Here is a 110,921-nt window from a genome sequence, read left to right on the forward strand (position 1 = left end):
CGTGGTCGGTGGCGACGCAGTCGATGGTGCCGTCGGCGAGCGCCTCGCGCAGGGCCATGACGTCGGCCTCGGTGCGCAGTGGCGGGTTCACCTTGTAGACCGGGTTGTAGGACCGTACGAGCTCGTCGGTGAGGAGCAGGTGGTGCGGGGTGACCTCGGCGGTGACGTTCCAGCCCTTGGACTTGGCCCAGCGGACGATCTCGACGGAGCCGGCGGTCGACAGGTGGCAGATGTGCACCCGGGAGCCGACGTGGGCGGCGAGCAGCACGTCGCGGGCGATGATCGACTCCTCGGCGACGGCGGGCCAGCCGCCGAGACCGAGTTCGGCGGAGACGACGCCCTCGTTCATCTGGGCGCCCTCGGTGAGGCGGGGCTCCTGGGCGTGCTGGGCGACGACGCCGTCGAAGGCCTTCACGTACTCCAGCGCGCGGCGCATGATCACCGCGTCGTCGACGCACTTGCCGTCGTCGGAGAAGACCTTCACTCCGGCGGCCGAATCGTGCATGGCGCCGAGTTCGGCGAGCTTCTTGCCCTCCAGTCCGACGGTGACGGCGCCGATCGGCTGCACGTCGCAGTAGCCGGACTCCTTGCCGAGCCGCCAGACCTGCTCGACGACACCGGCGGTGTCGGCGACCGGGAAGGTGTTGGCCATGGCGTGGACGGCGGTGAAGCCGCCGACGGCCGCGGCCCTGGTACCGGTGAGGACGGTCTCGGAGTCCTCGCGGCCGGGCTCGCGCAGGTGGGTGTGGAGGTCGACCAGGCCGGGCAGCAGGATCTGGCCCCCGGCCTCGACGACGGTCGCGTCGGCGGCCTCGATGCCGGTGCCACTCCAGTCGATTTCGCCCTGCCGGGCGGTGGCGGCGATGGTCTCGCCGTCGATCAGGACGTCCTGGGGTTCGCCGCCGAGGACCTTCGCGCCGCGGATAAGGATCTTGCTCATGGTTACTTGTTCTCCTCGGTACGGGACGGGGCGGCGGGGGCGGCGGATTCGTACCCGCCCAGCAGCAGGTACAGGACGGCCATGCGGATCGAGACACCGTTGGCGACCTGTTCGACGACCGTGCACCGGTCGGAGTCGGCGACCTCGGCGGTGATCTCCATGCCGCGCACCATCGGGCCGGGGTGCATGACGACGGCGTGCCCGGGCATCCGCGCCATGCGGTCGGCGTCCAGGCCGTAGCGGCGGGAGTACTCGCGCTCGGTCGGGAAGTACGCGGCGTTCATCCGTTCGCGCTGCACACGCAGCATCATCACCGCGTCGGACTTCGGCAGCACCTCGTCGAGGCTGTAGCTGATGTCGCACGGCCACCGCTCGACGCCGACGGGGACGAGGGTCGGCGGGGCCACCAGGGTGACGTGGGCGCCGAGGGTGGTCAGCAGATGGACGTTGGAGCGGGCCACCCGGCTGTGCAGGATGTCGCCGACGATGGTGATCCGGCGGCCTTCGAGGTCCCGCCCCAGGCCGGTGTCGGTCCCGACCAGGCGGCGGCGCATGGTGAAGGCGTCCAGCAGGGCCTGGGTGGGGTGCTCGTGGGTGCCGTCGCCGGCGTTGACGACGGCGCCGTCGATCCAGCCGGAGGTGGCGAGGCGGTACGGGGCACCGGAGGCGCCGTGCCGGATGACGACGGCGTCGGCGCCCATCGCCTCCAGGGTCAGCGCGGTGTCCTTGAGCGACTCGCCCTTGGAGACGGACGAGCCCTTCGCGGAGAAATTGATGACGTCGGCGGAGAGGCGCTTGGCGGCGGCCTCGAAGGAGATGCGGGTACGCGTCGAGTCCTCGAAGAAGAGGTTGACGACGGTACGGCCCCGCAGGGTCGGGAGCTTCTTGATCGGCCGGTCCGCGACCCTGGCCATCTCCTCGGCGGTGTCGAGGATCAGGACGGCGTCGTCGCGGGTGAGATCGGCGGCCGAGATGAGGTGACGCTTCATCTGGGTGTTCTCCGGGGGCTGGAGGGTTCAGGCATGCGGGCGTGCGGAAGCAGCCGTAGTGGCTCGTGGCGGGCCGTACGGGGGTGCTGGGGCTACTGCTCGCCCGTCGGGGCGGTCCGCTCCACACCGAGCAGCACGGCGTCCCGGCCGTCCTCCTCGGCGAGCTGGACCTTGACCGTCTCCCGCAGCGACGTGGGGAGGTTCTTGCCGACGTAGTCGGCGCGGATCGGGAGTTCGCGGTGTCCCCGGTCGACGAGGACCGCGAGCTGCACCGCACGGGGCCGCCCGATGTCGCCCAGGGCGTCGAGGGCGGCGCGGATCGTACGTCCCGAGAACAGGACGTCGTCGACGAGCACGACCAGCCGGTCCTCGATGCCCTCGCCGGGGATCTCGGTGCGGGCCAGGGCGCGCGCCGGGCGCAGCCGCAGGTCGTCGCGGTACATGGTGATGTCGAGGGAGCCGACCGGCATTTTTCCGCCGGTGATCTCTTCGAGCTTCTCGGCGAGCCGACGGGCGAGGAACACGCCTCGCGTCGGGATGCCGAGGAGAACCACGTCGTCGGCGCCCTTGGCGCGTTCGACGATCTCGTGGGCGATTCGGGTCAGTACCCGGGCGATGTCGGGAGCCTCCAGAACGGGGCGTGCCGCATTGCCGGTGGCGTCGTGCTGTGCGTCCATAAGAAACGGACCTCCTTCTCCGTCTCACGGGACGGACCTTAAAGGACGTCGAAATTGCGTCATCCACGTTACCAGGGCTTGCGCCGGCCTCTGCTCCCGCCCCCGGGAGGTGCCGGTCCGGACCATTCGGCTTGACGCATCCAAGTAACGCTGCGTAACCTCACAGTGAGTTACCAGCAACGCGGCGGAGCCGCGAAATGTCCCAGCGTCCGGGGAGCCTTATGTCCAGCGAATACGCAAAACAGCTCGGGGCCAAACTCCGTGCCATCCGCACCCAGCAGGGCCTCTCCCTCCATGGCGTGGAGGAGAAGTCCCAGGGCCGCTGGAAGGCCGTCGTGGTCGGTTCGTACGAGCGCGGCGACCGTGCCGTGACCGTACAGCGCCTCGCTGAGCTCGCGGACTTCTACGGGGTCCCGGTCCAGGAGCTCCTGCCCGGCACGACGCCCGGCGGTGCCGCCGAGCCGCCGCCGAAGCTCGTCCTGGACCTGGAGCGTCTCGCCCACGTCCCGCCGGAGAAGGCCGGTCCGCTGCAGCGCTACGCGGCGACGATCCAGAGCCAGCGCGGTGACTACAACGGCAAGGTGCTCTCGATCCGCCAGGACGACCTGCGCACACTGGCCGTGATCTACGACCAGTCGCCGTCCGTGCTCACGGAGCAGCTGATCAGCTGGGGTGTGCTGGACGCGGACGCGCGTCGCGCCGTGGCCCACGAAGAGGGCTGACGCCCCGCTGAAGAAACGTGCCGCCGTGCCGGTGCGGTTCACCCCATCGGGTGCCCGCGCCGGCACGGCTTTTTCGTACCCGGCGGCCGCGCGGTGCTTCGCGCGTGACCGGCCGCCGCACGCCGAAGGGCCCACGGTCGAGCGACCGTGGGCCCTTCTCCGGCTGAACGCCGCCCGGAGGCTACTGCTCCCGGCGGAGGTTCGGCTTGAGGTCCTTGAAGCGGGCCAGCAGCCCGTTCACGAAGGACGGGGAGTCATCGGTGGAGAACTCCTTGGCGAGCTGGACCGCCTCGTCGATCACCACCGCGTCCGGGGTGCCGTCCTCCCAGATCAGCTCGTAGGCGCCGAGCCGCAGGATGTTCCGGTCGACGACCGGCATGCGGTCGATCTCCCAGTCCACCGCATAGGTCACGATGAGGTCGTCGATCCGGTCCGCGTACTGCGCGTACCCCTCGACGAGCTCCATCGTGTACTCGGTCACCGGCGGCTGACGGGTGTCGGCCCGCGAGTGCCGCACCCAGTCCGCGAGGACCGTCTGCACGGACTCGCCGCGCTGGTCGGCCTCGAAGAGGATCTGGAAGGCGCGCTTGCGGGCCTTGTTCCGGGCAGCCACGGTTAGCTGTTCACCCGGCCGAGGTAGTCGCTGGTGCGGGTGTCGACCTTGACCTTCTCACCGGTGGTGATGAAGAGCGGGACCTGGATCTGGTAACCGGTCTCCAGGGTGGCGGGCTTGGTGCCACCGGTGGAGCGGTCGCCCTGGACGCCCGGCTCGGTCTCCTGGATGACGAGCTCGACGGCGGCCGGGAGCTCGACGTAGAGCACCTCGCCCTCGTGCTGGGCGACGGAGGCCTTGAAGCCCTCGATCAGGAAGTTGGCGGCGTCGCCGACGGCCTTGCGGTCGACCATGAGCTGGTCGTAGGTGTCCATGTCCATGAAGACGAAGTACTCGCCGTCCATGTACGAGAACTCCATGTCGCGACGGTCGATGGTGGCCGTTTCGACCTTCACGCCGGCGTTGAACGTCTTGTCGACGACCTTGCCGGAGAGCACGTTCTTGAGCTTGGTGCGCACGAAGGCCGGGCCCTTGCCGGGCTTGACGTGCTGGAACTCGACGACGGACCAGAGCTGGCCTCCGTCGAGCTTGAGCACCAGGCCGTTCTTGAGGTCGTTCGTGGAAGCCACGGTTGCGGAATCTCCTGGACTGAAGCTGGTGGAACGACCGAGGATGCGCGCTAGAGCGCGAGCAGCTCCTTGGTCGTAATGGTGAGTAGCTCGGGTCCGCCGTCCGCCTCGGGGCGCACGACGAGCGTGTCATCGATCCGGACCCCGCCCCGGCCCGGGAGGTGGACCCCCGGTTCGACGGTGACCGGCACACAAGCGTCCAGTTTACCCATGGCCGCAGGTGCCAACTGCGGGTCCTCGTCGATTTCGAGTCCCACCCCGTGCCCGGTCCAGGGTGCCAGACCCCCGCCGTGCCCCGCGGAGTCCAGGAGGTGCCGGGCCGCACGGTCCACGTCGCGGTAGGCCGCGCCCGGCACGAGGGCCTCGCGCCCGGCCCGCTGAGCGGCGAAAACCAGGTCGTAGAGCTCGATCTGCCAGTCGGCCGGCGTCGTCCCGATGACGAACGTACGCCCGATCTCGCAACGGTAGCCGCGGTAGTTCGCGCCGAGACAGACGGAGAGGAAATCTCCTTCCTCCACCCGCCGGTCCGAGGGGCGGTGGCGTCCCTGGCCCGAGTTCGGTCCGGTGGCCACGGAGGTGGCGAAGGCGGGCCCGTCGGCGCCGTGGTCCACCAGCCGGCGCTCCAGCTCCAGGGCGAGGTGCCGTTCGGTGCGGCCCACCAGGATGGATTCCAGGAGTTCGCCCAGGGCCTGGTCGGTGATCTCGGCGGCGATCCGCAGGCAGGCGATCTCCTCCTCGTCCTTGACCACCCGCAGCTGCTCGACGGTGGCGCCGAGATCGGCCAGCCTCAGCCGAGGGGCCACCGAGCCCATGGCCCGGTGGCGGGCGACCGTCAGATGGTGCTCCTCGACGGCCAGCGACTCCGCGCCCGAGGAACCGGCCAGCTCGGCGGCGGCGACCGCCGGATCGCCGTCGGAGGCCGGCAGCGGAGAGATCCTCAGCTGCTCGTCGGTGCGCCCGTCGGCGGGATCACCGCCCGGGTCCCGGGGAGAGAGCAGGACGTCCCCGCCGGGTCCGAGCAGCAGCACGGCACCTGGGGGCGCTCCGCCCGCGAGATAGCGGACGTTGGCGGGGCGGGAGACCAGAGCGGCCGCGGATCCGACGGCGGCGCACCGGTCGCGAAGCAGCCCGCGGCGGACGGCGTACACCTCTGACATGCCACGAGCCTACGAGTGGTGGCGCGGGCCTGCGCGGTCAGCGCACCCGACCGGGGGGCGGCCGGGCACCGGGAGTACCGCCCGGTGACGGTTCACCAGGTCGGCGGGCTGGCTATGGAGCGGGCGAGTATGTCGTCCAGGACGCGGGCGGTGGTCTCCACGTCGTACGTCGAGTTGTCGATGATCGGCAGCCCGGAGCCGTACCAGCCGGCCATCCGGCCGTGGATCCTGGCGACCTCCTCGTCCGAGAGGCGGCGGTTCCCGCTGCGGGCGGCGTTGCGCTCCAGCACGATCTCCAGGCCGGGCAGCAGCACGACGGGCAGGAGCCCGGGGCCCACATGGCGCTTCCAGCCGCCGAGTCCGACCACCGGCCGGTCGGGGAAGACCGCGTCGTCGAGGATGCAGGAGATTCCGTTGGCGAGGAAATTGCGGGCGGCGAAGCCGCAGGTGCGGCGGGCCAGGCGGTACTGGGCCTCGGAGTGGTCGTTCCACCCGGCCTGCGGGTCGGCGAATCCGGAGCAGACCCATTCACGGACGTCGTCGAGGCTGACGTGGGCGGTGGGCACCCGGCGGCGGCTGGCCCAGAGCTTGGCCACGGTGGTCTTGCCGGCGCCCGCGGGGCCGATCAGGAGGACCGCGAGGGTCGCGCTGCCGGTGCCGGGTTCGGCGGGCGGCGCGGGCAACGGGACCGGGCCGCCGGGCGGCAGCTGGACGTGTCCCGTGGTCTCCCTGAGGGGAGGGCCCGGGGCATGGTGCGGGGCCGGCCCGCTCCAGCCGCCGGGCGCGGGCGGGGTGATGGGCGGCGGCCCCGGCGGACCGGGGTGGCCGGGGTGCTGGGCCTGGTGCGACCAGCCGACAGGTCCGCGTCCGGGTCCTTGGGGCGGCGGCAGCGGGGCCCCCACTGCGTGCTGCATCCGGTGCCACTCCGTCTCGTACAGGCAACTGGCGCTGATGGGACGGCAACCGTACCGTTCCCGGCCGCCGCTGGGACAACGGCCGGGAACGCGCGACGGTGCCCGGATGGCCGGGAAACCGGTTTGTCAGCCGGTCAGCTCGTCCGCGAGGGCGCGCAGGGCGAGGCGGTAGGAGCCGATACCGAATCCGGCCACCGTCCCCGTGGCCACCGGTGCGACCACGGAATTGTGGCGGAATTCCTCCCGTGCGTACGGGTTCGAGATGTGCACCTCGATCAGCGGGGCGGTGCGCTGGGCCGCCGCGTCCCGCATCCCGTACGAGTAGTGGGTGAAGGCACCCGGGTTGAGAACGACCGGAATTGATCCGTCCGCGGCCTCGTGGAGCCAGCGGATCAGCTCCCCCTCGTCATTGGTCTCGCGGACGTCGACGTCGAAGCCGAGTTCCTTGCCGAGGGTGCGGCAGGCCTCGACGAGTCCGGCGTACGAGGTGGCCCCGTAGACATCGGGCTCGCGGGAGCCGAGCCGGCCGAGGTTCGGGCCGTTGAGGACGAACACCCGGCGGGTCACGCCGACACCTCCCCGTAGGCGGCCAGCAGCACGGCCGGATCGGGCCCCTCCAGGACGGTGGGCTTGCCGAGGCCGTCCAGGACGATGAAGCGCAGCAGGTCGCCACGGGACTTCTTGTCGACCTTCATGTTCTCCAGCAGCTTGGGCCACTGGTCGCCGCGGTAGGTGAGCGGCAGTCCGACGGACTCCAGGACGGCGCGGTGCCGGTCGGCGGTGGCATCGTCGAGCCGCCCGGCAAGCCGGCCCAGCTCGGCGGCGAAGACCATGCCGATCGAGACCGCCGCGCCGTGCCGCCACTTGTAGCGTTCGTTCTTCTCGATCGCGTGGGCCAGGGTGTGGCCGTAGTTGAGGATCTCGCGCAGCCCGGATTCCTTCAGGTCGCTGGAGACGACCTCGGCCTTGACCCTGATGGCGCGTTCGATCAGCTCGGCGGTGTGCGGCCCGGTGGGCGTGCGGGCGCCCTGGGGGTCGGCCTCGATCAGGTCGAGGATCGCCGGGTCGGCGATGAAGCCGGCCTTGATGATCTCGGCCATGCCGCTGACGTAGTCGTTCACGGGCAGCGAGTCCAGCGCGGCGAGGTCGCAGATCACCCCGGCCGGCGGGTGGAAGGCGCCGACGAGGTTCTTGCCCTCGGCGGTGTTGATGCCGGTCTTGCCGCCGACGGCCGCGTCGACCATGGCGAGCACGGTGGTCGGCACGGCGATCCAGCGCACCCCGCGCAGCCAGGTCGCCGCGACGAAGCCCGCCACGTCGGTGGTGGCGCCGCCGCCGACGCCGACGATCACGTCGGTGCGGGTGAAGCCGGTCTGCCCGAGCGCCTTCCAGCAGTACGCCGCGACCTCGGCGGTCTTGGCCTCCTCGGCGTTCGGCAGCTGGATCGCGATGGCCTCGTAGCCCTGCTCGGCGAGGTCCTGACGGACCGCCTCACCGGTCTCGGCGAGCGCCTCGGGGTGCAGCACCGCGACGCGCTTGGCACGGTCGCCGATGAGCGTGGGCAGCTCGCCCAGCAGTTGCCGGCCCACCAGCACCTCGTACGGGTCGGTGCCCGCGCTGCCTGCGATCCGGATACGGGTGGGGCCCTGCTCGGTCATGGCTGTGTTCTCCCGGCCGGGCGCGACGGGATCGTCCGTGCGCTCCGGCAGTTCCAGTGCGTCGAGGACCGCCTGGGCGACCTCTTCGGGGGTGCGCTCGTCGGTGGCGACGGTCACCCGGGCCACCTCGGTGTACAGGTGGCGGCGGGCGTCCATCAGCTCCCGCCACTGCCGCCGCGGGTTGACCGCGAGCAGCGGGCGGGCGGTGTTCAGGCCGACCCGCTTGACGGCCTCCTCCACCTCCATCGAGAGGTAGACGACGGGGCGCCCGGCGAGCAGCTCGCGGGTCGTCGCGTCGAGCACGGCGCCGCCGCCGAGGGAGAGGACGCCGGTGTGCTCGGCGACGGCGGTGTGCACCGCGCGCCGCTCCAGCTCGCGGAAGTGCTCCTCGCCCTCGTCGTAGAAGATCTCCGGGATCGGCTTGCCGGCCGTGGCCACGACGTCCGCGTCGGTGTCCCGGTAGCCGGTGCCCAGCCGGCCGGCGAGCAGCTCACCGACCGTGGACTTGCCGACGCCCATCGGTCCGACGAGGACGATCAGCGGGCCGCTCATCGGATCTGGAGGTGGTCGAGGTACGACTGCACGTTGCGGTGGGTCTCGGCGACGCTGTCGCCGCCGAACTTCTCCGCGACGGCGTCGGCCAGGACCAGGGCGACCATCGCCTCGGCGACGATGCCCGCGGCCGGAACGGCGCAGACATCGGAGCGCTGGTGGTGGGCCTTGGCGGGTTCGCCGGTGACGACGTCGACGGTGGCGAGTGCGCGCGGCACGGTCGCGATGGGCTTCATCGCGGCCCGGACCCGGAGCAGTTCGCCGGTGGTCAGACCGCCCTCGGTGCCGCCGGAGCGGCCGGAGGCGCGCTTGATGCCGTCCTCGGTCACCAGGATCTCGTCGTGCGCCTTCGAGCCGGGGACCCGGGCCAGGTCGAAGCCGTCGCCGACCTCGACCCCCTTGATGGCCTGGATGCCCATCAGGGCGGCGGCGAGCCGGGCGTCGAGCCGGCGGTCCCAGTGGACGTGCGAGCCCAGGCCGACGGGCACCCCGTACGCCAGCACCTCGACGACGCCGCCGAGGGTGTCGCCGTCCTTGTGGGCCTGGTCGATCTCGGCGACCATTTCCTTGCTCGCGTCGGCGTCCAGGCAGCGCACCGGGTCGGCGTCGAGCTTCTCGACGTCGGCGGGCGTCGGGTAGACGCCGTAGGGCGCCCTGGCCGCGGCCAGCTCGACGACATGGCTGACGATCTCGATGCCGGCGGTCTCCTTGAGGTAGGACCGGGCGACGGCGCCGAGCGCGACGCGGGCCGCCGTCTCCCGGGCGCTGGCGCGCTCCAGGATCGGCCGGGCCTCGTCGAAGCCGTACTTCTGCATGCCCGCGAGGTCGGCGTGGCCGGGCCTCGGGCGGGTCAGCGGGGCGTTACGGGCCAGCTCGGACAGGACCGCGGGGTCGACCGGGTCGGCCGACATGACCTGCTCCCACTTGGGCCACTCGGTGTTGCCCACCATCACGGCGACCGGGGAGCCCATGGTGAGGCCGTGGCGGACCCCGCCGAGGAAGGTGACCTCGTCCTTCTCGAACTTCATCCGCGCGCCGCGGCCATAACCGAGCCGCCGCCGGGCGAGTGCGTCCGCCACCATCTCCGTGGTGATCGGGACGCCGGCGGGAAGACCCTCCAGCGTCGCCACGAGTGCGGGGCCGTGCGACTCCCCCGCGGTCAGCCAGCGCAACCTGCTCAACGGTGCTCCTCATGCTCGCGCCTGGAACTGCGACGGCGCGACCGGGTGCGCGGCCCTGGCCCGCCGCCCCCGATCCTCCCACGGCCGGGGAGCTCGGCCCGCCGCCGGTCCATCAGACGGACGGGCCGGCGGGCCGGAAGCACGGTCAGCGGGCGGCCAGCGCCTGTTCGCCGGCCCGGCGCATGGCGGCCAGCGGCGCCGGGGATCGGCCCGTCATCTGCTCGACCTGGAGGACGGCCTGGTGCACCAGGAGGTCCAGACCTCCGATGACTGGGCCGCCATGGGCCGTCCAGGCGGACGCGAGCCCGGTGGGCCAGGGCTCGTACAGCACGTCGAAGAGCGTGCCGGGACGCTCCGGTACGGCGCCCATCAGCCCGTCGGTGGCCCCGGCCGGGGTGGTCGCCACGACCAGCGGGGCGCGCAGGGCCTGCTCGGCCTCCGCCCAGTCGGCGATCCGGACGTCCACGCCGAGGCGTTCGCCCCAGCCGCGCATCTCGTCACCGCGCTCGCGACTGCGGACATAGGCGGTGACCGGTCCCGTGCAGATCTGCGCGAGCGCGGCGAGCGCGGACGAGGCGGTGGCGCCGGCGCCGAGGACGGCGGCGGACTCGGTCTTCTCCACCCCGCGTTCGCGCAGCGCGGCGATCATTCCGGGGATGTCGGTGTTGTCGCCGGTCAGCCGGCCGTCCTCGGTGAGGACGACTGTGTTGACGGCCTCCACCGAGGACGCGGTCGCGCTGACGGAGTCCAGCAGCGGAATGATCGCCCGCTTGAGCGGCATGGTCAGCGAGAGCCCGGCCCAGGTGGAGTCGAGCCCCTGGACGAAGCCGGGCAGCGCGGCCTCGTCGACCTCGAACCGGTCGTACGTCCAGCCGTCGAGGCCGAGTTCGGCGTACGCGGCCCGGTGGAGCACCGGGGAGAGCGAGTGCGCGATGGGCGAACCGAGGACGGCGGCCCGGTGGCGCCGGTCAGCCGAGGCCATGCTTTTCCTTGAACTTGTCGTTGAGCTTGTCGTGCTCGGCGGCCGTCTTGGTGAACTCCGTCTTCTTGCCGTCGAGCGAGATGAAGTACATCCAGCCGTCGCTGGTGGGGCTGAGCGTGGCCCGCAGGGCTTCGTCGCCCGGGTTGCTGATCGGACCCGGCGGAAGTCCCGCGTGGTAATAGGTGTTGTAGGGATCCGGGTTGGTCAGGATCTCGTTCGAACTGATCTTGATCTTGCTCTGCTTCTTCAGGTAATTGAAAGCGGAGTCGAATTGCAGCTTGCGGTTCGTGGCGATGTTGTCGGGCTTCAAGCGGTTGTAGACGACTTCGGCCATCTTGCGGAAGTCGTCGTGCGTGAGCCCCTCCGCCTGGACCAGGCTGGCGACCGTGAGGACCTGCCAGGGGCCGTCCAGCTTGTACTTCTTGGCCATTCCTTCGAGGTCGAGCTTTTTGTACTCCTCGTTTGACCGCGCGACCATCTTCTTGAGGATCGCCTCCGGCTTGGTCTCCTTCGTCACCGGATACGCGGCCGGGTACAGGAATCCTTCCAGCGGATCCTTGATGTCCTTGTTCTTGCTCGCCCAGTCCGGCAGACCGAGGTCGGACGCATCGGACTTGGCGATGCCCTCGGTCGTGCCCGCCTTGAGGTCCAGCTTCTTGTCGACCAGCTCGTAGATCTGGACGTTGCGGCGTCCCTCGGGAATGACCAGAAGGTTCTGGCTCGTCGGGTCGACCATCATCTTGACGGCCTCGGCCGCGGACATCTTCGAGTGGAGGAGATACACCCCGGCCTGGATCGACTTCCCCTTGGGGTTCTCGCTCTGCGCGGAGACGAACGCGTCGACGCTCTTGACGACACCCTGCTTCTTCAGGATGTTGCCGATGTCGTAGCCGAAGGCTCCCTTGGGGATCTCCACCTCGACCGATCCGGAACCGCTGCCCGCGTAGTCCGGCGCGGCGCCGAACTTGTCCTTCCAGTACGAGTAGCCGAAGTAGCTCGCCCCGCCGAGGCCGCCGACCAGGACCAGCGAGACGACCAGACAGGCACAGCCGTTGCGGCTCTTCTTCTTGCCCTTGCCCCGGCGCTCGTTGCCGCCCCGGCTGCCGCGGCGCGACTCACGCGGGTCGTCGTCGTGGTCGTCGTCCTTGCCGTCGCCGTCGTCGCGGTCGCCGTCGGCGTCGGCGTCGGCGCCCGTGAAGAACGGGTGGGTCTCCTCCGGCTGGACCTCGGGGTCCCAGTCCGGAGTCTGCGTCGGGGCCTGCTGGGGAGCGGCCTCACGACGGCCCGGGGGCTGCGGCGGCGGATACGCCTCCGGCGTGCCGTAGTAGTCCTGCGTCTCGCCGTAGCCGCCCTGTCCGCCGTACGGGTCGGCAGCCGGCTGGGCTTCGTAGGGCATCGCGGCGGGCTGCTGCCCGGTGCCCCAGCCGCCGTTGTCGTACTGCGGCTGCTGAGGCTGGGGCTGCTGCGCGTGCGGATCCTGCGGGACTCCGTAGCCGGATTGCTGCTGGTAGTGCTGCTGCGCGTACGGGTCCTGTGCCTGCGGCTGCTGCGCGTACGGGTCCTGCTGCTGCGTGTACGGATCCTGCTGCTGCGCGTACGGATCCTGCGCCTGCGGCTGCTGCGCGTACGGGTCCTGCTGCTGCGGCTGCTGCGCGTACGGATCGTGCGGGTAGGGCTGCTGCTGGCCGCCGTACTGGCTCTGGCCGTGGGGGGACTGCTGTCCTCCCCGTCCCTGGTCCCCGTACAAGGGGTCCTCGGGATGCCACGGTTCGGAGCCGGGGCCCCGGCCATACTCAGTCATCGATCCCCTAGAGCCGCGAGACGACGTTCCGTCTCTTGCTGTGCGGTGTTTGTTCGAAGCACCGCCGCATCGCGCGGAACGTTACCGTATCGCGATCAGACAACCACTTCGACGCCTTCGCCGGGTGCTCGGCCCGACGCCCGTTCGGACTCCAGAGCGTTCTGAAGGATCACCACAGCGGCAGCCTGGTCGATGACGGATCGGCCTTTCCTGGACTTCACGCCCGAAGCGCGCAGCCCCTGACTGGCCGTCACTGTGGTCATCCTCTCGTCCACCAGGCGCACCGGAATGGGTGCGACCGAGCGGGCGACCTCCTGGGCGAAGACCCGGATCTTGGCGGCGGCGGGCCCCTCACCGCCGCCGAGGGACCGCGGCAGGCCGATGATGATCTCGATCGGCTCGTACTCCTCGACGATCTGCCCGAGCCGCCGGTGGGCCGCCGGGACATCACGTCCCGGTACGGTCTCCACCGGCGTGGCGAGGATCCCGTCGGGGTCGCACGAGGCGACCCCGATCCGGGCGTCCCCGACATCGATCGCGAGACGACGACCGCGGCGCATCTGCGTCATTCCGTCGTCACGCCGTCTCGGTGACGAGGCGTTCGACGGCGGACACCGCGGCACCGATGGCCTCGGGGTCCTGGCCGCCGCCCTGGGCGACGTCCGGCTTGCCGCCACCGCCGCCGCCGAGGGTCTTGGCGGCGGTACGGACCAGGTCACCGGCCTTGAGACCGCGCTCGCGGGCGGCCTCGTTGGTGGCGATGACGGTGAGCGGACGGCCGTTGGCCGTGGTGAACAGGGCCACGACGGCCGGGCGGCCGCCCTGGATGCGGCCGCGGACGTCGAGGACGAGCCTGCGCAGGTCGTCGGCGGTCGTGCCGTCGGGGACCTGGCCGGTGACCAGGGCGACGCCATGTACGTCCTTGGCGGACCCGGCCAGCCCGGCGGCGGCCTGGAGGACCTTCTCCGCGCGGAACTTCTCGATCTCCTTCTCGGCGTCCTTCAGCTTGCCGAGCATTCCGGCGATCTTCTCCGGGAGCTCCTCGGGACGGCCCTTGACCAGCTCCTGGAGCTGGGCGACGACCGTGTGCTCCTTGGCGAGGAAGTTGTACGCGTCGACGCCGACGAGGGCCTCGATGCGCCGCACACCGGAACCGATGGACGACTCGCCGAGCAGCTTCACCAGACCCAGCTGGGCGGTGTTGTGGACGTGCGTACCGCCGCAGAGCTCCTTGGAGAAGTCGCCGATGGTGACGACCCGGACCCGCTCGCCGTACTTCTCGCCGAACTCGGCGATGGCACCCTGCTTCTTGGCCTCGTCGATCGACATGACCTCGGCCTGGACGTCGAGTTCGCGCGAGAGCACGTCGTTGATCTTCTGCTCGACGTCGGTCATGACCGAGCCGGGGACGGCGTTCGGCGAACCGAAGTCGAAGCGGAAGCGGCCGGGCTGGTTCTCCGAACCGGCCTGGGCGGCCGTCGGGCCGAGCGCGTCGCGCAGGGCCTGGTGCGTGAGGTGCGTGGCCGAGTGGGCGCGGGCGATGGCACGGCGGCGCTTGACGTCGATCGAGGCGAGGACCGGAGCACCGACGGTGACCTCGCCGACCTGGACGACACCCTTGTGGACGTGGACGCCGGGAACCGGCTTCTGGACGTCACGGACCTCGATGACGGCGCCGGTGTCGAGCCGGATCCGGCCCTGGTCGGCGATCTGGCCGCCGCCCTCGGCGTAGAACGGGGTGCGGTCGAGGACGACCTCGACCTCGTCGCCCTCGGACGCGGCCGGGGAGGACACACCATCGACGAGGAGGCCGACGATGGTCGACTCGCCCTCGGTGGAGGTGTAGCCGGTGAAGTCGGTGGCGCCGGAGCTGTCGGCGACCTCGCGGTAGGCGGACAGGTCGGCGTGACCGGTCTTCTTGGCGCGGGCGTCCGCCTTGGCGCGGTCCCGCTGCTCCTTCATCAGGCGGCGGAAACCCTCCTCGTCCACGGAGAGGCCCTGTTCGGCGGCCATCTCCAGGGTGAGGTCGATCGGGAAGCCCCAGGTGTCGTGGAGCAGGAACGCCTTGTCGCCGGCGAGGACCTTGCCGCCGGCGGACTTGGTCTCGGTGACGGCGGTGTCGAGGATGTTGGTGCCGCCCTTGAGGGCCTTGAGGAAGGCGGCCTCCTCGGCCAGGGCGACGGTCTCGATGCGCCTGCGGTCGGTGATCAGCTCCGGGTACTGCTGCCCCATCGTCTCGATCACGACGTCGACGAGGTCCTTGACGACCGGTCCGGTGGCACCCAGCAGCCGCATGTTGCGGATGGCGCGGCGCATGATCCGGCGCAGCACGTAGCCGCGGCCCTCGTTGCCCGGCGTGACGCCGTCGCCGATGAGCATCACGGAGGTGCGGATGTGGTCGGCGACCACACGGAGCGAGACGTCCGAACCGTGGTCGGCGCCGTAGCGGACGCCGGTCAGTTCGGTGGCCCGGTCCATGACGACGCGCAGGGTGTCGGTCTCGTACATGTTCTGTACGTCCTGCAGGATCATGGCGAGGCGTTCCAGGCCCAGACCCGTGTCGATGTTCTTCGACGGCAGGTCGCCGAGGATCGGGAAGTCCTCCTTGCCGTCACCGGCGCCGCGCTCGTACTGCATGAAGACGAGGTTCCAGATCTCCACGTACCGCTCGTCGTTGACGGCCGGGCCGCCCTCGACGCCGAACTCGGGACCGCGGTCGTAGTTGATCTCGGAGCAGGGGCCGCAGGGTCCGGGGACGCCCATGGACCAGAAGTTGTCCTTCTTGCCCAGCCGCTGGATGCGCTCGGCCGGCACACCGATCTTGTCGCGCCAGATGGCCTCGGCCTCGTCGTCGTCGAGGTAGACCGTGATCCACAGCCGCTCGGGGTCGAGACCGAAGCCGCCGTCCGCCACGGAGCTCGTCAGAGCCTCCCAGGCGTAACCGATGGCGCCTTCCTTGAAGTAGTCGCCGAAGGAGAAGTTGCCGCACATCTGGAAGAACGTGCCGTGCCGGGTGGTCTTGCCGACCTCTTCGATGTCCGGCGTACGGACGCACTTCTGCACGCTGGTGACGCGCGGGGCGGGCGGCTTGACCTCACCGAGGAAGTACGGCTTGAAGGGCACCATGCCCGCGGGGACCAGCAGCAGAGTCGGGTCGTCCGCGATGAGCGACGCCGAAGGGACGACGGTGTGACCGCGCTCCTCGAAGAAGCTCAGCCAGCGGCGACGAATTTCAGCCGACTCCATCAGTGGTCCTCATTCCGGTTGTACGACTTGTAGGGGAGCTTGCGGTATTCGGTGGTCCCGAGGGACCTTTCGGGGCCGACGGGCTCGGACGCCTCGACGACGTAGTGCCGCCGCACCGGGAGGTCCGGATCGACCGGCGCCTCAAGGCCCAGCGCCTCGCCCAGCTCGGCCTCGCGCCGCGCCATGGACTCACGGACGTCCAGGGCGAAGTCCTTGAGCTTGTGCCCCGTCTCGATCGCCCGGTCCGCGGCCTGCGCCGCGAGGCTCTCGGGAGTGAGCTGCTTGAGCTTCCGGTTGACCTTGGCGGTGGCCCAGACACCGGCGGCGGCGCCGGCGGTGAACCAGAACGTACGGCGGAACATGGCTGCGTCAGTCCTTCGATCCGCGGGAGTTTCTGCCGTTGCGCTTCCTGCCGCGCGCCGACGGCACGGTACGGCCGACGACCACGGCCCGGCGGGCGGGTTCCGGTGCGGGGTCGGCCTTGCGGCCGATGGCCCGCCGCACCCCGTAGCCGAACGCGGCGACCTTGACGAGCGGGCCGCCGAAGGTCGAGGCGACGGTGGTGGAGAGTGCGGAGGCGTTGGAGGTGACTTCCTGGACGTCCGTCGCGATCGCGTCGACCTTGTCGAGCTGGGTCTGCGCGGAACGCACCGTCGCGGAGGCGTCGGCGAGCAGCGGGACCGCCTGTTCGGTCACGTCCGCCACGAGCTTGGTGGTCGCCCTGAGCGTCTGGGCCAGCCTCACCAGCACGACGGCGAGGAACGAAACCAGGATCGCCCAGAAGACGGCCACCAGGATCCCGGCCACCTCTCCACCGGACACAGTGCACCGCTCTCTAGCTTGTCGCTGTCTCTGTCTGTCTCTCCGGCGACGGCCCGTCGCAGCGGCCGGTCGTCGTCCCCCGAGCCTATCGCGCCGGTGGTCGCACCCCGTACCGCATTACCCGCGGAAAGGGTGGGCGTTGCCATAAGGAGATTGTACGGAGAGCTTTCGGGCCAGTACTCTGCGTGTCTCATGCGACGCCCCCAGCGCTCCGTTCCGTCCCCCCACGATCCGAACGGCCCCACCGCGCCCGGAAACCTCCCGGCGGAACTGAACAGATTCGTCGGCCGGGAGAACGAACTCGTCCGTCTCGCCCAGCTCCTGGAAGAGTCCAGGCTCGTCACCGTGGTCGGCGTCGGCGGCGTGGGCAAGACCCGCTGCGCCGCCAGGATCGCCGCACTCCTGGAGAAACGGTACTGCGACGGTGTCCGGATGGCCGAGCTCTCCGCCATCCACGACCCCGAACTGCTGGAACACGCCCTCGTCGACGCCCTGGGGCTCACCGACCACACCGGCAGACCGCCCCGCACCACTCTCGTCGAGCATCTGGCCGACCGCCGCCTCCTCCTGGTGATCGACGGCTTCGAGCACCTGGTCGACGCCTGCGCCGATCTCGTACGGGAACTGCTGCGCCGGGCCCCGCACCTGCGGGTGCTGGCCGCCGGGCGGCTGCCGCTCGAACTGGACGGGGAGCTGGTCTTCCCGCTCCCGCCGATGACGGACGAGGACGCGATGCTGCTCTTCGCCGAGCGGGCCGTCGCCGTGCGGCCGGACTTCGAGCTGACCGACGAGAACCGCTCGGCCACCCGGGAGCTGTGCCGCCGCCTGGACGGAATCCCGCTCGCGCTGGAGCTGGCCGCAGGACGGCTGCGCGCCCTGTCCACCGTCCAGGTGCTGCAACGTCTGGACGACCGTTTCCGGCTGCTGACCGGTTCGAGCCGCAGCGCGCTGGCGCGCCACCAGACACTGCGGACGGCGATCGGCTGGAGTCATGAACTCTGCGCCCCGGAGCAGCGGTTGCTCTGGGCCCGGCTCTCGGTCTTCGCCGGACAGTTCGACCTGGAGGCCGTCGAATACATCTGCAGCGGCACCGATCTGCCGGCCGAGTCGGTGCTCGACGTGCTCTCCGGGCTGCTCGCGCAGTCCGTCGTGCTGCGCGAGGACTCGGCGCACGGCACCCGCTACCGGATGCTGGACACAGTGCGGGAGTACGGCGCCGAGTGGCTGGCGGCCACCGATGACACCGACCGGCTGCGGCGCCGCCACCGGGACTGGTTCCTGGGGCTGGCGACCTGGTGCGAGCTCGACTGGTTCGGCCCGCGCCAGGGCGAGGTGGCCGCCCGGGTCGAGAGCGAGCTGCCGAATCTGCGGCGGGCGATGGAGTGTTCGCTGGAGAACCCGGGCGAGGCCCATCTCGCGCAGTATCTGGCGGGCACCCTGTGGTTCCTCTGGGTGGGCTGCGGCCGGCTGTCGGAGGGGCGGCACTGGCTGGACCACGTGCTGGAGGAGGACACCCCGTACGACTCCTCGCGGCTGAAGGCGCTGTGGGTGCTCGGCTACGTCGCCGTGCTGCAGGGCGATCCGGTCGGCGCGGTCTCCGCGCTGCAGGAGTGCCGGGACGAGGCGGAGCGGGCCGGTGACCCCACCGCGATCGCGTACGCGGTGCACCGGACGGGCTGCCTGGCGCTCGTCACCGACGACATGGCCCGGGCCCAGGAGCTGCTGGACGAGGCACTGCGCCGCTACCGGGAGCTCGGCGAGCTGAACAGCAATGTGCTGATGGCCCAGATCGAGCTCGCGATGGCGATCGGCTTCCAGGGGGATCCGGACGGGGCGGCCTCGATCTGCGAAGAGGTCCGGGAGATCTGCGAGGACCACGGGGAGCGGTGGGCCCTGTCGTACGCGCTGTACGTACTGGCCTTCGCGGCACTGCAGCGCGGCCGGCCGGAACAGGCCCGGGAGCTGCTCGGCCAGTCGCTGGCGATCAGCCACGCCTTCCACGACCTGCTCTGCTCGGTGCTCACCCTGGAGCTGCTGGCGCTGATCACGGCCATCGAGGGCGATCCGGCGGAGGCGGCGGTGCTCCAGGGGGCCGCCGACCGGATCTGGCCGTCGGTGGGACTGCCGCTGTTCGGGTCGGCACACTACGGGCAGCCCCGGGTGCGCTGCGAGGAACTGGCCCGCCGGGAGCTGGGCGACGACCGTTACGAAGCGGGGCTGCGCGCGGGCGGGCAGCTGGATCCGGACACCGCGGTGGCCAGAGCTCTGGCGAGCGGCCCCGCGGGGCACCGGGAGGCTCCGGGGCGGCTGCCCGGGACACTGCCCGGTCCCGGGAAAACACTCAGGCCCGCCGCCTCCCGTACTGCGGGGAGGGGCGGGCCCGAGCGCTGGTGAGAGCGACTACGCCTGGATCAGCGGGCGTAGTACTCGACGACGAGCTGCTCGTCGCAGATCACCGGGATTTCCTTGCGGTTCGGGTCCCGGTCAAGGCGGAAGGCCAGGGCCTTCAGGTTCACCTGCAGGTAGCGCGGGGTCTCACCGTCGGTGTCGTAACCACCCTCGCGGGCCACCTGGAAGGGGTGCTTGTCGCGGCTGCGCTCGCGGACCATCACGATGTCGTCGGGACGGACACGGAACGACGGCTTGTCGACCTTGCCACCGTTGACCTCGATGTGGCCGTGGACGACCATCTGGCGGGCCTGGTAGATCGTCTTGGCGATGCCCGAACGCAGAACGAGGGCGTCGAGACGGCGCTCGAGCTCGACGACCAGCGCCTCGCCCGTCTTGCCCTCGGCCTTCTTGGCGCGGTCGTAGGCGCGCGCCATCTGGCGCTCGCTGATGTCGTACTGCGCACGCAGGCGCTGCTTCTCCAGCAGACGGACCTTGTAGTCCGAGTTCTGCTTGCGACCACGGCCGTGCTCGCCCGGCGGGTAGGGGCGGGCCTCGAAGTACTTGACAGCCTTCGGCGTCAGCGCAATGCCGAGCGCGCGGCTCTTCTTGACCTTGGGACGCGACTGGTTAGGCACGTTCTCCAGACCTCCGTTGTAGGTTAGGTTAGGCTCACCTTACTTAAGGAGATCGCATGTCTCGCCCGGGGAACACCAGTCACATCACGGACAGCACTGACAGCGTCGACACCCCTCGGGGTGCCGATACGACGGAGGACCGATCAGATCGTGGTCAGCCGCGTCCCGGCGGGCTTGAAAACACTCGGATGCCGTCAGCAGCCGAGCGCACACGAACTCTCGTACAGAGTACCTGCTCGTCGGCGCTGCTCATCCCCGGGGTGGACGCAGCGGCCTGGGACCAGCTGATGCCGCTCACCCGGAGCGTCGGTCCCGACGGGGATCTGTTCCTCGAACTCCCCGCCGATTCCCCGGCCGTACGGACCGCGACGCACGCCGAGGACGACGAGCTCACGGCTGTGCTGGAGCTCACGGACGTCGCCCCGGTCTCCGTCCCGCACCGCATCCGCGGCCGCGCGTGGGTCTCCGGCTGGCTCACCACCGTACCCGGCCTCTCGGGGCCCGGCCGGATGACGCTCAGGCTGGAGACGGGCGAGGCGTACGTCGACGATCTGTGGGGCGCCGAGGAGGTCGAACCGGAGGAATTCCGGGACGCGGCCCCCGATCCGCTGATCGAGTACGAGGCCGAGCTGCTGCAACACCTGCACGCGGCGCACGGCGAGCAGCTGGCGACGCTGTGCGGGCTGCTGGGCGAGCGGACACAGGGCCGCTGCGCCGCCCATCTGCCGTCCGTCGTGCCGCTCGCACTGGACCGGCACGGGCTGCGGCTGCGGCTCTGCGACGACCGGGGGCAGTGCTACGACGCCCGCTTCGAATTCCCCGCTCCGGTGCGGGACGTCAATGAACTGCGCGACGCGATGTACACGCTCTTCGAGGCGGCGGCGCGCTGAACGGGAGCGCCGTCCCGCGCTCCCTCAGCCCGCCGACGGGCCGGTGCCGTCACCGGCCGTGCGGCCGAGCCGCTCGCGGACCCGCTCCACCACATCCGCGTAGCGCGCCTCCGCGCCGTAGCGCGTGGGCCGGTAGTAGTGCTTGTCGCGCACGGCGTCCGGGGCGTACTGCTGGGTGGCGATGCCGCCGGGGACATCGTGCGGGTACACATATCCCTGGGCATGGCCCAGCTTCGCTGCACCCTTGTAGTGGCCGTCGCGCAGATGGGCCGGGACAGGACCCGCGAGACCCTTGCGTACGTCCTCCTGGGCGGCGGAGATCGCCAGCGTCGCCGCGTTGGACTTGGGGGCCAGGGCCAGCGCGATCGTGGCATGGCTGAGGGTGAGCGCCGCCTCCGGGAAACCGATCATGGCGACCGCCTGGGCGGCCGCGACGGCGGTGGGCAGCGCCGTGGGGTCGGCGAGACCGATGTCCTCGCTGGCCGAGATCATCAGCCGCCTGGCGATGAACCGGGGATCCTCCCCCGCCTCGATCATCCGGGCCAGGTAATGCAGGGCGGCGTCCACGTCGGAGCCGCGGATCGACTTGATGAGCGCGCTCGCCACGTCGTAGTGCTGGTCGCCGTCCCGGTCGTACTTGACGGCCGCGCGGTCGACGGTCTCCTCCAGGGTCAGGAGGCTGATCTCCTTCTCCTGCTTGGACAGCGCGGCACCGGCCGCGGCCTCCAGCGCGGTCAGCGCCCGGCGGGCGTCGCCACCCGCGATCCGCAGCAGATGCGCCTCGGCGTCCTCGGGCAGGGACACCGCGCCGCCCAGCCCGCGCTCGTCGGCCAGGGCACGCCGAAGCAGGCCGCTCAGATCCTCGTCGGTGAGCGATTCCAGGGTGAGCAGCAGCGAACGGGACAGCAGCGGCGAGATGATCGAGAAGTACGGATTCTCGGTGGTCGCCGCGATCAGCGTCACCCAGCGGTTCTCCACCGCCGGCAGCAGGGAGTCCTGCTGCGCCTTGGAGAAGCGGTGGATCTCGTCGAGGAAGAGGACGGTCTCCTTGCCGTAGCCGCCGGTGGCGCGGCGGGCGCCCTCGATGACGGCGCGCACCTCCTTGACACCCGCGGTGATCGCGGAGAGCTCGACGAAGCGCTTGTTGGTGGCCTTGCTGACCACGTACGCCAGAGTCGTCTTCCCGATGCCGGGTGGGCCCCAGAGGATCACCGAGGACGGGCCGGCCGGCCCGCCGCTCCCCTCGCCGACCAGGCGGCGCAGCGGCGAGCCCGGCTTGAGCAGATGCTGCTGGCCGACGACCTCGTCGAGGGTGCGGGGGCGCATCCGGACAGCCAGTGGGCTGCTGGACGGGTCCTTCTCCTGGCGGTCTTCGGCAGCTGCGGTAAAGAGGTCGGGCTCCACGTTTTGAAGCCTATGCCACGGCACTGACATCCCTCCCGGGCCGGTGGCCCGGGAGGGTCGAAGGGCCGGTCAGCTGGTCCAGAAGTCCCACCAGCGGGTCAGGATCAGCATGCCGATGATGCCGACCCACAGGACCGGCGGCACCCAGTGGAACTCCGTCAGGCCGTTGCGCAGCCAGTTCGGCGCGGGGATGATCCGGTGCTTGATGTTGTGCGTGGTGACGTAGCAGAACATGAAGATCGTCGCGACCCAGGCCAGGCAGCACCAGAGGCAGAGCGAGTTGATGTTGTAGAGCGACTGGTACTGGAGCCAGGTGCAGAAGCCGACGCCGAACAGCGTGCCGGCGTTCATCCCGAGCCAGTACCAGCTGCGGAAGCGGGCGCCCGCGAGCAGCGCCAGCCCGATGCCGATGATCACGGGGTAGGTGGCCATGCCGAGCATCGGGTTCGGGAACCCGAAGGCGGCCGCCTGCTCGCTCTTCATGATGTTGCCGCACGCGACGACCGGGTTGAGGCTGCACCCCGGTGTGAAGTTGGGGTCCTCCAGCAACTTGAACTTGTCGATCGTGATGACCCAGGCGGCCAGGAGTCCGGCAGCACCCGTGATCACCAGCAGCAGTGCGAGCGCCCGACCGCCGCCGATGGTCCTCTTCCCGCCGTCCTCGTCCTGTTCGGAGGAGGGATGGTCAACCGCTGCTGTCGTCATATCGCCGTTCCATCAGTGAGTGGCCTGCTGGGCACGGTCATTGTGCCGTACCACGGCACAAGTCTTCTGTTCGATGGACATAAAGGTGTACCCAAAGGTCTGTGCACGACCGGCGCGGAATACAGGGGTCCGCGAGAGGCTCCGCGCCGTGACCGAACTCGCGCCGGAAGTACGCGGGCCGAGGAGGCGCTACGGCGAACCGACCGCCGTCGACGGCCCGGACCTGGGGATCCCGGCCGGGCGGGGGTGTTCGGGTTCCTCTGGCCGAACGGGTCCGGGAGGAGCGGACGGTGGAGATCCCGCAGGGTCGCCGCAGCCGCGGCGAAGGGACCGCCGCGGCGCTCGGCGTCGACCCGGCCCGCGCCGACCGTCGTTGGAGTTCCCGGGTCGGCATCGTCCGGCTGGATGAATCCGCGCCCGCCGGGTTGACGGTACGCGAGACGGTGGCGCACACCGGCCGCTGCTGCCCTGGGCCGCCGGCGGCCGGCGTCGAACAGCCCGGGAGCCGGGAGTACGGGAAGGTCGCGCCGGTCCTCGGCGCGCGGCGCGTCGGCGGGGTGCCGTACCTGCCGGCGTCCGGCGGAAGGACCGCGCGACGGCCGGCCGGGGTGCGCACGGCCCCGGTGCGCGTGGCTTCGGGGCGCGTGGCTTCGGGGCGCGTGGCTTCGGGGCGCACCGCCCCGGTGCGCGTGGCTTCGGCCCGCACCGCCCCGGTGCGCGTGGCTTCGGGGTGGCCGGCGGATCGTGCCGCCGGCCACCCCGACCGCGTCTCAGACCAGGCGCTCGCGGACCGCCCCGACCACGTCGGACAGCGGCACGGCCGTCTGCTCGCCGGACTCCATGTCCTTGAGCTGGACCGCGCCCTCGGCCAGGTCACGCTCGCCCGCGACGATCGTGAAGCGGGCCCCCGACCGGTTCGCGCTCTTCATCGCGCCCTTGAGGCCCCGGTTCCCGTACGCGAAGTCCGCCGCCACACCCTCGCGGCGCAGCTGCGTGACGATCCCGAAGAGCACCCGGCGGGCCTCCTCGCCGAGCGGCACCGCGAAGACGCTGGTGGCGGCGGGCAGTTCGAGCTCGACGCCCTCCGCCTCCAGCGCGAGCACCGTGCGGTCCACGCCGAGCGCCCAGCCGACCGACGGGAGCGCCGGTCCGCCGATCATCTCGGACAGGCCGTCGTAGCGGCCGCCGCCGCCCACCGCGGACTGCGAGCCGAGTCCGTCGTGGACGAACTCGAAGGTGGTGCGGGTGTAGTAGTCGAGGCCGCGGACGAGCTTCTCGTCGTCCTCGTACACCACGCCCGCCGCCGAGAGCAGGTCGCGCACCTCCTCGTGGTACGCCTTGCAGGCGTCGCAGAGATAGTCGCGCAGTACCGGAGCGCCGGTCAGCTGCTTCTGCACCTCGGGCCGCTTGTCGTCGAGGACCCGGAGCGGGTTGATCTCGATGCGGCGGCGGGTCTCCTCGTCCAGGTCGAGCTCGCGCAGGAAGCCCTGGAGCGCGTCCCGGTAGACGGGGCGGCACTCCTTGTCGCCCAGCGAGTTGAGCAGGATGCGGAAGTTCCGCAGGCCCAGGGCGCGGTACGCCTGGTCGGCCAGGATGATCAGCTCGGCGTCGAGCGCCGGGTCCTCGGCACCGATCGCCTCGGCGCCGACCTGCGAGAAGTGGCGGTAGCGGCCCTTCTGCGGGCGCTCGTAGCGGTAGTACGAGCCGGAGTACCAGAGCTTCACCGGCAGGTTGCCGAGCTTGTGGAGGTTGGCCTCCAGCGCGGCGCGGAGCACCGAGGCGGTGCCCTCGGGGCGCAGCGCCAGCTGGGAGCCGCCCTTGGTGGTGAGGGTGTACATCTCCTTGGTCACGATGTCGGTGGACTCGCCGACACCGCGGGAGAACAGGGCGACGTCCTCGAAGCCGGGCGTCTCGATGTAGCCGTATCCGGAGTTCTTCAGGGGGGCGGAGATCGCCTCGCGCACCGCCAGGTACTTCGCAGAGTCGGGCGGGGTCAGGTCGTACGTGCCCTTGGGGGCCTTGAAAGTGCTCACGGGATTTCTCTCGTCACATTCCTCGTCGGGGCGCGTCCATACCGTGCAGATACGGATTCGAGGCGCGCTCACGGCCGATGGTCGTCTGGGGTCCGTGGCCGGACAGCACCACGGTCGAGTCGTCGAGCGGCAGGCACACGCGGGCCAGCGACTCGAGCAGCTCGGCGTGGTCGCCGCCGGGCAGGTCGGTGCGTCCGACGGAGCCGGCGAAGAGCAGGTCGCCCGAGAAGAGGATCTGCGGAACATCCGCGGCCTCGGGCGTCCTGAACGTCACCGACCCCTTGGTATGGCCGGGCGCATGCGCGACACCCAACTCCAGACCGGCCAGCTTCAGCAGGGCGCCGTCGCTCAGCTCCTTGACGTCGTCCGGCTCCCCGATCGTCAGCTCGCCCATGAGCGGCATCCCGATGGAGCGGCCGAGGGCCTTCTCCGGGTCGCTCATCATGTACCGGTCCTCCGGGTGGATCCAGGCGGGGACGTCGTGCGCGCCGCACACCGGGACGACCGAGGCGACATGGTCGATGTGGCCGTGGGTCAGTACGACGGCGACGGGCTTCAGCCGATGCTTCTTCAGTGCTTCCTCGACTCCGGCCGCGGCCTGGTGGCCCGGGTCGATGATCACGCACTCCTCGCCTGCGGCCGGGGCGACCAGATAACAGTTGGTCCCCCAGGCCCCTGCGGGGAACCCGGCAATGAGCACGATCGTCCTTAATGGTCGTCCGACGGCGGATTGCGACTGAGAAGGTCGCGGCAGTTCAGAGCCTACCGGCGCTCCTCATTCCACAGCTAACCCATATACGGTACGGGGCAGCCAGGGCCTCATCACACGACCTACAAGGAGATCACCCGGTGGTCAGCAGCGATCAGCGGCGGCGGCAGCTCGCCAGGGAGAAGTTCGAGCGGCAGCAGCAGCGCCGGGAGGAGGCCCGCCGCAGGACGAGGCGGCTGACGGTCGTCATCGCGTCCGCGGTGGCCGTGGTGGCCGTCATCGGCGTGGGTTCCTATCTCGCCCTCGGCGACGACGACAAGAAGGACAAGGCGGACGCGGCCGCGAGTTCGAGCCCGTCGGCCGACGCGTCGCCGGAGGCGAAGGAGAGCAGTGCGCCCGAGCCCGCGATGAAGATCGACAAGAAGGCCGAGTACACCCTCTCGCTCAAGACGAGCCAGGGCGACATCGCGTTCGCGATGAAGGCGGCGAAGACGCCGCACACCACGAACTCCTTCAAGTCGCTGGCCGACAAGGGTTACTTCGACGGTACGAAGTGTCACCGTCTGACCACTCAGGGCATCTTCGTCCTCCAGTGCGGCGACCCCAAGGGCGACGGCACCGGGGGTCCCGGCTACACGATCCCGGACGAGAACCTGACCGCGCTGGGCAAGGCCGGCGCGGACGGCACGGTCACCTACCCGGCGGGCACGGTGGCGATGGCGAACACCGGCCAGCCGCACACCGGCGGCAGCCAGTTCTTCCTGGTGTACAAGGACAGCAAACTACCGCCCACCTACACCCCGTTCGGCACGATGGACGAGGCCTCGCTGAAGGCCGTCAAGGACATCGGCGCGGCGGGCGTGGCAGGTGGCGCGGCCGACGGTGCGCCGAAGAAGGCCGTGGACATCTCGAAGGCGGCCGTCGCCAAGTCCTGACCGGCTGGGGGCGGCCGGACCGGTCCGGCCGGTGACGACGGGCGCGGGACGGATTTTTTTCGGCCGCGCTGAGTGCGGACAGCCGGGCGGCCGGTCGCCTAGATTGGCGTTGTGCAGGGCGGGCGCTGCCCGCCCCAGGAAACTGTGGACGATGCCAGGGGGGCGAACCCCCTCGCGGGCATCAGGTGGAGGAGGCGCTGTGAGCAGCGACCCGTGGGGCCGTGTCGATGAGACCGGCACCGTGTACGTGCGGACAGCCGACGGCGAGCAGGTCGTCGGATCGTGGCAGGCGGGTTCCCCCGAGGAGGCTCTGGCCTACTTCGAGCGCAAGTACGAGGGCATTGTGGTCGAGATCGGCCTCCTCGAACGGCGGGTGAAGACCACCGATCTGTCGGCGAAGGACGCGACGACCGCCATCGAGCATCTGCGTCTGCAGGTGGACGAGCATCACGCCGTCGGTGACCTCGACGCGCTGCGCAAGCGGCTCGACGCGCTCGTCGCGACGGTCGACTCGCGGCGCGAGGAGCGCAAGGCCCAGAAGGCGAAGCAGACCGACGAGGCGAAGCACGCCAAGGAGGCCCTGGTCGTCGAGGCCGAGGAGCTGGCGCAGAGCGAGCAGTGGCGCTCCGCGGGCGAGCGGCTCCGTGCGCTGGTCGACACGTGGAAGGGCCTGCCGCGGCTCGACCGCAAGTCCGACGACGAGTTGTGGCACCGCTTCTCGCATGCCCGCTCGGCGTTCTCCAAGCGCCGCAAGGCCCACTTCGCGTCGCTGGACGCCCAGCGCGAGGAGGCCCGCAAGGCCAAGGAGAAGCTGGTCGTCGAGGCGGAGTCGCTCTCCGGCTCCACCGACTGGGGGGCCACGGCCGCCCGCTACCGCGACCTGATGACGGAGTGGAAGGCGGCGGGCCGCGCCCAGCGCGAGGCCGAGGACGATCTGTGGAACCGCTTCCGCGGTGCTCAGGACGTCTTCTTCGCCGCCCGCGGCGAGGTCTTCGCCGAGCGGGACGCGGAGCAGGGCGAGAACCTCAAGCTGAAGGAGGAGCTCGCGGTCGAGGCCGAGCGTCTGGTGCCGGTGAAGGACCTGAAGGCGGCCAGGGCCGCGTTCCGGGCCATCAACGAGCGCTGGGAGGCCGTCGGCCACGTACCCCGTGACGCCCGCCCGAAGGTCGAGGGGCGGATGCACACGGTGGAGCGGGCGCTCCAGGAGGCCGAGGAGTCGGAGTGGCGGCGGACGAACCCGGAGGCGCGTGCGCGTGCCGCGGGTCTGACCGGTCAGCTCCAGGCGGCCGTGGACAAACTGCGTTCGCAGATCGACACGGCCCGCGCCTCGGGCAACAACGCCCGCGCCGACAAGCTGGCCAAGGAGCTGGAGGGCCGGCAGGCGCTGCTGGACCAGGCTCTGAAGGGGCTTGAGGAGTTCGGCGGCTGATCCCCCGGACGAAGCGGAGGGCCCCGGTACGCGATGCGTACCGGGGCCCTTCTGCTGCGCGGCCGCTACGGTCTGCGGGCCGAGGTCACCCGGTACACGTCGTAGACGCCCTCCACGCCCCGTACCGCCTTCAGTACGTGGCCGAGGTGCTTCGGGTCGCCCATCTCGAAGGTGAAGCGCGAGGTGGCCACCCGGTCCCGGGAGGTCTGCACGGCCGCCGACAGGATGTTGACGTGCTGATCGGACAGGACGCGGGTGACGTCCGAGAGCAGCCGGGACCGGTCGAGGGCCTCGACCTGGATGGCGACCAGGAAGACCGAGGACTGGGTCGGCGCCCACTCGACCTCCAGGATCCGTTCCGGCTGCTGCGACAGCGAGTCGACGTTGACGCAGTCGGCGCGGTGCACGGAGACGCCGCTGCCCCGGGTGACGAAGCCGATGATCGGATCGCCGGGGACGGGCGTGCAGCAGCGGGCCAGTTTGACCCAGACGTCCTCGACGCCCTTGACGACCACGCCCGGATCGGCGTTGGAACGGCGCTTGTTGCGGCTGCGCGAGGGCGGCGAGCTCTCGGCGATGTCCTCGTTGGCCTCGTCCTCGCCGCCGAGCGCCTGGACCAGCTTGTGCACGACCCCGGCGGCCGCGACGTGTCCCTCGCCGATCGCCGCGTACAGCGACGAGATGTCGGGGTAGCGCATCTCGTGGGCGAGGGTGACCAGGGAGTCGCCGGTCAGGATGCGCTGGATCGGCAGGTTCTGCTTGCGCATGGCGCGCGCGATGGCGTCCTTGCCCTGCTCGATCGCCTCGTCGCGGCGCTCCTTGGAGAACCAGGCCCGGATCTTGTTGCGGGCGCGGGGCGACTTGACGAAGCCCAGCCAGTCCCGGGAGGGACCGGCGCCGGCCGCCTTGGAGGTGAAGACCTCCACCAGGTCGCCGTTGTCGAGCGTCGATTCGAGCGGTACGAGCCGCCCGTTGACCCGTGCTCCTATGGTCCGGTGGCCGACCTCCGTGTGCACCGCGTACGCGAAGTCGACCGGGGTCGCACCCGCGGGCAGCGCTATGACGTCGCCCTTGGGCGTGAAGACGAAGACCTCGTTGCGGGAGAGGTCGAAGCGCAGCGACTCCAGGAACTCGCTGGGGTCCTCGGTCTCCTTCTGCCAGTCCAGGAGCTGGCGCAGCCACGCCATGTCGTTGACGGTGTCCTGGCTCCGGCCGCCGCCCGTGTTCTTGGGGGCGTCGGTACGCACCTTGGAGGCGCCCGCGACGGCCTCCTGCTTGTACTTCCAGTGCGCGGCGATGCCGTACTCGGCGCGGCGGTGCATGTCGAAGGTGCGGATCTGCAGTTCGACGGGCTTGCCGCTGGGACCGATCACCGTGGTGTGCAGCGACTGGTACATGTTGAACTTGGGCATCGCGATGTAGTCCTTGAACCGGCCGGGGACCGGATTCCATCGCGCGTGGACGGTGCCGAGCGCCGCGTAGCAGTCGCGGACGGTGTCGACGAGAACCCGGATTCCCACCAGGTCGTAGATCTCGGCGAAGTCCCTGCCCCGCACGATCATCTTCTGGTAGACGCTGTAGTAGTGCTTCGGCCGCCCGGTGACGGTGGCCTTGATCCGGGCGGCGCGCAGGTCGGCCTGGACCTCGTCGGTCACTATGGCGAGGTACTCGTCGCGCTTGGGGGCCCGCTCGGCGACGAGACGGACGATCTCGTCGTACATCTTGGGGTAGAGGATCGCGAAGGCGAGGTCCTCCAGCTCCCACTTGATGGTGTTCATGCCCAGGCGGTGCGCCAGCGGGGCGTAGATCTCAAGCGTCTCGCGGGCCTTCTTCTCCTGCTTCTCCCGCTTGAGGTAGCGCATGGTGCGCATGTTGTGCAGCCGGTCGGCGAGCTTGATGACCAGGACCCGGGGGTCCTTGGCCATGGCGACGACCATCTTGCGTACGGTCTCGGCCTGGGCGGCCTCGCCGAACTTGACCCTGTCCAGCTTGGTGACGCCGTCTACCAGCAGGGCGACCTGGTCGCCGAAGTCGCGGCGCAGGGTGTCCAGGCCGTACTCGGTGTCCTCGACGGTGTCGTGCAGCAGTCCGGCCATCAGCGTCGCCGGGTCCATGCCCAGCTCGGCGAGGATCGTCGTCACGGCGAGCGGATGGGTGATGTACGGGTCGCCGCTCTTGCGCTTCTGGCCGCGGTGCCAGCGCTCGGCGACCTGGTAGGCCCGCTCGATCTGGCGCAGCGTGGCCGTCTCGATCTTGGTGTCGTTGCTCCGGACGATGCGCAGCAGCGGTTCGAGCACCGGGTTGTACGGGCTGGAGCGCTGGACCCCGAGACGGGCCAGCCTGGCCCTCACCCGGTTGGACGAGCCGCCGGAGCGGGTCGTGGGGGCGGTCGGCGGGACCGGCCTGGCCGCGGGCTTGGCGGGCGGCTTCGGGGCGGACGCCGCCGGGGAGACGGGTGCGGCCGGCTGTGCGGGAGAAGCGGGCGCTGCCCCGGGGGCCGCGGCTCCTGCCCGGGCCGGGCCCTGTCCGGTCTCGGGGGCCGGGGGCTTCGGCTTGTCCGCGGGCTGCTTCTTCCCGGGCGTGGCTGAGGCCGCCGCGGGCTTGTCGGGCTGCGGGGCGGCGACTGGCTGGGCCTCGTCTGGCAAGAGCGCTCCTCGTGCGGATCCGGGTACCCGGAAAGGCCATCGTATCCACCCTGTGGCCGGTCCTCCCCCGGGGACCGTGGAGACTCCCGACAACGCGGGACGGGCACCCGGTTGTTCCCGGGTGCCCGTCCTGTTCGCACGAACTGTTGCCGCATACGGTCGGAACTGCTCAGACCGTGATCAGAACCTCCAGCGGCGCGCCCCGCAGGCCCTGCTCCAGCCGGGCCCGTCCGGGGAGGAAACCGAGCTCCATGAGGACCGCGACGCCCGCGACCTCGGCACCGGCCCGCCGGATCAGCTCCAGCGAGGCCTCGGCGGTGCCGCCGGTGGCGAGGATGTCGTCGATGACCATGATCCGGTCGTCGGCGGACAGGTCCTCCGCGTGGATCTCGATCTCGGCGGTGCCGTACTCCAGCTCGTACGCCTGGCTGAGCGTGGCTCCGGGCAGCTTCCCCGCCTTGCGGACGGGTACGAAGCCGAGCCCGGCCCGGACCGCGACCGGGGCGGCCAGGATGAAGCCGCGCGCCTCCAGGCCGACGACCTTCGTGGCGCCGTGCCGTACGCACAGCTCGACGAGGGTGTCGGTGAGCGCCGAGAAGGCCACCGGGTCCGCGAGCAGCGGGGTGATGTCCTTGAACAGCACGCCCGGCTTCGGGTAGTCCCGGACGTCGCGGATCCGGCTGAGCAGGAGCTCGCGGGTGGTGTCGGTGGTGCTGGTCATCGACGCTTCCCCGGGGTCCGGCCGTGGCCCCTGGGGGGCTGCTGGCGCTGGCCGACGACCGCGGCGGCGGGCGTCGCGTCCTGCGGGTGGTCGTCGTCCGACTGCTCGTCCTCGGCGGACTCGCCCTTGGCGGCGGCCGCCGCGCGCTTGGCGAGGATCCGCTTCTTCAGGGCCTTCATCTGCGGGTCGCGTTCCTTGAGGTCGGCGACGAGCGGCGTGGCGATGAAGATCGAGGAGTACGCACCGGCGGCGAGGCCGACGAAGAGCGCCAGGGAGATGTCGTTCAGCATGCCGGCGCCGAGGACGCCGCCACCGATGAACAGCAGACCGGCCACCGGCAGCAGGGCCACCACGGTGGTGTTGATGGAGCGGACCAGCGTGCCGTTGATGGAGCGGTTGGCGATCTCGCTGTACGTCCACCGGGTCTGCTTGGTGATCCCCTGCGTGCCCTCCTTGAGGCTGTCGAAGACGACGACCGTGTCGTAGAGGGAGTAACCGAGGATGGTCAGCAGACCGATCACGGTGCCCGGGGTGACCTCGAAGCCGACCAGGGCGTAGACACCGACCGTGATGGTGATGTCGTGGATCAGCGCGACGAGGGCCGCGATGGCCATCCGCCATTCGAAGGCGATGGCCAGGTAGATCACGACGAGGACCATGAAGATACCGAGGCCGGTCCAGGCCTTGTTGGCGATCTGCTCACCCCAGCTGGGGCCGACCAGGTCGGCGGCGATCTTCTCCGCGGGAACGTCGAGGTCCTTGGAGAGCGAGTTCTTGATCTCGTCGGACTTCGCGGTGTCGACCTCGGTGATCTGGATGCGCAGACCGCCGTTGCCGAGCTTCTGGACAATCGCCTGGTGGCCGGATGCCTCCGTGGCCAGGTCCTCCGCCTTGGCGACGGTGACGCTGGTCTTCGGGGTGGTGAAGACCGCGCCGCCCTTGAACTCGATGCCCATGTTCAGGCCGCTGACCGCCAGGCCGACGATGGCCGTGATGGTGATCAGGATCGAGATCCCGTACCAGATCTTGCGCTTGCCGATGAAGTCGTAGCCGACCTCGCCTCGGTAGAGACGGGCGCCGAGAGTGCCGAGTCGCGACATCTCACGCCTCCTTCGGGTCAGTGGGGGCGTTGACACGGCGCGAGCGGCGAAGCGGCGGCTTGGCGCCGAGCCGCTTCGGGTCCAGGCCGGACCACGGGTGACCGCCGGCGAAGAACTTCGTACGGGCCATCAGCGTCATGACCGGCTTGGTGAAGAGGAACACCACGACCACGTCGAGCAGGGTGGTGAGCCCCAGCGTGAACGCGAAGCCCTGGACCTTGCCGACGGTGACCACGAAGAGCACCGCGGCGGCGAGGAACGACACGAAGTCGGAGACCAGGATGGTGCGCCGGGCGCGCGGCCAGGCCCGCTCGACGGCCGGACGGAGCGTGCGGCCCTCGCGGATCTCGTCGCGGACGCGTTCGAAGTACACGATGAAGGAGTCCGCGGTGATACCGATGGCCACGATGGCGCCGCAGACCGCCGGGAGGTTCAGCGCGAAGCCGATGGCCGGGCCGAGCAGCGACATGAGCGTGTAGGTCAGGATGCCGGAGACCAGGAGGCTCAGAAGCGCGATGAACGCGAGGCCCCGGTAGTAGGCCACCAGGTAGATGACCACCAGGGCCAGACCGATGGCACCGGCGATCAGACCGGCCTGGAGCTGCTCGCCGCCGAGCGCGGCGGTGACCGTGGTGACGCTCTGCTCCTTGAACGAGAGCGGGAGCGCACCGTAGGAGAGCACGTTGGCCAGGTCCTCGGCGGACTGCTGGGTGAAGCTGCCGGAGATCTCGGCGCTGCCGCTGAGCGTGGTGTTCACCTGGGGCGCGGAGACGACCTCGCCGTCCAGCGCGATGGCGAACTGGTTCTGCGGGGACTGCTGCGCGGAGAGCTTCTTGGTGATCGTCTGGAACTGCTTGGAGCCCTTCTTGGTGAACTCCATGTTGACGATCCACATGCCGCGCTGCTGGTCGAAGCCGGCCTTGGCGTTGTCGACCTCGGTGCCGGACACCTCGGACGGGCCCAGGACGTACTTCGCGTCACCCTCGGAGCTGCACGCGACGACCATGTCTGTGGGCTTGGCCCCCCGTGCGGCCTCGGCGCGGGACGCCTTGCTGGAGCAGTCCAGCGCCGCGAACTGCTTCTGCAGCTTGGCCGCGGCGGCCTCGTCGGCGGCGGAAGCGGACGGCGTGGCGTCGGCCTTGGGCGTGGTGCTCGTCTTGGGGGACGGCGTGGAGTCGGCCTTGAGGGCGCCGGTGACCGCGCGGCCCTGGGTGGTGGCGCTCGCGTTCGGCGTCGCCGACGTCTTGCCCTTGTCGGCGGTGGGGGCGCTGGAACTGCCGGACGGGGTGGGCTTGCCGGACGACGAGGCGCTGGGCTCCGGAGTGGGCGTGCCCTGGGCGACGGTCAGCACCGGCCGGAAGTAGAGCTTGGCCGTGGTGCCGACCTGCTCCCGGGCCTGGGCTGAGTTCGTGCCCTTGGGGATGTTGACGATGATGTTGCTCTTGCCCTGTGTCTGGACCTCGGCCTCGGAGACGCCAAGACCATTGACACGGCGCTCCATGATCTGGACCGCCGTGTCCATGTTGGTCTTGTTGATCGCCGATTCCTGGCCCGGCTCGCTCTTCGCCTCAAGCGTGATCGAGGTGCCGCCCGCCAGGTCGATGCCGAGCCGTGGGGTCGGCTGATCGGCCAGGAACATCCCGCCGGTGAGCGCGACCATGGCGATCAGGATCAGAGCCAGGGAGCGCCCCGGCCTGCCCTGACCGCCGGCCGGCGCTCGCCTCTTCTTCGGTGCTGCCACCTTCTCGTTTCTCCCTGTCCAACCGCCCCGCGCCGGGTACGCGCCCGAGCGGCCACGAAGTGTAGTGGGGACCCGTCCCCGCAGAAGACCGCACGGTACCGGGAATGCCGGACGCCGGTGGGCTCACGGCATCCCCGGGCGTGGGTTACTTCGCGTCGGACTCGCCGTCGTCCTTGCCCTCGGACTTCTTGCCGGACTCGTCGTCCTTCGGCTCGGCGTCCTCGGCCTTCTTGCCGAGGTCGATCCGGGCGTCGTCCGAGGCGTCCTTGTCGGCGTCGTCCCCGGTCAGCGAGGAGGCGTCGTCGGGGACGACGGTGCCGTCGAGGTCGAGGCCGCTCTCGTCGTCGCCGTGGACGATGCGGTTGTACTCCGCGTCGTCGAGGACGGCGCCGATGGCGTTCTTGGCGTAGATGGCGTGGACGCCGGGCGCGATCTCAAGGAGAACCGTGTCGTCGTGCAGCTCCTTGACGGTGGCGTACATGCCCCCGATCGTCCGGACGCCGGTGCCGGGCTGCATCTCGTTGCGCATCTGGGCGGCGGCCGCCTGCTTCTTCTTGGCGGACCGCGTCATCAGGAACATGGCCCCGATGAGCACGATGAAGGGGAGGAGAGTCACGGGATTCACGGGACGAGTTTCCTTCGCACGACCGCGCTCGAAGGCGGCCTGTATCTACGGGGGTGGGTACACCGACCTGTAAGGGCGGCATCGGCGGAGTCTAAGCGAGTCCGCATCGATGGAACAACGCCCAGCGCCGCCCTGTGGTTCCTGCTCCGGTCAAGCTGTGACAGATCACGCCCCGAACAGGCCCTGTTGTCCCTTTCCGCCTTGCTGCGGAGGCACGAGCCCCAGATGGGCCCAGGCCGCGGGTGTCGCGACCCGTCCGCGCGGCGTCCTGGCCAGCAGGCCCTCCCGTACCAGGAAGGGCTCCGCGACCTCCTCGACGGTCTCGCGCTCCTCCCCCACGGCGACCGCGAGGGTGGACAGCCCGACGGGGCCGCCGCCGAAGAGCTTGAGCAGGGCGCCCAGCACCGCGCGGTCGAGCCGGTCGAGACCGCGGGCATCGACCTCGTAGACCCCGAGGGCGGTGGCGGCGACCGGGCGGTCGATCCGCCCGTCGGCCTTGACCTGGGCGTAGTCCCGGACACGGCGCAGCAGCCGGTTGGCGATCCGGGGGGTGCCGCGGGAGCGTCCGGCGATCTCGGCGGCGCCGTCCGCGTCTATCTCCACGTCGAGGAGGCGGGCGGAGCGGTGGATGACGCGCTCCAGCTCGGTGGGGGCGTAGAACTCCATGTGGCCGGTGAAGCCGAAGCGGTCGCGCAGCGGCGGCGGCAGCAGGCCGGCCCTGGTGGTCGCGCCGACCAGGGTGAACGGCGGCAGTTCCAGCGGGATCGCCGTGGCGCCGGGGCCCTTGCCGACGATGACGTCGACCCGGAAGTCCTCCATGGCCATGTAGAGCATCTCCTCGGCCGGCCGCGACATGCGGTGGATCTCGTCGAGGAAGAGGACCTCGCCCTCCTGGAGGGAGGACAGGATCGCGGCGAGATCACCCGCGTGCTGGATCGCGGGGCCGGAGGTGATCCGGATCGGCGCGCCCATCTCGGCCGCGATGATCATGGAGAGGGTGGTCTTGCCGAGGCCGGGGGCGCCGGAGAGCAGGACGTGGTCGGCGGTGGCGCCGCGGGCCCGGGCCGCCTTGAGGACCAGGTCGAGCTGTTCGCGCACCTTCTCCTGGCCGACGAATTCGTCCAGGTCCTTCGGGCGCAGCGCCGCTTCGACCGCGGTGTCCTCGCCGTCCGCGTCGGCATGGACGAGGCTCTCGTCGAGCCGCTCGTCGGTGTCGGGTCCGGTCTCGTCCCAGTTCATTCAGTCTGTCCCGCCTCGGGTGTTTCGGTGCCGTGCGGTGCCCGGCCCGGCGTCGGGGTGTTCCCCGGGGTGCGGCGCTCCGGTCAGCGCGCGCGGTTGAGGGTCTGGAGTGCGGCGCGCAGCAGCTGCGGCACGGGGGCCGCTCCGCCCTCGGCGATCGCCGCCTCGGCCTGGGGGGCGACGGCGGTGACCGCCTCGTCGGCCTCGCGGGTGGCGTAGCCGAGGCCGATCAGGGCGGCCTGGAGCTGGTCGCGCCAGGAGCTGGTGACCGCGGTACCGATGCCCTGGCGGCCGATGTGTGCGCCGACCGGCTCGCCCAGCCTGTCCTTCAGTTCGAGGAGGAGTTTCTGCGCGCCCTTCTTGCCGATGCCGGAGACGGCGGTGAGCGCCTTCTCGTCGCCGGTGGCGACGGCGGTGCGCAGGGCGTCCGGGCTGTGGGTGGCGAGCATCGCCTGGGCGAGCCGGGGTCCGACACCGCTGGCAGTCTGGAGCAGCTCGAAGACCTGCCGCTCGTCGTCGTCGGCGAAGCCGTAGAGGGTGAGGGAGTCCTCCCGTACGACGAGGGAGGTGGCGAGCCTGGCCTCCTTGCCGATCCGGAGGGCGGCGAGGGTGTTCGGCGCGCACTGGACGGCCATGCCGATGCCGCCGACCTCGATCACGGCCGTGGTCGGGGCGAGCGCGGCGACGGGGCCGCTGACGAAGGCGATCATCGGGGGACCTTCCGGACGGGAACTGCGGGGGTGCGGGGGACGCGCGGGGTGCGGGACGCGGCGGCTGCCGCGTGGGCCTGCTGGAGGCGGTTGACGGCGGGGGCACGCCAGATGTGGCAGATGGCGAGGGCCAGGGCGTCGGCCGCGTCGGCCGGCTTCGGCGGGGCGTCGAGCCGCAGCAGCCGGGTGACCATCGCGCCGACCTGTGCCTTGTCGGCGCGGCCACTGCCCGTGACGGCGGCCTTGACCTCGCTGGGGGTGTGCAGGGCGACGGGAATGCCGCGGCGCGACGCGCAGAGCATGGCGACGGCGCTGGCCTGGGCGGTGCCCATGACCGTACGGACGTTGTGCTGGCTGAACACCCGCTCCACGGCGACGAATTCGGGCCGGTGCTCGTCGAGCCATTCCTCGATGCCGCGCTCGATGGCGACCAGCCGGTGGCCGAGCTCGGCATCGACCGGGGTGCGCACGACCCCGACGCCGCGCATCGTCAGGGGGCGGCCGGCGACGCCTTCGACGACGCCGACACCGCACCGGGTCAGCCCCGGGTCCACGCCCAGCACCCGCATGGGACGCCCCCTCCGTACCGATCGGTCAACTGTTCCCGCAGGCTATCGGCTCGCACTGACAATGCGACGGGCCGACGGGGTGTGTCCCCGTCGGCCCGTCGCTGAGGGCTGCGCCGAGCGTGGCTCAGGCGTCGACCTTCTCCATGACCTCGTCCGAGACGTCGAAGTTGGCGAAGACGTTCTGCACGTCGTCGCTGTCCTCCAGCGCGTCGATCAGCTTGAAGATCTTGCGCGCGCCTTCCTCGTCCAGCTCGACCTGCATGGTGGGCAGGAAGTTGGCCTCGGCGGAGTCGTAGTCGATGCCGGCCTCCTGGAGCGCGGTACGGACCGCGACCATGTCGGTGGCCTCGCTGACGACCTCGTACGTGTCACCGAGGTCGTTGACCTCCTCGGCGCCCGCGTCGAGCACGGCACCCAGGACGTCGTCCTCGGTCAGTTCGCCCTTGGGGACGATGACGACGCCCTTGCGGTTGAACAGGTACGAGACCGAACCCGGGTCGGCCATCGAACCCCCGTTGCGGGTCATCGCGACCCGTACGTCGGAGGCGGCACGGTTGCGGTTGTCGGTGAGGCACTCGATGAGCACCGCGACACCGTTGGGGCCGTAACCCTCGTACATGATCGTCTGGTAGTCGACGCCGCCCGCTTCGAGACCGCCACCGCGCTTGACCGCGGAGTCGATGTTCTTGTTCGGTACGGAGCTCTTCTTCGCCTTCTGGATCGCGTCCACGAGGGTCGGGTTGCCCTCGGGGTCCACACCGCCGGTGCGGGCCGCGACCTCGATGTTCTTGATCAGCTTCGCGAAGAGCTTGCCGCGCTTGGCGTCAATCACGGCCTTCTTGTGCTTCGTCGTAGCCCATTTAGAGTGGCCGGACATCTGCCTTCTCCTTCGCGTCACCAAAAACGATTCGAACCCGAGAGATCCTACCGGGATCGAGTCAGCCGACTGCGCGCACCATGTCCACGAACAACGCGTGAACGCGATGGTCCCCGGTCAATTCCGGGTGGAACGACGTAGCCAGGGCGTTTCCCTGACGGACGGCGACGATATGACCGCCGTGCTCCGCCACCACCTTGGCCTGCGCACCGACGGACTCCACCCAGGGGGCGCGGATGAACACGCCCTCCACGGGGCCGCCCTCGATTCCGGCGACCTCGACGGCCGCCTCGAAGGACTCGTTCTGTCGCCCGAAGGCGTTGCGGCGCACGATCATGTCGATCCCGCCGATCGTCTCCTGGCCCGAGCGCGGGTCGAGGATCTTGTCGGCGAGCAGGATCATTCCGGCGCAGGTGCCGTAGACGGGCATGCCCTCCCGGACCCGCTCGCGCAGCGGTTCCAGCATGCCGAACAGGGACGCCAGCTTGGACATCGTGGTGGACTCGCCACCGGGAACGACCAGGCCGTCGACCTCGGCGAGTTCCTCGGGACGCCGGACCGGCCTGGCCAGGGCGTCCGCCGAGGCCAGGGCGATCAGGTGTTCCCGTACGTCGCCCTGGAGAGCCAGGACTCCGATCACAGGGGTGTCGCTCATCGGTGATTACCAGCCACGGTTGGCGTAGCGCTCGGTCTCGGGCAGGGTGTCGCAGTTGATGCCGACCATGGCCTCGCCCAGGTTCCGGGAAGCGTCCGCGATGATCTTCGGGTCGTCGTAGAAGGTGGTGGCCTTCACGATCGCGGCGGCGCGCTTGGCCGGGTCGCCGGACTTGAAGATCCCGGAGCCGACGAAGACGCCCTCGGCGCCGAGCTGGCGCATCAGCGCGGCGTCGGCGGGGGTGGCGACACCGCCCGCGGAGAACAGCACGACGGGCAGCTTGCCGAGCTCCGAGACCTCCTTGACCAGCTCGTACGGGGCGCGGAGCTCCTTGGCGGCGGCGTACAGCTCGTTGTTGTCGTAGCCGCGCAGGCGGGCGATCTCGTTCTTGATCTGGCGCAGGTGACGAACGGCCTCGACGACGTTCCCGGTGCCGGCCTCGCCCTTCGAGCGGATCATGGCCGCGCCCTCGGCGATCCGGCGCAGGGCCTCGCCCAGGTTGGTGGCGCCGCAGACGAACGGGGTGGTGAAGGCGAACTTGTCGCTGTGGTTGACCTCGTCGGCCGGGGTGAGGACCTCGGACTCGTCGATGTAGTCGACACCGAGGGACTGCAGGACCTGGGCCTCGACGAAGTGGCCGATGCGCGACTTCGCCATCACCGGGATGGAGACGGCCCCGATGATCTCCTCGATCATGTTCGGGTCCGACATCCGGGCCACGCCGCCGTCCTTGCGGATGTCGGCCGGGACCCGCTCCAGGGCCATGACCGCCACGGCGCCCGCGTCCTCGGCGATCTTCGCCTGCTCGGCGTCGACGACGTCCATGATCACGCCGCCCTTGAGCTGCTCGGCCATGCCGCGCTTGACGCGCGCGGTGCCGGTGGCCGGGGAGTCGGACTGCGGGGTGGTGGGAAGCGTGGACATGGATCGACCTCACTCGGAGAAAGGTTGCTGAAAATCGCTGCTCGGTGCAGTGCTGAGCAAACTCTCCGGGAACAGTCCACTGCAAGGGCCAATGGCAGGCCGGTGGATCGTTTTGAACGCGTACGGGACGAGATGTGGCCCCCGTCACGCGCGAGCGGGGCGGTCCGGTCAGCTGACGGGACGGTCCGCCAGGGCCACCGGGGGTTCGTCGTCCATCTCGAAGGCCAGCGGGAACGGAGCGTGCCCGGCCAGCCGGAACCACCGCACCTTGCGGTGCCGGCGCAGCGCGCGCGCCGCGCGCACGGCGTCGTTGTGGAACCGCCGGGCCATGGGCACACGGCGCACGGCGGCGGCGAGTTCGAGCGCCGCCTCCTCGCCGCCGGGGATCTCCTTCACGGCCTCCACCTGCGCCGTCTCGCCGAAGACCGCCCGCAGCGCGGTGCTCAGCTCGCTCTCAGCGACCTCGCGGTGCTCCTCCTCCGCCTGGCGGGCCGCGTGCGCGGCCTCGTACAGGACGATGGAGGCGGCCGGATCGAGGACACCGGAGGTGGCCAGTTCCTGGGTGACCGACGCACGGCGCAGCAGCTGCGCGTCGAGGGCGGCCCGAGCGGCGTCGATGCGGGTGTGCAGCCGGTCCAGCCGTCCGGCGGTCCAGCTGAGGTACATACCGATCGCGACGATCGCGACGGCGATCCAGATGAGGGTTTCGATCACGGGCGGCAAGGCTACCGGTGAGACACCGACGGCGTGGCCGCCCGGCCCCTGCTCCCCGGCGCCCGGCCGGCGGCCCTCACTCCCGCGCCAGTCCGAACCGGGCGCGCAGTCCCGTGCGTTCGTCGGCCGCCACCGAGGCGGCCCCGTCGGTCACCGTCTCGTACACCGCGAGGATGTCCGCCCCGACCGTCGACCAGTCGAACCGGCGTACGTGCGCGGCGCCCCGCTCGCGCAGCTCCGCACGCCGCTCCGGGTCGTCCAGCAACCGGATCGCCGAAGCGGCCAGCGCGTCCGCGTCCTCGTTGGCGAAGAGCTCGCCCGCCGCACCGAGGTCCAGCACCTGCGCGAACGCGTCCAGGTCGCTGGCTAGTACCGGGGCGCCGGCCGACATGGCCTCGACCAGGATGATCCCGAAGCTCTCTCCCCCGGTGTTGGGGGCCACGTACACATCGACGCTGCGCAGCAGCCGCGCCTTGTCCTCGTCGCTCACCATGCCGAGGAACTCGACCCGCTCGCGCATCGCCTCGGGCAGCGAGGCGACGGCCTCCTCCTCGTCGCCCCGGCCGGCCACCAGCAGCCGGGTGTCCGGGCGGGCGTCGAGGATCGCGGGCAGGGCCCGCATCAGGACCGGCAGGCCCTTGCGGGGCTCGTCGATGCGCCCGATGAAGCCGATCGTGCCGCCCTGCCACTCGGCCCTGGGCTCGGCGGCGGCGAAGAAGCCGACATCGACGCCGTTGGGGATGACGACGGCGTCGCCGCCCAGGTGCTCGACCAGAGTGCGGCGGGCGTACTCGCTCACCGCGATGCGCGCACTGATCTTCTCCAGCGCCGGCTGGAGGATCGGGTACGCGGCGATCATGGCCCGGGAGCGCGGGTTGGACGTGTGGAACGTGGCGACGATCGGCCCCTGCGCGGCCCAGCAGGCGAGCAGCCCCAGCGACGGCGAGGTCGGTTCGTGGATGTGGATCACGTCGAAGGTGCCGTCGTGCAGCCAGCGGCGCACCCGGGCGGCCGAGAGGAAGCCGAAGTTCAGCCGGGCGACGGAGCCGTTGTACGGGACGGGCACGGCCCGGCCCGCCGACACCACGTACGGCGGCAGCGGCGTCTCGTCGTCGGCGGGCGCCAGCACCGACACCTGGTGGCCCAGCCGGATCAGGTGCTCGGCCAGGTCTCGGATGTGGAACTGCACCCCGCCGGGCACGTCCCAGGAGTACGGGCAGACGATGCCGATCTTCACGTCGGGTCCTCCCGGGTCTCCAGATCGGCGAGCCAGAGCCGTTGCAGCATGTGCCAGTCCTCCGGATGGTCGGCGATCCCGAGGGCGAAGGCGTCGGCCAGCGCCTGTGTCATCGAGGACGTCTTCTCGTTGCGGTCACCTGACTCGGGCAGCTCGACCGGCGCGTGGATCCGGGCCTTCATCACGGGCGTGTCGTCGTAGGAGAGCGTCACCGGCAGCAGCAGCGCCCCGGTCTGCTGGGCCAGCAGCGCCGGCCCGGCCGGCATCCGCGCGGTGTCGCCGAAGAACGTCACCTCGACCCCGGAGGCGGACAGATCGCGGTCGGCGACCAGACAGACCAGCCCGCCCGCCCGCAGCCGTCTCGCCAGGGTGCCGAAGGCCGCCCCGCCGCTGTGCGGCAGGACCTCCATGCCGAGCCCCTCGCGGTAGGCCACGAACCGGTCGTACAGGGTCTCGGGCCTGAGGCGCTCGGCGACCGTGGTGAAGGGCACCTTGAGATCGGTGGTGACCCAGGCTCCCGCCAGGTCCCAGTTCCCCAGGTGCGGCAGGGCGAGGATGACGCCGCGCCCGGCGTCGAGACCGTCGGTCAGCCGGTGCGCGTCCCTCACCTCTATGGACGCCTTGATCCGTGCCGGACTCCAGGTGGGCAGCCGGAACGACTCCATCCAGTAGCGCATGTACGAGCGCATCCCGGCGCGGGAGAGCTCGGCCAGCCGGTCCGGTGACGCCCCGGGCACGACCCGGGCCAGATTCGACTCCAGCCGCAGCACGCTCTTGCCGCGCCGCTTCCAGACCTGGTCGGCGATGGTGCGGAAGAGAGCCCGGGCGACCGGCTCGGGCAGCTTCTTGACCGCGCCCCAGCCGAGCCCGTACAGCCCGTCGGTCAGCCGGTCCCGCAGGCCGTTGCTCGGCTGTGCCGGGTCCTCGCTCACCGGTCGGTCCCGCTCCCCGGACGCGCGGCGGCTGCCTCGGCAGCGTCGGCCTCGGCGGACTCGCGGCGCACGGTCACGACCCGCTGCACGAGCGTCACCAGGCTGCCCACGCCGACGATCCACAGCGCGATCGGCAGCAGGACCTGGATCCCGGGCACACCGAACTTGTGCAGACCCGCGAACCCGGCCGCGACCAGCGAGATCACCAGCCGCTCGGCACGCTCCACGAGCCCGTTGACCGCGACCGGCAGCCCGATCGACTCGCCGCGCGCCTTCGTGTACGAGACCACCTGGCCGCTGGCCAGGCAGAAGATCGCGACCGCGCAGAGCGCGTTGTCGTCGCCGTTGCCCGCGTACCAGAGCGCGAATCCGCCGAAGATCGCCCCGTCGGCGACCCGGTCCAGGGTCGAGTCCAGGAACGCGCCCCAGCGGCTGGAGATACCGGCCTGCCGGGCCATGTTGCCGTCGACGAGGTCGGAGAAGACGAAGATCGTGATGACGATCGTGCCCCAGAAGAACTCCCCCATCGGGAAGAAGACCAGCGCACCTGCCACCACCCCGGCCGTACCGATCAGAGTGACCGCGTCAGGGCTCACGCCGAGACGGAGCAGCAACGCGGCGAACGGTGTGAGGACACGCGTAAAAAATGCACGCGCGTACTTGTTCAGCATGGCCTTCCCGAGGGTCGGTGGGCCGAGCGGCCCCTACGGCCACCGGCTGGCCCATCGTAGTCACGACCGCCGGACTCCACCGTCCGGGCACCCGGCGTCGCGCGGCGAGGTGCCATGTATGGACGCGGCCTGCCCCGAGTGGAAAGCTCGAATTACCGCGGGCGTCGCCGTAGCCGCCGCGGCGGCTCCCCCAGTGCCCGTGCAGCTCTCTCCCCACATCGCGTCGGTTTTCTTCCGCTCCCCGCCACTATCTGGGAGGCACGCATCATGGGCGACAGGACACACGCACACACCGGGGCCGCCGGCAGGGCAGCGACGGCCGGCCGGCCCTCATCCGTACGGAATGTGGTGCTGGTCGGCCACAGCGGCTCCGGAAAGACCACGCTCGTCGAGGCGCTCGCGCAGACCGCGGGCGCCGTCAACCGGGCGGGCCGGGTCGAGGACGGCGCCACCGTCTCCGACTACGACGAGATCGAACACCGCCAGCAGCGTTCCGTACAGCTCTCCCTGGTCCCCGTCGAATGGGGCGGGTACAAGATCAATCTGCTGGACACCCCCGGCTACGCGGATTTCGTCGGGGAACTCAGGGCCGGTCTGCGCGCGGCGGACGCGGCCCTGTTCATCGTGTCCGCCGCGCAGGAGGCCGACGCGGTGGCCGGTGCCACCCGTGCCGTCTGGGAGGAGTGCGCGGCCGTCGGCATGCCGCGCGCCGTCGTCGTCACCCATCTGGACACGGCACGCACCTCGTTCGAGGAGATGACCCGGATCTGCGGTGAGATCTTCGGCGGTGACGACCCCGATGCCGTGCTCCCGCTCCACCTGCCCGTCCAGGGCCCCGAGGGCGCGGACGGGCACGCCCCGCTCACCGGGCTCACCGGACTCCTCGGCCGGCGGATCTTCGACTACTCCTCGGGCGAGCGGCGGGAGAACCCGCCCGCCGAGGACCAGCTGCCGGCTCTCCAGGAGGCCCGCAACCGCCTCGTCGAGGGGATCATCGCCGAGAGCGAGGACGAGACCCTGATGGACCGGTACCTCGACGGGGCCGAGGTCGACATCGAGACACTCGTCGACGACCTGGAGCGCGCCGTGGCCCGGGGCACCTTCCACCCGGTCCTCACCGCCGCCCCCGCCGCTCCGGGCGCCCGCCAGGGCATCGGCACCGTCGAGCTGCTGGACCTGATCACCGGCGGCTTCCCGGCCCCGCCGGAGCGCCCGCTTCCCGATGTCACCCCGCTGCACGGGGCGTCGCCGCCGGTGTTGGCCTGCGACCCGGACGGCCCGCTCGTCGCCGAGGTCGTCAAGACGGCCTCCGACCCCTACGTCGGCCGGGTCTCGCTGGTCCGGGTCTTCTCCGGCACCCTGCGGCCCGACCAGACCGTCCATGTCTTCGGCCACGGACTCACCGATCCCGGTCACGAGCCCCGGCCCTTCCACGAGACCGAGGTGCGCGTCGGGGCGCTCTCCTCCCCCTTCGGCAAGCAGCAGCGCCCGGTCACCGCCTGCATCGCGGGGGATCTGGCCAGCGTCGCCAAACTGGGCGGTGCCGAGACCGGGGACACCCTCTCCGATCCGGACCGGCCGCTGCTGCTCGATCCCTGGACCACACCGGACCCGCTGCTTCCGCTGGCCATCGAGGCGCACAGCAAGGCGGACGACGACAAGCTCTCCCAGGGGCTCGCCCGGCTGGTCGCCGAGGACCCGACCATGCGCCTGGAGCAGAATCAGGACACCCATCAGGTGGTCCTGTGGTGCCTCGGCGAGGTCCACCAGGACGTGGCGCTGGACCGGTTGCGCAGCCGCTACGGCGTCCAGGTCGACGCCGTACCGCACAGGGTGCCGCTCCGTGAGACCTTCGCCGCCCCGTCGACCGGGCGCGGCAGGCATGTGAAGCAGTCCGGCGGCCACGGCCAGTACGCCATCTGCGAGATCGACGTGGAGCCGCTGCCTCCGGGCTCGGGCATCGAATTCGTCGACAGGGTGGTCGGCGGGGCGGTGCCACGTCAGTTCGTCCCGTCCGTCGAGAAGGGGGTGCGGGCGCAGGCCGCCCGCGGGGTCTCGGCCGGCCATCCGCTCGTCGATGTGCGCATCACGCTGCGGGACGGCAAGTCCCACTCGGTGGACTCCTCCGACGCGGCGTTCCAGACCGCGGGCGCGCTGGCGCTGCGCGAGGCCGCCGCGGACACCCGTATCCAGCTCCTCGAACCCGTCGCCGAGGTCCGGGTCCTGGTCCCCGACGACTATGTCGGGCCGGTGATGAGCGATCTGTCCGGACGGCGCGGCAGGGTGATCGGGACCGAGCAGTCCGGCACCGGCCGCACCCTGGTGCGGGCCGAGGTGCCCGAGCTGGAGATCGGCCGGTACGCGGTCGACCTGCGCTCCCTCTCCCATGGCGCCGGCCGGTTCGACCGGGCGTACGCCCGGCACGAAGCGATGCCCCCGCAGCTCGCCGAACGCCTCCGGGGACGGCCGGAGAACGACCCGAACGACTCATGACCGGCCATGCCGCCCGTCTTTGTCCACAGGGGCGGGCGGCGCGGCGATCCGGACGATACGCTTTGGTCCCAGCTCAGAAGGTGTGCCGGGCACGGCAGTTGGGAAACAGCCGCAGGAGCAGTTCCTCGGCGGTGAGTGGGGGCGACAGTGGCCAGCGACGGATTCGATTTCTCTCCCGGAGCACAGATCCCGCTCCAGGGTTCGGGCGGACAGGCGGTGGCGACGAGCGCCCTCGCCTCCGCCGCGTACCGGGACAGCCCGGTGGAGAAGATCCTTGAAGCCAACAGCGAATGGCACAAGTCCGAAGTCAAGGTGGGCCGTTCCAAGCTCTTCAAGTCCGACTATTTCAAGCCCAATCTCGGCGAGGCGTTCTCCCGCGCCGTCCAGGAACGCATGCTGGGCGGCGCCCGCGGCGCCCTCATCCAGTCCTTCGGGACCGACCCGCAGACGGTCGTCGAGCACTGCCTGTCCGCGAGCCGCCTCCGCAAGAGCCGCGACACCAAACTCACCGCCGTCACCGCGCTGTTCGGCTTCGTCTTCCTGCCCGGCATGATCCTGTGGGTCCTCGCCTTCCGCCTGCGCGACCTTCTAGGCGGCACCAAGGACAAGGCCCTCTCCGCCCTGGGCAGCGCGCTGCTGCCGATCATCGGCATCGTGGCGCTGGTCCTCCTGGTCGGCCTGCCGCTCAATGGATTCCTGGCGCTCTACGTCCGGGCGATGATCATCGCCCCCGTGATCGGCTGGTTCATCGCCAAGCGGATCGCCGAGGCCTCCGCCAAGGACATGCGGGCCCGCTGGGAGGGGCTCCTCTCGGGCGGCGGCGTCGTCGCCAAGATCCCCGAGGCCGTGCCGAAGAACCCGAACGAGACCTCCCGCGAGGCGCTCCGCCAGGGCCTGGAGAAGCTCACCGCCGAGCAGCAGTCCAACTCGGTCTTCTACGCGGGTCCCAAGGGCATCCTCGGCATGGGCACCCGCTGGGGCAGCTGGCAGCTCGCCGAGGAGCTCGTCTCCAAGGAACCCGGCAAGGAGTTCCACCAGTTCCGCAGCTGGGACCTGATCCGCGCCATCCACGACCAGCTCAAGGTGCTGGAGCGCGGCCCGCTGAACACCGGGGGGTTCCCCACTCCATCGGTCACCCACTGGATCGTGTCCCCCGTCGGGGAGAACGCCGGCTCGGTCTCCCGCCCCGACGGCGAGGACGTCGCCACCTTCCAGGTCAAGCCGCACGAGATACAGCGGATCTGCAACCACCAGCAGTTCGGCAGCGGCGACCGGCACTATCTGGGTGTCCAGTTCACCCTCTGGGAAGGCCAGTTGATCATCACGATGATGATCACGGTCACGGTGCTCCACGAGACCCTGCGCATCGAGGTCACCGGACACGCGCTCGGCCCGGTCCACTCGCTGTTCACCAGCAAGCCCGCGGCCAAGACCAAGACGGTCAACAAGACCGTCCGGTTCTGGGAGACCCGCGACATAACCCTTCCGCTGGTCGAGCCCAGCGAGGTCGTCCGGCTCGCCCTGCGCGCCCCGTTCACCTGGTATCCGCCGCTGCTGGACTACCTGGGCGGCAAGATCGCCCTGCCCGAGCCGTTCGGCCTGCGCCACGCCTGGGCGGAGAAGCCGTGGCGCCACCGCTTCATGGCGGACGACGCGATGCGTGCCGCGACGCCGGTCCTGCGCGCCGTCCACAGCGCCGCCCTGCGCGTCCTCAAGGAGAACGGCGTCGATATCGAGCGCTTCGACAACCGCTCGATGATACTGAGCGGCGCGGTGCAGGACCCGACCCCGCGCAAGGCCGACCTGTACGACGCGTAGCCGGGCGCCCCGGCACGCGAAGGCCGCCCCGGCGGGAAACAGCCGGGGCGGCCCTTGCGCAGGACGATGCCGGGATCAGGCGGCCGGCCAGGCGTCGGCCAGCATCTTGCGGGTGTCGGCGAGCAGCTGCGGCAGCACCTTCGTGTGGCCGACCACCGGCATGAAGTTGGTGTCGCCACCCCAGCGCGGTACCAGATGCTGGTGCAGATGGGCCGCGATCCCGGCCCCCGCCACCGACCCCTGGTTCATGCCGATGTTGAATCCGTGCGCCCCCGAGGCCGCCCGCAGCGCCACCATCGCCCGCTTGGTGAAGTCGGCCAGCTCCATGGTCTCCGGACCGTCCAGCTCCGTGTAGTCCGCGACGTGCCGGTACGGCACCACCATCAGATGGCCGCCGTTGTACGGATACAGGTTCAGCACGGCGTAGACGTACTTGCCGCGCGCGACGACGAGCCCGTCCTCGTCCGAACTCGACGGGATCCCGCAGAACGGACAGCCGTCGCCGGCCTCCGGACCGGTCGGCTTGTTCTCGCCCTGGATGTACGCCATCCGGTGGGGCGTCCACAGGCGCTGGAACGCGTCGGGCGTTCCCACTCCGATCTGCTGCTCCGGCTCACTCGTCATGGCGATCAGCATATTGCTTCACTCCCGGGGTGCGTGTCGCCGGGGCCGCACCAGTGGGCCTACGGCGATGCTGAGGCGATGAGCGACCGGTCCGCCGACTCCGCCCCTCCTCGCCTCCTGCTCTGGGAACAGCGCACCGAGGTGCCGCTCCTCGGCATTTCGCTGATCTTCCTGCTCGGCTACGCGGTCCGGGTCCTCGCCCCCGACGACGCCGAACCCTGGCGGGACATCGCCCTCACCCTGGTCGGCGTCACCTGGCTGGTCTTCGCGGCGGACTACTCCGTACGGCTCCGGCTCAGCGGCCTCGGCCACCGCTTCGTCCGGGTGCACTGGCTGGACACGCTGGTGCTGCTGCTTCCGCTGCTGCGGCCGCTGCGCCTGATCCGGGTCTACAGCGCGGTCCAGCAGCGCCGGGAGCAGCCGCGGCTGAGCCTGTACGCGCGCGTGATCAGCTACGCCGGAGCATCGGCCCTGCTGCTCGGCTTCTCGGCGGCGCTCGCGGTCTACCACCAGGAACACAAGGTCCCGGACTCCACGATCCATACCTTCGGCGACGCGGTGTGGTGGGCGTGCGAGACGCTCACGACGGTGGGGTACGGGGACGCGGTGCCGGTCACGCCGGGGGGCCGGATCGTCGCCACGGGGCTGATGATGTGCGGGCTGGCGCTGCTGGGGGCGGTGACGGGGTCGTTCTCGTCATGGCTGCTCCAGGTCTTCCGGCGGGAGGACGAGAAGAGGCCCCCGGAGGGCGGTTAGCTCTCCGGGGGCCTCTCGCCTTCGAGGTGTCCGTCAGACCTGGACGCGGTCCTCGACGGCCTTCTGGATCTTGGCGATGGCGTCCTCGACCGGGATGCCGTTCTCCTGCGATCCGTCGCGGTAGCGGAAGGAGACGGCGCCGTTGGCCATGTCCTCGTCGCCCGCGATGATCATGAAGGGCACCTTGGCCTTCTGCTGGTTCCGGATCTTCTTCTGCATCCGGTCCGAGGAAGCGTCCACGTCGACCCGCAGCCCCTTCTTGCGGGCCTTGGCCGCGAACTCCTGGAGGTACGGGATGTGTGCGTCACCGATCGGGATGCCCATCGCCTGGACCGGGGCCAGCCACACCGGGAACGCGCCCGCGTAGTGCTCCAGCAGCACCGCGAAGAACCGCTCGATGGAGCCGAACAGGGCACGGTGGATCATGACCGGGCGCTGCTTGGTGCCGTCCGGACCGGTGTACTCCAGGTCGAAGCGCTCCGGCAGGTTGAAGTCGAGCTGCACGGTCGACATCTGCCAGGTGCGGCCGATGGCGTCCTTGCACTGCACCGAGATCTTCGGGCCGTAGAACGCGGCGCCGCCCGGGTCCGGGACCAGCGGCAGGCCCTGCTTCTCGGCGACCTGGCGCAGCGTCTCGGTGGCCTCTTCCCAGATCTCGTCGGAGCCGACGAACTTCTCCGGGTCCTTGGTGGAGAGCTCCAGGTAGAAGTCGGTCAGGCCGTAGTCGCGGAGCAGGTTCAGGACGAAGGTGAGCGTCCGGTCGAGCTCCTCGGCCATCTGCTCCTTGGTGCAGTAGATGTGCGCGTCGTCCTGCGTGAAGCCGCGCGAGCGGGTCAGACCGTGCACCACGCCGGACTTCTCGTACCGGTACACCGTGCCGAACTCGAAGAGACGCAGCGGCAGTTCACGGTAGGAACGGCCGCGCGCGTCGAAGATCAGGTTGTGCATCGGGCAGTTCATCGGCTTGAGGTAGTAGTCCACCCCGTCGTCGAGCTGCATGGGCGGGTACATGCCGTCGGCGTACCAGTCCAGGTGGCCGGACTTCTCGAAGAGCTTGCCCTTGGTGGCGTGCGGGGAGTAGACGAACTCGTAGCCCTCCTCCTCGTGGCGCCGGCGCGAGTAGTCCTCCATGGCGCGGCGGATGATGCCGCCCTTGGGGTGGAAGACCGCGAGACCGGGGCCGATCTCGTCCGGGAAGGAGAAGAGGTCCAGCTCGTTGCCGAGCTTGCGGTGGTCGCGCTTGGCGGCCTCCTCCAGGAACTCCAGGTGCGCCTTCAGCTCGTCCTTGGTGGGCCACGCGGTGCCGTAGATGCGCTGGAGCATCGGGTTCTTCTCGCTGCCGCGCCAGTACGCCGCGGCGTTGCGCATCAGCTTGAACGCCGGGATGAACCGGGTGGTCGGCAGGTGCGGACCCCGGCAGAGGTCCTTCCAGCACAGGTCGCCGGTCTTCGGGTCGAGGTTGTCGTAGATGGTCAGCTCGCCGCCGCCCACCTCGACGTCCGCGCTGTCGTCGGAGGAGGCGGAGCCCTTGATGCCGATGAGCTCCAGCTTGTACGGCTCGCCGGCCAGCTCCTCGCGGGCCGCCTCGTCCGTCACGACCCGGCGGGAGAACTTCTGGCCCCGCTTCTGGATCTCCTGCATCTTCTTCTCGATGGCCTTGAGGTCCTCGGGGGTGAACGGCTTCTCGACGTCGAAGTCGTAGTAGAAGCCGTCCTTGACCGGCGGACCGATGCCCAGCTTGGCCTCGGGGAAGAGCTGCTGCACGGCCTGCGCCATCACGTGCGCGGTGGAGTGCCGCAGGATGTTCAGGCCGTCCTCGGAGGAGATCCCGACGGGCTCGACGACCTCGCCGTCGGAGACGACGTACTCCAGGTCCTTCAGCTCACCGGCGACCCGGGCGGCGACAACGGTGCGCTCGCCGGGAAAGAGCTCGGCAGCCGTAGTGCCCGTCGTCACCACGCGCTCTTCCCGCTCGGAATCGCGTTGGATGATCACACGGACGTCTGACACCGGTCTCTCCTGACTCAGGGGGAACGCACGCGTTCACAGTGCGCGTGCGCTACGAATCGTACCGAGGAGCGGGCCCCCTCTGCGAAACGGATTGGCCGGCCGGCCCCACCGCTCCCCCGCGGGCCCCCGGCCCGCGGCCCCTATTCGCCGGTGCAGGCCTCCTCGAACTGGTCGACGTTCTCCTGGAGCGACTTCATCAGCCGGTCCCGTTCCGCGTCGTCGACCTGCACGGGCACGACGTGCGAGGTCCTCGTCAGCCGCCGGAAGCCGCCGCGGCTCTCCAGCCTGCCCTCCACCCGGATCGGCAGCCCCACGAGGTGGGCGTGGCCGGCGATCCGGTACGCCTCCTCGTCCAGCTCCAGCCGCACGTGCGGCACCTCGGCGCCGGCCAGCACCCGCAGCCGGACGATCCCGGCGCCGCGCGGTGCCGAGCGGCGCATCCGGACGACGGCGCCGGTGATCCGTACCGGCACGGCGGGCTCGTCGTGGAGGTAGCGGGCGCCCGCCCGGCGCAGGGCCGGCAGGTCGCCCGGGGAGAACTCCACCGGCTCGGGCCGCGCCGGGCATCCCTCGGGCGTCCCGGCGGCGGGTGCCCACTCCAGCGCTATCCCGGCCCCTTCCGAGCCCCCGACGAGTGCGATGACGGCCTCGGTCAGCTCCCGGCTGACGCCCGCCCCGACGGCGGTGTCGAAGGCCTCGTAGCCGCCGGTGGCCCGCTGGTAGTCCACGGCCTCGCGGGTGGCGTGCAGCGCCCGGTGGAGGCGTACGGCGACGGCGCGGCCCGGCTCCACCGGCACGAACGCGGTGAGTTCACGGCCGCCGGGTGCGGGCCCGACGAGGAGGCCTTCGAGCGCGGCCCGGGCCCTGCGGCGGTGGCGTGCGCCGTGGTAGCCGGTGTTCGCGCGTACGGCGAGGGCTCCGGCGAGCAGTATCTGCCGGGCGGCGGTGTGCAGCCGCTCCGCCCCGGCCCAGCCGGCCGCGCCGGCGACCTCTTCGGGGACCTCGCGCCACCAGCGGATCTCGTCGCTGGGCACGGCGAGGGAGACCAGGACCTCGCGGGCGGAGGGTGCGGCGCTGCGGGCGAGCGCGGTCAGCGCCTCGGCGAGGAGGTCCTCGCTGTCGGGGAAGGCGGTGGTGTCGGGGACCAGGAGGCTCGTCCCGCCGCCGGACGGGGCCGGTGGGCCCGGTGGGGTCCACCGGCTGTAGCGCCCGGCCGCCCCGCCCCTGCGCTGCCAGCCGTGCCGGCCGAGCAGTGCGCCGAGCACCGCGGGGTCGACGCGGGCGGGGTCCGGGACGCCCCAGGGGAGCCGGGATGCGTCGTCCCGCGGTCCCGCGGTCTCGGCGGGGTGCGGGCGGATGGCCGGCGGGATCGCTCCGTCCGCGCAGTCGTCGTATTCGCCCATCGGCCGGTGCATCAGGGCCTCCCTCCCGCCCCTACGCGGGTCATGATCTCGCAGAGCGCACGGTCGTCGAAGATGCGCGAGGTGGGGATCCGCACGGTCGTCCGGTGCCGGCCCGTCACCGCGTGGCCGGCCAGGTTGGTCCAGTAGCAGCAGTGCCGCAGGTCCAGCCGGTCGTGTCCGGCGCGCAGCCAGTCGCTCCGGCTGCGCGGCACGATCATCACGACCAGGATCTTGTGCACCGACACGGGTGTCCGCGCCAGCTTCACGAGGTGGGCGTTGTCGAGCGTGAAGGCGAATGTCGGTCCCGGCGGGTTCGGCGGGATCTGGTAGGTGCACTTGAGCTGCACCTTTATGGTCACTTCGTCGTCCACGGCATGGCCTGGGGCGCCGTGGCTGACATGCCAGTCGATGCCGTTGTCGGGGAAGGGCTGCGACAGGGAGCACCCCGCCGCGGCCGCGACGGCGTGCAGATGGCCCACCTGGAGCGTCTCCATGCAGGCGGTGGTTGCGAGTGTGCCGCGCAGCGGTTCGATCCGCTGGGACAGCAGCCCGCTCGGTTCGGGCTGCGCGAGCGCCATGGCTGCGTGTGCCTTCCGGGCTGTGCCGATCGGTTCTCCGGGGCGGGGCGACGGACAACTTCCGTACCCCTCACCTGTGTTGTCACCGCACCGGACGGTCCGCAAACGGCGTATCAGGCAAAGGGCGCGGGTATCACCGGACCGGGCAGAGGAATCACACATCTGCCGTTCGGGCACGAGGAGTTCGGGGATGACTCACTGGTACGAGGGGCCGCTGGCCGCTTTTGACACCGAGACAACAGGAGTCGACGTCGAGGGGGACCGGATCGTCTCGGCCGCCCTGGTCGTCCAGGACGCGGCGGGCGGGCGGATGCGCGTGACCCGCTGGCTGGTGAATCCGGGGATACCGGTACCCGTGGGGGCCACCGAGATCCACGGTCTGACCGACGATCACCTTCAGCGCAACGGCCGCTGGCCGGCGCCGGTGGTGGAGGAGATAGCCCGTGCGCTGGCCGAGCAGTGCGCGGCGGGGCGCCCGCTGGTCGTGATGAACGCGCCGTTCGACCTGACGCTGCTGGACCGGGAGCTGAAGCGCCACCGCGCCTCGTCGCTCGGGCCGTATCTGCAGAACTCCCCGCTGTGCGTGCTGGATCCGCGGGTGCTCGACAAGCATCTGGACCGCTACCGCAAGGGCCGGCGGACCCTCACCGATCTCTGCGAGCTGTACGGCGTGGTGCTCGACGGCGCCCATGACGCGGCGGCCGACGCGGCGGCCTCGCTGGAGCTGGTGCGGGCGGTGGGGCGGCGGTTCTCGTCCCGGCTGGACCGGCTGACCCCACCGGAGCTGCACACCTTGCAGGCCGGGTGGCATGCGGCGCAGGCACGTGGGCTGCAGGCGTGGTTCGCGAAGAACGGCACGGCGGAGGCGGTGGATCCGGCGTGGCCGCTGCGCCCGGAGCTGCCCGCCGCGGCGTGACCGGATGGCCGGTGTCCGCTTGCGCACACGCAGAAGCCGGTCCGTCGATTCTGCTGACGGACCGGCTTCTTCCGGGTGGGCGATACTGGGTTCGAACCAGTGACCTCTTCGGTGTGAACGAAGCGCTCTCCCACTGAGCTAATCGCCCGGGAACGGGTTGAACCATACAGGTCTCCGCGGGTCAGGTTCAAACCGCTTCCAGCCAGGCCGCGAGACCCCGCCGCCCGGCACGCATCATCAGGGCGTGATTGGCCCGGAACACCGGGCGTCCGGGTACCGCCAGCAGCCGCATCAGCCGTCGGCGCACCTCGACCTCCTGCTCGTAGACGGCCCGGCTGCCACCGTCGTGCGGGCCGACCGTCCACCGGATCCAGCCGTCCAGATCACCGCTGAGCGTCGCCTCGATCACCCCGGCCCGGGGGTCGCGGCGGCGTTCGCGGACGGTCATGACGAGGTCGTACGGGAGGAGCGAGCGGATGCGGGTGGTGCCGGTGGCGTCGTCGACCGGGGTGACCTCACGGACCTGTGGCCACCAGCGCGGGTAGTCCTCGGCGCGTTCGAGGATCTCGTACACGGCGTCGGGTGGTGCGGGAAGGTCCCAGACACTCACGAATCGGTAGTGGCTCCAGTCCATGCCCCCAGTCTGCTCGTACTCAGCCGGGCAACTGAGTATCCGAGCGCATGTCCGAACCTGTGGCTCGCGCCACACTCGCGTTCATGGAACATGTGCCGCCACCCGCCGAGGAATTGGCGCTCCTCGATCGCGAACTGGCCCGGCTGGACGCCCGCCGGTCCCAGTTGCTGGTTCGCCGTGCCTGGCTGCTGAGCGTGCTGACGCCTCCCGCCGGGCCGCCCGCCGGACCGCCGGCTCCGCAGTTCGCCGCCCCGTTCGGGCCGCCCTCGGCGGCTCGGCCCCCGGCCCCGTTCGCGCCTCCGTCCGGGTCTCCCGCCGTGCAGGCCGGACCACGCAGCGCGCAGAACGTGCTGCTCACCCTGGGCGGTCTGCTGCTGACGGTCGCGGCGATCGCCTTCACCCTGGTCAGCTGGGGCCACATGGGGATCGCCGGCCGTTCGGCGGTGCTCGCCGTGGTGACGCTCGCGGCGCTCGCCGCCCCCGCCGTGCTGCTGCGCCGCGGACTGTCCGCGACGGCCGAGTCGCTGGGCGCCCTGGCCTCCGTGCTGATGGTCCTCGACGCCTACGCGCTGCACCGGGTCGCGATGCCGGACGCCGACGGGCCCGGTTTCGCCGCGGCCGCCTCGGCCGTGCTGGCGGTGCTGTGGGCCGGGTACGGGCTGCTGCTCGACCGGCTGCGGCTGCCGCTGCCCCTGGCGGTGGTGAGCGCTCAGCTGCCGCTGCTGCTGTGGGCCTGGTCGGCGGGTGGGGGTGCCTCGGTGTTCGGCTGGGCGCTGCTGCTGACGGCGGCGCTGGACTGCGCGATCGCGGTACGGGGGCCGGGCCTCGCGGTCCGGGTGACGGCCTGCGTCGGCGGCTGGGCGACGGGCCTGCTGGGACTGGCGGTGGCCCTGGGGCAGTCGGTGTCCGCCGATGCGGTGCCGGACGCGTTGGCACCGGCCGCGCTGCTGCTCGTGGGCGCGGTGATCGCGCTGTTCGGGGCTTGGCGTGCGCCCCGGGGTCTCGCGGTGGCCGGCGGTGTGCTGGCCGGGTTGTCCGGGGTGGCCTCGGTGGGCGGTGTGCTGCGTGCCGGGATGGCGTGGGACTGGTCGGTGCTGGTCTATCTGCTGTGCGGTGTGGTGCTGTTGGCATCGGTTCGGGCGCCGCTGCCCCGGCCGGTCGGGCAGGGCCTGGTGTGGGCCTCGTCGGCGGTGACCGCGGCCGCGGTGCTGGCCTCGGCGCCGCCGGTCGGGATGTCGCTGATGGGCGCGGTGTCGCAGCTGGCCCACGTGTGGTCCGGCGCTCCGGACGGTGGTGTCCGGGCCGCCCTGGGCACGGAGGGCCTGGCGTGGTCCCGGCTGACCGCGGCCCCGCTGGTGCTGCTGGTGGTGGCCGGTCTGCTCGGCCTGGCGCACCGGTCGTGGGACCGGCTGGTACGGGTGGCCGGTCCGGCGGTCCGGCCGGGTCCGGCCTGGCGGAACGCGGCGGGGACCGTCGCGACGGTGCTCTGCTGGGCGGGGCTCGTCACGTTGCCCGCGGTGCTGGGACTGTCGTACGCGCCGGCCGTGGCGGCGCAGTCGGTGCTGGTCGCCGCGGTGTTCGCGGTGGCGGTGCGGGCGCTGCGCCTCGGGGCGGTCGCCGTGGGGACGGCCGCGCTGGTGTGCGGGCTGGTCGGCGCGGTGAGCACGGGGCTTCTCGCACTCGCGGCCCAGGCCGCCACGTACGCGGTGTTCGCGGTGCTGCTGCTGGTGTCCGGGGCGGTCGCGGTGCTGCTCGACGACACCGCGACGCCGACCCGGGGACTGCCGCGGGCCCAGGCGGCGCGCGCGGCGGGGACGCTGCGGATCGCGCAGTCGGTGTCGGCGTGCGGGGCCGTGCTGTGCGCGACGGTGCTCGCCCGTGCGGCCGGGGCGTCGCTGGGACTCGCCGGATACCGGGCGGCACCGCTGATGCTGGCCGTCCCCCTGGTGACGGTGCTGCTCGGGGCCCGGCTGCGGAACCGCCCGTCGGCCCTCCCGGTCGAGCTGACCGGCGCGACGGCGGCCGCGGTGGCGGTGTTCATGGCGGTGCCGGACCGGCCGTTCCTGGCGCTGGTGCTGGCGCTGGGCGGAGTGCTCGCGGCGGGCACGGCCGTACGGGCCGAGCGCCGTCCGGTGGCCGGGTACCTGGCGGTGGCGCTGTTCGTCCTGGCGGCCTGGGTGCGGCTCTCGGCCTCGGGGGTGTCGGACCCGGAGGCGTACACCCTGCCGGTGACGGTGCCCGCCCTGGCGGTCGGTGTGCTGCGCAGGCGCCGCGACCCGGAGGCGTCGTCGTGGACGGCGTACGGGGCGGGTCTCACGGTGACGCTGGTGCCGAGCCTCTTCGCGGCCTGGGTCGATCCGCACTGGCTGCGGCCGCTGTTGCTCGGTGTGGCGGCCCTGGTGATCACCCTGGCGGGCGCCCGGCTGCGGCTCCAGGCGCTGCTGCTGGTCGGTGGCGCGGTGCTGGGCCTGGACGCCGTGCACGAACTGGCGCCGTACGTGGTCCAGGTGGTCGGTGCGCTGCCGCGCTGGCTGCCGCCCGCGGTGGCCGGGCTGCTGTTGCTGGTGGTCGGGGCGACGTACGAGCAGCGCCTGCGCGATGCGCGACGGCTGAGGGAGTCCGTGGGCCGGATGCGCTGACGGTGCGTCGCACGGGGCCGGCCGGATCACGGGACGGCCCCGGGACGCGACCGTGTGAACTCGCCCGTGAAATCGAGCAGTTCGCGCCCCTCACCTCTGCGGCGGGAATTCCCGGGGGAGTCCTCGAATCGTCCGTGGCATTGCTCGCGGACGTCGAGGACCGATCCCTTTCCGGGAATTCCCGCAACCCCGGAACTCCGTCCGACCGGGGTATCCGGATGACCCACCGGGTTTTGCGGACCCGGACCGTCCGCTACCGCATGGATTGAATCGTTCGCGAAAGCGCTTGTGAATCATTCAGCGGAACACCGGTGAGGGGCCGGGGGCGGCCGGAAACCGAAAACGCAGAGGGCCCGTAAGACTCTGCAGTCTCACGGGCCCTCTGTCCGGGGTGGGCGATACTGGGTTCGAACCAGTGACCTCTTCGGTGTGAACGAAGCGCTCTCCCACTGAGCTAATCGCCCGGGCGCAGGCCAAACATTACCCCATGTCAGCGGCGCCCCATGACCACCCCCGGGTCACTCGTGGATCTTCCACGGCATGGTGATGCCGAACTTCCAGACGTAGATCCCCACCAGCACCGCGATGATCACCAGGCCGACCGACGTGAGGATGATGTTGCGCCGTCGGACCTTGGGGTCGAGCGCCCGCTGGGCGGCCTCGGTCACCTTCCGCCTGGTCCAGCGGAGCACCAGCTGCGCCCAGACGAATTCGGTCGCCCAGATCGCCATCCCGCCGAAGATCACCAGCCAGCCGGGGCCGGGCAGGGGCAGCATGATGATGCCCGCCACGACCACGGCGAGGCCGACGATGAAGACGCCGACCTGCCAGCTCAGGTGCAGCGTCCTGGACGCCTTGATGAACCCGGGCGCCCTGGAGCCGAGCTCCCGCTCCTTGGTCACACCCTCGGTGACTTCACCCGTCACGCCGTCCGCCCTGTCCCCCGTGCCGGACACCGGTGTCGCCGACGCGGCGTCCCCGTTCCGCACGTCACGCTCCGCATTCATGACTGCCAACCTACCGGAACGGCCTTCATCACCGGAATGGCCGCATAACCGAAAGTTACACACCGCCGTACGAGCTACCTGAAGGAACACAAAAAGGTCAGAGGGGTTTACAACGCCACCGTAGGTGGCATGTCGATTTCGCCGACGTGCGAATCCCCGAGCGCACACTGAGCGAAAGGCCCTGGCGCTTATGAACACCACGGTCAGCTGCGAGCTGCACCTGCGCCTCGTTGTGTCGAGCGAGTCCTCACTGCCTGTACCCGCGGGCCTGCGGTATGACACGGCCGATCCGTATGCCGTGCACGCCACCTTCCATACCGGAGCGGAGGAGACGGTCGAATGGGTATTCGCCCGCGACCTCCTTGCCGAGGGGCTGCACCGGCCCACCGGCACCGGAGACGTCCGCGTCTGGCCATCCCGTAGTCACGGCCAGGGCGTCGTCTGCATCGCGCTGAGCTCCCCAGAGGGCGAAGCCCTGCTCGAAGCCCCGGCGAGGGCCCTGGAGTCGTTCCTGAAGCGGACCGACGCCGCGGTTCCGCCAGGCACCGAGCATCGTCACTTCGACCTCGATACGGAGCTCTCACACATCCTGGCCGAGAGCTGAGCCAGGCCGAGAGCTGCACGGCGCCGTCCGACTCGGGGAGACGGCGCCGCGCGGAAAACCTCATAAGGCGGACACCGGCGCCGTCATCACGGAATCCACCGTGGTGACGGCGCCGGTGCGCGCCCGGGGCTCACGACTCCCCGCCTCGCGTCCCGCGGGGCGCCCACCGGCCATGAAGTACCCGCCCGTGGCCGGTATCCGCTCCCCGCACCCCTCACGGGCCGTCCAGGGCCGCTGTGCGGCCCGGCCGAGCCAGTAGAGTCAGCCCGCATCGGCGGACACCCGCCCGCCGGAGGCAGGGAGCTGAAGCGTGCTGATCCCCCACGACACCCGGATCGCCCTCGACACGGTGGTCGAACTGGTGAACACCGCACCGGAGAGCGAGCCGCCGGAGGGCGGGCAGCCGGGGAGCGGGCGGGGCGACGGCCTCGCCGGCATCGACGCGCTCTACGACTTCGCGCGGCGCCATCGGATCAGCGGCGTGGACGAGCTCCACGACAAGGACCTGCGGGCGGTACGGGACGTACGGGCGCGCTTCGCCGAGATCTTCGCGACCGACGACGCCCGGACCGCCGCCTCGCTCGTCAACGCGCTCGTCGCCGCCGCCGGCACCACTCCCCAGCTCAGCAATCACGACGGCTACGACTGGCATGTGCACTACTTCGCCCCGGACGCGTCGATCGCCGACCACCTCGCCGCCGACTGCGGCATGGCGCTGGCCTTCATCGTGGTGGCCGGCGAGCAGGAACGGCTGCGCAGGTGCGAGGCACCGGACTGCCGGCACGCCTTCGTGGACCTGTCCCGCAACCGCTCCCGCCGCTACTGCTCCAGCCGCACCTGCGGCAATCGTCTGCATGTGGCCGCGTACCGGGCACGCCGCAAGGAAGCGGCCGGCTGACCGCTCACAGCATGAAGAGATCGTGCAACGCGGCCATCAGCAACAGGCTGCCGACCACCGCGAGGAAGATCATCAAAGGCGGCTGGGAGAGCGCGAAGAGGCAGCCGCGCGGCTCTTCGTCAGGGCTTGCGGGGACATCGCCCCGGGAGGTGTCGACCATCTCAGGACGATCATGACTCAGACCACCCCCCATTGGCGATCAACACGCCTTTTCGTACCGGGAGTTCACCCACCCCGGCACCGGCCCGGATTCGCTCCGGCGTCCGATCGCCCGCCACACATTCGGCGCCGCGCCCGGAGCGCCACGCACCCCGACTCCCCCGAGCGGAACACCAGGACACCGCCGCCACTGGCCGGCTCCGTTCGGCACGCGGCGAATTCGGGATGGAGCCGGCACGTCCCGGCGGCCTCCGCTCCGCCGACTCAGCGCGGTGTCGAGCTGGACGCCCGCACCACGAGCTCCGGCTGGAGCACCACGCTGCGGTGCTCGTGCGTGCCGCCCTCGTCGTCCGACTCCTCCAGCAGGAGCTCCGCGGCCATCCGGCCCATGACGACCGCGGGCTGGCGGACCGAGGTGAGCGGTACCGCGGCGGCGGCGGCGAATTCGATGTCGTCGTAGCCGACGATGGCGATGTCCTGCGGAACCCGGACGCCCGCCGCGTACAGCGCCTGGAGCACCCCCAGGGCGAGCAGGTCGTTGGCGCAGAACACCGCGGTCGGCCGGGGCACCAGGCCGAGCAGCCGGGCCCCGGCATCGCGCCCGGCCGACACGTCCAGCCGGTCGGAGGGGATCTCGACGAGCGCCCCGGGCGGCAGCCCGGCGTCCGCGAGAGCCGCCAGAGCGCCTTCGCGCCGGTCCCGGATCTGATGGAGGTCGCCCGGACCGCTCACGTACGCCACCGAGCGGTGGCCGGCCGAGACCAGATGGCCGACGGCGAGGGAGCCGCCGCGGACGTCGTCGACGGAGACCGCGCAGGTCCCCGTGCCCGGCGCCACCCGGTCCACCAGCACGTAGGGGATCCGGTGACGGGCGAACGCCTCCAGGTTCCGGCCGCTCGCGTCGGCCGGGGTGACCAGGACGCCGCAGACCCGCTGTTCGGCGAAGAGCCCGAGGTACTCGGCCTCCTCCGTCGGGCTCTGGTCGCTGTTGCAGACCATGACACCGAGACCGGCCGCCCGGGCGGCGCGCTCGGCGCCGCGGGCCACGTCCACGAAGAACGGGTTGCCCATGTCCAGTACGAGCAGGGCCATGATCCGGCTGCGGCCCGCCCTGAGCTGGCGCGCCGACTCGCTGCGTACGTACCCGAGTTCCTCGATGGCGGCGAGCACCCGGGCGCGGGTCTCCGGCAGCACCGCCTCGGGCCGGTTGATCACGTTGGACACGGTGCCCACGGAGACTCCGGCCTCCCGGGCCACATCCTTGATCCCTGCCACACGCGCCACTTGCCCTGCCCCACTGCTGCCTTCGTCCGCACCGGTCCGCGGCGTGTCCCCATCGTACGGACGGCGTCGCGGGGCGGCCCGGTCCCGTACCGGAGAGCCCGGCTCCCCGAGCCGCCCCTCTCCGCGGATGAACTGTTTCAATCCGGTCGCCACAAGCTAGCTCCGCGTCTGTACACCGTCAACAATCATCCATGAATCGATTCACCACTCAGGGACCGACCGCCCCGGCCCTCCGGAGCCGGGGCGAGACAGAGACAGCGGCATGGGCAGAGACAGGGATCAGATGCCGTGCTTCTTCAGGATGGCCTCGATGTCGCTGAAGTCCTCGCCCGGCGCGGCGGCGGACTGCTGCCGGGGCTTCGCCTTCGGCTGCGCCCTCGTCCCCTGGGTTCCTGCGCCCAGGGAGGGCGCCGAGGCCGCGGGGGCGACCGCCTCGCCCTGTGCTCCCCGCGCGGCGGCCCGGCGCTCCTTGCGGGTGCCGCCGCCGCGGCGCTCGATCGCCCGGGTCGTCATGAACAGCAGCCACGCCACCCCGAGCAGCCCGAAACCGAGCCAGACACTCGGCTTGAAGGCGATCCCGGCCACCCAGTCCACGATCCCGGTCAGGACCAGCGCGATCGGGACGAGGGAGTAGGCGGCGATGCGGGTCGCGGCGAGGAAACGCTTTCGCCAGGCGGTGACGGCGGCGATGCCCAGGCCCGCCGCGGACACCGCGGAGCAGATGGTCTCGGCAAGCATCGGTGCCTCCTGGCGCACGGGGAAACGTCCCTTCCATCCTGCACCGGTGACCGGCCCGGTGGCCACGATCCGGGACGGCATCAGGGACATTTCAGGGCCGGGATCCTCCCCAGGTGCCGATCGGCGCCGGGCCGGCCGTACGCGGCCCCGGTGGACCGGGTGCCGATTGGGAGGCTCGCGCACGCCCTGGGAGACTGGCCGCATGAGCGATTCCACCCCTGCGGCCCCCGTCGTCCTCGACGTCTGGTGCGAGCTCCAGTGCCCCGACTGTCATCAGGCCCTCACCGATGTGCACGCCCTGCGGGCCAAGTACGGCGACCGGCTGGAGGTGCGGCTGCGGCACTTCCCGCTGGAGAAGCACAAGCACGCCTACGCCGCCGCGCAGGCTGCCGAGGAGGCTGCGGACCAGGGAAAGGGCTGGCCGTACATCGAGGCGGTGCTCGCCCGTACCGACGACCTCGCCCGCACCGGTGAGCCGCTGCTCGTCGAGGTGGCGCGGGAACTCGGCCTGGACCCCGAGGAGATGGACACCGCGCTGATCGACGGGCGCCACATGCTGATCGTCGACGCCGACCAGGCCGAGGGCAAGGCGATCGGCGTCACCGGCACCCCGACGTATGTGATCGGCGACGAGCGGCTGGACGGCGGCAGCAGCCAGGACGGGCTGCGCGGGCGGATCGAGGAGATCGCCGACCGGCTGCTCGCCGAGCGCGGCTGAGCGGCCCGGCACTCGCCGGACGGTCCGCCCCTCAGAGGCTCTTGACCAGGTTGTGCAGAGTCGTACGGTAGCCGAGCGACTCGTACAGCCGCAGGGCAGGTGTGTTGGACGCGAGGACGTGCAGCCCCAGCCGGTCGTCGCCCGCGCCGAGCGCGATGCGTTCCGCCTGGAGCATCAGCGCCCGGCCGAACCCCCGCCCCCGGAACTCGGCGTGCACCTCGACGTCGAAGACGTAGCCCACCAGCATCCCCGGATGCATTTCGAACCGCGCCACCCAGACCTGTCCCACGGCCTCGCCCTCGTGCACGAGGACGTGCATGTGCGTTCCCTCGGTGGCGAGGCCGTGCGGCAGGTTCTGGGCGTGGCTGGTCTCGGCCTTCCGCATGGCCTGGTCCGCGGGGACTCCGCGTTCGATCCAGGTCTGCGCGTACTCGGTGATCGCGTCGCGCTCCCAGTGCGCGAACTCCTCCTCCGTCATCGGCCGGGCCGTGACGGAGGAGGGCAGGGCGGGCGGGGTCGGTTCCAGTTGTTTGACCATGTTCCGGCTGCGCTCGGTGTACCCCAGTGTGGTGGCGAGCGCGTGCCCCGCCGGATCGTCCGCCGGGACCATCACGCTCGTCCGGGTGCAGCCCCAGCCGCGCAGCACCTCTTCGGCCGCCAGCGCCGCGATGGTGCCGCGACCGCGCCTGCGGCGGGACTCGTCGATGTGCAGGGAGCGCAGCACGCCCGCCTTCGCACCGAATCCGGGATCGGTGCCGATCTCGACGGCGCCGACGGGCCGCCCGTTGTCGCACACGTCGTACGCGCGGGTCTGCGCGCCGTCGGCGCCTTGCTGAATCGGCCCGGTCGGCCGGAGGGTGGTGGTCATCGGAGATGTTCTATCCGCTGGAGCCCGCTTCGTCACCCGATTTCCGGGGCGGACATGCCCGGCTCTACGGGTCGAGGTCGTTTCCGGCCCGCTCGTCGAAGATCCGCATCGCCTTGGCGGTCACGGGGCCGACCCCGCCGGGCAGCTCCCTGCCGTCCACCCGGCCGACGGCCTGCACATCGCGCAGGGTGGAGGTGAGGAAGATCTCCTCGGCCCGCTCCAGGACGTCGAACGGCAGCTCGGTCTCCTGAGCGCCCGTCCACTCCGCGGCCAGCGCGCGGGTGATCCCGGCGAGGCAGCCGGAGGCGACCGGCGGGGTGTGCAGCTGCCCGTCGAGGACGACGAAGACGTTGGATCCGGTGCCTTCGCAGAGCTGCCCCGCGGTGTTGGCGAAGAGCGCCTCCGAGGCGCCGTGCTCGTGTGCGCGGGCGAGGGCGACGACGTTCTCGGCGTACGAGGTGGTCTTGAGGCCGGTGAGCGCGCCGCGTTCGTTGCGCGTCCAGGGGACGGTGATCACGGCGGTGGTGTCGGGACGGCGGGCCGCCTCGCCGAGGGCGACGACGAGGCCGGGTCCGGCGTCGCCGCGGTCGGAGCCCAGCGGGGAGAGCCCGCCGGTGTAGGTGATGCGGAGCCTGCCGAGTGCCATCGGGTTGGCGTCGATGACGTCGGCGCAGGCGCGGCGGACCTCGTCGAGGTCGGGGGCGGGGAGTCCGAGGCCCCGGGCCGAACGGGCCAGCCGGTCGAGGTGGCGGGTGAGGGCGAAGGGCCTGCCGCCGACGGTCTTGACCGTCTCGAAGACGCCGTCCCCCACGGTGAGTCCGTGGTCGAGCACGGACACCCTGGCGTCCTCGGCGTCGCGCAGTTCGCCGTTGACCCAAATCCTCATCACGCGGTCCTTCCTGTTGTTCCGTGATCGCCCGATGCCACAGCGAGCAGTCTGGACGCCTTGAGTTCGGTCTCGTCCCACTCGCGTTCCGGATCGGAGCCCCAGGTGATGCCGGCCCCGGTGCCGAAGCGGAGGACCGGCGCGGGACCGGTCCGGTCGATCCAGAAGGTACGTATGCCGACGGCGAGCGAGGCGGTACGGCGATCGGCGTCGACCCAGCCGATGCCCCCGCAGTAGGGCCCGCGCGGTGCGGTCTCCAGCTCCTCGATGATCCGCAGGGCGCTGGACTTGGGCGCTCCCGTGACGGAGCCGGGCGGGAACGCGGCGCCGAGGAGTCCGGGCCAGCCGACGCCCTCGGCGAGCTCACCGCGCACGGTGGAGACGAGGTGGACCAGGCCGGGGTGCTTCTCGACCACGCAGAGGTCGGGAACGGTGACCGATCCGGTCGCGCAGACCCGGCCCAGGTCGTTGCGGACCAGGTCGACGATCATCACGTTCTCCGCGTGGTCCTTCTCCAGCAGATCGTCCTCGGTGCGCCCGGTGCCCTTGATCGGACCCGATTCGACGGTCCGGCCGTCCCGCCTCAGGAAGAGTTCGGGGGACGCGGTGGCTGTCTCCACGCCGTGCGCGGGCAGCCGGATCGTGCCCGCGTACGGGGCGGGGTTGCCGCGGGCCAGCAGCGCGGTCAGCGCGTCAACGTCGGCGGCGGCCGGATCGGGCAGCGGCGCGGTCAGCACCCGGCAGAGGTTGGCCTGGTAGACCTCGCCCGCCGCGATGTACTCGCGGATCCGCCGTACGCCCGCGATGTACGCGGCGCGGTCCAGGGACGAGGTCCAGTCACCGGTCGCGGGCCCGTGCCAGGCACCCGGCACGGGGGCGGGCACCGCTTCGGTGCGTACGGAGCCGAAGCGCGCGCAGACGAGGCGGCCCCCGAAATCGGCGGATACGGCCCAGAACCCGGACGATTCAAGGGCTGCGGGATCACTGGTCACGTCCCGCAGATCGGACGCGACGAGGCCGCCGAAGCGGGCTATTGGAGCGAGGTCGTGCACGTCGTCGAGTCTAGGGCGGGCCGCGACGACCTGCGCCGGGCAGGCGCACCTCAGCACGCTGCACAAACGCGTTTTTGTACTGGCCCGGGAATCCGCTAGAGTTCAACACGTCGCCGGGACACGCGAGTGAACCGGGAAAGACAAGCGGACGTAGCTCAGTTGGTAGAGCGCAACCTTGCCAAGGTTGAGGTCGCCAGTTCGAACCTGGTCGTCCGCTCGCAAAAAGTGGGGGATCTTCCCGAACCCCCGCTCCTGGTGGAGTGGCCGAGAGGCGAGGCAACGGCCTGCAAAGCCGTCTACACGGGTTCAAATCCCGTCTCCACCTCCAAGGACGATTAGCTCAGCGGGAGAGCGCTTCCCTGACACGGAAGAGGTCACTGGTTCAATCCCAGTATCGTCCACTGGTCCGCAAGGATCCCCGCGCGATTAGCTCAGCGGGAGAGCGCTTCCCTGACACGGAAGAGGTCACTGGTTCAATCCCAGTATCGCGCACGCAGTACACGCAGGTTCACCCTGCGCGATTAGCTCAGCGGGAGAGCGCTTCCCTGACACGGAAGAGGTCACTGGTTCAATCCCAGTATCGCGCACCACCAGAAGCCCCGGTCGTCCCGACGATCGGGGCTTCGTCGTTTCCGGAGTACGTCGTTCCCGGCGGGCGGATTCGGGCGCGGACGCACCGCGGGCCCGGACGGAACGCGTCCGGGCCCGCGGTCACGCACTCAGCGGTGGTGTCCCGTTCGGGTGGTGTCCCGTTCAGGACGAGAAGAGCATGCGGCCGAAGCTCTTGTGGCGGTAGTGACCACCGTGGCCGCCATGGTGCTGCGGGGCGCCCCAGGCGGGCGCCGGGGCGGCCGGGTACGCCTGCGGGGCCGGCGGCGGGGGCGGGGCCTGCTGCGTCCACTGCGCCTCGATGCGGGTGAGGGACTCCAGCTCGCCGTAGTCGAGGAAGATTCCCCGGCAGCCGCTGCACTGCTCGATCTGTATGCCGTTGCGGTTATACGTGTGCATCTGTGCGTGGCACTTGGGACACTGCATGGTTCGGCTCACTCCTCGCCGTCGGGTCGCCGTCGCCGGAATTCATGCCCGCCGACGGTCGGTTCAGCCTACGACGAGTGTTCGGCGCCCAACTCGGGCGGGAGAGATGCAATTCGGGCACAGGCGTCGATCATTGTCTCTTCCACCTCATCCGGAGTCCGGTCCTCCACCGCCGACTTGGCGAATGCCAGCGCTGCGGCCTGCACGGTCAGCGCGCGGGCCGGCACATCCAGGTCCGGCCAGGGGTCGCCCTCGGCGCACACGGCGGGGCCGCCCGCCGCCCGGTAGGCGTCCAGGAAGCGGAGCCAGACCTCGGGGGGCAGGATCCCGGCCGCGTACCAGGCCGCGGGGCGGGCGAGGTCCCAGGCGGGGTCGCCGAGACCCGCGTCGTCCACGTCGATGAGCAGCCAGGGTCCGTGCGGGGCGGGGTGACGGACGAGTTGGCCGAGGTGCAGATCGCCGTGGCAGAGGAAGCGCGACCTGTGCGGGGGTGCGGCGGCCTCGTCGCGGGCCCACGCCGGCAGTCGGCGCCAGGCTTCGAGTACGGGAGCGGTGGCCGGGTCGCCGGGCCGGGCGGCGCGCATCCGGGCGACGGCGAGCGCGGCCTTCGCGGGGCCCCGCATGGGCGGGAGCGCGAGGGAGGCCGGGGCCGGGGTCCGGTGCAGCCCGGCCAGCAGAACGGCGGCCTCCTCCCAGGGGGCGGTGTCCGGGTCACCGGGGTCGACGGGCCGGCCGTGGGGCCAGAGGGTGACCGGGCGGCCGTGGAGGGTGGTGGGCGGTGCGCAGGGGCCGGGTGGCAGCGGTGCGAGCAGGATGCCGGTGAGACGGGGGTCGTTCGCGAGGGTGAGGCGGGTGAGCAGGCCGGGGGTGTCCGTGTCGGGGGCGTGGGCCTTGGCGACGACGGCCCCGCTGCGGACCACCGTGCCGTCCGCACGGTCCGCGAGCACCGTCGGAGGCGAGCAGGCACACCGGGCTCCGGGGTGTTCGTGGGCAGCCCGATGGGCGAGATCACCCAGCGCGCGTACGACTGCGGTGGTCACGGTCTCCCCCGGTGGCGGACTGGTACGGGCGGGCCCGGTCCGCACCGGGCCCGCCGACGAGCGTACGCGCCGGAGCCGGTCGTGGACGGCGGTGAACGCCACGGCGCCCGCAGTCTTCGCGGGGCGGGTTTCGCGGGGCGGCGATGAACGCTGGTGCGCCGGATCGATGCTCGGGGCGACGGTGAACGCAGCTGTGCCGGAGCCGTTCACGGCCCGGCGGCAGGGTCGCCGCGGGCCGTGAACGGCTCCGGAAAGCGCGATGTCCGGTCAGCTCCCCAGCTGACCGGACAAACGCTGCCGTCCGCCGCACCCCCGTCCCCACGGGGTTGTTGGCCGGATGTCCCGGTCCGGACCGCTCTTCCGGACCCGGGGCGCCGCTCAGCGCCCCAGCATCACGCCCACGGACGACGCCTGTGTGACCACTGCGTCCCAGCCGCCGAAGACGACCACGAGCAGGGCCGCCAGAGGAAGAACCATCGCCGTCGCCACCAGCGGGTGGCGCGTGCCGGAGGACGGGCGGCCGCCGAACGAGGCTTGGGCCCTGCGTCCTGCGCGGATCATGGTCCGCGGTGCCGTGTCCGCCATGGTTCCTCTCCTGACTCGATGTGGGGCGGCGGGCGTGTGACCTCGGGGGACGAGTATGGCGCCCGCCGCTTGACCTCAACATTAGGGACGCGGCGTGCTGCGGGCGTCATGCCCGCGTACCGATTGCCGGGCCTCCCGGAGGATGAGCCCCGGGCCGTCGGCGTACTCCCCTGGGTGGAGACCGGGCGCCCGACCCCGGGGACATCCCGGAGGGGTACCCGCGTCGGGCGGCGATGTTCGCGCGGCGTGGGAGCCGTTGTGCGACGCGGCCCACCGGCCCGCACGGCGACGGGCACCGTGACTTCACTCACCCTTCCCTCCCCCGCTTCCCGGCGGCCCTCCCCCGGTGCGCCGACGGGGGGCCGCGGGCGCGTGTCCCGGCCGAGGCCGGCGTCGTACGGCGGATGTCCGGTGGTGCTCCAACCACCGCTCGCCGCAACCGTCTTGGGGGCCGGGCCCGTCCGGCGCGGCTGTCGCCCGGGCCCCATTCCCCGTCAGGGAGCGGGCCGCGCAAGGACAATCGATCGGCCGGTGAGGGCGCGGCCTCTGAGCACCCCGGGCGCCGGGTACGTAAGCTGTGCCTCGTCAGGCGGACCAGGCAGCGGGGATGGGCAGACATGGCGATGATGCGGCTCCGGCGCGAGGACCCGCGTGTCGTCGGCTCGTTCAGGCTGCACCGGCGGCTCGGTGCGGGCGGCATGGGTGTCGTCTATCTGGGCTCGGACCGGCGGGGCCAGCGGGTGGCGCTGAAGGTAATCCGCCCGGACCTGGCGGAGGATCAGGAATTCCGCTCCCGTTTCGCCCGCGAGGTGTCCGCCGCACGGCGGATCCGGGGCGGCTGCACGGCGCGCCTGGTGGCCGCGGACCTGGAGGCGGACCGTCCGTGGTTCGCCACACAGTACGTACCGGGCCCCTCGCTGCACGACAAGGTCGCCGAGGAGGGGCCGCTGTCGGCGGCCGAGGTGGCCTCGATCGGGGCCGCGCTCTCCGAGGGCCTGGTGGCGGTGCACGAGGCCGGGGTCGTCCACCGCGACCTGAAGCCGTCGAACATCCTGCTCTCCCCCAAGGGCCCCCGGATCATCGACTTCGGGATCGCCTGGGCGACCGGGGCCTCCACGCTCACCCACGTCGGTACGGCGGTGGGATCGCCGGGATTCCTGGCGCCCGAGCAGGTGCGCGGCGCGGCCGTGACGCCCGCGACCGATGTGTTCTCGCTCGGGGCCACGCTCGCCTACGCGGCCATGGCCGACTCGCCCTTCGGGCACGGCAGTTCCGAGGTGATGCTGTACCGCGTGGTGCACGAGGAGGCCCAGTTGCGCGATGTGCACGATGCCCTCGCACCGCTGGTGAGCGCCTGTCTGGCGAAGGATCCGGAGGAGCGGCCGAGCACGCTCCAACTCTCCATGCGGCTCAAGGAGATCGCGGCGCGGGAGGCGCAGGGGTTGCACGAGAGCCGGCCGCCCGTGCAGCGTTCGGCGCAGGAACTGGACCGGCCGACCGGCCGTCTCGACGGCCCGTACACCGAGCAGCAGACCCGGCGGGCGGCTCCTCCCGCGCCCCGTCAGCAGAAGCAGAAGCAACCGCAGGGCAGCAGGCCGTCCTCCTCGTCGCGGTCCTCCGCTCCCCGGACCGGTGGTTCACGCCCCCAGCAGCATCAGCCGCCGCGCAACACCACCCGGTCCGGGCGTCGCCCGCAGGGTACGAACGGCGCGAACGGCCGGCCGGGAACGCGGCCCGGGGCCCGTACGACTTCGGCGGGGCTGCGTCCCGCCAACCCCCGGCTGCTGCGTCAGCGGCTCGTCGTCTTCGTCGTGGTGACGCTGCTGGTGGCGCTCGGCATCGCGGCGGCCCAGGGCTGTCAGGGGCCGTCCCGGGGGCTGGGGACGGATCCGGGCCCCAAGCAGGACCGGAGTCACGCCCTGATCGAGACGCCGTCCCGGGACCTGCGGCCGGACTCGCTCTAGCCGGGCGGCTGGTCGGGCGGCTGGTCGGGCGGTCGCCCGCCCAGTCGCCCGGTCAGTTCTGCGGGCGGCCCGATGCCACCGCGTAGAAGGCGACCGCCGCGGCCGCTCCCACGTTGAGCGAGTCGACGCCGTGCGCCATCGGAATGCGTACCCATTCGTCGGCGGCGACCAGGGCCCGGGTCGACAGTCCGTCGCCCTCGGCGCCCAGCATCAGGGCCACCCTGTCCATCCGGTGCGGTGCCGCCTCGTCGATGCTGCCGGCCTTTTCGTCCGGGGTCAGCGCGAGGAGCCGGAAGCCCGCTTCCCGTACGGTCTCCAGGTCCTTGGGCCAGGTGCCGAGACGGGCATAGGGGACGGAGAAGACCGCGCCCATCGAGACCTTGACGGAGCGCCGGTAGAGCGGGTCGGCGCAGTCCGGGGAGAGCAGCACGGCGTCCATGCCGAGGGCGGCGGCGCTGCGGAAGATCGCCCCGATGTTGGTGTGGTCGTTGACGGCCTCCATGACGACGACCCGTCGGGCCGTCGTCAGCAGTTCGTCGGCCGTCGGCAGCGGTTTGCGCTGCATCGAGGCGAGCGCGCCGCGGTGCACGTGGTAGCCGGTGACCCGCTCGGCGAGTTCGGGGCTGACCGCGTACACCGGGGCCGGGACCTCGTCGATGACGTCCCGCATGAGGTCGACCCACTTCGCCGAGAGCAGCATCGAGCGCATCTCGTAACCGGCGTGCCTGGCACGCCTGATGACCTTCTCGCCCTCGGCGATGAAGAGGCCCTCCGCGGGCTCTCGCCTGCGCCGGAGTTCGACGTCGGTCAGTCCGGTGTAGTCACGCAGTCGGGGGTCGTCGGGGTCGTCGACGGTGATGAGATCAGCCACGGGTTTGATACTGCCTTGTCCGGTGTGTGGTGCCAACGGCTCGGAGGAAGATCCGTTACCGCTGGTTACTCGGTGAGGGTGCGGGTGGTGTCCCGGCCGGCTACTCGGCGGGGCGCGGTGCGGTGCCGGCGCCGACGCCGACGCCGACCGCGACGACATCGCCGATGACGATGACCGCGGGGGGACGTACGTCCTCGGCGGCGGCCCGTTCGACGACGGTGGCGAGCGTCGCATCGACGCGGCGCTGGGCGGCCGTGGTGCCCTCCTGGACCAGGGCGACCGGGGTGTCCGGGGACTTGCCGTGGGCGACGAGGGCCGCGGCGATGGCGCCGATCTTGTCGACTGCCATCAGCAGGACCAGGGTGCCGCGCAGCCTGGCGATCGCCTCCCAGTCGACCAGCGAGCGCTCGTCGTCGGGGGCGACATGGCCGCTGACGACGGTGAACTCGTGGGCGACCCCGCGGTGGGTGACGGGAATTCCGGCCGCGCCGGGCACGGAGATCGAGCTGGAGATGCCGGGGACGACGGTGCACGGGATGCCCTCGGCGGCGAGCGCCTGTGCCTCTTCCATGCCCCGGCCGAAGACGAACGGGTCGCCGCCCTTGAGCCGTACGACGGCCTTGCCGGCCCTGGCGTGCTCGATGAGCGCCTGGTTGATCGCCTCCTGCGCCATGAAGCGGCCGTACGGGATCTTCGACGCGTCGATCACCTGGACGTGCGGCGGCAGTTCGTCGAGCAGGTCGCGCGGTCCGAGCCGGTCGGCGATGACGACGTCGGCCTCGGCGAGGAGGCGGCGGCCGCGCACCGTGATCAGGTCGGGGTCGCCGGGGCCGCCGCCGACCAGGGAGACTCCGGGAGTGGGCCGGGTGCGGTGGTGCGGGGCGGCGAGCGTGCCGTCGCGCAGTCCCTCGACGATGGCGTCGCGGACGGCGGCGGAGTGGCGCGGGTCGCGGCCCTGGGCGTCGGTGGACAGGACGGCGACGGTCACGCCTTCGCTGCGGCCGGTCGCCGGGGTCCAGGCGGTCGCCACATCGGCGTTGTCGCTGCGCACGCACCAGGTGCGGGTGCGCTCGGCCTCGGCGGACGCGGCGTCGTTCGCGGCGTCGTCGTCGGAGGCGATGAGCGCGTACCAGGTGTCGGTCAGGTCCCCGTCCTCGTACCGGCGGCGCTCCCAGCGGATCTCACCGGCGTCGGCCATCGCCTCGACGGCAGGGGTCGCGGACGGCGACACGAGGGTGATGTCGGCGCCGGCCGCGATGAGCGTGGGCAGGCGGCGCTGCGCGACCTGGCCGCCGCCGACGACGACGACGCGGCGCCCGCTCAGGCGCAGTCCGACGGGGTACGCGGGGTGATCGGCGTGCTCGGCCATGGCGGTGCGGACTCCTCGTGCGGTGCGGGGTGCGGGCCGCTGCGACGGTGGAGCGGCTGTGACGTGCGGTTTTGTGGGCGTGGGTCCACGATACGGGGTGCGTCGGGGCGCGGGCGGAGGCTGTCTCGCCCGAAACCGTGGCCCCTGCCGGAAACCACGTACCCGGCCCGGCGCTCATGGCGCCGGGCCGGGTCGGCCGTGGCCGGGTACTACTTCTCGGTGACGCCCGCCGAGTCGAACGTCGCCACTTCGTGCATCGCCCGCGCCGCGCTCTGCACGATCGGCAGCGCCAGCAGCGCCCCGGTGCCTTCGCCGAGGCGGAGGTCGAGGTCGACCAGCGGGCGCAGGCCCAGCTTGTTGAGGGCGGCGACGTGGCCGGGCTCGGCGCTGCGGTGGCCCGCGATGCAGGCGGCGAGGGCCTCGGGGGCGATCGCCCGTGCGACCAGGGCCGCGGCACCCGCGCTGACGCCGTCCAGGATGACGGGTGTACGGAGCGAGGCGCCGCCCAGCAGGAAGCCCGCCATCGCGGCGTGCTCCAGGCCGCCGACCGCGGCGAGCACGCCGATCGGGTCGGACGGGTCGGGCTGGTGCAGTTCGAGGGCACGGCGTACGACGTCGACCTTGCGGGCGTGCATCTCGTCGTTGATGCCGGTGCCGCGACCGGTCACCTCGGCCGGGTCCATACCCGTGTACACGCAGATCAACGCGGCGGACGCCGTGGTGTTGGCGATGCCCATCTCGCCGGTGAGCAGGCCCTTGTTGCCTGCCGCGACGAGATCGCGGGCGGTCTCGATGCCGACCTCGATCGCGGCGAGCACCTCCTCGCGGGTGAGCGCGGGGCCGGTGGTGAAGTCGGCCGTTCCGGCGCGCACCTTGCGGGGCAGCAGGCCGGGCGTCGCGGGCAGCTCCATGGCCACGCCGACGTCGACCACGCACACCTCGGCGCCCACCTGGGCCGCGAAGGCGTTGCAGACCGCGCCGCCGCCGAGGAAGTTGGCGACCATCTGGCCGGTGACCTCCTGCGGCCAGGCCGTGACGCCCTGGGCGTGCACCCCGTGGTCGCCCGCGAAGATCGCGACGGCCGCGGGCTCGGGGATCGGCGGCGGGCACATCCGGGAGAGTCCGGACAGCTGCGCCGAGATGATCTCCAGCATGCCGAGCGCGCCGGCGGGCTTGGTCATCCGCTTCTGGCGTTCCCACGCCTCGCCGAGCGCCTTGGCGTCCAGCGGGCGGATGCTGGAGATGGTCTCCTGCAGCAGGTCGTGCGGCTCCTCGCCGGGCAGGGCGCGGCGGCCGTAGGTCTCCTCGTGGACGACCCAGGACAGCGGGCGTCGCTTGGACCAGCCCGCCTGCATCAGCTCGGGCTCCTCGGGGAACTCGTCGACGTAACCGACGCACAGGTACGCCACGACTTCGAGGTGCTCCGGCAGGCCGAGGGCCCGGACCATCTCACGCTCGTCGAAGAAGCTGACCCAGCCGACACCGAGGCCCTCGGCGCGGGCGGCGAGCCAGAGGTTCTCGACGGCGAGCGCGGAGGAGTACGGGGCCATCTGCGGCTGGGTGTGCCGACCGAGGGTGTGGCGGCCGCCGCGGGTGGGGTCCGCGGTGACGACGATGTTCACCGGGGTGTCGAGGATGGCCTCGATCTTCAGTTCCTTGAACTGCTTGGCCCGGCCCTTGGGCAGCGACTTGGCGTAGGCGTCGCGCTGACGCTGTGCCAGTTCGTGCATGGAGCGACGGGTCTCCGCGGAGCGGATGACGACGAAGTCCCAGGGCTGCGAGTGGCCGACGCTGGGCGCCGTGTGCGCGGCTTCCAGGACGCGGAGCAGAACCTCGTGCGGGATGGGGTCGCTGCGGAAGCCGTTACGGATGTCACGGCGCTCACGCATGACGCGGAGCACCGCCTCGCGCTCGGCGTCGTCGTAGCCGGGGGCCGGCGGGCCGGCGGGCGCCGCGGCCTCTTCGGGCTCGGAGGTCTCGGGGACGTCGGAGGCGTCCGGTGCCTCCGGGGCCCCGGTTTCAGCGGCTTCCGGCTCAAGGGCCGGGGCCGGGGCCGCCTCGGCGGGCTCCTGGACCTGGACTTCGGCAGGCAGGGCTTCGGGCTGCGCCTCGGGCTGTGCGGCGGCCACCGGGCCGGGCTCCGCGACGGGAACGGCCTCCACGGCCTCCGCGAGGGGCGTGATGTCCGGGGTCTCGATGACCTCGGGCCCCTGTTCGGGCTCCGGCTCGGACACCGCCGGGGCCTCGGCCACGGGGGCCGCGGCGGGCTCGACGACCTCGGCGGTCGCGGCGGGCTCGACCGTCTCGGAAGTCTCGACGACGGCCTCGGCCACGACGGGCTCCACCGGCGCCACGGGCCCCATGGCGATCGGCACGCGCTCGGGCTCGGGCTCTGCCGCGACCTCGACCTCGGCCTCGGCTTCGGCTTCGGGCTCCGCCGCGACGTTCTCCTCGGCCGCGGGGGTCGGGGCCAGGTGCGGAGTCGTCGGCACCGAACCTTCCACGGGCACGAACTGACCCATGGGTACGGCTTGCGCGCCTTCCTGCGGCGCGACCGCTTCGGCGGGGATCCCGGCGGGGATCCCGGCCGGGATCCCCGCCGGGATCTCCGCGGGCGTCCCGGCCTCGGCCGGTACCGGTTCGGCGGCGGGAGCCGGAGCGGCCACGGCCTCCGGTGCCGCGACCGGAGCGGGCCGGACGGGCTGCGCCTCGGGCACCGGCACCGACTCGGCGACCGGCTCGGAGGCGGCCGGCTCCGAAACGACCGGCTCCGAAACGGTCTGCTCCGGGACAGCCTGCTCCACGACGGTCTGCTCCACGACGGCCTGCTTCGGGGCTGTCTGCTCCGGAACGACCGATTCTGCGGCCACGGGTGCGGCCTCCGGCTGCGGGGCCGGGGCCTGGGCCCCCCACGGGCTACCGCCCTGCGGCAGGATCTCGCCGAGCTGCGGGCCCGGCAGCGCCGACGCGTCGTCGGTCGGCAGCTCGAAGTACTCCGGGCCGGTGGTCGGCGGTCCGGCGTGGCGTGCGGGGGCCTGGGTGCGGGCCTGCGCCTGGGGCGCGCCCGCGGGTCCGCGGTCGGCGAGCGAACGCACGACTCCGCCGGTCGGCGCACCGCCGTAGGACGGCGTGCCGTCGGGCACGACCGGGCCGCGGTGCAGCGGCCGGCGCGCCGGGTTCTGGGTCTGGGCGGCCGGAGCGGGGGCGGGGGCCGGGGCGGGCGGCGGGATGCGCACGCCCGTCAGGTCGACCGAACCGGAGTCGCGGCCACCGGACTCGTGGGTTCCCCGGCCGGTTTCGGGCAGCTGCTCCGCCACCGCCTGCTGTGCGGCGTGCGCCTCCGCGGCCTGGGCCTGGGCGGGCTCCTGCACCTGGACGGGGCCCTGGGGCTGTACGGGGGTCTCACCGGACGGCTGGGCATAGGGCTGTGCCACGGGCTGGGCCTGATAGGCGCCCTGCCCGGGCAGCGGGGCCTGGGCGGCGACGCCCTCGGGGTACTGGCCCGGTGCCGGTACGGCCTGCGGGTCGCTCCAGGCTCCCTGCGGGCTCGGCATCAGAAGGAGGTCGTCGTCCTCGGAGACATGCTCGGAGGGAGCGAGGTAGGTGTAGGCGTCCGGGGCGGCGACGCCCGGCTGCTCCACCGTGCCTGCGTTCTCCGGCAGTCCCTCGACCGGGATCTGGCCGGTGTCACTCATGCGTACCCCTCGCCCATCGTCAGTGCTCCTTCGGCCCTTCGCCCGGGACGCCCGAACACGGCACGCCGGCGCTCGTCAACAAGAACGAGCGGGCTCGCCGCGCGGCACGAATCGGTCGCGGACATACTGCATTCTCGCGGTCGTTCGCCGCCGCGGCAGCTCATTTCGCCACGGCCCGCTGTGGACTGCGCCACGTCGCGCGTCCCCCGGTTCTGCCGTACCACAACGGGGGCCAAAACGGTCCCCTTTTCCGGACATTGACGAACGAAGCGACGAACGTCCGGGCGCGGTACAACGATCGGCCAGCCTACCTCCCGCTGTACGCCGACCGGGTCACGGGGCGAGGTCGGAACGCAGCGCCGACAGGAGAAACACGACCGAGCGTTCGCGCTCCGACCAGGCTGCCGTGTCGAGTTCGACGGACTGGAGGAGCGAGCAGCGGACCGTGTATCCGTTTCCGCTCAGGGCGGCTCCGAGCGCCTCGGCCTCGTCCCGGGTCGAGGCATGGGTCACGATGCGTTCCGGCCGTCGTTCGGTGACGGCGGTGACGACGGGAACCCCGCCGCCCCCGATCCGTACGACATCGGGTTCCGGCAGCCGTTCCAGCACGTGGGGGGCCAGGCCCTCGACGACCTGGAGCTGTACGCCGAACGTCCGCGCCGCCGCCGCGGTCCGGGCGCAGGCGGCCGGGTCGCTGTCGACCGCCAGGACCGCCGCGCCGAAACGGGCCGCCTCCACGGCCAGGGCTCCGCTGCCGGAGCCGATGTCCCACAGGAGGTCGCCGGTACGGGGGCCGAGGCGGGCCAGCTGGGCGGCGCGCAGCCCCGAGGACCCGCCCTCGCCGCTCTCCGTCGCGGCCCCGGTGTCCGCGCCCGCGTACGCCTCGGTGGGCAGTGCCCAGCCGCGTACGTCGTGGGGGCCGGTGGGGAGGCCGCCCGCGATCCAGGCACCGGTGGCCTGCGGTTCGGGTCCGCCGCCGATGACGACGACCACGTTGGGGTCGCGCCAGACGTGGTCGGCGGCCTTCTCGGAGGTGACGACGGTGACCTGTTCGCGGCTGGTGCCGAGCTCCTCGCAGATGACGAAGGTGCGGTGGACGCCTTCGAGGAGCAGGGCGAGTTCGGCGGGTCCGGCGCCGGGCGAGGTGAGGACGGCGACCTTGTGGTGGGCGCGGCAGACGTTCACGGCGCGGCGCAGGGTGCGGGGGTGCGCGACGACCGTCCGGGCGTCCTCCCACGGCATGCCCGCGCGGGCGAAGGCGGCGGCGACCGAGGACACGGCCGGGACCACCTCGACCTCCAGGCCGTGTTCGGGTGCGCGGAGGTTGCGTACGACTCCGAAGAAGCCGGGATCCCCGTCGGCGAGGACCACGGCGCTGCCCCGGTGGCCGGCGATCCGGCGGGCGGCCAGGTCGATGGAGCCCAGGCGGATGCGTTCGGCGTTCGCCGGGACTTCGGGAAGTGCGAGGTGGTGGGCGGCTCCGGCGACGAGCGTGGCGGCCGAGAGGGCGGCGGTGGCCGCTGCCGTCAGTGGTGAGCCGTCCCAGCCGATCACGGTGACCCGATCGGCCATCTGTCGTCAGTCTCCTGGAGTCGTCGCAGGTGGGGATGGTGGTGTGAGTCGGGCAGGGTGAGAGTACCCGGTCCGTGCCGACGCGGTGTCGGGGCCCCTTCGCGGGGTCAGTTCCAGTCGTTGTAGGCGCCGTAGCCGCCCGCTTCGGCGAGCTGCTCGGCAACGCCTTCGAGGTCCTCGGGGAGCAGGCCCCAGACGATCAGGTCGGTCCTGATGTCGGTCCAGCCGCCGTCCGTGCCGTTCTCGGTCCGGGTCCGCGCTATCCGGGCGTTGCGCAGGACACCCTCGCTGATGCAGCCGAGCTTCTGGGCCACCTGTTGCGAGGCGGTGTTGTCGGCGGCGGTGCGCAGCTCGATGCGTTCGAAGCCCTGGTCGCGGAAGAGCCACTGGGCCAGCGCGAGCACGGACTCGGTGGCGTATCCCTCGCCGCGGGCCCAGGGGGCGGTGATGTAGGCCGCCTCGGTGGCGCGGGTGCGCCAGTCGGTGTTGCGGAGCCGGACCGAGCCGACCAGGCGCTGGGTGAGGAATTCGGTGACGGCGAGGACGATGCCGTCACCGCCGGTGCGCTGGGCGGGGGCGATCCTGCGGACCCAGCGTTCGGCGTCGACCTGGGTGTAGGGGTAGGGGGCCTCGGTCCAGGCGACGACGAGTTCGTCGTTCATCATCTCGATGTACGCGGGGACGTCCGCCATGTCGAAGGGGCGCAGCACCAACCGATCCGTGCTGATGGAGATGTCCGGAAAGGTGGAAGTCATGCGCAGCTCCATGCCGAAGACCGTTAAAGGCACAGCATGCAGCATCGGGGCGGTGGTGCGCATGGGCGGGTCCGCACGGCGGAGCCCCGCGCCTCCCGGGTGGGGTGCGCGGGGCTCGTCGGACAAATGCCGTGCGGGTGTCAGGGCTTGGCGGCGGTGCCGAAGGCCGGGACGACGGAGCCCTGGTAGGTGTCCTCGATGAACTTCTTGACCTCGTCGGAGTGCAGGAGCTTCACGAGCTTCTGGACGCGGGCGTCCTTCTCGTTGCCCTTCTTCACGGCGATGATGTTGGCGTAGGGGTTGCCGTCGGCCTTCTCCAGCGCGAGGGAGTCCTTGGCGGGCTTGAGGTCGGCCTGGATCGCGTAGTTGCCGTTGATGACGGCGGCATCGACGTCGTCCAGGGCGCGGGGCACGGTGGCGGCCTCCAGCTCCTTGAACTCCAGGCCCTTCTTGTCGGTGATGTCGCTCAGCTTGGCGCTGGTGCCGACGCCGTCCTTGAGGGTGATGAGGCCGTTCTCGGCGAGGAGCTGGAGTGCGCGGCCCTCGTTGGTGGTGTCGTTGGGCACGGCGACGGTCTGGCCGGCCTTGATGTCCTTGAGGTCCTTGACCTTCTTGGAGTACAGGCCGAGCGGCTCCAGGTGAACGGTGCCGACGGAGACCAGGTGGGTGTTGTTCTTCTTGTTGAAGTCGTCCAGGTAGGGCTGGTGCTGGAAGAAGTTGGCGTCGACCTGGCCGGTCTCGGTGGCGGTGTTCGGCAGGACGTAGTCCGTGAACTCCTTGACCTCCAGCTTGAGGCCGGCCTTCTCCGCCAGGTTCTTCTGGACGAAGCCCAGGATGTCGGCGTGCGGCGTCGGGGACGCGGCGACGACGAGCGCCTTGGAGGTGTCGGCCTTGGCGCCGGTCTCGCTCTTGGTGTCCGGGTCGGACGAGGTGCCGCAGGCGGTGAGGCCGAAGGCGAGGGCGGCGGTGGCGGCGGCAGCCGCGGTGATCTTGATGTTCCTACGCACGAAAAGTGCCTCTTTCTGGTGGTGATGGTGGTGCGCCCGGACAAGGAGTTCGGGCTTGTGAGCGGAGTGGAGGTCTCAGGTGGTGGTGCGGCCGCGGCGGGCCAGCAGCCGTACGGCGCCGTCGCCGATCAGCTGGATCACGGTCACGATGACGATCAGCAGCGCGACGGTGATGAGCATGAACCGGTTGTCGAAACGCTGGAATCCGTAGGTGACGGCCTTGGAGCCGAGCCCCTCGCCGCCGACCGCGCCGGCCATCGCGGAGTAGCCGATGAGCACGATGACGGTGGTGGTGACTCCGGAGACGAGCGAGGGCAGCGACTGCGGCAGGAGCACCTTGCGGACGATCGTCGGGATGGATCCGCCCATCGACTGGACGGCTTCGACGAGCCCGTGGTCGACCTCGCGGACGGCGGTCTCGACGAGCCGGGCGAAGAACGGGACGGCGCCGACGGAGAGCGGCACGATCATCGCGGACGGGCCGATGAAGGTGCCGACGACCCAGGTGGTGAAGGGGATCAGGGCGATCAGCAGGATGATGAACGGCAGCGAGCGGCCGATGTTCACGATCACGCCGATGACCTTGTTCACCGGGGTGTTCTGCAGCAGTCCGCCCTTGTCGGTGAGGACGAGCAGGACGCCGAGCGGCAGCCCCACGAGAACGGTGACGGCCGTGGACCAGAGCACCATGTAGAGGGTGTCGATGGTCCCCTGGGTGAGCAGCGGCTGCATTTCGGACCAGGTCACTTCGCCACCTCCTCGGTGAGCGGGGCGGGGGTCTGTACGGGGATGGCGGGGCCGTCGTTCTCCACGACCTCCGCCTGGAGGCCCTGCTCGCGCAGGAAGCCGATCGGGACGACGTTCTCCTCGAAGCGGCCGGGCAGCTCGATGCGCATCCGGCCGATCTGCTTGCCGCCGACGGTGTCCATCGCGGCGCCCAGGATCGAGATGTCGATGTTGTACGTGCGGGAGAGCTGGGAGATCACCGGTCGGCCGGCCGCGTCGCCGTGGAAGGTGACGTCGACGACCGTGCTGTCGGGGCCGGACGCGGCGCCGCCGACGGGGAACAGCTCGTGGGCCAGTTCGGAGCCGGGGGTGGCGAGCAGTTCACCGACGGTGCCGGACTCGACGATGCGGCCCTTCTGCATCAGCGCGGCGGAGTCGCAGACCGTCTTGACGACGTCCATCTCGTGCGTGATGAGCAGGACGGTCAGACCGAGCTGCTGGTTGAGGTCACGCAGCAGCTGGAGGATGGAGCGGGTGGTCTCGGGGTCGAGGGCCGAGGTGGCCTCGTCGGAGAGCAGCACCTTCGGGTCCCCGGCGAGGGCGCGGGCGATGCCGACGCGCTGCTTCTGGCCTCCGGAGAGCTGGCCGGGGTAGGCCTTGGCCTTGTCGGCGAGGCCGACCAGGCCGAGGAGTTCGAGGGCCTTGCGGGAGCGGTCCCGGCCGGGGACGCCGAGGATCTCCAGCGGGAGTTCGACGTTGGCCTGGACGGTGCGGGAGGCCAGCAGGTTGAAGTGCTGGAAGACCATGCCGATGCGGCTGCGCGCCTCGCGCAGTTCCTTGCCGGCCCGGTGGCCGCGCCCGGCGAGTGCGGTGAGGTCCTGGCCCGCCACGGTCACGGTGCCGGAGGTGGGACGTTCCAGGAGGTTGACGCAGCGGATCAGGGAGGACTTGCCGGCGCCGCTCTGTCCGATGACGCCGTACACCTCACCCTCGCGGACGTGCAGGTCGACGCCGTCCAGGGCGGTGACCTCACGGCCGCGCGACTGGTAGACCTTCGTGAGGCCCGAAGTGGTGATCACAGGGGTTTCCGTCACTGTCGAGTGCGCGGCGCGGTGGCCGCCGGGCACGGGGCATTCGTCTGATGAGCCTGTTTGGACGTTTCGATCGGACGTTCCAAGCTGGGGTCTCGGCACGGCTCGGGGCGCGGGTGGCCGGCAGCGGTGGCGGGGCAGGCTCGTTCCGCTGGATGCGGACGGCTCGGGCTCGGTCTCGCTTCGGGGCGCGAGGATCGGGCGGGGGCCCTCAGAAGGTGCGCATTCGACACATACAACGAGCACCGGGCGTCGTGATCGCCTCGGTCGCAAGGATGCGGTTGCTCGTCGTGGTCATGGGCCAAGTAAAACAGACGTAACGTTCCTCCCGACCCCGCTGTCCGAATAGCGGACAGTCGTGGATGGTGTCGTGAGACGGCCCGGCCGGTTTCCGCGATTCCCGGCCGACCGGCTGTGACCTGCGCCGATACGGCGGATAGCGCGCGGAGAGGTCATCGGCGACGGGTTCCGCGACCGGCCCGGAACGGTGCGTGGCTGTGGCAAAGGCCACGGACCACGTCCCGCTCGCCGGCCCGGTCCGCGACCCGCCCGGAGCGGCGGCGGGGGGCGCACGCAGGGGGCCGTTTGGTCCGTAATACCCTCACTCCATGCTTGTCGCCCTGACGATCGCGGTCGCCGCGACCGCGCTCGCCCTCGCCGCCTGGTGCGGATTCGCCGCGTACCGGGACCAGCCGACCAAGGACTGGCACTTCATCGGGATGGCCGTGGTCTCGCTGCTGGCGCTGGCGCAGCTGGTGGTGGGCATCGTGCAGCTGTCCCGGGGCGAACGGCCCGAGCAGGGCATGACGATCTTCATCGCGTATCTGATCGGGGCCTTCCTCGCGGTGCCCGCGGCGGGTTTCCTGTCGCTGACCGAGCGGACCCGGTGGGGTTCGGTGACGGTGGCGGCGGGCGCGGTCGTGCTGGCCGTCCTCGAAGTGCGGCTCTACGACATCTGGGGAAACTGACCGTGACCGACACCGATCGCACCACCGCGGCGGCCACCGGCGAGAAGCAGCCCTTCGACCTCGGCACCGGCCCCGGCCGGGTCCTGGTCTGGTTCTACGGGGTGTTCACCGTCGCGGCCGCCTCCCGCTCGATCGTCCAGATGATCCTGGACTTCGGCAGGGCACCGCTCGCCTATGTGCTGTCGGCCGTCGCCGCGCTGGTGTACGGGTTCATCACGTACTCGCTGGTGCGCGGGGGTGAGAAGGCGCGCAGGTCCGCGCTGGTGTGCTGCGCCGCGGAACTGCTGGGTGTGCTGGTCGTCGGGACCTGGACGATGGCGGAGCCCTCGGCGTTCGCGGACGCCACCGTCTGGTCCGACTTCGGCATGGGATACCTGTTCATCCCGGTGATCCTTCCGGTCACCGGGATGATGTGGCTGCGCCGGGCCAGGACCGCGTAGCTCCCGCGGGCCGGCCCGTGCGGCTCCTACGCGCTGGCGACGTACGCCGGTTTCGTGGCGTCCTTCTCCAGCAGGATCATCAGGACGCCGTCCCGGCCGGTCTCGTTGCCGACGGGCGCGTAACCCGCGCGTCGGTAGAGCCGCAGATTGCTCTCGCTGCGATGGCCGGTGTGCAGCCGGAACAAGGTGGCCGACCGCTCGTCGGTGAGTCCCGCCTCCGCCGCCCGCAGCAGCCGGGCACCGAGACCGTGCCCCTGGAGCCGGGGGTGGACGCAGAGCCTGCCGATCTCCCCCGCGCCGTCCTCGCCGACGGCCCCCCGGACCGAGCCGACGACCTCGTCGCCCAGCCGCGCCACGAACACCAGGTTCGTGGCGATCTCGGCGTGCAACGAGTCGAGGGTCTGGACGAGCGGGTCGATCCGGTAGTTCCCGTACAGCTCCGCCTCGCTCTGGAAGCAGAGGTACTGGAGTTTCAAGATCTGTTCGGCGTCCCGTGCCGTCGCCGCCGAGATGATCACGCTCATGCCCATCCGCGCATGCCTCCGCCCACCTGATCCACCGGTTGTCTAACGCTCCTTTCCCCGCAGTTCAGGAGCAGCAACCTCCGCCGCGAGCATTCTGCGCAGACATCCAAGGCAACGGGAACGGATCGGGCCCAAACTCCCCTGTGACATACCCAACTTCCCTGCGATTTCCCGGTAGGTGGGATCGCCGGGGGCGAGCATCGCCGCCATCAGCCGGGCGCACCTGCCGGGCAGCCGGTCCACCGCCGCGCGCAGCGCCCGCCGTTCGTCGGCGCCGAGGGCGAGCCGCTCGGGGCAGCCGGCCGGATCCGCGGCGGTCTCGTCGCGGTAGGGGCGTTCGTGCCGGGCGGTGCGGCGGGCCCGGCGGGCCTCCGCCCGAACCGTGTCCCGCACCCAACGGGCCGGGTCCACCGGTGGCCCCTGACCCGCGAGCCGCTCCAGCAGCCGCAGCCAGACGGCCTGTTCGAGGTCGGCCGGTTCGACCGCCGCCCCCGTCGCCGAGGCGGCCGCCTCGGCCCTGGCCTCGGCGCTCACCAGCGGGTGCAGGGCACGTACGAAGGTCACGGGGGCGGCGGGGGCGGCGGGAGCAAGATCGAGAAGGGTCATGCCCCGGCCGACGCGCCCGTGGCGGCGGCCGGTTGCCGTACCCGGCGAGCACCACCCGACCGGGGCACGCCCCGGCCGGGTGCTGACGCGGGTGTCACTTCGCGTTGTGGTCCGCCGCGGCGAGCAGGGCGGTGTCCGGGTTGTCGGAGAAGATTCCGTCGATGCCCGTCGCGAAGTACGCCTGGAACGCGCCGAACGCGTCACCGTAGGCGTTGGGGTCGGTGCCGCGCCGGAAGTCGGCGGGCAGGAAGCTGTTCTCGTTGCGCATGGTGTAGGGGTGCAGGACCAGGCCCTGCGCGTGCGCGTCCCTCACCAGGGTGGTCGGCTCGGTGAGCCGCCCCGCGGAGTCCTTGGGGATGACCAGGTCCAGGGTGGGGCCGATGCCCTGGGCGAAGGAGGCCATCCACTTCAGTCCCGCGGGCTTCACCAGGTCCGCGACCGTGCGCGGGTCGCCGGAAGTGACGAAGTCCCAGGGGCGCTCGCCCGCGCCGGAGAGCAGTACGACGCGCGGGGTGGCGACAAGCCGGGACAGCCGCTGGATGCTGCCGGGCTCGAAGGACTGGAGGATGAGCGGCGACTGCTCGCGGTGCCGGTTGTACCGGCGCAGCAGCTTGGCGAGCGGCTCCTCCAGACCGAGGCCGAGGCCGCGGAAGTAGGTGGGGTGCTTGGTCTCGACGTAGAGCCAGACGGGCTTGCCGCGCCTGCGGCCCTCCCGGTCGGCCCAGCGGAGCACCTCCTCGAAGGTGGGGATCTCCCAGCGGCCGTCGTAGAGGGTGTTCTTCTGGCGGGTGCCGGGGATGCGCTCCTTGGCCCGCAGTGTCTTCAGCTCGGCGAGGGTGAAGTCCTCGGTGAACCAGCCGGTGAGGGAGACGCCGTCGACCTTCTTGGTGGTCCTGCGGCTCGCGAACTCGGGGTGGTCGGCGACATCGGTGGTGGCGGTGATGTCGTTCTCGTGACGGCATACGAGATGGCCGTCCCGGGTCGGCACCAGGTCCTGCTCGACGATGTGCGCGCCCATGTCGAGGGCCAGCTGGTAGGAGCCGAGGGTGTGCTCGGGCCGGTAGCCGCTGGTGCCACGGTGTCCGATGACGGTGGGCACCGGCAGGTCGAGGCGGAAGCCGTGGCCGCCGTGCCGTCCGGAGTCCTTCCCGGCGGTGTTGCCCGCGGCGTCGGCCGGGCCGCCCGCCAGTCCGAGGGCGGCGGTGCCCAGTACGGCGGCTCCGGCTCCCAGCATGGTCCTGCGGCCGGGGCCGGCCTGCGCGCGCTCAGTCATGAATGCTCCTCGCGTGTGATGTCTGGCACCTGTCGGGCGAGGCCCGAGCGTAGGCAGCAGTACCGTCATGGAGGCGGCTCCTGCGCGAACATGGCGCAAACTCACGTCAACGCCACGTATCCGCTCCGTGAACCCGATGTGCGATCCGCGCGCACCCGCGAGTATCGTCCTCACCTGCATGGACCGTCACGATCCCGCACCTCGGCCGGCCCGGCCACTACACCGGAGGAACCGTTGTCCCGACACGCACTCATCAAGGCAGTGCTCGGACCGATCTTGCGCCTCATGTTCCGCCCCCAGGTCGAGGGTGTGGAGAACATCCCCGGGGACGGTCCGGTGATCCTCGCGGGCAACCATCTGACGTTCATCGACTCGATGATCATGCCCATCTGCTGCGACCGGCCGGTGTTCTACATCGGCAAGGACGAGTACGTGACGGGCAAGGGGATCAAGGGCCGGGCGATGGCCTGGTTCTTCACCGGCTGCGGCATGATCCCGGTGGACCGGGACGGCGGGCGCGGCGGTGTCGCGGCGCTGATGACGGGCCGTCGGGTGCTGGAGGAGGGCAAGGCGTTCGCCATCTACCCCGAGGGCACCCGCTCCCCCGACGGCCGTCTGTACCGGGGCCGTACGGGCATCGCCCGGCTGACGCTGATGACCGGCGCGCCGGTGGTGCCGTTCGCGATGATCGGCACGGACAAGCTGCAGCCCGGCGGGGCCGGACTGCCGCGTCCCGGCAAGGTGACGGTCCGGTTCGGTGAGCCGATGGAGTTCTCCCGGTACGAGGGCATGGACCGCGACCGCTATGTGCTGCGGGCGGTCACCGACTCGGTGATGGCCGAGGTGATGCGACTGTCCGGTCAGGAGTACGTCGACATGTACGCCACCAAGGCCAAGGCCGCCTGAGTCGACGCGGAGACGCGGAGCGGCACGCCAGGACAACGCGGAAGGGCCCGTACCCGGAGGATCGTGGGTACGGGCCCTTCCCCCTGCCGTCGTCGCCCCTTCCAGGCCGGGCAGGCTACTGGTGCACGATGCCGTCCTCCAGTTTCTGGCCGCGCAGCAGGAACCAGGCGGCGACGGCCGTCGCCAGCAGGACCGCCGCGCCGACGCCCGCGGCGAACCCCAGTCCCTCGACGAACGACTCCTGCGCCGCGGAGACCAGCGCCTTCCCCTGCGGGGCCGGCAGACCGTGGGCGGCCTCGACGGCGCCGCCCAGCGATTCGTGGGCCGCGGCCGCGGGGCCCGGCGGGACGCCGTGGGGGGTGTCGAACTTCTGGTAGACGCCGGTGACGATGGAGCCGAGCAAGGCGATACCGAGGGCCGCGCCGAGTTCGTACGCCGTCTCGGAGACCGCACCGGCGGAGCCTGCCTGCTCCTTCGGGACGCTGGAGAGAATCACGTCGGAGGTGACGGTGAAGGCGAAGCCCGCGCCCACGCCGACGACCAGCAGTACCGCGCCGAGCAGCGGGTACGCGGTCTCCTTGTGGATCAGGGTGACCGCGGCGAGCGCCAGTCCGATCGCCGCGAGGCCGCCGGCCACCACCGAGCGCACCGAGAAGCGGCGGGCCGCCCGGCCCGCGATCAGACCGGCGACGACCGCGCCGACCGCCGCGGGCAGTTCGGCGAGACCCGCCTCCAGCGGCCCGCGCCCCTGGACCAGTTGGAGGAACTGGGAAAGGAAGAAGACCAGTCCGGACAGGCCGAGGATGGTCAGCAGGTCGGCGAGGACGGCGCCGGAGAAGCCCCGGTGGTGGAAGAGCCTCATGTCCAGCAGGGGCGCCGGAAGCGTGAGCTGTCTGCGTACGAACCAGCAGAGTGCGAGCAGACCGCCGATGCCCGCGGCGATGTTCTCCCAGCCCGGGCCGTGTGCCGCGAGTTCCTTGATGGCGTACACGACGCCGATCATGCCGACGAAGGAGAGCGCGACGCTGGCCAGGTCCCAGGGCCCGGGGGCCGGGTTCCTGGACTCGGGGATCATCTTCGCGCCGACGACCACGAGGACCGCCATGACCGGCAGGTTGATCAGGAAGACCGAGCCCCACCAGAAGTGCTCCAGCAGCAGTCCGCCGACCACGGGGCCGACGGCCGCTCCGGCGGAGGCCATCGCTCCCCAGATACCGATGGCGAGGCTGCGTTCGCGCGGGTCGTGGAAGAGGTTGCGGATCAGGGCGAGGGTGGACGGCATCAGGGTGGCGCCCGCGACACCGAGCAGCGCCCGCGCCAGGATCATCATCTCGGGGGTGTGCGCGTAGGCGTTGAGCACGGAGACCGCGCCGAACGCCGTCGCGCCGCACAGCAGCAGCTTCTTGCGGCCGATGCGGTCGCCGAGGCTGCCCATCGAGACCAGGAGTCCGGCGATGACGAAGGAGTAGACGTCGCCGATCCACAGGAGCTGAGTGCCGGTCGGTTCGAGGTCCTCGGTGAGGAACGGGGTCGCCAGGCCGAGGACGGTGGCGTCGATCGCCACGAGCAGCACCGCGAGGACGAGCACGGACAGGGCGATCCACCGCCCGGGACGGTGCAGTTCCTCCGGGGATTCCACGCGCTGTTCGATGCGGCTCATTGCTCCACGCTCCGGCGTGCACCGCCGAGCAGCAACTCGACGATCATGTACTGGAAGTCCTGGCTCGCGACCCGGCCGTCCTGGACGGCCCAGGCACCGCCGGAGACGAGCCCGTAGAAGGCCTCGGTCAGCCAGGCGGGGGTGAGGTCGATGCGGAACTCGCCGCGTTCCTGGCCCCGTCTGAACAGGGCGGAGACCCGGGCGTCGAGGCGGCTCCAGCCCTCGTTCACCTCTTCGCCCTCGAAGAGCTGGTTCTCGGTGACGAGGAAGGAGAGCAGCCCGGCGCTCGGCTCGACGGCCGCGACCAGTCGGCGCAGCGCCTCCGGCGCGCCGCCCTCGTCGAGGGCGGCGGCGTCCAGAGCCGCTTCGAACTCCTGGATGCCCAGGCTCTCCAACGCTCTGACCAGGGCGTCCCGTCCGGCGAAGTGCCGGTGCAGGGTGGCGCGTCCGATGCCTGCGGCTTTGGCGACCTCGTCCATGGTGGCGGTCGATTTGCGGGTCAGCAGAGCGGCGGCGCTGCGAAGTACCTGCTCACGGTCGAGACTCATGAGACAATTGTAGACCACATGAGACAGTAGAGTCTCAACGGCTCGTTCGCACCGCCCGTCGTTGCAGCGGCTCTTTCGGCCCGTCGGTCGTCACAGCCGCCCGTTCGCCCCGTCAGTCGTCGACGACCACCAGGTCGAGGCCGGGGAGATGGGACGGGTCGCGGATCACGGACATCTCGACGATCCTGTCCCGGGCCACTGTGAAGATCATGACCGAGAAGCGGTGGCCCTCGCCCGTCGCGATGACGGCCGGTTCCCCGTCGACCAGGGCCCGCCGGGACGACCGTGCGAACGGTGCGAACATCATCGCCTGACGCGCCACGGCCACCGCACCCCGTACCAGGCCCGGGGCACCGGCACCGCCGGCGCCGATGTCGGACCGCACCACCACGTCCGGATCGAGCACGGTCAGGAGGGCCTCGAATTCACCGTCCCGGGCGGCGGCCAGAAAGGCGTTGACGACCTCGCGCTTGCGGGCGAGATCCGGGTCCGGAACCGGGTCCGCGCCCTGGACCCGGCGCCGCGCCCGGCTGGCCAGCTGCCGCGCCGCCGCCGGAGTACGGTCCACGACACCCGCGATCTCGTCGAACGGCACGGCGAACATGTCGTGCAGCACGAAGGCGAGCCGTTCGGCGGGGTCGAGCGTTTCGAGCACGACGAGCATCGCCAGACCGACCGAGTCGGCCATCAGCGCCTGCTGCTCGGGGTCGGCCTCCGGCCGGCCGCCGAGCTCCGGGACCGGGGCGGTCTCCTCGGGTGCGCCGGTGCCGAGCGGCTCCTCGCGGCGGGAGCGGCGCGAACGGAGCATGTCCAGGCACACCCGTCCGACGACCGTCGTCAGCCAGCCGCCCAGATTCTCGATAGCCCGGTCGTCGCAACGGCCGAGCCGGATCCAGGCCTCCTGGACGGCGTCCTCCGCCTCGCTCGTCGAGCCGAGCATCCGGTGGGCCACGGCCTTCAGCCTGCTCCGGTTCTCCTCGAAGCGCTCCGCCAGGAACTCGTGTCCGTCCACAGCCACATACCTCCGTCGTGTTCCGTCACAGCACTGACGTACGGAACCCCGACGATGTGACGGACTGCCCGCGCCGCTCCCCGGTCAGCTCCAGCGCAGTCCGGCGCGGTGCCGCCAGTAGGCCTCGGGCTCCTCCACCAGCGCGTCGAGCCGGGCCCGCCGCTCCTCGTCGAGACCGACGACGGCCGCGTGCAGGTTTCCGGCGAGCTGGCCGACGGTGGCCGCGCCGGAGAGCACCACCCCGGCCCAGGGCTGGTGCAGCACCAGGGCCAGGGCGACCGCGTCGCTGCCGAGCCCGGCGTCGGCGGCGATCTCCTGGACCACGGCGGGGGCCTCCGTCCCGGCGAGCCGCCCGTTGGCCATGGCCTCCTTGACGATCACGGTGAGTCCGGCGGCATGTGCCTCGGCGAGCGCCGTCCCGGCCGAGGTCTCCAGGGCGTTGTAGGTGGCCTGCACGGTACGGAAGAGCGGCTCGCCGTCCACGGTGACGGTCAGGGCGGCCCGGATCGCGTCGGCCTGGGCGGGCCCGCTGGTGGAGAGGCCGACGCTGACCCCTTCGGCGGCGAGCGCGGCCAGCCGTTCGTGCAGCTCCTTGTCCGTGAGGGCCGGGCTGTCGGCGGTGACCGAGTGGATCTGGTAGAGGTCGAGGCGGTCGCCGAGCAGCGCGTCGGTCTCGGCCCGCTGGCGCAGGAACGTGGCAAGGCTGTGGTCCTTGACCTCGTGCGCCTCGGCCTCGACGCTCCAGGCGGCCGTGTAGCTGTAGCCCCATTTGCTGCCGATGACGACGTCGTCCGCCTCGGGGTGGGCCGTCAGCCAGTCGGCCAGGAACTCCTCGGAGCGGCCGTAGGAGCGGGCCGCGTCGAAGTAGCGGACGCCCTGGGCGTAGGCGGCGTCGAGCAGTTCATGGGTGCGGGCGCGCATCGCCTCGACGCTGCGGTCGTCGGGCAGATCGCGGTCGCGGTGGAGATTGATGTAACCGGGCCTGCCGACCGCCGCCAGGCCGAGCCCGATGTGGGCGGTCGGAGTCGTCGCTGTGGCCAGCCGGGCGAAAGGCATCGTGGAGCTCCTCCTCGGTCGGTGCGCTCCACGTCAACGTAACCCAGCCCGCGGAAACCGGAAGGCGGGGAGCGTACGTGCGCTCCCCGCCTTCCGCGCGGTTCCGGCCCCCGGGTCAGTTCTTCGCGGTGGCCCATGCCTGCTGGGTGGCGAGGTCGGACTTCACCTCGGCGAGCTGGACGGCCACGGCCGAAGGGGCCGTGCCGCCGCGGCCGCTGCGGGAGGCGAGCGCGCCGGCCACGTCGAGGACCGTGCGGACCTCGGGGGTGAGGTGCTCGGAGATCTTGGCGAACTGCTCGTCGGTCAGCTCGTCGAGCTCGATGCCGTGCTGCTCGCACTCCTTGACGCACTCACCGGCGACCTCGTGGGCGACCCGGAACGGCACACCCTGCTTGACCAGCCACTCGGCGATGTCGGTGGCGAGCGAGAAGCCGGCCGGGGCCAGCTCCGCCATGCGCTCGCGGTTGACGGTGAGGGTGGCCATCATTCCGGTGAAGGCGGGCAGCAGGACTTCCAGCTGGTCGCAGGAGTCGAAGACCGGCTCCTTGTCCTCCTGGAGGTCGCGGTTGTACGCGAGCGGGAGCGCCTTCAGCGTGGCCATCAGGCCGGTCAGGTTGCCGATCAGCCGGCCGGACTTGCCGCGGGCCAGCTCGGCGATGTCCGGGTTCTTCTTCTGCGGCATGATCGAGGAGCCGGTGGAGAAGGCGTCGTGCAGGGTGACGAAGGAGAACTCCTTCGTGTTCCAGATGATGACCTCCTCCGCGATCCGGGAGAGGTTCACGCCGATCATCGCGGTGATGAAGGCGAACTCCGCGACGAAGTCGCGGGAGGCCGTTCCGTCGATGGAGTTGGCTACGGAGCCGTGCTCGAAGCCGAGGTCGGCGGCGACCGCCTCCGGGTCGAGGCCGAGGGACGAACCGGCGAGGGCACCGGAGCCGTACGGCGAGACGGCGGTCCGCTCGTCCCACTGGCGCAGCCGCTCGGCGTCCCGGGACAGGGACTGCACATGGGCCAGGACGTGGTGGGCGAAGAGCACCGGCTGGGCGTGCTGGAGGTGCGTACGGCCGGGCATCGCGACGTCCGGGTGGGCCTCGGCGAGGCCCACCAGCGCACCCTGGAGGTCGGCGATCAGACCGCCGATGATCCGGGCGTGGTCGCGCAGGTACATCCGGAAGAGCGTGGCGATCTGGTCGTTGCGGGACCGGCCGGCCCGCAGCTTGCCGCCGAGGTCGGGGCCGAGGCGCTCCAGCAGCCCGCGCTCCAGCGCGGTGTGGACGTCCTCGTCGGCGATGGTGCCGGTGAAGGAGCCGTCGGCGACATCGGCTTCGAGCTGGTCGAGACCGGCGGTCATGCGGCCCAGCTCGTCCTCGGTGAGCAGACCCGCCTTGTTCAGGACGCGCGCGTGGGCGCGGGAACCGGCGATGTCGTACGGCGCGAGCCGCCAGTCGAAGTGGACGGAGGCGGACAGCCTGGCCAGTGCCTCGGCCGGACCGTCGGCGAAGCGGGCGCCCCAGAGGCGTACGTCGCTGTTGCCGTTGCCGTTGCTCACTGCGTGCTCCTCGGAAGAACAGGGTGATGGGTGTGCGGCCGTCTCGCGGGGCCGGAGAGGCGGTGACGTAACCACTGGGGATCGGGTGAGGTCACGCTGCGCCGTCGCGCCGACCGAGTGATGGGTATAACTATGCAGACCACCGTATGTTTTGTCAAAGCTGTACGGTCGGCGCGCAGCCGTCCCCGCCCGGGACGCCCGGGGCGCCCCGGCCATCCCGTCAGGTGAAATCACCTCGTCGGCGCCGGAGCCGGCGACGACAATGGCAGCCATGGGGAAAACATATGAACGCATCGACGGACGGATCAGGACCTTCATCGAAGAGCAGCACATCTTCTTCACGGCGACGGCGCCCCTGGACGGCGAGGGCACGGTCAACCTCTCCCCCAAGGGCGTCAGCGGTTCGTTCGCCGTGATCGACGAGCTGACCGTGGCCTATCTGGACTTCGCGGGCAGCAATGCCGAGACCGTCGCCCATCTCCGTGAGAACGGCCGGATCACGCTGATGTGGTGCGCCTTCGAGGGGCCGCCGAACATCGTGCGGGTGCACGGCCGCGGCGAGCCGGTCTTCCGGGACGATCCCCGGTTCGCCGGGCTGCTCGAACACTTCCCCCGGGTGGATCCCGCCTCCCACGGGCTGCGCGCCGTCGTCGTGGTGCGGGCCGACCTCGTCCGGGACACCTGTGGATTCGCGGTGCCGTTCATGTCGTACGAGGAGGACCGCCCGCTGCACGCCCGGCGCTTCGCCCGCGAGGACGACGCCTCGCTCGGCGCCTACTTCGAGAAGAAGGAGCACATCGCGACGAGCATCGACGGGCTCCCGGGGCTGCCGCTCCCGCTGCCGGCCATGCCGGGAGCGGTGCGCGGACCGGCGGACGGGGAACCGGCGAACCGCTGAGGGGCGGACGGGCATTGAGCCGTACGGAGCAGATCCGCGGGTGCCGCCCGGCCGGAGGACCTACCGTCCGGGCATGCACAGATCCCTGGTGACCCTCTCGGTACTGCTCGCGCTGGCGGCCTCCGTCGCGGCCCGGCCCGCCGCCACCCCGCCGCTCCCGGACCGGATGGCCGACACCGGCGGCGGCACCCAGCTGATCACGGCCGAGGCCCCGGCCGAGGGCTCCACCACCGGCACCGTCACCTGGTGGACCCTGCACCGGGGCACCTGGGTGAAGTCCGGGTCCGCCCCCGCCCGCTTCGGTGCCAGGGGCCTGACCGAGGGGGCGTCGCGCGAGCAGGGCACGAACACCACCCCCACCGGTCTGTACGACCTGCCGTACGCCTTCGGCATAGAGCCCGCACCGGCCGGCACCGTCCATCCCTACCGCCGGGTCGGCGACCGCTCGTGGTGGTGCCAGGACAACGCGGCGCGGGCCTACAACCGCTGGGTGGAGCCGCGGCCCGCGGACTGCCGGGCGGGCGAGGCGGAGCATCTGATCGCCTACCCGGCGCAGTACGCCCGTGCCCTCGTCATCGGCTTCAACTACGAACGGCCGGTGCGCGGGCGTGGTGCCGGGATCTTCCTCCACGTCAACGGGCGTGGCGCGACCGCCGGCTGCGTCTCCGTACCGGCGGCCGCGATGGACCGGATCCTCGGCTGGGTGGACCCGGTCCGCCGACCGCACATCGCGATCGGTACCGGGTCGGGCCCGACCGCGATCACCCGCTACTGACGCGGTCCGCCCGGCACGGTGCGCTCAGCGCTCGTTCTGCGCCAGCCGCAGCAGATGGTCGGCGAGCGCCTGTCCGCCCGCCGGGTCGCGGCTGATCAGCATCAGGGTGTCGTCGCCCGCGATGGTGCCGAGGATGTCGTGCAGTTCGGCCTGGTCGATGGCCGAGGCGAGGAACTGGGCCGCGCCCGGCGGAGTGCGCAGCACCACGAGGTTGGCCGACGCCTCCGCCGAGATGAGCAGTTCGGCGGAGAGCCGCCGCATCCGCTCCTCCTTCGCGGACCCGCCCAGCGGGGCCTGCGGGGTGCGGAATCCGCCCTCGCTCGGCACCGCGTAGATCAGCTCGCCGCCGGTGTTGCGGATCTTCACCGCGCCCAGCTCGTCCAGGTCGCGGGAGAGCGTCGCCTGGGTGACGCTCAGCCCGTCGTCCGCGAGCAGCTTGGCCAGCTGGCTCTGCGAGCGCACCGGCTGCCGGTTCAGGATGTCCACGATCCGGCGGTGGCGTGCGGTGCGGGTCTGCGGCACGGACGGCCCGCCGTGCTCGGTTTCCTGCGCCTCGGTCATCGTCGTCGCCTCATTCTCCGGATCGTCCGTCCCCTTGTGCCGCGTCGAGAGCGCCGGGCAGTGCCCGGAGCAACGCGTCCACTTCCGCGTCGCCGATGATCAGCGGCGGCATGAGCCGCAGGACATCGGGGGCGGGCGCGTTCACCAGGAAGCCGGCTCCCTGAGCCGCCTGTTGCACCTGGGGTGCGAGCGGCTCGGTGAGCACGATACCCAGCAGCAGTCCGGAGCCCCGGACGTGGGAGACCAGCGGATGACCGAGGCCCTCCACACCGTCCCGGATCTTCTCGCCGAGCCGCTTCACCCGGTCCAGGACGCCGTCGGCGGCCAGGGTGTCCAGGACGGCGAGACCGGCGGCGCAGGCGATCGGGTTGCCGCCGAACGTCGTGCCGTGCTGGCCCGGCTTCAGCAGCTCGGCCGCCGGGCCGAAGGCGACGGTCGCGCCGATCGGCAGTCCGCCGCCCAGGCCCTTGGCGAGGGTGACGACATCGGGCTCGATGCCCTGGTGGGCCTGGTGCTCGAACCACTGGCCGCAGCGGCCGATGCCGGTCTGCACCTCGTCGAGCACCAGCAGGGTGCCGGTGGCGCGGGTGATCTCCCGGGCGGCCTCCAGATACCCGGCGGGCGGTACGACCACACCGTTCTCGCCCTGGATCGGCTCGATGATCACCAGCGCGGTGTCGGTGGTCACGGCGGCCCGCAGGGCGTCCGCGTCGCCGTACGGGACGTGCGTGACGTCACCGGGCAGCGGAAGGAACGGTTCGCGCTTCTTGGGCTGGCCGGTCAGCGCGAGCGCGCCCATGGTCCGGCCGTGGAAGCCGCCGTCGGTGGCGACCATGTGGGTACGCCCGGTCAGCCGGCCGATCTTGAAGGCGGCCTCGTTGGCCTCGGCGCCGGAGTTGGCGAAGTAGACGCGGCCGGTGCGGCCGAAGAGCTGGAGCAGCCGTTCGGCGAGCGCGACGGGCGGCTCGGCGATGAAGAGATTGGAGACGTGGCCGAGCGAGGCGATCTGGGTGGAGACGGCCTCGACGACCGCGGGGTGCGCGTGGCCCAGCGCGTTCACCGCGATGCCGCCGACGAAGTCGACGTACTCGGTGCCGTCGGCGTCCCACACCCGGGCGCCCTCGCCGCGGACCAGGGACAGCGGCGGGGTTCCGTAGTTGTCCATCAGCGCGTGGCCCCAGCGCTGTGCGAGTTCCTGGTTGCTCATGACTCCCCCTGCGCGTCGGGCACGACCATCGTGCCGATTCCTTCGTCGGTGAAGATCTCCAGCAGGATCGAGTGCTGGACCCGGCCGTCGATCACGCGGGCGGTCTCGACGCCGTTGCGCACGGCGTGCAGGCAGCCCTGCATCTTCGGCACCATGCCGCTGGACAGCTCGGGCAGCAGCTTCTCCAGCTCGGTGGCGGTGAGCCGGCTGATCACGTCGTCGCTGTTGGGCCAGTCCTCGTAGAGGCCCTCGACATCGGTGAGGACCATCAGCGTCTCGGCGTTCAGCGCGGCGGCGAGTGCCGCGGCCGCGGTGTCGGCGTTGACGTTGTAGACGTGGTTGTCGTCGGCGGAGCGGGCGATGGAGGAGATGACCGGGATCCGGCCGTCGTCCAGCAGCGCCTGGATCGCCCCGGTGTCGATGGCGGTGATCTCGCCGACCCGGCCGATGTCGACGAGTTCGCCGTCGATGGTCGGCCGGTGCTGGGTGGCGGTGATCGTGTGCGCGTCCTCGCCGGTCATGCCGACGGCGAGCGGACCGTGCTGGTTGAGCAGGCCGACGAGCTCGCGCTGGACCTGTCCGGCGAGCACCATCCGTACGACGTCCATCGCCTCGGGCGTGGTGACGCGCAGGCCCGCCTTGAACTCACTGACCAGGCCCTGCTTGTCGAGCTGGGCGCTGATCTGCGGGCCGCCGCCGTGCACGACGACGGGCTTGAGGCCGGCCTGGCGCAGGAACACGACGTCCTGGGCGAAGGCGGCCTTCAGCTCGTCGTCGATCATGGCGTTGCCGCCGAACTTGATGACGACGGTCTTGCCGTTGTGCCGGGTCAGCCAGGGCAGGGCCTCGATGAGGATCTGTGCCTTCGGGAGTGCGGTGTGTTTCCGCGCCGCGCTCATGAGCTGTACGCGCTGTTCTCGTGGACGTAGTCCGCGGTGAGGTCGTTGGCCCAGATGACGGCGGACTCGGTGCCGGCGGCGAGATCGGCGGTGATCTGGACCTCGCGGTAGCGCATGTCGACCAGGTCGCGGTCCTCGCCGACGCCGCCGTTCTTGCAGACCCAGACGTCGTTGATGGCGACGTTCAGCTGATCGGGCTCGAAGGCGGCCTTCGTCGTACCGATCGCGGAGAGCACCCGGCCCCAGTTGGGGTCCTCGCCGTGGATGGCGCACTTGAGGAGGTTGTTGCGGGCGATGGAGCGGCCCACCTCGACGGCGTCGTCCTCGGTCGCGGCGCCCACGACCTCGATCCGGATGTCCTTGGAGGCACCCTCGGCGTCACCGATGAGCTGGCGGGCCAGGTCCGCGCAGACGGTCCGTACGGCCTCGGCGAACTCGCCCTGCTCGGGGGTGATTCCGCTCGCCCCCGAGGCCAGCAGCAGCACGGTGTCATTGGTCGACATGCAGCCGTCGGAGTCGACCCGGTCGAAGGTGGTGCGGGTGGCGGCGCGCAGCGCCGAGTCCAGTCCGGCGGTGTCCACGTCGGCGTCGGTGGTGAGGACGACCAGCATGGTGGCGAGGCCCGGGGCGAGCATGCCCGCGCCCTTGGCCATGCCGCCGACGGTCCAGCCCTCGCCGCCCGCGACGGCGGTCTTGTGGACGGTGTCGGTGGTCTTGATCGCGATGGCGGCCTTCTCGCCGCCGTGCTCGCTGAGGGCGGCGGCGGCCGTCTCGATGCCGGGCAGCAGCTTGTCCATCGGGAGCAGGGTGCCGATCAGCCCGGTCGACGCGACCGCGATCTCACCGGCGTTGTGGCCGGTGAGCACCTCGGCGGCCTTCTCGGCGGTGGCATGGGTGTCCTGGAAGCCCTTGGGGCCCGTACAGGCGTTGGCACCACCGGAGTTGAGGACGACCGCGGTGACCTCGCCGCCCTTGAGCACCTGCTCCGACCAGAGGACGGGGGCCGCCTTGACGCGGTTGGAGGTGAAGACGCCCGCGGCGGCGCGACGCGGACCGTGGTTGACCACGAGGGCCAGGTCCGGGTTACCGCTCTCCTTGATTCCCGCGGCGATGCCCGCCGCGGAGAACCCCTGTGCTGCCGTGACGCTCACGGTGCGACTCCGATCGTGGAAAGACCCGTGTCCTCGGGAAGTCCGAGGGCGATGTTCATGCTCTGGAGGGCGCCGCCGGCGGTGCCCTTGGCGAGGTTGTCGATGGCGCTGATCACGATGATCCGGCCGGCCGCCTCGTCGTGGGCGACCTGGATCTGTACGGCGTTGGAACCGTGGACGGCCGCCGTGGCGGGCCACTGGCCCTCGGGGAGCAGCTCGACGAAGGGCTCGTCGGCGAACGCCTTCTCGTACGCGTCGCGGACCGACTCGGCACTCACGCCGGGCTTCGCCTTGGCGCTGCAGGTGGCGAGGATGCCGCGGGGCATCGGCGCCAGGGTCGGCGTGAAGGAGACGGTGACCGGTTCGCCGGCGGCCGCGCTGAGGTTCTGGATCATCTCGGGGGTGTGCCGGTGCCCCCCGCCGACGCCGTACGGGGACATGTTGCCCATCACCTCGGAGCCGAGCAGATGTGGCTTGGCCGCCTTGCCCGCTCCGGAGGTGCCGGACGCGGCGACGATCACGGCCTCGGGCTCGGCCAGCTGGGCCGCGTACGCCGGGAAGAGCGCGAGCGAGACGGCGGTCGGGTAGCAGCCGGGCACGGCGATACGCTTGGACCCCGCCAGCGCGGCGCGTCCGCCCGGCAGTTCGGGCAGGCCGTAGGGCCAGGTGCCCGCGTGCGGGGAACCGTAGAACTTCTCCCAGTCCGCGGCGTCCTTGAGCCGGAAGTCGGCCCCCATGTCGACGACCAGCACCTCGTCACCGAGCTGCTCGGCGACGGCGGCCGACTGTCCGTGCGGGAGGGCGAGGAAGACGACATCGTGCCCGGCGAGGACCTCGGCGGTGGTCGGCCGAAGCACCCGGTCGGCGAGCGGCCGCAGGTGCGGTTGCAGCGCGCCGAGCTTCTGCCCCGCGTTGGAGTTGGCGGTGAGCGCCCCGATCTCGACCTGGGGGTGAACCAGCAGGAGACGGAGCAGCTCCCCACCGGCGTATCCGCTCGCCCCTGCCACTGCCGCACGTACCACCATCGAAATCCTCCTCGTTGATGGCATGACTATACGCATCACTGCACTTTTATGCAAAGCTTTCGGCCTTTGATCAACGGTAGCGCCGCGGCCGGTGCGACTGAGTGCTTCAGTTGGCCACCGAGTGCCTCACTTGGCCGCCCTGGTGCTCAGAGGTGTTGATCAATGCCTGGCGGCACTCAGCTCTCATCGGGCCGCCACAACCAGCGGAGGGCATCGGGGAGCAGGACGCCGCCGTGGTTGGGGCTGTGGCCGCCGTCGCCCAGGACCAGGCGGAAGTCGTAGCCGGCTTCCGCGAGCGCGGCCGCGACGCGGAGGTTGTTGGCGAGCCAGTTCCACTCGGGCTCGTTCCAGTGCAGGTCACGATGGCCCGCTTGCAGGAAGACGCGCAGTGGCTTGCGGGGAACGCGGGGAATGAGTTCGGGGTAGGGGTTGCCGTCCGGCATCTGCGTGAAGCTGGACAGGAACGCGGTGACCCGGCGGAACTTGTCGGGACGCAGCCAGGCTGCGGTGAAGGCGCAGTTGCCGCCGCTGCTGCCGCCGCAGATGCCCCACCGACCGGGGTCCTCGGTGATCGAGTAGCGCTTGCTGACCTCGGGGATGATCTCGTTCAGGAGGAAACTGACGTACCGATCGTCGAATGCGTCGTACTCGGTGTTGCGGTTCTTCGGGTCTTCGGCGTCGGGGAAGAAGCCGGGGTTGACGAACACGCCGATGGTGACCGGGATGTCACCCCGGTGCATGAGGTTGTCCAGGACGATCGCGCCGCGGACCTCACCTGCGGGGTCCAAGTACCACCATCCGTCCTGGAACACCATGAGCGAAGCTGGTTCGGCAGGGTTGTAACTCGCTGGCACGTGGACCCAGAACTTCCGGGAGGTGCCGGGGTAGATCGTGCTGTCGTTCCAGTCGAACTCGATCGTCTCGCCGGAGGCCACGCCTGGCTGTGCAACAGAGTCAGGGCCGTGGGCGTAGCGAACGTCTGACTGGTGAATCGGAAGCGGCTGGTATGGAACCTCGATCGTCACGCGGGCCAACCTAGGAGAGAACACAACCTGCCTCAAAGGGGTTTGGGGTCTGTTGTGAAGCTGCTGGTCACAGTCAGTGTGACTGAGCGCCTCAGTTGGCCACCGAGTGCTTCAGTTGGCCCACTCCGACGGCACCTGTTGCTCCGGGAGTCGCACGAACCCGCCGCACGAAACTCCTCATTCGTCGGCCTCCGCGTCGGCAGGCGCTCCTCCCACAGCAATCCGCTGAACAAGTTCGTCGAGCTGACCTGCGATGATCATCTCTTCCGGGCTTGTGCTTCGCACTCGGCCCGAAGGTCGGCGACCTGACTCCCCACGACGTCATCTGCCATGGAGCGAGCCTGCCACCCGTGCCTCTTGTCTGGACGGTGTATCCCCGTTGTGATCGCAACTCCGAGGCCAACCACGGCGCTCAACGTGGCCAACTGAGGCGCTCGGTCACAAGCGCCGCGGCCGGGCGCGCCGTCGGTCCGGGGATATCCGCTTGAGCGGGGCCGGAGGGGCGTGGCAGGCCGGCGCGGTGCTCACCGGCCCGTCCCCGTCCTCCGCGCCGGGGCGAAGTGGACCCCGCCACGACAGCGGCCGGCACGGACACTGCCGTCAGGCGCTCTTCCGGCTCCTCGCCCGCCGGGGAGCCGCACCGGGCGGCGTGCGGGAACCGGTGGACGAGGCGATCGGCGGCCGGCTCAACAGCCGGGCCGGCCCCGACAGCGTTCCGATCGACGACATCGCGCGGCGGCTCGCGCTGCCGGTGCGGCCGGCCCGGGTGTGCGCCGGTCTTGCGCTGGGGTCTGCCCGGCCTGCGCGCCGCATGATGGCAGCAGCGAGCCGTTCATGCAGGCATATCGACCATGAACGCACCTTCCCTCAGGTATCCCCTGTTCACTGCTCGGTGGCGCTCTGCCATGCCGGAACAAGCCGAGGGGACCACGTTGATGAAGAGGGTTGCCGCCGCGGGTGCGGCCGTCGTGCTGAGTTGGGGACTGGGTACCGCACCGGCGAACGCGTCGCCGGTCTACTACCACCTGCAGAACGTGGCCACGCTCGACTGCCTGGACTTCCGGGCCGACTACGGGCCCTACGCGACAGGTTGCAACGAGGGCGCGTACCAGACCTGGCTGATGAACGACGCCATCGGCCAGCCCTCCGAGATGTGGCAGAACGCGGGTGACAGGCTCTGTCTGGTGGCCCGCAACGGTCGGGCGACGATGAAGCCCTGTTCGTCCGGTGACCCGGCGGCCCTGTGGAAGGCGTACGCCACCGCCGCGGGCTTCGAGCTGATCAACAACGTGACCAAGACCTGCCTCGGCGAGGGCTCGGGAAGCGTCGCCCACGTCACGCTCGTCAAGTGCACCGGTGGCAATTCCCAGCAGTGGACGCTCTACCGCTGACCCGACCGCCGACCTGTTCGACGCCTCGTGAGTGGCGCACGGCCGGAACGGCCGCGGGCACTCATGAGGCGCCCCGGGGGCCCGGGGCGGGTCACGGGCCCCCGGACGGTGTTCTCGTGCGGCTGCCGGTACGGCCCCGCCCCGGCGTCGGTACGTCTCGAACCCATCGGCCACGAGCGCGAGCGCCGGCCCCGGGCGGCCGGCATCACGGCAGGTCGCGCAGGACGAGCGCCTCAGCGATCGGCCTGCCGGTCCGCGCTGCGTACGTCATCCGCTCACGGACCTCGCGCAGCGTGCGCGGCCGGTAGCCCGGTCCGCCACAACAGCTCCTGTGGAAACGCACACCCGCGTTCAGCAGCACGGAGAGCGTCCGCCACGCCTCGTCGTCCCGCCGCCTGGGCGCGGCGAAGGCCGATCCCACATGGATCAGCGCGCCCGCACACCGCGGGCAGATCCGCCGCCGGTCCTCGCCGTAGGGCTGCTTGTACGAGGCCCGGCAGGGCAGACAGACGTACGAGGTCTTCGTGGGGGACATGCGGGCAGCCTAGGGCCTCTCGGCTGGATCACGCCGGGCCCGCGTGCCGATCCGGGGCTGCGACGACGCGCGAGGCCCCCCGCCGCCGAGCCAGTTGCACGGCGAGATGGCCGACCCCGCTCGCCGCCGCGGTGACCAGCACCGACTCACCCCGCTCCGGGCGTGCGGCCTCCAGTGCGCCCAGCGCCACCGCACCGCTGCGGACCAGCGCGACGGCGTCCCTGGCGGTGGCGTACGCCGGGATGCGCGAGGCCATCGCGGTCTGCAGCAGGGCGTATTCGGCGTAGCCGTGGCCGAAGCAGAGGCCGGTGACCCGGTCGCCCGCCGCGTACTCGTCGACACCTTCGCCGACGGAGACCACTTCACCGGCCAGTTCACCGCCGAGCGAAACGGGTCGCGCGGCCTCGCGGACCTTGCGCACCACGGGGAGCGTGACGCCGATCGCCTCGGTCCTGACGAGCAGTTCGCCGGCTCCGGGCTCCGGTACGGGCACCTCTTCCTGGAACAGCGTCTCGGGTCCGCCGATGCGTTCGTACCGAATGCGCCGCATGCGCGACTGCCTCCCGACATCCATGAGATTCATTGGGATTCCCAACGGTAGCGGATAATCGTTGGTGTTCCCAACGTGTTTCGTTAGGATGCCGGGGATGACAGAGAAACCGTCGGCACCCAGCCGGATCCGTGACCTTCCCAGCTGGCTCCTGGGCCGCGCCGCCGCCCGCGGACGCGGACTGGTCTCGGCCGCGCTCGCGCAGCACGACATGAAGATGTGGCATCACGTCGTCCTCGCGGCCGTCGCGGATCTCGGTCCGGTCGCGCAGGCGGATCTCGGCAGGACCGTCTCACTCGATCCGAAGGACCTGGTGGGCGTCCTCAATGACCTTCAGGCGGCGGGCCTCGTCGTGCGCGCCCCCGACCCGGCCGACCGCCGCAAGAACGCGGTGAGCCTGACCGCCGGGGGCGAGCAGCGCCTGGAAGAGTGCACGGCGGCGGGGAAGCGGGCCAACGACGAACTCCTGGCTCTGCTGTCGGCGGCCGAGCGGACGCAGTTCCTGGAGATGCTGCGGAGGATCAGCGGCGTACGGTGATCGGGCGTCAGCCGTCCTGCCGGTGGCCCCCGGCCGAGCGGGCGCGGGCCGGTCGTCGTCCGGCGGCGAGCGGGGCGAGGAGTTCCTCGGTGTGCCGGCCCAGGGCCGGGGCCGGAGCCCGGAAGGTTTCCAGGCCGGCGCCGAAGATCACCGGGAAGCGGGCCTGCGGGCAGGCGGTGGGGTCGGTGGGGGTACTGAACAACTGCCGGGCGGTGGTGTGGGGGTCGGCCAGGAGCTCGCCGGGGGTGGTGAGGACCGGGGCCCAGGGGGCGTCGAGGGCATCCAGACGCTCCGCCCACCAGGCGTGATCACGGGCCCGGAAGACTTCGTTCAGCAGGTCGTTCACGGCCCGCCTCGCGGCGGTGCGGTCGGCGCGGTGGTCGTACGCGGCGGTGTCCAGCTCCGGGAATTCGTCGGACAGTCCGGCGCGGAAGCGGTACCAGAACTTGTCCTCGAACGTGGCGAGGGAGAGGCGGCGTCCGTCGGCCGTGGTGAAGGTGTCGTTGTCGCCCTGCACCAGGCCCGCTTCGAGGGGGTCGGGGATGTCGCGCAGCGGCAGCGCGAAGAGGGAGCACCAGGCGGTGACGGATTCGCTGAGGGACACATCGATGTGCTGGCCCACGGCGTCGTGGCCGAGGGCGGCGGTCAGGGCGAGGGCGGCGTGCATGGCTCCGGCCATGTCGCCGATCCGGACGCCGGGGCGGGTGATCTCGCCGTCGAGCCGCCCGGGGACGGCGAAGAAGCCGGACAGGCCGAGGAAGTTGAGCTCGTGGCCGGGCTTCCCGGCGTACGGGCCGTTCTGCCCGTAGCCGCTGAGCGAGCACAGCACCAGGCGCGGGTTGACCTCGTGGAGGGCGGCGAAGCCGAGGCCCATCCCGTCGAGGACGCCGGGGCGGAAGCTCTCCACGACGGCGTCGGCGGTGCGCACCAGGTCCAGGAAGGCGGTCCGGCCCTCCTCGTCGCGCAGGTCGAGGACGACCGACCGTTTGTTGCGGTTGAGCGTGTCGAAGAGATCGGGGGCGGTCCTCAACGGGTCGCCGGTGTGCGGGGATTCGACCTTGATGACGTCGGCTCCGAGGTCGGCGAGCATGGACGTGGCGTAGGGCCCCGGCAGCAGCCGGGAGAGGTCGAGGACGCGCCTGCCGGTCAGCGACGACCAGGCGGGGGCTGCGGGGTGGGCGGGAGTCGTCATCGGGTGCACCTGTCCTGCGGGGTGAGGGTCATTTCGTGACGGATGGGGCGGGGTGGGGTCAGGCCATGAAGGCGAGGCCGTGGGCGATGCCGTTGCGCTGGATCTCGGAGGTGCCGGTCAGGACGCGGAACATACGGATCTTGCGGAACAGGAACTCGATCTCGTTGCCCCGGGTGAGGCCTTCCTTGCCGTGGATCTGGACGGCCTGGTCGAGGATGCGGAAGGCGGACTCGGCGACGAACAGCTTGCTCATGAACGCCTCGACGCGTACGTCGTTCCCCCGGTCGAGGGCGGCGAGCGCGGCGTAGGTCATGGAGCGGGCCGCGTACAGCTCGGTGGCCATGTCGGCGACCTTGTGCTGGATCGACTGGAGGGCCAGCAGGGGCTGCCCGCCCGCGACCTTGCGGGTGCGGGTGCGTTCCAGGGTGAGGTCGAGGGCGCGGCGGGTGGCGCCGATGACGGTGGGGCAGTGCAGGAGCCGGTTGGTGGTGACACGGCCGAGGGCGATCCGCATGCCCTTGCCCTCCTCGCCCAGGAGGTTCCGGGCGGGTACGTGGCAGTCGTCCAGGACGATGTCGCTCTCGATGTGCTCGCCGGACATCGGGGTGGCGCCGTCGAGCACCTTGCAGCCGGGGCTGTCCAGGTCGACGAGGAAGGCGGAGAAGGCCGGTTTCCCGCCCTCCTGTTCACCGGTCCCCGCCATCCGGGCCACGACGATGGCGAAGTCGGCGAACGGGCCCGCGGAGCTGAAGACCTTGTGGCCGCTCAGGCGGTAGCCGTCGCCGTCGGGGACGGCGGTGGTGCGCATGGACCTGACGTCGGAACCGGCATCGGTCTCGGTCAGCGAGAAGCAACAGGCGCGCTCGCCGCGCACCAGGGGCAGCAGATACGTGTTCAGCTGGTGCTCGGTGGCGTGCCGCAGGATGTCGCCGGCGCGCAGCGGGCCGCCCATGTCCCCGAGCACACTGTGCCCGAGCACGCGTCCGCAGGCCCCGATCTCCTCCTTCAGGGCGGCCAGCGCGGTGTGGGAGAGGTTCTGTCCGCCGTACTGCTCGGGCAGGTGGATGCCGTAGAAGCCCAGTTCGCGGCTGCGCCGCCAGACGGGTTCGAGGTCGGCGCGGGTGAGGCGGCTCTCGTGGGTGATGCCGCGCTCGCGCTCGTAGTCGGCCAGTTCGCCGTCCAGGTAGTCGCGCAGCCGGCCGACGAGGTCGGCGAGCCGGGGGTCGTCGTCGTAGGTGGGGCGCAGGGAGAAGGTCATGTCGTGGAGGTCCTTGCCGGTCGAGGGGGCGGTGGGGTCGGTTCACTCGGCGGACGGCTCACATGCCGTCGCCGTTGCGCACGGCGGCTCACGTGACGGTCGCGCGGCCGTCGGTCCGCGGGGCGGCCGGTTCACGGGGCCGGCCGGCTCACAGGGCGGCCGGCTCACAGGGCAGCCGGTTCGCTCAGCCGCAGGTTCGCGGCCGTCAGTTCACGCGGCGGTCGGCGTCGGCCCAGAACGGTTCGCGCACGGCCTTGCGGTCGAGCTTTCCGTTGCGGTTGTGGGGCAGTTCCTCGACGAAGTCGACGGTCCTGGGCTTCTTGAAGCGGTCGAGCCGCTCGACGCAGAACGCGGTGATCTCGTCGGCGCTCGGCGCATGGCCGGGGCGGGGCACGATGACGGCCTTGACCGCTTCGCCCCATGTCTCGTCGGGCACCCCGACGACACATGCCTCCTGGACAGCGGGGTGTTCGTACAGGGCGGCCTCGACCTCGGTGGAGTAGATGTTGAACCCGCCGGAGATGATCATGTCCTTCTTGCGGTCGACGAGGAACAGATAGCCGTCCTCGCGCATCCAGGCGAGATCGCCGGTGTGGACCCAGCCGTCACGGAAGGTCTGCGCCGACAGTTCGGGCTCCTGCCAGTACTCGCGTACGCAGTCGGGACCGCGGACGATGAGTTCACCGACCTCGCGGGGGGCCAGCGGCCGGCCGGCCTCGTCGACGATCCGGACCTCGGTGTCGTACGTCGCCCGTCCGCAGGACCGGAGCAGCTCGGGGTCGTCCGCGACCGCGTGGGCGATCTCCTGGCTGCTCAGTCCCGCCACCACGCTGGTGGTCTCGCCCAGGCCGTAGCCCTGCGCCACGACCGGGCCGAAGAACCGCACGGCGTCGCGCAGGCGCTGGGGCGAGATGGGTGCGCCGCCCACGCGTACGCCGGTCAGGCTGGAGAGGTCCCACCCGGCCGCGGCCGGGTGGGCGAGCACCATGTTGACCATGGCGGGGACGAGGAACGTCGTGGTGATGCGTTCCTTCTCCACCGTGTCCGCGAACGCCTCGGCACTCCAGGCCGGCAGTACGTGGGTGGCCGCCCCGGCGAAGACGTTGGCCAGCAGGGTCATGCCGGTGGCGTGGGTGATCGGGCCGCAGGCGAGGTAGCGGGTGCCGGGGCGGGGGCGGGACTCGTCGCTCATCAGCAGCTTGCGCATGTTGGCGAGGCGGTTGCCGAAGGTCTGGACGGCGGCCTTGAGTGCCCCGGTGGACCCGGAGGTGAAGTTCAGGACGCACGGAGCGTCCTCGTCCACATCGATGGCGACCGGCCCGGCATCCCCCTCGCCGAGCAGCGCCCGGTAGCCGAGGACGCCGGCGCCGTCCGGCGTCGCGGCCGGGTCAGGGCCGTCCTCCAGGAGTACGGGGAGACAGCCGGTGCCCGAGGCCTCGACGGCAGCCAGCGCGTCCTCCCGGTGCGCCGCGTCGAACACGAGGACACGCACCGGCGCGTAACGCAGGATGTGCTCGATCTCGCCGCGCCCCAGCCGGGCGTTGATCGGCGCGCGTACCAGTCCGGCCTTGTAGAGGGCGAACTCGACCTCGACCAGCTCCCCGCGGTTCCAGGCCAGGGAGGCCACCGCGTCGCCGGGGCGCAGTCCGCGGGCGGTCAGGGCCGAGGCGAGGCGGTCGGCCGCACCGTCCAGTTCCGTGTACGTCCACGACCGCTCACCGCAGACCAGGGCGGTGGCGTCGGGCCAGTAGCCGGCGCTGCGGGTGAGGTAGGTGCCGAGGTTCATCAACGATCTCCAGCCTTACAGTCCAACTGATTGAATACAGTCAGCACGTTTACAGACACAATGTTTTGTATCTTGTGGGCTGTCAAGAGCCATCTAGACTGTGCGCGGACCACGACGGAGCGATCCACGACAGGGCGAAGGGGGCCGCATGGCCGAGGACAGGCGCACCAGACGCACCCGCAGGGCGCTGGGCGGAGCACTGGTGGAGCTGGTGCTGGAGCGCGGCTTCAGCGCGCTCACCGTCGAGGACATCACCGAGCAGGCCGATGTCGCGCGCGCCACGTTCTACGCGCACTTCAAGGGCAAGGACGATCTGTTCGCGCGGGTGACCTCCGACCTGCTCGAACAGCTCGCGCAGCGCCTGGAGCCGGCGGTCGCGGGCAGCACCATCGGCTTCACCGGCAAACCGCTGCTGGAGATGTTGCGGCACGTCAGCGACGAGCGGGACGTCTACCGGGTCGTCCTGCGCGGCGAGGGCGACGGCAAGCCGCTCCAGATGTTCGTGGATGCCTGCGCCGCGGCGACGGCGCGGGAGTTCAAGGCCCGCGCCGAACGCAACAACGTCCAGCCGCGCATCGACGCCGACCTGCTGGCCCGGGTCTGGGTGGGCGAGCAGGTCGCCGTACTGCGCTGGTGGGCCGAGCAGGACAGCCCGCCGATGCCCGCCGAGGAGGCGGTGCGCATGCTTCTCGACCTGGCCCTGCACGGCCGTTACTGGGCCAGCGGATTCACCGCGCCGGATCAGGACTGACCCGCGGCACGCCCGGCTCGGCGGAACGGCGGGCGCGCCCGGCGCTACCGGGCGGCGGCCCCCAGCCGCGCCGCATCCCGGGCCGGACGGATGCAGCAGACCGACACCGCACCGCAGACGATCATGACCGCCGCCGCGACGGCGAACGACTGCGTGTAGCCCGCGCCCGTCGAGGACGCCGAATCCAGCAGACGGCCCGTCAGGGACGGGGCCAGCAGGCCGGGGAGCGTGCCCGTCGCGGCCACGATCCCGAAGAGCGCACCGCGCTGGGAGGCCGGCACGACCGCCGCGGCCGTCATGTAGTGCAGCGGGAACGCGATGGAGTGGACCGCGAAGGCGACCGCGATCAGTGCGAGCCGTACCGGCAGCGGCCCGACGAAGGGGAACACCGCCATCGCCGCCCCGGCGCACATCACCGCCACGCCCTGCGGCGCCCCGATGGAGAGCCGCAGCGACAGGCCCCGCCGGGTCAGCCGGTCGACCGCGGGGGACAGCGCCAGCAGCAGGACGAAGCTGAGGGCGGCCACCGCGCTGAGTACCGCCGCCGCCGTTCCCGGGCTCATGGTGAGTTCGTTCCTGAGGTACGACGGCAGCCACGCCTGACTGAGGGTCATCGCCCAGGACGCCCCGAAGGCGCTGGTCACGCTCCCGATCACCGTGCCGCTCAGCAGCAGTCGGCGGTAGGGGACGCGGTCCGGCCCGGTGGCCCCGGCCGGACCGCCCGACCCGGCGGTCCCGGCCCGCACCCGCGCGGAAGGCTGGTCATGGGGTCCGTCGCGCCCGACGAACCACCACACCACACTCCACGTCAGGCTCGTCAGGGCCAGCGCGACGAAGGCGGCACGCCAGCCGAACCCGGTGATCAGCCAGGTCACCACGGGCGCCGCCACGAGAGTGCCGAGGGCGGCACCGCCGATCTGGAGGGCCGAGGGCAGACCGCGGCGGCCGACCGGAAACCACTTGTAGAGGGCGTGCATCGACATCGGGGTGGCGGGCCCCTCGGCCGCGCCGAGCAGCACCCGGCCCGCGACGAGCGCGGGCACGGCGGCCACGATCAGGACCGGCAGCTGGGCCACGCCCCACACCAGGCACATCACGAACAGCAGGACGCGGCTGGAGATACGGGCGGCGAAGAAGCCGACGACCAGCCCGGAGAGGCTGAACAGGATCGAGTAGGAGCTGGAGATCAGGCCGTAGGCGCTGTGGCTGATGTCCAGCTCTTCCATGATCGGGTCGGCCGCGAGTCCGAGCACCGACTTGTCCGCGAAGTTGATGATCATGAACGTGACGATCATCGCGGTGACGAGCCAGGCGCGGCGCCGGTCGAACGCCGGTGGCCCGGGGTCGCCGGATCCGTCGAGGACCAGCGGCGGTGAGGGCTGCGAGGACATAGGGAGACTCCTGCGGTGCGGGAGGAAGCAGGGGCGGGTGCTCTGGTGACGGGACGCCCCGCGCCGGGATGTCGCGTGACGGCGGGTGGGCGTACGCGGACGGCGGCGGCGCTCCCGTCCGGGCACGCACCGTCCGGGCGCGCATCGTCCGGGTACGGCCACGAGGAAATTGAACAGAGCGTCCATTAGCGGGCTGTTGATTCGGCAACGTAACTCGCCGGACACTTCCGGTCAATGGTTCTGCTTCAAGCGGGTGACCAAGCGGGAGACCACATCGCGTGCCGACCACAGGAGATGCGTGTGCCGGGTTGCACGCATTCACAGAAAGCAGACGGTGTGTATGGTAGCGATCAGAACGTCACTCAATGTCGAGGAGCGCGCATGACCGACGCACCGCTGGCGGATCTCCACTGGTCCCGGGGCTACACCGACCCGGCATGGGTACGCCGCTACACCACATCGGGGCGGGAGCTGCTCCCCAGCCGGCGGGTGTGGCGCGGGCCGGGCCCCGCCCGCGATCTGCCGACGGACGCCGCCGGTCTCGACCGGCTCACGATCACCGCGCCCGACGGCCGCGTCCTGACCCTCCAGGACCTCTTCGAGTCCGCCCGGACCGACGCGTTCCTGGTGATGCACCGCGGCACCGTCGTCCACGAGAGCCATCTGCACGGACTGCGGCCGCACGACGCCCACTTCAACGCCTCGGCGGCCAAGTCGTACCTGGGTCTCGTGGCAGCCGTACTGGCCCACCAGGGGGTCCTCGACCGCACCGCGACGGCCTCCTCGTACATCCCCGAGCTCGCCGGGACCGCCTTCGGGGACAGCACCGTCGACCATCTGCTGCACATGGGGACCCAGGTCTCGTACGCCGGGCGCCCCTTCGACAAGCCCGTCGAGGCCCAGCGCTACTTCGCCGTCGTCGCACCGGCACTGCGCCCCTACGGCTACAGCGGCCCCACCGGCATCCGCGAACACCTCGCCACCGCACGCGCGACAGCCGCCCCGGGAACCGGGTTCCGCTACGAGAACGGCAATGTCGAGGCGCTCGCCGAGATCCTCCGCCGGATCACCGGCACCACCACCTCGGCCCTGCTGAGCGAGCTGCTCTGGTCCCGGCTGGGCGCCGACGAGGACGCCTATTACGTACTGGACGGCGAAGGCGTCGAGGCGGCCTGCGGCGGATTCAGCGCCACCGCACGCGACATCGCCCGGCTCGGCGAGATGATCCGCTGCGGCGGCGCGGTCGGGGACCGGCAGATCGTGCCGGCCGCCGTGACCGCCGCCATCCCCGACGCCCCGAAGGGCTACGCCGAACGCGTCCGCTTCCCCGCCGCGCCGCCCGACTCCCCCGCCACCCTCTCGTACCACGACTTCTGGTGGATCCTGAACGACCCCCACGGCTCCTTCATGGCCAGCGGCATCCACGGCCAGCGGCTCTTCGTCTCCCCCGGGCTGGAGACCGTCATCGTCCACTTCGGATCCCAGGTGATGTCCCCGGCCGTCCCCCAGGCCCCGCTGGTCCAGGCGTTTCTGCAGATCGGCGCCCATCTGCAACACACCCGCTGAAGCCGCTACGGTGCACCGGCAGGGCCTCGGAACCGTCCTTCCGCCGGGCCGTGACCGTGCCCGCCCGTCGGCCCCGAACGCGTCGATGTCAGGATGGTTCCATGACGAGCAAGGTTTACTTCGACATCACCATCAACGACGAGCCCGCCGGGCGGATCACGTTCAAACTGTTCGACGACATCGTTCCCAGGACGGCGGAGAACTTCCGCGCCCTGGCGACCGGCGAGAAGGGCTTCGGCTACAAGGGGTCCTCGTTCCACCGCATCATCCCCGCCTTCATGCTCCAGGGCGGCGACTTCACCCGGGGCGACGGCACCGGCGGCCAGAGCATCTACGGCGCCAAGTTCCCCGACGAGAACTTCAAGCTCGCGCACACCAAGCCGGGCCAGCTGTCCATGGCCAACAGCGGCCCCGACTCCAACGGCTCGCAGTTCTTCATCACGACGATCGTGACGTCGTGGCTGGACGGCAAGCACGTGGTGTTCGGCGAGGTCGACGACGAGGCCGGCATGGACCTGGTCAAGAAGATCGAGGGCCTCGGCACGCAGAGCGGCCGCCCGCAGGCGAAGATCACCATCGCGGACAGCGGCGTTCTCTGACCCGCACGCACAGCAGCTGGATCGAGCGCGCCGCCCGGCAGTCCCGCCGGGCGGCGCGCTCCGTCGTACCGGCGTCCGGGCGACACCGGCCCCGCTCGGTACGGTGCCGGGATGGGGAACACATTCCACGGCGGGGGCCGCGCCCTGTCCCTGTCCAACGGAGGCACGGCGG

103 protein-coding genes, 7 tRNA genes and 1 pseudogene (2 of these 111 cut by a window edge) are annotated in these 110,921 nt (G+C 71.3%); 30 read left to right on the top strand and 81 right to left on the bottom strand.

The features are described 5' to 3' along the window. The 3 genes from ACGF8B_RS15850 to pyrR all read right to left on the bottom strand — a co-directional run. A protein-coding gene (locus ACGF8B_RS15850) for a dihydroorotase (protein ID WP_392738586.1) crosses the window boundary here: on the bottom strand, positions 1-940 show its 5' portion. 374 nt of this gene lie to the left of the window's left edge; 940 of the gene's 1,314 nt are visible here — the first part of the coding sequence; the start codon lies at positions 938-940; its stop codon lies beyond the left edge, outside the window. A 2-nt stretch (positions 941-942) separates the two neighbouring features. Continuing rightward, positions 943-1,929, bottom strand: a complete 987-nt coding sequence (locus ACGF8B_RS15855) for an aspartate carbamoyltransferase catalytic subunit (protein ID WP_392738588.1) — start codon at positions 1,927-1,929, stop codon at positions 943-945. A gap of 92 nt (positions 1,930-2,021) precedes the next feature. After that, on the bottom strand, positions 2,022-2,606 hold the full coding sequence (gene pyrR, locus ACGF8B_RS15860; protein ID WP_392738590.1) for a bifunctional pyr operon transcriptional regulator/uracil phosphoribosyltransferase PyrR: 585 nt from the start codon (positions 2,604-2,606) through the stop codon (positions 2,022-2,024). Between the two features lie 221 nt (positions 2,607-2,827). Between pyrR and bldD the strand changes: the two genes are divergently transcribed. Beyond that, positions 2,828-3,328, top strand: a complete 501-nt coding sequence (bldD, locus tag ACGF8B_RS15865; RefSeq protein WP_014044812.1) for a transcriptional regulator BldD — start codon at positions 2,828-2,830, stop codon at positions 3,326-3,328. Positions 3,329-3,509: 181 nt separating this feature from the next. Here the strand turns inward: bldD and nusB are convergent, their stop codons facing one another. The 13 genes from nusB to ACGF8B_RS15930 form a co-directional block, all read right to left on the bottom strand. After that, entirely contained in the window at positions 3,510-3,941 is a 432-nt protein-coding gene (nusB, locus tag ACGF8B_RS15870) for a transcription antitermination factor NusB (protein WP_342279859.1), read from the bottom strand. A 2-nt stretch (positions 3,942-3,943) separates the two neighbouring features. Next, positions 3,944-4,510: an elongation factor P gene (gene efp / locus ACGF8B_RS15875; RefSeq protein ID WP_329593674.1), complete on the bottom strand. Its 567-nt coding sequence runs from the start codon at positions 4,508-4,510 to the stop codon at positions 3,944-3,946. A 50-nt stretch (positions 4,511-4,560) separates the two neighbouring features. Further along, complete coding sequence (locus ACGF8B_RS15880; protein WP_392738596.1) at positions 4,561-5,667, bottom strand: aminopeptidase P family protein; 1,107 nt, start codon at positions 5,665-5,667, stop codon at positions 4,561-4,563. Positions 5,668-5,759: 92 nt separating this feature from the next. Continuing rightward, the gene (locus tag ACGF8B_RS15885; RefSeq protein ID WP_392738598.1) at positions 5,760-6,581 is read right to left on the bottom strand and encodes a Pro-rich N-terminal domain-containing protein; all 822 of its coding nucleotides are present in this window, start codon (positions 6,579-6,581) and stop codon (positions 5,760-5,762) included. A gap of 126 nt (positions 6,582-6,707) precedes the next feature. Further along, complete coding sequence (gene aroQ / locus ACGF8B_RS15890) at positions 6,708-7,148, bottom strand: type II 3-dehydroquinate dehydratase (protein WP_392738600.1); 441 nt, start codon at positions 7,146-7,148, stop codon at positions 6,708-6,710. Next, the gene (gene aroB, locus ACGF8B_RS15895; RefSeq protein WP_392738602.1) at positions 7,145-8,791 is read right to left on the bottom strand and encodes a 3-dehydroquinate synthase; all 1,647 of its coding nucleotides are present in this window, start codon (positions 8,789-8,791) and stop codon (positions 7,145-7,147) included. The genes aroQ and aroB overlap by 4 nt, the downstream gene beginning before the upstream one ends. Next, positions 8,788-9,972 (bottom strand): chorismate synthase, encoded by a 1,185-nt coding sequence (gene aroC / locus ACGF8B_RS15900; protein WP_392738604.1) that lies wholly within the window; start codon positions 9,970-9,972, stop codon positions 8,788-8,790. The genes aroB and aroC overlap by 4 nt, the downstream gene beginning before the upstream one ends. 145 nt (positions 9,973-10,117) lie before the next feature. Then, positions 10,118-10,954 (bottom strand): shikimate dehydrogenase, encoded by an 837-nt coding sequence (locus ACGF8B_RS15905; RefSeq protein WP_392738606.1) that lies wholly within the window; start codon positions 10,952-10,954, stop codon positions 10,118-10,120. Further along, positions 10,941-12,755 carry an endolytic transglycosylase MltG gene (gene mltG, locus ACGF8B_RS15910; RefSeq protein ID WP_392738608.1) on the bottom strand — a complete coding sequence of 605 codons (1,815 nt, stop codon included), beginning with the start codon at positions 12,753-12,755 and terminating at the stop codon, positions 10,941-10,943. Before mltG ends, ACGF8B_RS15905 begins: the two co-directional genes overlap by 14 nt. 95 nt (positions 12,756-12,850) lie before the next feature. Further along, entirely contained in the window at positions 12,851-13,324 is a 474-nt protein-coding gene (ruvX, locus tag ACGF8B_RS15915) for a Holliday junction resolvase RuvX (protein ID WP_392738610.1), read from the bottom strand. Between the two features lie 7 nt (positions 13,325-13,331). Beyond that, positions 13,332-16,001 (bottom strand): alanine--tRNA ligase, encoded by a 2,670-nt coding sequence (alaS, locus tag ACGF8B_RS15920; protein ID WP_392738612.1) that lies wholly within the window; start codon positions 15,999-16,001, stop codon positions 13,332-13,334. Next, positions 16,001-16,363, bottom strand: a complete 363-nt coding sequence (locus ACGF8B_RS15925; protein ID WP_392738614.1) for a DUF6167 family protein — start codon at positions 16,361-16,363, stop codon at positions 16,001-16,003. The genes alaS and ACGF8B_RS15925 overlap by 1 nt, the downstream gene beginning before the upstream one ends. 7 nt (positions 16,364-16,370) lie before the next feature. After that, positions 16,371-16,808 carry a DUF948 domain-containing protein gene (locus ACGF8B_RS15930; RefSeq protein ID WP_392739280.1) on the bottom strand — a complete coding sequence of 146 codons (438 nt, stop codon included), beginning with the start codon at positions 16,806-16,808 and terminating at the stop codon, positions 16,371-16,373. 207 nt (positions 16,809-17,015) lie between these two features. On the opposite strand from ACGF8B_RS15930, the gene ACGF8B_RS15935 reads away from it, so the two are divergent. After that, complete coding sequence (locus tag ACGF8B_RS15935; protein ID WP_392738617.1) at positions 17,016-19,217, top strand: ATP-binding protein; 2,202 nt, start codon at positions 17,016-17,018, stop codon at positions 19,215-19,217. Between the two features lie 17 nt (positions 19,218-19,234). On the opposite strand, the gene rpsD is transcribed toward ACGF8B_RS15935, so the two are convergent. After that, positions 19,235-19,849: a 30S ribosomal protein S4 gene (gene rpsD / locus ACGF8B_RS15940; RefSeq protein WP_018103888.1), complete on the bottom strand. Its 615-nt coding sequence runs from the start codon at positions 19,847-19,849 to the stop codon at positions 19,235-19,237. 188 nt (positions 19,850-20,037) lie between these two features. Between rpsD and ACGF8B_RS15945 the strand changes: the two genes are divergently transcribed. Beyond that, the gene (locus ACGF8B_RS15945; RefSeq protein WP_392738619.1) at positions 20,038-20,739 is read left to right on the top strand and encodes a DUF2470 domain-containing protein; all 702 of its coding nucleotides are present in this window, start codon (positions 20,038-20,040) and stop codon (positions 20,737-20,739) included. A gap of 24 nt (positions 20,740-20,763) precedes the next feature. Here ACGF8B_RS15945 and ACGF8B_RS15950 read toward each other — a convergent pair whose 3' ends face one another. The 4 genes from ACGF8B_RS15950 to ACGF8B_RS15965 form a co-directional block, all read right to left on the bottom strand. Next, complete coding sequence (locus ACGF8B_RS15950; protein ID WP_392738621.1) at positions 20,764-22,143, bottom strand: replication-associated recombination protein A; 1,380 nt, start codon at positions 22,141-22,143, stop codon at positions 20,764-20,766. 69 nt (positions 22,144-22,212) lie between these two features. Further along, positions 22,213-22,848 carry a vitamin K epoxide reductase family protein gene (locus ACGF8B_RS15955; protein WP_392738623.1) on the bottom strand — a complete coding sequence of 212 codons (636 nt, stop codon included), beginning with the start codon at positions 22,846-22,848 and terminating at the stop codon, positions 22,213-22,215. Positions 22,849-23,618: 770 nt separating this feature from the next. After that, positions 23,619-24,881, bottom strand: a complete 1,263-nt coding sequence (gene hisS, locus ACGF8B_RS15960) for a histidine--tRNA ligase (protein WP_392738626.1) — start codon at positions 24,879-24,881, stop codon at positions 23,619-23,621. Positions 24,882-24,894: 13 nt separating this feature from the next. Further along, complete coding sequence (locus ACGF8B_RS15965; protein WP_392738629.1) at positions 24,895-25,581, bottom strand: MBL fold metallo-hydrolase; 687 nt, start codon at positions 25,579-25,581, stop codon at positions 24,895-24,897. A 149-nt stretch (positions 25,582-25,730) separates the two neighbouring features. On the opposite strand from ACGF8B_RS15965, the gene ACGF8B_RS15970 reads away from it, so the two are divergent. Both ACGF8B_RS15970 and ACGF8B_RS15975 read left to right on the top strand, forming a co-directional pair. Beyond that, positions 25,731-26,525, top strand: a complete 795-nt coding sequence (locus tag ACGF8B_RS15970) for a peptidylprolyl isomerase (RefSeq protein ID WP_392738631.1) — start codon at positions 25,731-25,733, stop codon at positions 26,523-26,525. 199 nt (positions 26,526-26,724) lie between these two features. After that, entirely contained in the window at positions 26,725-27,954 is a 1,230-nt protein-coding gene (locus tag ACGF8B_RS15975; RefSeq protein ID WP_392738633.1) for a DUF349 domain-containing protein, read from the top strand. Positions 27,955-28,019: 65 nt separating this feature from the next. On the opposite strand, the gene ACGF8B_RS15980 is transcribed toward ACGF8B_RS15975, so the two are convergent. The 15 genes from ACGF8B_RS15980 to pgsA form a co-directional block, all read right to left on the bottom strand. Beyond that, positions 28,020-30,599: a RelA/SpoT family protein gene (locus ACGF8B_RS15980; RefSeq protein WP_392738635.1), complete on the bottom strand. Its 2,580-nt coding sequence runs from the start codon at positions 30,597-30,599 to the stop codon at positions 28,020-28,022. Positions 30,600-30,768: 169 nt separating this feature from the next. After that, the gene (locus tag ACGF8B_RS15985; RefSeq protein WP_392738638.1) at positions 30,769-31,320 is read right to left on the bottom strand and encodes an adenine phosphoribosyltransferase; all 552 of its coding nucleotides are present in this window, start codon (positions 31,318-31,320) and stop codon (positions 30,769-30,771) included. Then, positions 31,317-32,420, bottom strand: a complete 1,104-nt coding sequence (gene secF / locus ACGF8B_RS15990; RefSeq protein ID WP_392738641.1) for a protein translocase subunit SecF — start codon at positions 32,418-32,420, stop codon at positions 31,317-31,319. Before secF ends, ACGF8B_RS15985 begins: the two co-directional genes overlap by 4 nt. 1 nt (position 32,421) lies before the next feature. Then, a complete protein-coding gene (gene secD / locus ACGF8B_RS15995) occupies positions 32,422-34,161 on the bottom strand; it encodes a protein translocase subunit SecD (protein ID WP_392738644.1) in 1,740 nt (579 codons plus the stop codon). 145 nt (positions 34,162-34,306) lie between these two features. Further along, positions 34,307-34,786, bottom strand: coding sequence for a preprotein translocase subunit YajC (gene yajC / locus ACGF8B_RS16000; protein WP_392738646.1), 480 nt, complete (start codon positions 34,784-34,786; stop codon positions 34,307-34,309). A 165-nt stretch (positions 34,787-34,951) separates the two neighbouring features. Then, a complete protein-coding gene (gene ruvB / locus ACGF8B_RS16005) occupies positions 34,952-36,025 on the bottom strand; it encodes a Holliday junction branch migration DNA helicase RuvB (protein ID WP_392738649.1) in 1,074 nt (357 codons plus the stop codon). An 83-nt stretch (positions 36,026-36,108) separates the two neighbouring features. Beyond that, positions 36,109-36,735: a Holliday junction branch migration protein RuvA gene (gene ruvA / locus ACGF8B_RS16010; RefSeq protein WP_392738651.1), complete on the bottom strand. Its 627-nt coding sequence runs from the start codon at positions 36,733-36,735 to the stop codon at positions 36,109-36,111. Then, positions 36,732-37,304, bottom strand: coding sequence for a crossover junction endodeoxyribonuclease RuvC (gene ruvC, locus ACGF8B_RS16015; RefSeq protein ID WP_392738654.1), 573 nt, complete (start codon positions 37,302-37,304; stop codon positions 36,732-36,734). Before ruvC ends, ruvA begins: the two co-directional genes overlap by 4 nt. Positions 37,305-37,428: 124 nt before the next feature. Further along, entirely contained in the window at positions 37,429-38,181 is a 753-nt protein-coding gene (locus ACGF8B_RS16020) for a YebC/PmpR family DNA-binding transcriptional regulator (RefSeq protein WP_072484508.1), read from the bottom strand. A gap of 61 nt (positions 38,182-38,242) precedes the next feature. Beyond that, on the bottom strand, positions 38,243-38,836 hold the full coding sequence (gene pdxT, locus ACGF8B_RS16025) for a pyridoxal 5'-phosphate synthase glutaminase subunit PdxT (protein WP_392738657.1): 594 nt from the start codon (positions 38,834-38,836) through the stop codon (positions 38,243-38,245). Positions 38,837-38,842: 6 nt separating this feature from the next. After that, on the bottom strand, positions 38,843-39,760 hold the full coding sequence (gene pdxS / locus ACGF8B_RS16030; RefSeq protein ID WP_392738659.1) for a pyridoxal 5'-phosphate synthase lyase subunit PdxS: 918 nt from the start codon (positions 39,758-39,760) through the stop codon (positions 38,843-38,845). A gap of 168 nt (positions 39,761-39,928) precedes the next feature. Continuing rightward, positions 39,929-40,426: a hypothetical protein gene (locus ACGF8B_RS16035; protein WP_342279878.1), complete on the bottom strand. Its 498-nt coding sequence runs from the start codon at positions 40,424-40,426 to the stop codon at positions 39,929-39,931. Between the two features lie 124 nt (positions 40,427-40,550). Then, positions 40,551-41,711, bottom strand: a complete 1,161-nt coding sequence (locus ACGF8B_RS16040; protein ID WP_392738662.1) for a glycosyltransferase family 4 protein — start codon at positions 41,709-41,711, stop codon at positions 40,551-40,553. After that, a complete protein-coding gene (locus ACGF8B_RS16045) occupies positions 41,708-42,643 on the bottom strand; it encodes a phosphatidylinositol mannoside acyltransferase (RefSeq protein ID WP_392738665.1) in 936 nt (311 codons plus the stop codon). Before ACGF8B_RS16045 ends, ACGF8B_RS16040 begins: the two co-directional genes overlap by 4 nt. Beyond that, a complete protein-coding gene (pgsA, locus tag ACGF8B_RS16050) occupies positions 42,640-43,314 on the bottom strand; it encodes a phosphatidylinositol phosphate synthase (RefSeq protein ID WP_392738668.1) in 675 nt (224 codons plus the stop codon). Before pgsA ends, ACGF8B_RS16045 begins: the two co-directional genes overlap by 4 nt. Before the next feature lie 267 nt (positions 43,315-43,581). On the opposite strand from pgsA, the gene ACGF8B_RS16055 reads away from it, so the two are divergent. Continuing rightward, on the top strand, positions 43,582-45,807 hold the full coding sequence (locus ACGF8B_RS16055; protein ID WP_392738670.1) for an elongation factor G-like protein EF-G2: 2,226 nt from the start codon (positions 43,582-43,584) through the stop codon (positions 45,805-45,807). Between the two features lie 147 nt (positions 45,808-45,954). Then, positions 45,955-47,625, top strand: a complete 1,671-nt coding sequence (locus tag ACGF8B_RS16060) for a hypothetical protein (RefSeq protein WP_392738673.1) — start codon at positions 45,955-45,957, stop codon at positions 47,623-47,625. Between the two features lie 75 nt (positions 47,626-47,700). On the opposite strand, the gene ACGF8B_RS16065 is transcribed toward ACGF8B_RS16060, so the two are convergent. Beyond that, complete coding sequence (locus tag ACGF8B_RS16065) at positions 47,701-48,261, bottom strand: HIT family protein (protein WP_384755543.1); 561 nt, start codon at positions 48,259-48,261, stop codon at positions 47,701-47,703. Between the two features lie 66 nt (positions 48,262-48,327). Here ACGF8B_RS16065 and ACGF8B_RS16070 point away from each other — a divergent pair, with 66 nt between their 5' ends. Next, positions 48,328-49,005 carry a potassium channel family protein gene (locus ACGF8B_RS16070; protein ID WP_392738676.1) on the top strand — a complete coding sequence of 226 codons (678 nt, stop codon included), beginning with the start codon at positions 48,328-48,330 and terminating at the stop codon, positions 49,003-49,005. Positions 49,006-49,038: 33 nt separating this feature from the next. Here ACGF8B_RS16070 and thrS read toward each other — a convergent pair whose 3' ends face one another. From thrS to ACGF8B_RS16085, 3 genes are all read right to left on the bottom strand, one after another. Beyond that, positions 49,039-51,015 (bottom strand): threonine--tRNA ligase, encoded by a 1,977-nt coding sequence (gene thrS / locus ACGF8B_RS16075; RefSeq protein WP_392738679.1) that lies wholly within the window; start codon positions 51,013-51,015, stop codon positions 49,039-49,041. Between the two features lie 140 nt (positions 51,016-51,155). Continuing rightward, entirely contained in the window at positions 51,156-52,430 is a 1,275-nt protein-coding gene (locus ACGF8B_RS16080; RefSeq protein WP_392738682.1) for a hypothetical protein, read from the bottom strand. Continuing rightward, on the bottom strand, positions 52,430-52,996 hold the full coding sequence (locus ACGF8B_RS16085) for a DUF4365 domain-containing protein (protein WP_392738684.1): 567 nt from the start codon (positions 52,994-52,996) through the stop codon (positions 52,430-52,432). Before ACGF8B_RS16085 ends, ACGF8B_RS16080 begins: the two co-directional genes overlap by 1 nt. 190 nt (positions 52,997-53,186) lie before the next feature. Between ACGF8B_RS16085 and ACGF8B_RS16090 the strand changes: the two genes are divergently transcribed. Further along, complete coding sequence (locus tag ACGF8B_RS16090; protein ID WP_366108951.1) at positions 53,187-53,912, top strand: 3'-5' exonuclease; 726 nt, start codon at positions 53,187-53,189, stop codon at positions 53,910-53,912. Positions 53,913-53,988: 76 nt separating this feature from the next. Here ACGF8B_RS16090 and ACGF8B_RS16095 read toward each other — a convergent pair. Next, positions 53,989-54,060, bottom strand: a tRNA-Val gene (locus tag ACGF8B_RS16095). A 39-nt stretch (positions 54,061-54,099) separates the two neighbouring features. Continuing rightward, the gene (locus ACGF8B_RS16100; RefSeq protein WP_392738687.1) at positions 54,100-54,546 is read right to left on the bottom strand and encodes an SRPBCC family protein; all 447 of its coding nucleotides are present in this window, start codon (positions 54,544-54,546) and stop codon (positions 54,100-54,102) included. An 83-nt stretch (positions 54,547-54,629) separates the two neighbouring features. Between ACGF8B_RS16100 and ACGF8B_RS16105 the strand changes: the two genes are divergently transcribed. Continuing rightward, positions 54,630-57,185: an SCO7613 C-terminal domain-containing membrane protein gene (locus ACGF8B_RS16105; RefSeq protein ID WP_392738690.1), complete on the top strand. Its 2,556-nt coding sequence runs from the start codon at positions 54,630-54,632 to the stop codon at positions 57,183-57,185. Between the two features lie 392 nt (positions 57,186-57,577). On the opposite strand, the gene ACGF8B_RS16110 is transcribed toward ACGF8B_RS16105, so the two are convergent. Continuing rightward, positions 57,578-57,649 (bottom strand) — tRNA-Val (locus ACGF8B_RS16110). Positions 57,650-57,703: 54 nt separating this feature from the next. Further along, positions 57,704-58,192, bottom strand: coding sequence for a TIGR02611 family protein (locus ACGF8B_RS16115; RefSeq protein ID WP_365475517.1), 489 nt, complete (start codon positions 58,190-58,192; stop codon positions 57,704-57,706). Between the two features lie 190 nt (positions 58,193-58,382). Between ACGF8B_RS16115 and ACGF8B_RS16120 the strand changes: the two genes are divergently transcribed. Continuing rightward, positions 58,383-58,796: an SsgA family sporulation/cell division regulator gene (locus tag ACGF8B_RS16120; protein ID WP_003959770.1), complete on the top strand. Its 414-nt coding sequence runs from the start codon at positions 58,383-58,385 to the stop codon at positions 58,794-58,796. 310 nt (positions 58,797-59,106) lie between these two features. Beyond that, positions 59,107-59,694 (top strand): CGNR zinc finger domain-containing protein, encoded by a 588-nt coding sequence (locus tag ACGF8B_RS16125; RefSeq protein WP_392738692.1) that lies wholly within the window; start codon positions 59,107-59,109, stop codon positions 59,692-59,694. A 4-nt stretch (positions 59,695-59,698) separates the two neighbouring features. On the opposite strand, the gene ACGF8B_RS16130 is transcribed toward ACGF8B_RS16125, so the two are convergent. The 3 genes from ACGF8B_RS16130 to ACGF8B_RS16140 form a co-directional block, all read right to left on the bottom strand. Continuing rightward, a complete protein-coding gene (locus tag ACGF8B_RS16130; protein WP_266917187.1) occupies positions 59,699-59,854 on the bottom strand; it encodes a hypothetical protein in 156 nt (51 codons plus the stop codon). Positions 59,855-60,117: 263 nt separating this feature from the next. Then, positions 60,118-61,137 (bottom strand): LacI family DNA-binding transcriptional regulator, encoded by a 1,020-nt coding sequence (locus ACGF8B_RS16135; protein ID WP_392738695.1) that lies wholly within the window; start codon positions 61,135-61,137, stop codon positions 60,118-60,120. A gap of 279 nt (positions 61,138-61,416) precedes the next feature. Next, positions 61,417-61,875: a hypothetical protein gene (locus ACGF8B_RS16140; protein WP_342279816.1), complete on the bottom strand. Its 459-nt coding sequence runs from the start codon at positions 61,873-61,875 to the stop codon at positions 61,417-61,419. 202 nt (positions 61,876-62,077) lie between these two features. Between ACGF8B_RS16140 and ACGF8B_RS16145 the strand changes: the two genes are divergently transcribed. Then, positions 62,078-62,593: a DsbA family protein gene (locus ACGF8B_RS16145; protein WP_392738697.1), complete on the top strand. Its 516-nt coding sequence runs from the start codon at positions 62,078-62,080 to the stop codon at positions 62,591-62,593. A gap of 31 nt (positions 62,594-62,624) precedes the next feature. On the opposite strand, the gene ACGF8B_RS16150 is transcribed toward ACGF8B_RS16145, so the two are convergent. The 3 genes from ACGF8B_RS16150 to ACGF8B_RS16160 form a co-directional block, all read right to left on the bottom strand. Further along, on the bottom strand, positions 62,625-63,461 hold the full coding sequence (locus ACGF8B_RS16150) for a GNAT family N-acetyltransferase (protein ID WP_392738700.1): 837 nt from the start codon (positions 63,459-63,461) through the stop codon (positions 62,625-62,627). Positions 63,462-63,525: 64 nt separating this feature from the next. Continuing rightward, on the bottom strand, positions 63,526-64,347 hold the full coding sequence (locus tag ACGF8B_RS16155) for an aminotransferase class IV (RefSeq protein ID WP_392738702.1): 822 nt from the start codon (positions 64,345-64,347) through the stop codon (positions 63,526-63,528). Next, positions 64,347-65,399 (bottom strand): chorismate-binding protein, encoded by a 1,053-nt coding sequence (locus ACGF8B_RS16160; RefSeq protein ID WP_392738704.1) that lies wholly within the window; start codon positions 65,397-65,399, stop codon positions 64,347-64,349. Before ACGF8B_RS16160 ends, ACGF8B_RS16155 begins: the two co-directional genes overlap by 1 nt. Positions 65,400-65,543: 144 nt before the next feature. On the opposite strand from ACGF8B_RS16160, the gene ACGF8B_RS16165 reads away from it, so the two are divergent. The 5 genes from ACGF8B_RS16165 to ACGF8B_RS16185 all read left to right on the top strand — a co-directional run bounded on the left by ACGF8B_RS16165 (position 65,544) and on the right by ACGF8B_RS16185 (position 65,989). Further along, positions 65,544-65,616, top strand: a tRNA-Gly gene (locus tag ACGF8B_RS16165). A 37-nt stretch (positions 65,617-65,653) separates the two neighbouring features. Next, positions 65,654-65,727 (top strand) — tRNA-Cys (locus ACGF8B_RS16170). 1 nt (position 65,728) lies between these two features. Beyond that, positions 65,729-65,800, top strand: a tRNA-Val gene (locus ACGF8B_RS16175). Between the two features lie 19 nt (positions 65,801-65,819). Continuing rightward, positions 65,820-65,891, top strand: a tRNA-Val gene (locus ACGF8B_RS16180). A gap of 23 nt (positions 65,892-65,914) precedes the next feature. After that, positions 65,915-65,989, top strand: a tRNA-Val gene (locus ACGF8B_RS16185). Positions 65,990-66,152: 163 nt separating this feature from the next. On the opposite strand, the gene ACGF8B_RS16190 is transcribed toward ACGF8B_RS16185, so the two are convergent. The 3 genes from ACGF8B_RS16190 to ACGF8B_RS16200 form a co-directional block, all read right to left on the bottom strand. Continuing rightward, positions 66,153-66,434: a zf-TFIIB domain-containing protein gene (locus ACGF8B_RS16190; RefSeq protein WP_392738707.1), complete on the bottom strand. Its 282-nt coding sequence runs from the start codon at positions 66,432-66,434 to the stop codon at positions 66,153-66,155. 68 nt (positions 66,435-66,502) lie between these two features. Next, positions 66,503-67,474 (bottom strand): phosphotransferase, encoded by a 972-nt coding sequence (locus ACGF8B_RS16195; protein WP_392738710.1) that lies wholly within the window; start codon positions 67,472-67,474, stop codon positions 66,503-66,505. A gap of 378 nt (positions 67,475-67,852) precedes the next feature. Further along, on the bottom strand, positions 67,853-68,059 hold the full coding sequence (locus ACGF8B_RS16200) for a hypothetical protein (protein WP_392738712.1): 207 nt from the start codon (positions 68,057-68,059) through the stop codon (positions 67,853-67,855). Between the two features lie 617 nt (positions 68,060-68,676). Between ACGF8B_RS16200 and ACGF8B_RS16205 the strand changes: the two genes are divergently transcribed. Further along, positions 68,677-70,023 carry a serine/threonine-protein kinase gene (locus tag ACGF8B_RS16205; RefSeq protein WP_392738715.1) on the top strand — a complete coding sequence of 449 codons (1,347 nt, stop codon included), beginning with the start codon at positions 68,677-68,679 and terminating at the stop codon, positions 70,021-70,023. A 52-nt stretch (positions 70,024-70,075) separates the two neighbouring features. On the opposite strand, the gene ACGF8B_RS16210 is transcribed toward ACGF8B_RS16205, so the two are convergent. The 8 genes from ACGF8B_RS16210 to ACGF8B_RS16245 all read right to left on the bottom strand — a co-directional run bounded on the left by ACGF8B_RS16210 (position 70,076) and on the right by ACGF8B_RS16245 (position 81,097). Beyond that, entirely contained in the window at positions 70,076-70,894 is an 819-nt protein-coding gene (locus ACGF8B_RS16210; RefSeq protein WP_342279809.1) for an RNA methyltransferase, read from the bottom strand. Between the two features lie 100 nt (positions 70,895-70,994). Then, positions 70,995-72,263, bottom strand: coding sequence for a uroporphyrinogen-III C-methyltransferase (gene cobA / locus ACGF8B_RS16215; RefSeq protein WP_392738719.1), 1,269 nt, complete (start codon positions 72,261-72,263; stop codon positions 70,995-70,997). A 209-nt stretch (positions 72,264-72,472) separates the two neighbouring features. Beyond that, positions 72,473-75,958, bottom strand: a complete 3,486-nt coding sequence (cobT, locus tag ACGF8B_RS16220; protein WP_392738722.1) for a nicotinate-nucleotide--dimethylbenzimidazole phosphoribosyltransferase — start codon at positions 75,956-75,958, stop codon at positions 72,473-72,475. Between the two features lie 333 nt (positions 75,959-76,291). Further along, positions 76,292-77,530, bottom strand: coding sequence for a precorrin-6y C5,15-methyltransferase (decarboxylating) subunit CbiE (cbiE, locus tag ACGF8B_RS16225; protein WP_392738725.1), 1,239 nt, complete (start codon positions 77,528-77,530; stop codon positions 76,292-76,294). A 107-nt stretch (positions 77,531-77,637) separates the two neighbouring features. Next, positions 77,638-78,285: a GNAT family N-acetyltransferase gene (locus tag ACGF8B_RS16230; protein WP_392738728.1), complete on the bottom strand. Its 648-nt coding sequence runs from the start codon at positions 78,283-78,285 to the stop codon at positions 77,638-77,640. Positions 78,286-78,425: 140 nt separating this feature from the next. Next, on the bottom strand, positions 78,426-79,292 hold the full coding sequence (locus ACGF8B_RS16235) for a MetQ/NlpA family ABC transporter substrate-binding protein (protein ID WP_392738731.1): 867 nt from the start codon (positions 79,290-79,292) through the stop codon (positions 78,426-78,428). A 75-nt stretch (positions 79,293-79,367) separates the two neighbouring features. Then, positions 79,368-80,039, bottom strand: a complete 672-nt coding sequence (locus ACGF8B_RS16240) for a methionine ABC transporter permease (protein ID WP_392738734.1) — start codon at positions 80,037-80,039, stop codon at positions 79,368-79,370. Continuing rightward, positions 80,036-81,097 carry a methionine ABC transporter ATP-binding protein gene (locus ACGF8B_RS16245; protein ID WP_392738737.1) on the bottom strand — a complete coding sequence of 354 codons (1,062 nt, stop codon included), beginning with the start codon at positions 81,095-81,097 and terminating at the stop codon, positions 80,036-80,038. Before ACGF8B_RS16245 ends, ACGF8B_RS16240 begins: the two co-directional genes overlap by 4 nt. Before the next feature lie 620 nt (positions 81,098-81,717). Here ACGF8B_RS16245 and ACGF8B_RS16250 point away from each other — a divergent pair. Both ACGF8B_RS16250 and ACGF8B_RS16255 read left to right on the top strand, forming a co-directional pair. Further along, positions 81,718-82,077 (top strand): hypothetical protein, encoded by a 360-nt coding sequence (locus ACGF8B_RS16250; protein ID WP_392738740.1) that lies wholly within the window; start codon positions 81,718-81,720, stop codon positions 82,075-82,077. 2 nt (positions 82,078-82,079) lie between these two features. Next, positions 82,080-82,517, top strand: a complete 438-nt coding sequence (locus ACGF8B_RS16255; protein ID WP_392738742.1) for a hypothetical protein — start codon at positions 82,080-82,082, stop codon at positions 82,515-82,517. Positions 82,518-82,543: 26 nt separating this feature from the next. On the opposite strand, the gene ACGF8B_RS16260 is transcribed toward ACGF8B_RS16255, so the two are convergent. The 3 genes from ACGF8B_RS16260 to ACGF8B_RS16270 all read right to left on the bottom strand — a co-directional run bounded on the left by ACGF8B_RS16260 (position 82,544) and on the right by ACGF8B_RS16270 (position 84,920). Beyond that, entirely contained in the window at positions 82,544-83,047 is a 504-nt protein-coding gene (locus tag ACGF8B_RS16260) for a GNAT family N-acetyltransferase (RefSeq protein ID WP_329593606.1), read from the bottom strand. Between the two features lie 36 nt (positions 83,048-83,083). Further along, positions 83,084-83,647, bottom strand: a complete 564-nt coding sequence (locus ACGF8B_RS16265) for a sigma-70 family RNA polymerase sigma factor (RefSeq protein ID WP_392738745.1) — start codon at positions 83,645-83,647, stop codon at positions 83,084-83,086. Between the two features lie 94 nt (positions 83,648-83,741). Then, the gene (locus tag ACGF8B_RS16270) at positions 83,742-84,920 is read right to left on the bottom strand and encodes a glycerophosphodiester phosphodiesterase (RefSeq protein WP_392738749.1); all 1,179 of its coding nucleotides are present in this window, start codon (positions 84,918-84,920) and stop codon (positions 83,742-83,744) included. Positions 84,921-85,154: 234 nt separating this feature from the next. Here ACGF8B_RS16270 and ACGF8B_RS16275 point away from each other — a divergent pair, with 234 nt between their 5' ends. Next, positions 85,155-85,826 carry a lysophospholipid acyltransferase family protein gene (locus ACGF8B_RS16275; RefSeq protein WP_385326612.1) on the top strand — a complete coding sequence of 224 codons (672 nt, stop codon included), beginning with the start codon at positions 85,155-85,157 and terminating at the stop codon, positions 85,824-85,826. Between the two features lie 115 nt (positions 85,827-85,941). On the opposite strand, the gene ACGF8B_RS16280 is transcribed toward ACGF8B_RS16275, so the two are convergent. The 5 genes from ACGF8B_RS16280 to argH form a co-directional block, all read right to left on the bottom strand. Beyond that, a complete protein-coding gene (locus ACGF8B_RS16280; RefSeq protein ID WP_392738754.1) occupies positions 85,942-87,486 on the bottom strand; it encodes an MFS transporter in 1,545 nt (514 codons plus the stop codon). Next, entirely contained in the window at positions 87,483-88,034 is a 552-nt protein-coding gene (locus ACGF8B_RS16285) for a helix-turn-helix domain-containing protein (protein WP_342279797.1), read from the bottom strand. The genes ACGF8B_RS16280 and ACGF8B_RS16285 overlap by 4 nt, the downstream gene beginning before the upstream one ends. Positions 88,035-88,146: 112 nt before the next feature. Beyond that, on the bottom strand, positions 88,147-89,046 hold the full coding sequence (locus ACGF8B_RS16290) for a sigma-70 family RNA polymerase sigma factor (protein WP_392738758.1): 900 nt from the start codon (positions 89,044-89,046) through the stop codon (positions 88,147-88,149). Positions 89,047-89,130: 84 nt separating this feature from the next. Further along, positions 89,131-90,102 carry an aldo/keto reductase gene (locus tag ACGF8B_RS16295; protein ID WP_392738761.1) on the bottom strand — a complete coding sequence of 324 codons (972 nt, stop codon included), beginning with the start codon at positions 90,100-90,102 and terminating at the stop codon, positions 89,131-89,133. 115 nt (positions 90,103-90,217) lie between these two features. Beyond that, positions 90,218-91,651: an argininosuccinate lyase gene (gene argH, locus ACGF8B_RS16300; RefSeq protein ID WP_392738764.1), complete on the bottom strand. Its 1,434-nt coding sequence runs from the start codon at positions 91,649-91,651 to the stop codon at positions 90,218-90,220. Positions 91,652-91,922: 271 nt separating this feature from the next. Between argH and ACGF8B_RS16305 the strand changes: the two genes are divergently transcribed. Both ACGF8B_RS16305 and ACGF8B_RS16310 read left to right on the top strand, forming a co-directional pair. Beyond that, the gene (locus ACGF8B_RS16305; RefSeq protein WP_392738767.1) at positions 91,923-92,549 is read left to right on the top strand and encodes a pyridoxamine 5'-phosphate oxidase family protein; all 627 of its coding nucleotides are present in this window, start codon (positions 91,923-91,925) and stop codon (positions 92,547-92,549) included. Positions 92,550-92,622: 73 nt separating this feature from the next. Next, complete coding sequence (locus tag ACGF8B_RS16310; protein ID WP_392738770.1) at positions 92,623-93,324, top strand: L,D-transpeptidase; 702 nt, start codon at positions 92,623-92,625, stop codon at positions 93,322-93,324. Between the two features lie 24 nt (positions 93,325-93,348). On the opposite strand, the gene ACGF8B_RS16315 is transcribed toward ACGF8B_RS16310, so the two are convergent. From ACGF8B_RS16315 to ACGF8B_RS16340, 6 genes are all read right to left on the bottom strand, one after another. Further along, positions 93,349-93,885 carry an arginine repressor gene (locus tag ACGF8B_RS16315; RefSeq protein WP_093541137.1) on the bottom strand — a complete coding sequence of 179 codons (537 nt, stop codon included), beginning with the start codon at positions 93,883-93,885 and terminating at the stop codon, positions 93,349-93,351. Between the two features lie 10 nt (positions 93,886-93,895). Beyond that, complete coding sequence (locus ACGF8B_RS16320) at positions 93,896-95,092, bottom strand: acetylornithine transaminase (RefSeq protein WP_392738774.1); 1,197 nt, start codon at positions 95,090-95,092, stop codon at positions 93,896-93,898. Then, a complete protein-coding gene (gene argB, locus ACGF8B_RS16325; protein WP_124718779.1) occupies positions 95,089-95,991 on the bottom strand; it encodes an acetylglutamate kinase in 903 nt (300 codons plus the stop codon). The genes ACGF8B_RS16320 and argB overlap by 4 nt, the downstream gene beginning before the upstream one ends. Continuing rightward, positions 95,988-97,142 (bottom strand): bifunctional glutamate N-acetyltransferase/amino-acid acetyltransferase ArgJ, encoded by a 1,155-nt coding sequence (gene argJ, locus ACGF8B_RS16330; protein WP_392738776.1) that lies wholly within the window; start codon positions 97,140-97,142, stop codon positions 95,988-95,990. The genes argB and argJ overlap by 4 nt, the downstream gene beginning before the upstream one ends. After that, positions 97,139-98,167: an N-acetyl-gamma-glutamyl-phosphate reductase gene (gene argC, locus ACGF8B_RS16335; RefSeq protein ID WP_392738779.1), complete on the bottom strand. Its 1,029-nt coding sequence runs from the start codon at positions 98,165-98,167 to the stop codon at positions 97,139-97,141. The genes argJ and argC overlap by 4 nt, the downstream gene beginning before the upstream one ends. 176 nt (positions 98,168-98,343) lie before the next feature. Beyond that, the gene (locus ACGF8B_RS16340; RefSeq protein ID WP_392738782.1) at positions 98,344-99,102 is read right to left on the bottom strand and encodes an alpha/beta hydrolase; all 759 of its coding nucleotides are present in this window, start codon (positions 99,100-99,102) and stop codon (positions 98,344-98,346) included. A 1,025-nt stretch (positions 99,103-100,127) separates the two neighbouring features. On the opposite strand from ACGF8B_RS16340, the gene ACGF8B_RS16345 reads away from it, so the two are divergent. Continuing rightward, positions 100,128-100,583 (top strand): ricin-type beta-trefoil lectin domain protein, encoded by a 456-nt coding sequence (locus ACGF8B_RS16345; protein WP_392738785.1) that lies wholly within the window; start codon positions 100,128-100,130, stop codon positions 100,581-100,583. Between the two features lie 205 nt (positions 100,584-100,788). On the opposite strand, the gene ACGF8B_RS16350 is transcribed toward ACGF8B_RS16345, so the two are convergent. Together ACGF8B_RS16350 and ACGF8B_RS16355 are read right to left on the bottom strand one after the other, a co-directional pair. Then, a complete protein-coding gene (locus ACGF8B_RS16350) occupies positions 100,789-101,118 on the bottom strand; it encodes a deoxyxylulose-5-phosphate synthase (protein ID WP_392738789.1) in 330 nt (109 codons plus the stop codon). 55 nt (positions 101,119-101,173) lie between these two features. Next, a pseudogene (locus tag ACGF8B_RS16355) lies at positions 101,174-101,668 on the bottom strand (zinc-binding alcohol dehydrogenase family protein); the annotation flags it as partial. An 88-nt stretch (positions 101,669-101,756) separates the two neighbouring features. On the opposite strand from ACGF8B_RS16355, the gene ACGF8B_RS16360 reads away from it, so the two are divergent. Further along, positions 101,757-102,206: a MarR family winged helix-turn-helix transcriptional regulator gene (locus tag ACGF8B_RS16360; protein ID WP_392738792.1), complete on the top strand. Its 450-nt coding sequence runs from the start codon at positions 101,757-101,759 to the stop codon at positions 102,204-102,206. Positions 102,207-102,213: 7 nt separating this feature from the next. On the opposite strand, the gene ACGF8B_RS16365 is transcribed toward ACGF8B_RS16360, so the two are convergent. From ACGF8B_RS16365 to ACGF8B_RS16375, 3 genes are all read right to left on the bottom strand, one after another. Then, complete coding sequence (locus ACGF8B_RS16365; RefSeq protein WP_392738795.1) at positions 102,214-103,398, bottom strand: CaiB/BaiF CoA transferase family protein; 1,185 nt, start codon at positions 103,396-103,398, stop codon at positions 102,214-102,216. A gap of 58 nt (positions 103,399-103,456) precedes the next feature. After that, entirely contained in the window at positions 103,457-104,656 is a 1,200-nt protein-coding gene (locus ACGF8B_RS16370; protein WP_392738798.1) for an acyl-CoA dehydrogenase family protein, read from the bottom strand. Between the two features lie 205 nt (positions 104,657-104,861). Then, positions 104,862-106,442 (bottom strand): AMP-binding protein, encoded by a 1,581-nt coding sequence (locus tag ACGF8B_RS16375; RefSeq protein WP_392738800.1) that lies wholly within the window; start codon positions 106,440-106,442, stop codon positions 104,862-104,864. A gap of 148 nt (positions 106,443-106,590) precedes the next feature. Between ACGF8B_RS16375 and ACGF8B_RS16380 the strand changes: the two genes are divergently transcribed. Further along, entirely contained in the window at positions 106,591-107,193 is a 603-nt protein-coding gene (locus tag ACGF8B_RS16380) for a TetR/AcrR family transcriptional regulator (RefSeq protein WP_392738803.1), read from the top strand. A gap of 44 nt (positions 107,194-107,237) precedes the next feature. Here the strand turns inward: ACGF8B_RS16380 and ACGF8B_RS16385 are convergent, their stop codons facing one another. After that, positions 107,238-108,584, bottom strand: a complete 1,347-nt coding sequence (locus tag ACGF8B_RS16385) for an MFS transporter (RefSeq protein ID WP_392738805.1) — start codon at positions 108,582-108,584, stop codon at positions 107,238-107,240. Positions 108,585-108,965: 381 nt separating this feature from the next. Between ACGF8B_RS16385 and ACGF8B_RS16390 the strand changes: the two genes are divergently transcribed. From ACGF8B_RS16390 to ACGF8B_RS16400, 3 genes are all read left to right on the top strand, one after another. After that, entirely contained in the window at positions 108,966-110,150 is a 1,185-nt protein-coding gene (locus ACGF8B_RS16390; RefSeq protein WP_392738808.1) for a serine hydrolase domain-containing protein, read from the top strand. Between the two features lie 101 nt (positions 110,151-110,251). Continuing rightward, entirely contained in the window at positions 110,252-110,749 is a 498-nt protein-coding gene (locus tag ACGF8B_RS16395) for a peptidylprolyl isomerase (RefSeq protein WP_392738811.1), read from the top strand. Positions 110,750-110,860: 111 nt separating this feature from the next. After that, a protein-coding gene (locus ACGF8B_RS16400) for a hypothetical protein (RefSeq protein ID WP_392738813.1) crosses the window boundary here: on the top strand, positions 110,861-110,921 show its 5' end (the start). It continues 443 nt past the right edge of the window; the window shows 61 of its 504 coding nt (coding positions 1-61); it begins with the start codon at positions 110,861-110,863; its stop codon lies beyond the right edge, outside the window.

Source organism: Streptomyces sp. NPDC047917, assembly GCF_043204345.1.
GTDB classification, from domain to species: Bacteria; Actinomycetota; Actinomycetes; order Streptomycetales; family Streptomycetaceae; genus Streptomyces; species Streptomyces sanglieri.

What these genes read in the sequence shown, in the direction of transcription:
- mltG (WP_392738608.1), bottom strand. Translation starts at nt 12,755, where the DNA reads ATGACTGAGTATGGCCGGGGCCCCGGCTCCGAACCGTGGCATCCCGAG.
- ACGF8B_RS16285 (WP_342279797.1), bottom strand. Translation starts at nt 88,034, where the DNA reads ATGAGTCTCGACCGTGAGCAGGTACTTCGCAGCGCCGCCGCTCTGCTG.
- ACGF8B_RS16380 (WP_392738803.1), top strand. Translation starts at nt 106,591, where the DNA reads ATGGCCGAGGACAGGCGCACCAGACGCACCCGCAGGGCGCTGGGCGGA.
- ACGF8B_RS16145 (WP_392738697.1), top strand. Translation starts at nt 62,078, where the DNA reads ATGAGCGATTCCACCCCTGCGGCCCCCGTCGTCCTCGACGTCTGGTGC.
- ACGF8B_RS16345 (WP_392738785.1), top strand. Translation starts at nt 100,128, where the DNA reads ATGAAGAGGGTTGCCGCCGCGGGTGCGGCCGTCGTGCTGAGTTGGGGA.
- ACGF8B_RS16360 (WP_392738792.1), top strand. Translation starts at nt 101,757, where the DNA reads ATGCCGGGGATGACAGAGAAACCGTCGGCACCCAGCCGGATCCGTGAC.
- pyrR (WP_392738590.1), bottom strand. Translation starts at nt 2,606, where the DNA reads ATGGACGCACAGCACGACGCCACCGGCAATGCGGCACGCCCCGTTCTG.
- ACGF8B_RS16140 (WP_342279816.1), bottom strand. Translation starts at nt 61,875, where the DNA reads ATGCTTGCCGAGACCATCTGCTCCGCGGTGTCCGCGGCGGGCCTGGGC.
- cobT (WP_392738722.1), bottom strand. Translation starts at nt 75,958, where the DNA reads ATGAGTGACACCGGCCAGATCCCGGTCGAGGGACTGCCGGAGAACGCA.
- ACGF8B_RS16080 (WP_392738682.1), bottom strand. Translation starts at nt 52,430, where the DNA reads ATGCACCGGCCGATGGGCGAATACGACGACTGCGCGGACGGAGCGATC.
- ACGF8B_RS16260 (WP_329593606.1), bottom strand. Translation starts at nt 83,047, where the DNA reads ATGGGCATGAGCGTGATCATCTCGGCGGCGACGGCACGGGACGCCGAA.
- ACGF8B_RS15935 (WP_392738617.1), top strand. Translation starts at nt 17,016, where the DNA reads ATGCGACGCCCCCAGCGCTCCGTTCCGTCCCCCCACGATCCGAACGGC.
- ACGF8B_RS16205 (WP_392738715.1), top strand. Translation starts at nt 68,677, where the DNA reads ATGGCGATGATGCGGCTCCGGCGCGAGGACCCGCGTGTCGTCGGCTCG.
- ACGF8B_RS16020 (WP_072484508.1), bottom strand. Translation starts at nt 38,181, where the DNA reads ATGTCCGGCCACTCTAAATGGGCTACGACGAAGCACAAGAAGGCCGTG.
- aroB (WP_392738602.1), bottom strand. Translation starts at nt 8,791, where the DNA reads ATGAGCGGCCCGCTGATCGTCCTCGTCGGACCGATGGGCGTCGGCAAG.
- ACGF8B_RS16265 (WP_392738745.1), bottom strand. Translation starts at nt 83,647, where the DNA reads ATGACCCTTCTCGATCTTGCTCCCGCCGCCCCCGCCGCCCCCGTGACC.
- alaS (WP_392738612.1), bottom strand. Translation starts at nt 16,001, where the DNA reads ATGGAGTCGGCTGAAATTCGTCGCCGCTGGCTGAGCTTCTTCGAGGAG.
- ACGF8B_RS16120 (WP_003959770.1), top strand. Translation starts at nt 58,383, where the DNA reads ATGAACACCACGGTCAGCTGCGAGCTGCACCTGCGCCTCGTTGTGTCG.
- bldD (WP_014044812.1), top strand. Translation starts at nt 2,828, where the DNA reads ATGTCCAGCGAATACGCAAAACAGCTCGGGGCCAAACTCCGTGCCATC.
- ACGF8B_RS16115 (WP_365475517.1), bottom strand. Translation starts at nt 58,192, where the DNA reads ATGAATGCGGAGCGTGACGTGCGGAACGGGGACGCCGCGTCGGCGACA.
- ACGF8B_RS16090 (WP_366108951.1), top strand. Translation starts at nt 53,187, where the DNA reads ATGACTCACTGGTACGAGGGGCCGCTGGCCGCTTTTGACACCGAGACA.
- ACGF8B_RS16035 (WP_342279878.1), bottom strand. Translation starts at nt 40,426, where the DNA reads ATGTACCTCAGCTGGACCGCCGGACGGCTGGACCGGCTGCACACCCGC.
- ACGF8B_RS16200 (WP_392738712.1), bottom strand. Translation starts at nt 68,059, where the DNA reads ATGGCGGACACGGCACCGCGGACCATGATCCGCGCAGGACGCAGGGCC.
- ACGF8B_RS16130 (WP_266917187.1), bottom strand. Translation starts at nt 59,854, where the DNA reads ATGGTCGACACCTCCCGGGGCGATGTCCCCGCAAGCCCTGACGAAGAG.
- ACGF8B_RS16150 (WP_392738700.1), bottom strand. Translation starts at nt 63,461, where the DNA reads ATGACCACCACCCTCCGGCCGACCGGGCCGATTCAGCAAGGCGCCGAC.
- ruvA (WP_392738651.1), bottom strand. Translation starts at nt 36,735, where the DNA reads ATGATCGCCTTCGTCAGCGGCCCCGTCGCCGCGCTCGCCCCGACCACG.
- ACGF8B_RS15905 (WP_392738606.1), bottom strand. Translation starts at nt 10,954, where the DNA reads ATGGCCTCGGCTGACCGGCGCCACCGGGCCGCCGTCCTCGGTTCGCCC.
- ACGF8B_RS16365 (WP_392738795.1), bottom strand. Translation starts at nt 103,398, where the DNA reads ATGACGACTCCCGCCCACCCCGCAGCCCCCGCCTGGTCGTCGCTGACC.
- ACGF8B_RS16100 (WP_392738687.1), bottom strand. Translation starts at nt 54,546, where the DNA reads ATGGACTGGAGCCACTACCGATTCGTGAGTGTCTGGGACCTTCCCGCA.
- ACGF8B_RS16305 (WP_392738767.1), top strand. Translation starts at nt 91,923, where the DNA reads ATGGGGAAAACATATGAACGCATCGACGGACGGATCAGGACCTTCATC.
- ACGF8B_RS16395 (WP_392738811.1), top strand. Translation starts at nt 110,252, where the DNA reads ATGACGAGCAAGGTTTACTTCGACATCACCATCAACGACGAGCCCGCC.
- pgsA (WP_392738668.1), bottom strand. Translation starts at nt 43,314, where the DNA reads ATGCTGAACAAGTACGCGCGTGCATTTTTTACGCGTGTCCTCACACCG.
- ACGF8B_RS15880 (WP_392738596.1), bottom strand. Translation starts at nt 5,667, where the DNA reads ATGTCAGAGGTGTACGCCGTCCGCCGCGGGCTGCTTCGCGACCGGTGC.
- ACGF8B_RS16230 (WP_392738728.1), bottom strand. Translation starts at nt 78,285, where the DNA reads ATGACTTCCACCTTTCCGGACATCTCCATCAGCACGGATCGGTTGGTG.
- ACGF8B_RS16350 (WP_392738789.1), bottom strand. Translation starts at nt 101,118, where the DNA reads ATGTCCCCCACGAAGACCTCGTACGTCTGTCTGCCCTGCCGGGCCTCG.
- cobA (WP_392738719.1), bottom strand. Translation starts at nt 72,263, where the DNA reads ATGGCCGAGCACGCCGATCACCCCGCGTACCCCGTCGGACTGCGCCTG.
- ACGF8B_RS16320 (WP_392738774.1), bottom strand. Translation starts at nt 95,092, where the DNA reads ATGAGCAACCAGGAACTCGCACAGCGCTGGGGCCACGCGCTGATGGAC.
- secF (WP_392738641.1), bottom strand. Translation starts at nt 32,420, where the DNA reads ATGTCGCGACTCGGCACTCTCGGCGCCCGTCTCTACCGAGGCGAGGTC.
- ACGF8B_RS15925 (WP_392738614.1), bottom strand. Translation starts at nt 16,363, where the DNA reads ATGTTCCGCCGTACGTTCTGGTTCACCGCCGGCGCCGCCGCCGGTGTC.
- ACGF8B_RS16390 (WP_392738808.1), top strand. Translation starts at nt 108,966, where the DNA reads ATGACCGACGCACCGCTGGCGGATCTCCACTGGTCCCGGGGCTACACC.
- ACGF8B_RS15885 (WP_392738598.1), bottom strand. Translation starts at nt 6,581, where the DNA reads ATGCAGCACGCAGTGGGGGCCCCGCTGCCGCCGCCCCAAGGACCCGGA.
- ACGF8B_RS15855 (WP_392738588.1), bottom strand. Translation starts at nt 1,929, where the DNA reads ATGAAGCGTCACCTCATCTCGGCCGCCGATCTCACCCGCGACGACGCC.
- ACGF8B_RS16070 (WP_392738676.1), top strand. Translation starts at nt 48,328, where the DNA reads ATGAGCGACCGGTCCGCCGACTCCGCCCCTCCTCGCCTCCTGCTCTGG.
- ruvB (WP_392738649.1), bottom strand. Translation starts at nt 36,025, where the DNA reads ATGAACTGGGACGAGACCGGACCCGACACCGACGAGCGGCTCGACGAG.
- ACGF8B_RS16315 (WP_093541137.1), bottom strand. Translation starts at nt 93,885, where the DNA reads ATGACCGAGGCGCAGGAAACCGAGCACGGCGGGCCGTCCGTGCCGCAG.
- ruvC (WP_392738654.1), bottom strand. Translation starts at nt 37,304, where the DNA reads ATGCGGGTGCTGGGCGTGGACCCGGGGCTGACCCGGTGCGGTGTCGGC.
- pdxS (WP_392738659.1), bottom strand. Translation starts at nt 39,760, where the DNA reads ATGTCCACGCTTCCCACCACCCCGCAGTCCGACTCCCCGGCCACCGGC.
- ACGF8B_RS16190 (WP_392738707.1), bottom strand. Translation starts at nt 66,434, where the DNA reads ATGCAGTGTCCCAAGTGCCACGCACAGATGCACACGTATAACCGCAAC.
- pdxT (WP_392738657.1), bottom strand. Translation starts at nt 38,836, where the DNA reads ATGAGCGACACCCCTGTGATCGGAGTCCTGGCTCTCCAGGGCGACGTA.
- ACGF8B_RS16280 (WP_392738754.1), bottom strand. Translation starts at nt 87,486, where the DNA reads ATGAGCCGCATCGAACAGCGCGTGGAATCCCCGGAGGAACTGCACCGT.
- ACGF8B_RS16085 (WP_392738684.1), bottom strand. Translation starts at nt 52,996, where the DNA reads ATGGCGCTCGCGCAGCCCGAACCGAGCGGGCTGCTGTCCCAGCGGATC.
- ACGF8B_RS16270 (WP_392738749.1), bottom strand. Translation starts at nt 84,920, where the DNA reads ATGACTGAGCGCGCGCAGGCCGGCCCCGGCCGCAGGACCATGCTGGGA.
- ACGF8B_RS16370 (WP_392738798.1), bottom strand. Translation starts at nt 104,656, where the DNA reads ATGACCTTCTCCCTGCGCCCCACCTACGACGACGACCCCCGGCTCGCC.
- cbiE (WP_392738725.1), bottom strand. Translation starts at nt 77,530, where the DNA reads ATGGCCGATCGGGTCACCGTGATCGGCTGGGACGGCTCACCACTGACG.
- ACGF8B_RS15985 (WP_392738638.1), bottom strand. Translation starts at nt 31,320, where the DNA reads ATGACCAGCACCACCGACACCACCCGCGAGCTCCTGCTCAGCCGGATC.
- ACGF8B_RS16105 (WP_392738690.1), top strand. Translation starts at nt 54,630, where the DNA reads ATGGAACATGTGCCGCCACCCGCCGAGGAATTGGCGCTCCTCGATCGC.
- ACGF8B_RS16310 (WP_392738770.1), top strand. Translation starts at nt 92,623, where the DNA reads ATGCACAGATCCCTGGTGACCCTCTCGGTACTGCTCGCGCTGGCGGCC.
- ACGF8B_RS15945 (WP_392738619.1), top strand. Translation starts at nt 20,038, where the DNA reads ATGCCGTCAGCAGCCGAGCGCACACGAACTCTCGTACAGAGTACCTGC.
- ACGF8B_RS16250 (WP_392738740.1), top strand. Translation starts at nt 81,718, where the DNA reads ATGCTTGTCGCCCTGACGATCGCGGTCGCCGCGACCGCGCTCGCCCTC.
- argC (WP_392738779.1), bottom strand. Translation starts at nt 98,167, where the DNA reads ATGGTGGTACGTGCGGCAGTGGCAGGGGCGAGCGGATACGCCGGTGGG.
- ACGF8B_RS15955 (WP_392738623.1), bottom strand. Translation starts at nt 22,848, where the DNA reads ATGACGACAGCAGCGGTTGACCATCCCTCCTCCGAACAGGACGAGGAC.
- ACGF8B_RS16065 (WP_384755543.1), bottom strand. Translation starts at nt 48,261, where the DNA reads ATGCTGATCGCCATGACGAGTGAGCCGGAGCAGCAGATCGGAGTGGGA.
- ACGF8B_RS16155 (WP_392738702.1), bottom strand. Translation starts at nt 64,347, where the DNA reads ATGAGGATTTGGGTCAACGGCGAACTGCGCGACGCCGAGGACGCCAGG.
- ACGF8B_RS16375 (WP_392738800.1), bottom strand. Translation starts at nt 106,442, where the DNA reads ATGAACCTCGGCACCTACCTCACCCGCAGCGCCGGCTACTGGCCCGAC.
- ruvX (WP_392738610.1), bottom strand. Translation starts at nt 13,324, where the DNA reads ATGACGCAGATGCGCCGCGGTCGTCGTCTCGCGATCGATGTCGGGGAC.
- ACGF8B_RS16295 (WP_392738761.1), bottom strand. Translation starts at nt 90,102, where the DNA reads ATGCCTTTCGCCCGGCTGGCCACAGCGACGACTCCGACCGCCCACATC.
- ACGF8B_RS16055 (WP_392738670.1), top strand. Translation starts at nt 43,582, where the DNA reads ATGGGCGACAGGACACACGCACACACCGGGGCCGCCGGCAGGGCAGCG.
- argB (WP_124718779.1), bottom strand. Translation starts at nt 95,991, where the DNA reads ATGAGCGCGGCGCGGAAACACACCGCACTCCCGAAGGCACAGATCCTC.
- ACGF8B_RS16385 (WP_392738805.1), bottom strand. Translation starts at nt 108,584, where the DNA reads ATGTCCTCGCAGCCCTCACCGCCGCTGGTCCTCGACGGATCCGGCGAC.